The 113278-nt window shown below is 68.5% G+C and carries 108 protein-coding genes, 1 tRNA gene and 2 pseudogenes (1 of these 111 cut by a window edge); 62 read left to right on the top strand and 49 right to left on the bottom strand.

The genetic code is table 11. From position 1 onward, the window contains the following. The 7 genes and pseudogenes from BUB76_RS17695 to BUB76_RS13845 form a co-directional block, all read left to right on the top strand. Nucleotides 1–82: pseudogene (locus BUB76_RS17695) on the top strand (IS5/IS1182 family transposase); the annotation flags it as partial. A gap of 16 nt (nt 83–98) precedes the next feature. After that, nucleotides 99–1667: a BCCT family transporter gene (locus tag BUB76_RS13820; protein WP_073129389.1), complete on the top strand. Its 1569-nt coding sequence runs from the start codon at nt 99–101 to the stop codon at nt 1665–1667. Nucleotides 1668–1899: 232 nt separating this feature from the next. After that, the gene (locus BUB76_RS13825; RefSeq protein ID WP_073129390.1) at nt 1900–2856 is read left to right on the top strand and encodes a metal ABC transporter solute-binding protein, Zn/Mn family; all 957 of its coding nucleotides are present in this window, start codon (nt 1900–1902) and stop codon (nt 2854–2856) included. Nucleotides 2857–2867: 11 nt separating this feature from the next. Beyond that, complete coding sequence (locus BUB76_RS13830) at nt 2868–3692, top strand: metal ABC transporter ATP-binding protein (protein WP_236737924.1); 825 nt, start codon at nt 2868–2870, stop codon at nt 3690–3692. Continuing rightward, nucleotides 3692–4906 carry a metal ABC transporter permease gene (locus BUB76_RS13835; protein WP_073129392.1) on the top strand — a complete coding sequence of 405 codons (1215 nt, stop codon included), beginning with the start codon at nt 3692–3694 and terminating at the stop codon, nt 4904–4906. The genes BUB76_RS13830 and BUB76_RS13835 overlap by 1 nt, the downstream gene beginning before the upstream one ends. Beyond that, nucleotides 4906–5838 (top strand): metal ABC transporter permease, encoded by a 933-nt coding sequence (locus BUB76_RS13840; RefSeq protein ID WP_073129393.1) that lies wholly within the window; start codon nt 4906–4908, stop codon nt 5836–5838. Before BUB76_RS13835 ends, BUB76_RS13840 begins: the two co-directional genes overlap by 1 nt. A 117-nt stretch (nt 5839–5955) precedes the next feature. Then, nucleotides 5956–6879, top strand: a complete 924-nt coding sequence (locus tag BUB76_RS13845) for an SMP-30/gluconolactonase/LRE family protein (protein ID WP_073129394.1) — start codon at nt 5956–5958, stop codon at nt 6877–6879. 7 nt (nt 6880–6886) lie between these two features. Here BUB76_RS13845 and BUB76_RS13850 read toward each other — a convergent pair whose 3' ends face one another. Then, entirely contained in the window at nt 6887–8734 is a 1848-nt protein-coding gene (locus BUB76_RS13850) for an ABC transporter ATP-binding protein (RefSeq protein WP_073129395.1), read from the bottom strand. A 278-nt stretch (nt 8735–9012) separates the two neighbouring features. Here BUB76_RS13850 and BUB76_RS13855 point away from each other — a divergent pair, with 278 nt between their 5' ends. Next, nucleotides 9013–9360 (top strand): response regulator, encoded by a 348-nt coding sequence (locus tag BUB76_RS13855; protein WP_073129396.1) that lies wholly within the window; start codon nt 9013–9015, stop codon nt 9358–9360. Nucleotides 9361–9379: 19 nt separating this feature from the next. Here the strand turns inward: BUB76_RS13855 and BUB76_RS13860 are convergent, their stop codons facing one another. The 3 genes from BUB76_RS13860 to chrA are packed head-to-tail and all read right to left on the bottom strand — an operon-like array spanning nt 9380 to nt 14736. Next, nucleotides 9380–12805 (bottom strand): chemotaxis protein CheB, encoded by a 3426-nt coding sequence (locus BUB76_RS13860; RefSeq protein WP_073129397.1) that lies wholly within the window; start codon nt 12803–12805, stop codon nt 9380–9382. Beyond that, nucleotides 12798–13355 (bottom strand): PAS domain-containing protein, encoded by a 558-nt coding sequence (locus BUB76_RS13865; protein ID WP_073129398.1) that lies wholly within the window; start codon nt 13353–13355, stop codon nt 12798–12800. The genes BUB76_RS13860 and BUB76_RS13865 overlap by 8 nt, the downstream gene beginning before the upstream one ends. A gap of 58 nt (nt 13356–13413) precedes the next feature. Continuing rightward, nucleotides 13414–14736 carry a chromate efflux transporter gene (gene chrA / locus BUB76_RS13870; protein ID WP_073129496.1) on the bottom strand — a complete coding sequence of 441 codons (1323 nt, stop codon included), beginning with the start codon at nt 14734–14736 and terminating at the stop codon, nt 13414–13416. A 149-nt stretch (nt 14737–14885) separates the two neighbouring features. Here chrA and BUB76_RS13875 point away from each other — a divergent pair, with 149 nt between their 5' ends. Further along, nucleotides 14886–17345: a GcvT family protein gene (locus BUB76_RS13875; protein ID WP_073129399.1), complete on the top strand. Its 2460-nt coding sequence runs from the start codon at nt 14886–14888 to the stop codon at nt 17343–17345. Between the two features lie 21 nt (nt 17346–17366). On the opposite strand, the gene BUB76_RS13880 is transcribed toward BUB76_RS13875, so the two are convergent. The 8 genes from BUB76_RS13880 to BUB76_RS13915 all read right to left on the bottom strand — a co-directional run bounded on the left by BUB76_RS13880 (nt 17367) and on the right by BUB76_RS13915 (nt 24921). Next, nucleotides 17367–18284, bottom strand: a complete 918-nt coding sequence (locus BUB76_RS13880; RefSeq protein WP_073129400.1) for a carbohydrate kinase family protein — start codon at nt 18282–18284, stop codon at nt 17367–17369. A gap of 15 nt (nt 18285–18299) precedes the next feature. After that, a complete protein-coding gene (locus BUB76_RS13885; RefSeq protein WP_236737925.1) occupies nt 18300–19388 on the bottom strand; it encodes a TFIIB-type zinc finger domain-containing protein in 1089 nt (362 codons plus the stop codon). Nucleotides 19389–19442: 54 nt separating this feature from the next. Next, the gene (locus tag BUB76_RS13890; protein ID WP_073129402.1) at nt 19443–20558 is read right to left on the bottom strand and encodes an SPFH domain-containing protein; all 1116 of its coding nucleotides are present in this window, start codon (nt 20556–20558) and stop codon (nt 19443–19445) included. A gap of 229 nt (nt 20559–20787) precedes the next feature. Then, nucleotides 20788–21753 (bottom strand): DUF2927 domain-containing protein, encoded by a 966-nt coding sequence (locus tag BUB76_RS13895; RefSeq protein WP_073129403.1) that lies wholly within the window; start codon nt 21751–21753, stop codon nt 20788–20790. Continuing rightward, on the bottom strand, nt 21750–22913 hold the full coding sequence (locus tag BUB76_RS13900; protein WP_073129404.1) for a toxic anion resistance protein: 1164 nt from the start codon (nt 22911–22913) through the stop codon (nt 21750–21752). The genes BUB76_RS13895 and BUB76_RS13900 overlap by 4 nt, the downstream gene beginning before the upstream one ends. 10 nt (nt 22914–22923) lie before the next feature. After that, nucleotides 22924–23799 (bottom strand): 5-bromo-4-chloroindolyl phosphate hydrolysis family protein, encoded by an 876-nt coding sequence (locus BUB76_RS13905; protein ID WP_073129405.1) that lies wholly within the window; start codon nt 23797–23799, stop codon nt 22924–22926. Beyond that, the gene (locus tag BUB76_RS13910; protein WP_073129406.1) at nt 23799–23990 is read right to left on the bottom strand and encodes a hypothetical protein; all 192 of its coding nucleotides are present in this window, start codon (nt 23988–23990) and stop codon (nt 23799–23801) included. The genes BUB76_RS13905 and BUB76_RS13910 overlap by 1 nt, the downstream gene beginning before the upstream one ends. A 118-nt stretch (nt 23991–24108) precedes the next feature. Further along, entirely contained in the window at nt 24109–24921 is an 813-nt protein-coding gene (locus BUB76_RS13915) for a pseudouridine synthase (RefSeq protein ID WP_073129407.1), read from the bottom strand. 28 nt (nt 24922–24949) lie between these two features. On the opposite strand from BUB76_RS13915, the gene BUB76_RS13920 reads away from it, so the two are divergent. Beyond that, nucleotides 24950–25405 (top strand): nucleoside deaminase, encoded by a 456-nt coding sequence (locus BUB76_RS13920; RefSeq protein WP_236737926.1) that lies wholly within the window; start codon nt 24950–24952, stop codon nt 25403–25405. 33 nt (nt 25406–25438) lie between these two features. Here BUB76_RS13920 and pobA read toward each other — a convergent pair whose 3' ends face one another. Genes pobA through BUB76_RS13940 form a run of 4 tightly spaced genes read right to left on the bottom strand, consistent with a single transcriptional unit; the run spans nt 25439 to nt 29581 of the window. Beyond that, nucleotides 25439–26623: a 4-hydroxybenzoate 3-monooxygenase gene (gene pobA, locus BUB76_RS13925; protein ID WP_073129409.1), complete on the bottom strand. Its 1185-nt coding sequence runs from the start codon at nt 26621–26623 to the stop codon at nt 25439–25441. 10 nt (nt 26624–26633) lie between these two features. Beyond that, nucleotides 26634–28019: a TRAP transporter large permease gene (locus BUB76_RS13930; protein ID WP_073129410.1), complete on the bottom strand. Its 1386-nt coding sequence runs from the start codon at nt 28017–28019 to the stop codon at nt 26634–26636. Beyond that, the gene (locus BUB76_RS13935; RefSeq protein ID WP_073129411.1) at nt 28009–28521 is read right to left on the bottom strand and encodes a TRAP transporter small permease; all 513 of its coding nucleotides are present in this window, start codon (nt 28519–28521) and stop codon (nt 28009–28011) included. The genes BUB76_RS13930 and BUB76_RS13935 overlap by 11 nt, the downstream gene beginning before the upstream one ends. A gap of 22 nt (nt 28522–28543) precedes the next feature. After that, nucleotides 28544–29581 (bottom strand): TRAP transporter substrate-binding protein, encoded by a 1038-nt coding sequence (locus BUB76_RS13940; RefSeq protein ID WP_073129412.1) that lies wholly within the window; start codon nt 29579–29581, stop codon nt 28544–28546. A gap of 135 nt (nt 29582–29716) precedes the next feature. Between BUB76_RS13940 and BUB76_RS13945 the strand changes: the two genes are divergently transcribed. Then, nucleotides 29717–30607 (top strand): helix-turn-helix domain-containing protein, encoded by an 891-nt coding sequence (locus BUB76_RS13945; protein WP_073129413.1) that lies wholly within the window; start codon nt 29717–29719, stop codon nt 30605–30607. 7 nt (nt 30608–30614) lie between these two features. Here the strand turns inward: BUB76_RS13945 and BUB76_RS13950 are convergent, their stop codons facing one another. From BUB76_RS13950 to BUB76_RS13965, 4 genes are all read right to left on the bottom strand, one after another. Further along, a complete protein-coding gene (locus BUB76_RS13950; protein WP_073129414.1) occupies nt 30615–33686 on the bottom strand; it encodes an efflux RND transporter permease subunit in 3072 nt (1023 codons plus the stop codon). Further along, nucleotides 33683–34765, bottom strand: a complete 1083-nt coding sequence (locus BUB76_RS13955) for an efflux RND transporter periplasmic adaptor subunit (protein WP_084140673.1) — start codon at nt 34763–34765, stop codon at nt 33683–33685. Before BUB76_RS13955 ends, BUB76_RS13950 begins: the two co-directional genes overlap by 4 nt. A gap of 208 nt (nt 34766–34973) precedes the next feature. Further along, a complete protein-coding gene (locus BUB76_RS13960; RefSeq protein ID WP_073129415.1) occupies nt 34974–35558 on the bottom strand; it encodes a transglycosylase SLT domain-containing protein in 585 nt (194 codons plus the stop codon). An 84-nt stretch (nt 35559–35642) separates the two neighbouring features. Continuing rightward, nucleotides 35643–36524: an AEC family transporter gene (locus BUB76_RS13965; RefSeq protein ID WP_073129416.1), complete on the bottom strand. Its 882-nt coding sequence runs from the start codon at nt 36522–36524 to the stop codon at nt 35643–35645. Between the two features lie 77 nt (nt 36525–36601). Here BUB76_RS13965 and hspQ point away from each other — a divergent pair, with 77 nt between their 5' ends. After that, on the top strand, nt 36602–36928 hold the full coding sequence (gene hspQ / locus BUB76_RS13970) for a heat shock protein HspQ (RefSeq protein ID WP_073129417.1): 327 nt from the start codon (nt 36602–36604) through the stop codon (nt 36926–36928). Here hspQ and BUB76_RS13975 read toward each other — a convergent pair. From BUB76_RS13975 to BUB76_RS13990, 4 genes are all read right to left on the bottom strand, one after another. Further along, entirely contained in the window at nt 36925–37311 is a 387-nt protein-coding gene (locus BUB76_RS13975; protein ID WP_073129418.1) for a rhodanese-like domain-containing protein, read from the bottom strand. The genes hspQ and BUB76_RS13975 overlap by 4 nt on opposite strands. A gap of 11 nt (nt 37312–37322) precedes the next feature. After that, the gene (locus BUB76_RS13980) at nt 37323–38900 is read right to left on the bottom strand and encodes a gamma-glutamyltransferase family protein (RefSeq protein ID WP_073129419.1); all 1578 of its coding nucleotides are present in this window, start codon (nt 38898–38900) and stop codon (nt 37323–37325) included. 149 nt (nt 38901–39049) lie between these two features. Then, nucleotides 39050–39529, bottom strand: a complete 480-nt coding sequence (locus tag BUB76_RS13985; protein WP_084140674.1) for an ATP-binding protein — start codon at nt 39527–39529, stop codon at nt 39050–39052. Further along, entirely contained in the window at nt 39519–39887 is a 369-nt protein-coding gene (locus BUB76_RS13990; RefSeq protein WP_073129420.1) for an STAS domain-containing protein, read from the bottom strand. Before BUB76_RS13990 ends, BUB76_RS13985 begins: the two co-directional genes overlap by 11 nt. Nucleotides 39888–39975: 88 nt before the next feature. On the opposite strand from BUB76_RS13990, the gene BUB76_RS13995 reads away from it, so the two are divergent. Genes BUB76_RS13995 through BUB76_RS14005 form a run of 3 tightly spaced genes read left to right on the top strand, consistent with a single transcriptional unit; the run spans nt 39976 to nt 42250 of the window. After that, entirely contained in the window at nt 39976–41133 is a 1158-nt protein-coding gene (locus tag BUB76_RS13995; RefSeq protein ID WP_073129421.1) for an acetyl-CoA C-acyltransferase, read from the top strand. A gap of 39 nt (nt 41134–41172) precedes the next feature. Continuing rightward, the gene (msrC, locus tag BUB76_RS14000) at nt 41173–41625 is read left to right on the top strand and encodes a free L-methionine (R)-S-oxide reductase MsrC (protein WP_073129422.1); all 453 of its coding nucleotides are present in this window, start codon (nt 41173–41175) and stop codon (nt 41623–41625) included. Next, nucleotides 41612–42250, top strand: coding sequence for an RluA family pseudouridine synthase (locus BUB76_RS14005; RefSeq protein WP_073129423.1), 639 nt, complete (start codon nt 41612–41614; stop codon nt 42248–42250). Before msrC ends, BUB76_RS14005 begins: the two co-directional genes overlap by 14 nt. A gap of 4 nt (nt 42251–42254) precedes the next feature. On the opposite strand, the gene BUB76_RS14010 is transcribed toward BUB76_RS14005, so the two are convergent. Together BUB76_RS14010 and BUB76_RS14015 are read right to left on the bottom strand one after the other, a co-directional pair. Then, on the bottom strand, nt 42255–42842 hold the full coding sequence (locus BUB76_RS14010; RefSeq protein WP_073129424.1) for an alpha/beta hydrolase: 588 nt from the start codon (nt 42840–42842) through the stop codon (nt 42255–42257). A 5-nt stretch (nt 42843–42847) separates the two neighbouring features. After that, complete coding sequence (locus tag BUB76_RS14015; protein WP_073129425.1) at nt 42848–43774, bottom strand: VOC family protein; 927 nt, start codon at nt 43772–43774, stop codon at nt 42848–42850. Nucleotides 43775–44015: 241 nt separating this feature from the next. On the opposite strand from BUB76_RS14015, the gene BUB76_RS14020 reads away from it, so the two are divergent. Together BUB76_RS14020 and BUB76_RS14025 are read left to right on the top strand one after the other, a co-directional pair. Continuing rightward, nucleotides 44016–44672, top strand: coding sequence for a peroxiredoxin (locus tag BUB76_RS14020; RefSeq protein WP_073129426.1), 657 nt, complete (start codon nt 44016–44018; stop codon nt 44670–44672). 259 nt (nt 44673–44931) lie between these two features. Then, nucleotides 44932–45813 (top strand): DMT family transporter, encoded by an 882-nt coding sequence (locus BUB76_RS14025; RefSeq protein WP_073129427.1) that lies wholly within the window; start codon nt 44932–44934, stop codon nt 45811–45813. Here the strand turns inward: BUB76_RS14025 and BUB76_RS14030 are convergent. The 9 genes from BUB76_RS14030 to pnp all read right to left on the bottom strand — a co-directional run bounded on the left by BUB76_RS14030 (nt 45794) and on the right by pnp (nt 54781). Further along, entirely contained in the window at nt 45794–45889 is a 96-nt protein-coding gene (locus BUB76_RS14030) for a DUF2474 family protein (RefSeq protein WP_073129428.1), read from the bottom strand. The genes BUB76_RS14025 and BUB76_RS14030 overlap by 20 nt on opposite strands. Further along, the gene (cydB, locus tag BUB76_RS14035) at nt 45889–46902 is read right to left on the bottom strand and encodes a cytochrome d ubiquinol oxidase subunit II (protein WP_214607545.1); all 1014 of its coding nucleotides are present in this window, start codon (nt 46900–46902) and stop codon (nt 45889–45891) included. Before cydB ends, BUB76_RS14030 begins: the two co-directional genes overlap by 1 nt. A 10-nt stretch (nt 46903–46912) precedes the next feature. After that, nucleotides 46913–48343, bottom strand: a complete 1431-nt coding sequence (locus BUB76_RS14040) for a cytochrome ubiquinol oxidase subunit I (RefSeq protein WP_073129430.1) — start codon at nt 48341–48343, stop codon at nt 46913–46915. A 162-nt stretch (nt 48344–48505) separates the two neighbouring features. After that, nucleotides 48506–49072 carry a L,D-transpeptidase gene (locus BUB76_RS14045; RefSeq protein ID WP_073129431.1) on the bottom strand — a complete coding sequence of 189 codons (567 nt, stop codon included), beginning with the start codon at nt 49070–49072 and terminating at the stop codon, nt 48506–48508. 93 nt (nt 49073–49165) lie between these two features. Next, nucleotides 49166–49924, bottom strand: coding sequence for a glycosyltransferase family 25 protein (locus tag BUB76_RS14050; RefSeq protein ID WP_073129432.1), 759 nt, complete (start codon nt 49922–49924; stop codon nt 49166–49168). Then, the gene (locus BUB76_RS14055) at nt 49921–50964 is read right to left on the bottom strand and encodes a glycosyltransferase (protein ID WP_073129433.1); all 1044 of its coding nucleotides are present in this window, start codon (nt 50962–50964) and stop codon (nt 49921–49923) included. Before BUB76_RS14055 ends, BUB76_RS14050 begins: the two co-directional genes overlap by 4 nt. Continuing rightward, complete coding sequence (locus BUB76_RS14060; RefSeq protein ID WP_175550318.1) at nt 50961–51734, bottom strand: FkbM family methyltransferase; 774 nt, start codon at nt 51732–51734, stop codon at nt 50961–50963. Before BUB76_RS14060 ends, BUB76_RS14055 begins: the two co-directional genes overlap by 4 nt. 146 nt (nt 51735–51880) lie before the next feature. Continuing rightward, entirely contained in the window at nt 51881–52582 is a 702-nt protein-coding gene (locus tag BUB76_RS14065; RefSeq protein WP_073129434.1) for a class I SAM-dependent methyltransferase, read from the bottom strand. Nucleotides 52583–52648: 66 nt separating this feature from the next. Continuing rightward, entirely contained in the window at nt 52649–54781 is a 2133-nt protein-coding gene (gene pnp, locus BUB76_RS14070) for a polyribonucleotide nucleotidyltransferase (protein WP_073129435.1), read from the bottom strand. Nucleotides 54782–55172: 391 nt separating this feature from the next. On the opposite strand from pnp, the gene BUB76_RS14075 reads away from it, so the two are divergent. Beyond that, entirely contained in the window at nt 55173–56366 is a 1194-nt protein-coding gene (locus tag BUB76_RS14075; protein ID WP_073129436.1) for a Hint domain-containing protein, read from the top strand. 123 nt (nt 56367–56489) lie between these two features. Here the strand turns inward: BUB76_RS14075 and rpsO are convergent, their stop codons facing one another. After that, nucleotides 56490–56759, bottom strand: coding sequence for a 30S ribosomal protein S15 (gene rpsO, locus BUB76_RS14080; RefSeq protein ID WP_073129437.1), 270 nt, complete (start codon nt 56757–56759; stop codon nt 56490–56492). Between the two features lie 241 nt (nt 56760–57000). Between rpsO and BUB76_RS14085 the strand changes: the two genes are divergently transcribed. Further along, nucleotides 57001–57723: a hypothetical protein gene (locus tag BUB76_RS14085; protein WP_139250877.1), complete on the top strand. Its 723-nt coding sequence runs from the start codon at nt 57001–57003 to the stop codon at nt 57721–57723. Nucleotides 57724–57732: 9 nt separating this feature from the next. On the opposite strand, the gene BUB76_RS14090 is transcribed toward BUB76_RS14085, so the two are convergent. After that, entirely contained in the window at nt 57733–58638 is a 906-nt protein-coding gene (locus BUB76_RS14090; protein ID WP_073129439.1) for an alpha/beta fold hydrolase, read from the bottom strand. A gap of 93 nt (nt 58639–58731) precedes the next feature. Between BUB76_RS14090 and BUB76_RS14095 the strand changes: the two genes are divergently transcribed. Then, on the top strand, nt 58732–59712 hold the full coding sequence (locus BUB76_RS14095) for a hypothetical protein (protein ID WP_073129440.1): 981 nt from the start codon (nt 58732–58734) through the stop codon (nt 59710–59712). A 1-nt stretch (nt 59713) separates the two neighbouring features. Here the strand turns inward: BUB76_RS14095 and BUB76_RS14100 are convergent, their stop codons facing one another. From BUB76_RS14100 to rbfA, 4 genes are read right to left on the bottom strand one after another with little or no spacing between them, the layout of a single operon-like run. Then, nucleotides 59714–60217: a DUF1643 domain-containing protein gene (locus BUB76_RS14100; protein ID WP_073129441.1), complete on the bottom strand. Its 504-nt coding sequence runs from the start codon at nt 60215–60217 to the stop codon at nt 59714–59716. Then, entirely contained in the window at nt 60214–61134 is a 921-nt protein-coding gene (gene truB, locus BUB76_RS14105; protein WP_073129442.1) for a tRNA pseudouridine(55) synthase TruB, read from the bottom strand. The genes BUB76_RS14100 and truB overlap by 4 nt, the downstream gene beginning before the upstream one ends. 3 nt (nt 61135–61137) lie before the next feature. Beyond that, nucleotides 61138–61887 (bottom strand): phosphodiester glycosidase family protein, encoded by a 750-nt coding sequence (locus tag BUB76_RS14110; protein WP_073129500.1) that lies wholly within the window; start codon nt 61885–61887, stop codon nt 61138–61140. After that, nucleotides 61877–62284, bottom strand: coding sequence for a 30S ribosome-binding factor RbfA (rbfA, locus tag BUB76_RS14115; protein ID WP_073129443.1), 408 nt, complete (start codon nt 62282–62284; stop codon nt 61877–61879). The genes BUB76_RS14110 and rbfA overlap by 11 nt, the downstream gene beginning before the upstream one ends. A 108-nt stretch (nt 62285–62392) precedes the next feature. Here rbfA and dapB point away from each other — a divergent pair, with 108 nt between their 5' ends. Both dapB and BUB76_RS14125 read left to right on the top strand, forming a co-directional pair. Beyond that, nucleotides 62393–63193, top strand: a complete 801-nt coding sequence (gene dapB, locus BUB76_RS14120; protein ID WP_073129444.1) for a 4-hydroxy-tetrahydrodipicolinate reductase — start codon at nt 62393–62395, stop codon at nt 63191–63193. A gap of 51 nt (nt 63194–63244) precedes the next feature. After that, nucleotides 63245–63595, top strand: coding sequence for a hypothetical protein (locus tag BUB76_RS14125; RefSeq protein ID WP_073129445.1), 351 nt, complete (start codon nt 63245–63247; stop codon nt 63593–63595). 15 nt (nt 63596–63610) lie between these two features. Here the strand turns inward: BUB76_RS14125 and BUB76_RS14130 are convergent, their stop codons facing one another. Continuing rightward, nucleotides 63611–63808: a DUF1674 domain-containing protein gene (locus BUB76_RS14130; protein WP_073129446.1), complete on the bottom strand. Its 198-nt coding sequence runs from the start codon at nt 63806–63808 to the stop codon at nt 63611–63613. Nucleotides 63809–63879: 71 nt separating this feature from the next. Here BUB76_RS14130 and BUB76_RS14135 point away from each other — a divergent pair, with 71 nt between their 5' ends. The 13 genes from BUB76_RS14135 (at nt 63880) to BUB76_RS14195 (ending at nt 79176) form a co-directional block, all read left to right on the top strand. Further along, nucleotides 63880–65142: an RsmB/NOP family class I SAM-dependent RNA methyltransferase gene (locus tag BUB76_RS14135; protein WP_073129447.1), complete on the top strand. Its 1263-nt coding sequence runs from the start codon at nt 63880–63882 to the stop codon at nt 65140–65142. 79 nt (nt 65143–65221) lie between these two features. After that, nucleotides 65222–66937: a heparinase II/III family protein gene (locus BUB76_RS14140; RefSeq protein ID WP_073129448.1), complete on the top strand. Its 1716-nt coding sequence runs from the start codon at nt 65222–65224 to the stop codon at nt 66935–66937. Nucleotides 66938–66958: 21 nt separating this feature from the next. Then, nucleotides 66959–68545: a bifunctional phosphoribosylaminoimidazolecarboxamide formyltransferase/IMP cyclohydrolase gene (gene purH, locus BUB76_RS14145; RefSeq protein WP_073129449.1), complete on the top strand. Its 1587-nt coding sequence runs from the start codon at nt 66959–66961 to the stop codon at nt 68543–68545. 1 nt (nt 68546) lies between these two features. After that, entirely contained in the window at nt 68547–69017 is a 471-nt protein-coding gene (gene lspA / locus BUB76_RS14150; protein WP_073129450.1) for a signal peptidase II, read from the top strand. A 55-nt stretch (nt 69018–69072) separates the two neighbouring features. Beyond that, nucleotides 69073–69585, top strand: coding sequence for a DUF3035 domain-containing protein (locus BUB76_RS14155; RefSeq protein ID WP_073129451.1), 513 nt, complete (start codon nt 69073–69075; stop codon nt 69583–69585). A gap of 103 nt (nt 69586–69688) precedes the next feature. Beyond that, nucleotides 69689–71101, top strand: coding sequence for a M16 family metallopeptidase (locus BUB76_RS14160; RefSeq protein ID WP_073129452.1), 1413 nt, complete (start codon nt 69689–69691; stop codon nt 71099–71101). Beyond that, nucleotides 71101–72411, top strand: a complete 1311-nt coding sequence (locus BUB76_RS14165) for a M16 family metallopeptidase (protein WP_084140682.1) — start codon at nt 71101–71103, stop codon at nt 72409–72411. The genes BUB76_RS14160 and BUB76_RS14165 overlap by 1 nt, the downstream gene beginning before the upstream one ends. Nucleotides 72412–72536: 125 nt before the next feature. Then, the gene (gene mutL / locus BUB76_RS14170) at nt 72537–74369 is read left to right on the top strand and encodes a DNA mismatch repair endonuclease MutL (RefSeq protein WP_073129454.1); all 1833 of its coding nucleotides are present in this window, start codon (nt 72537–72539) and stop codon (nt 74367–74369) included. Next, nucleotides 74366–75592, top strand: a complete 1227-nt coding sequence (locus tag BUB76_RS14175) for a DNA recombination protein RmuC (RefSeq protein ID WP_073129455.1) — start codon at nt 74366–74368, stop codon at nt 75590–75592. The genes mutL and BUB76_RS14175 overlap by 4 nt, the downstream gene beginning before the upstream one ends. 109 nt (nt 75593–75701) lie before the next feature. Further along, the gene (locus BUB76_RS14180; RefSeq protein WP_073129456.1) at nt 75702–76997 is read left to right on the top strand and encodes an NAD(P)/FAD-dependent oxidoreductase; all 1296 of its coding nucleotides are present in this window, start codon (nt 75702–75704) and stop codon (nt 76995–76997) included. Next, a complete protein-coding gene (locus BUB76_RS14185) occupies nt 76994–77755 on the top strand; it encodes a DUF1365 domain-containing protein (RefSeq protein WP_073129457.1) in 762 nt (253 codons plus the stop codon). The genes BUB76_RS14180 and BUB76_RS14185 overlap by 4 nt, the downstream gene beginning before the upstream one ends. Before the next feature lie 132 nt (nt 77756–77887). Further along, nucleotides 77888–78445, top strand: coding sequence for a DUF3833 family protein (locus BUB76_RS14190; protein ID WP_073129458.1), 558 nt, complete (start codon nt 77888–77890; stop codon nt 78443–78445). Further along, entirely contained in the window at nt 78445–79176 is a 732-nt protein-coding gene (locus tag BUB76_RS14195) for an SDR family NAD(P)-dependent oxidoreductase (protein WP_073129501.1), read from the top strand. Before BUB76_RS14190 ends, BUB76_RS14195 begins: the two co-directional genes overlap by 1 nt. Nucleotides 79177–79191: 15 nt before the next feature. Here BUB76_RS14195 and BUB76_RS14200 read toward each other — a convergent pair whose 3' ends face one another. From BUB76_RS14200 to BUB76_RS14210, 3 genes are read right to left on the bottom strand one after another with little or no spacing between them, the layout of a single operon-like run. Further along, nucleotides 79192–80334, bottom strand: a complete 1143-nt coding sequence (locus tag BUB76_RS14200; RefSeq protein WP_073129459.1) for a saccharopine dehydrogenase family protein — start codon at nt 80332–80334, stop codon at nt 79192–79194. A gap of 46 nt (nt 80335–80380) precedes the next feature. Continuing rightward, a complete protein-coding gene (locus tag BUB76_RS14205; protein ID WP_073129460.1) occupies nt 80381–81433 on the bottom strand; it encodes a saccharopine dehydrogenase in 1053 nt (350 codons plus the stop codon). A gap of 13 nt (nt 81434–81446) precedes the next feature. Further along, nucleotides 81447–82088, bottom strand: coding sequence for a histidine phosphatase family protein (locus BUB76_RS14210; protein ID WP_073129461.1), 642 nt, complete (start codon nt 82086–82088; stop codon nt 81447–81449). 140 nt (nt 82089–82228) lie between these two features. Here BUB76_RS14210 and fdhF point away from each other — a divergent pair, with 140 nt between their 5' ends. The 16 genes from fdhF to BUB76_RS14290 all read left to right on the top strand — a co-directional run bounded on the left by fdhF (nt 82229) and on the right by BUB76_RS14290 (nt 99939). Next, nucleotides 82229–85012, top strand: a complete 2784-nt coding sequence (fdhF, locus tag BUB76_RS14215) for a formate dehydrogenase subunit alpha (protein WP_073129462.1) — start codon at nt 82229–82231, stop codon at nt 85010–85012. 294 nt (nt 85013–85306) lie between these two features. After that, complete coding sequence (locus BUB76_RS14220; protein WP_073129463.1) at nt 85307–86218, top strand: DUF481 domain-containing protein; 912 nt, start codon at nt 85307–85309, stop codon at nt 86216–86218. 206 nt (nt 86219–86424) lie between these two features. Beyond that, entirely contained in the window at nt 86425–88386 is a 1962-nt protein-coding gene (locus tag BUB76_RS14225) for an AMP-binding protein (protein ID WP_073129464.1), read from the top strand. 64 nt (nt 88387–88450) lie between these two features. Continuing rightward, nucleotides 88451–89269: an ABC transporter ATP-binding protein gene (locus BUB76_RS14230; protein ID WP_073129465.1), complete on the top strand. Its 819-nt coding sequence runs from the start codon at nt 88451–88453 to the stop codon at nt 89267–89269. Continuing rightward, a complete protein-coding gene (locus tag BUB76_RS14235; protein ID WP_073129466.1) occupies nt 89262–89930 on the top strand; it encodes a hypothetical protein in 669 nt (222 codons plus the stop codon). Before BUB76_RS14230 ends, BUB76_RS14235 begins: the two co-directional genes overlap by 8 nt. A 61-nt stretch (nt 89931–89991) precedes the next feature. Then, complete coding sequence (locus BUB76_RS14240) at nt 89992–90396, top strand: hypothetical protein (RefSeq protein ID WP_073129467.1); 405 nt, start codon at nt 89992–89994, stop codon at nt 90394–90396. Between the two features lie 173 nt (nt 90397–90569). Next, nucleotides 90570–91124: a hypothetical protein gene (locus BUB76_RS14245; RefSeq protein ID WP_139250879.1), complete on the top strand. Its 555-nt coding sequence runs from the start codon at nt 90570–90572 to the stop codon at nt 91122–91124. Next, on the top strand, nt 91117–92103 hold the full coding sequence (locus tag BUB76_RS14250) for a branched-chain amino acid ABC transporter permease (RefSeq protein WP_073129469.1): 987 nt from the start codon (nt 91117–91119) through the stop codon (nt 92101–92103). Before BUB76_RS14245 ends, BUB76_RS14250 begins: the two co-directional genes overlap by 8 nt. A gap of 126 nt (nt 92104–92229) precedes the next feature. Then, entirely contained in the window at nt 92230–93306 is a 1077-nt protein-coding gene (locus BUB76_RS14255; RefSeq protein ID WP_073129470.1) for a branched-chain amino acid ABC transporter permease, read from the top strand. 97 nt (nt 93307–93403) lie between these two features. Further along, nucleotides 93404–94687 (top strand): ABC transporter substrate-binding protein, encoded by a 1284-nt coding sequence (locus BUB76_RS14260; protein WP_073129471.1) that lies wholly within the window; start codon nt 93404–93406, stop codon nt 94685–94687. Nucleotides 94688–94754: 67 nt separating this feature from the next. Further along, nucleotides 94755–95606: an ABC transporter ATP-binding protein gene (locus tag BUB76_RS14265; RefSeq protein WP_073129472.1), complete on the top strand. Its 852-nt coding sequence runs from the start codon at nt 94755–94757 to the stop codon at nt 95604–95606. 132 nt (nt 95607–95738) lie between these two features. Further along, nucleotides 95739–96947 carry a phenylacetate--CoA ligase family protein gene (locus tag BUB76_RS14270; protein ID WP_084140677.1) on the top strand — a complete coding sequence of 403 codons (1209 nt, stop codon included), beginning with the start codon at nt 95739–95741 and terminating at the stop codon, nt 96945–96947. 3 nt (nt 96948–96950) lie between these two features. Continuing rightward, entirely contained in the window at nt 96951–98606 is a 1656-nt protein-coding gene (locus tag BUB76_RS14275; RefSeq protein ID WP_073129474.1) for a peptidoglycan-binding domain-containing protein, read from the top strand. After that, the gene (locus BUB76_RS14280) at nt 98603–99082 is read left to right on the top strand and encodes a DUF6173 family protein (protein WP_073129475.1); all 480 of its coding nucleotides are present in this window, start codon (nt 98603–98605) and stop codon (nt 99080–99082) included. The genes BUB76_RS14275 and BUB76_RS14280 overlap by 4 nt, the downstream gene beginning before the upstream one ends. Nucleotides 99083–99178: 96 nt before the next feature. Further along, a complete protein-coding gene (locus BUB76_RS14285; protein WP_073129476.1) occupies nt 99179–99313 on the top strand; it encodes an aa3-type cytochrome c oxidase subunit IV in 135 nt (44 codons plus the stop codon). 5 nt (nt 99314–99318) lie between these two features. Further along, entirely contained in the window at nt 99319–99939 is a 621-nt protein-coding gene (locus BUB76_RS14290) for a hypothetical protein (protein ID WP_073129477.1), read from the top strand. Nucleotides 99940–99967: 28 nt separating this feature from the next. Here the strand turns inward: BUB76_RS14290 and BUB76_RS14295 are convergent, their stop codons facing one another. Together BUB76_RS14295 and BUB76_RS14300 are read right to left on the bottom strand one after the other, a co-directional pair. Beyond that, complete coding sequence (locus tag BUB76_RS14295; RefSeq protein WP_073129478.1) at nt 99968–100291, bottom strand: AzlD domain-containing protein; 324 nt, start codon at nt 100289–100291, stop codon at nt 99968–99970. Beyond that, entirely contained in the window at nt 100288–100995 is a 708-nt protein-coding gene (locus tag BUB76_RS14300; RefSeq protein ID WP_073129479.1) for an AzlC family ABC transporter permease, read from the bottom strand. Before BUB76_RS14300 ends, BUB76_RS14295 begins: the two co-directional genes overlap by 4 nt. Nucleotides 100996–101059: 64 nt before the next feature. On the opposite strand from BUB76_RS14300, the gene fdhD reads away from it, so the two are divergent. The 4 genes from fdhD to BUB76_RS14320 are packed head-to-tail and all read left to right on the top strand — an operon-like array spanning nt 101060 to nt 105186. Next, the gene (gene fdhD / locus BUB76_RS14305; protein ID WP_073129502.1) at nt 101060–101950 is read left to right on the top strand and encodes a formate dehydrogenase accessory sulfurtransferase FdhD; all 891 of its coding nucleotides are present in this window, start codon (nt 101060–101062) and stop codon (nt 101948–101950) included. Between the two features lie 43 nt (nt 101951–101993). Further along, entirely contained in the window at nt 101994–102596 is a 603-nt protein-coding gene (mobA, locus tag BUB76_RS14310; protein WP_073129480.1) for a molybdenum cofactor guanylyltransferase MobA, read from the top strand. After that, on the top strand, nt 102593–103087 hold the full coding sequence (mobB, locus tag BUB76_RS14315) for a molybdopterin-guanine dinucleotide biosynthesis protein B (protein WP_073129481.1): 495 nt from the start codon (nt 102593–102595) through the stop codon (nt 103085–103087). Before mobA ends, mobB begins: the two co-directional genes overlap by 4 nt. Then, a complete protein-coding gene (locus BUB76_RS14320; RefSeq protein WP_073129482.1) occupies nt 103084–105186 on the top strand; it encodes a molybdopterin-binding protein in 2103 nt (700 codons plus the stop codon). The genes mobB and BUB76_RS14320 overlap by 4 nt, the downstream gene beginning before the upstream one ends. On the opposite strand, the gene lipB is transcribed toward BUB76_RS14320, so the two are convergent. Beyond that, nucleotides 105162–105836 carry a lipoyl(octanoyl) transferase LipB gene (gene lipB, locus BUB76_RS14325; protein WP_073129503.1) on the bottom strand — a complete coding sequence of 225 codons (675 nt, stop codon included), beginning with the start codon at nt 105834–105836 and terminating at the stop codon, nt 105162–105164. The two genes, BUB76_RS14320 and lipB, sit on opposite strands and share 25 nt — an antisense overlap. A 160-nt stretch (nt 105837–105996) precedes the next feature. On the opposite strand from lipB, the gene BUB76_RS14330 reads away from it, so the two are divergent. Together BUB76_RS14330 and BUB76_RS14335 are read left to right on the top strand one after the other, a co-directional pair. Next, nucleotides 105997–107352 carry a peptidoglycan-binding domain-containing protein gene (locus BUB76_RS14330; RefSeq protein WP_175550319.1) on the top strand — a complete coding sequence of 452 codons (1356 nt, stop codon included), beginning with the start codon at nt 105997–105999 and terminating at the stop codon, nt 107350–107352. Nucleotides 107353–107467: 115 nt separating this feature from the next. Beyond that, nucleotides 107468–107553: transfer RNA gene (locus tag BUB76_RS14335), tRNA-Leu, on the top strand. A 15-nt stretch (nt 107554–107568) separates the two neighbouring features. On the opposite strand, the gene gph is transcribed toward BUB76_RS14335, so the two are convergent. Then, nucleotides 107569–108243 carry a phosphoglycolate phosphatase gene (gph, locus tag BUB76_RS14340; RefSeq protein ID WP_073129484.1) on the bottom strand — a complete coding sequence of 225 codons (675 nt, stop codon included), beginning with the start codon at nt 108241–108243 and terminating at the stop codon, nt 107569–107571. A 180-nt stretch (nt 108244–108423) separates the two neighbouring features. Here gph and BUB76_RS14345 point away from each other — a divergent pair, with 180 nt between their 5' ends. The 5 genes and pseudogenes from BUB76_RS14345 to BUB76_RS14365 all read left to right on the top strand — a co-directional run. Continuing rightward, on the top strand, nt 108424–109524 hold the full coding sequence (locus BUB76_RS14345) for an ABC transporter ATP-binding protein (protein WP_073129485.1): 1101 nt from the start codon (nt 108424–108426) through the stop codon (nt 109522–109524). Between the two features lie 92 nt (nt 109525–109616). Next, nucleotides 109617–110732: an extracellular solute-binding protein gene (locus BUB76_RS14350; RefSeq protein WP_073129486.1), complete on the top strand. Its 1116-nt coding sequence runs from the start codon at nt 109617–109619 to the stop codon at nt 110730–110732. A 118-nt stretch (nt 110733–110850) separates the two neighbouring features. Then, complete coding sequence (locus BUB76_RS14355) at nt 110851–111138, top strand: DUF1330 domain-containing protein (protein ID WP_073129487.1); 288 nt, start codon at nt 110851–110853, stop codon at nt 111136–111138. 3 nt (nt 111139–111141) lie between these two features. Next, nucleotides 111142–112893 carry an ABC transporter permease gene (locus BUB76_RS14360; protein ID WP_084140679.1) on the top strand — a complete coding sequence of 584 codons (1752 nt, stop codon included), beginning with the start codon at nt 111142–111144 and terminating at the stop codon, nt 112891–112893. Between the two features lie 12 nt (nt 112894–112905). Further along, nucleotides 112906–113278 (top strand): annotated as a pseudogene (locus tag BUB76_RS14365) (ABC transporter permease) (its annotated part continues 479 nt past the right edge of the window); the annotation flags it as partial.

Raw genomic sequence — 113278 nt, forward strand, 5'->3', positions numbered from 1 at the left:
CGTTGCAACGCGATACGACCGGTGCCCAAAAGTCTTCCTCTCAGCCATCGCTCTCGCCGCTATCGTCATCTACTGGCTATGAGTCCTGAGCCTACCGCGTGGGGCAGGACAATGTCCAACGGCGTATCGGTCCGCTAATCTTCGACATCCACAACCCGGTTTTCCTGATTTCGTCGCTGACCGTGGTCACTTTCGTGCTGGTGACCCTGATCTTCCAAGACCAGGCGTCCGCGGTGTTCAACTGGCTGTTCGATTTCGTCACCAAGACATTCGACTGGGTCTTTCTCTCGGCCGCGAATGTCTTCGTGCTGTTCTGCCTTTTCCTGGTCTTCAGCCCCCTGGGCAAGGTGCGGCTCGGCGGGACGGCGGCCACCCCCGATTTCGGCTATGCCTCTTGGTTCGCGATGCTGTTCGCCGCGGGCATGGGGATCGGGCTCATGTTCTTCGGGGTGCTGGAGCCCGTCTACCACATGCAGGTCTCGAACCCGCTGGGACTGGAAGGGCCGATCAACACCGAGACCGGCGAGATCGACCAGGCGCAGCTGGCCGACGCGCGCGGCCACGGGCTTGCGGCGACGATCTTCCACTTCGGCCTGCATCCCTGGGCGGCCTACGCGATCGTCGCGCTCAGCCTCGCGCTCTTCACCTACAACAAGCAGCTTCCGCTCTCGATCCGGTCCGCGTTCTACCCGCTGATGGGTGACAAGGTCTGGGGCTGGCCGGGGCACGTGATCGACATCATCGCGGTCTTCGCCACGCTTTTCGGCCTGACCACGTCGCTGGGCCTTGGCGCGCAGCAGGCGACCTCGGGGCTGCACTACGTGTTCGGCGTGCCCGAGGGGCTGAACACCCAGATCATCGTGATCGCCGGTGTCACCGCCGTCGCGCTGATCTCGGTCGTGCGCGGCATCGACGGCGGCGTGAAGCTTTTGTCGAACATCAACATGTGCTTCGCGGTCGCGTTGCTGTTCTTCGTCTTCCTGGCCGGCCCGACCATGCAGATCCTCAAGGACTTCTGGAACGGCCTGTCGACCTACGCCACCGACATCATCCCGCTCTCGAACCCCATAGGGCGGGAAGATGACAGCTTCCGCGAAAGCTGGACGTCGTTCTACTGGGCGTGGTGGATCAGCTGGTCGCCCTTCGTCGGCATGTTCATCGCGCGGGTGAGCCGGGGCCGCACGGTGCGCGAGTTCATCATCTGCGTGATGCTGATCCCGACCGTGGTAAGCGTCTTCTGGATGGCGACCTTCGGCGGGACCGCGATCACCCAGGTCGCCACCATGGGCGAGGACAGCGGCGTCTACCAGAACGTGATCGCCAACTACAACGACTCGCTGGCGATGTTCGCGATGTTCGGGGACATGCCACTGACGATGATCACGTCGTCCATCGGCATCATTCTCGTGCTGGTGTTCTTCATCACCTCGTCTGACTCCGGCTCGCTGGTCATCGATACGATCACCGCGGGCGGCAAGACCGAGGCGCCCACCGCACAGCGGGTCTTCTGGGCGACGACCGAGGGCGTTCTGGCCATCGTGCTGCTGATCGGCGGCGGCCTGACGGCACTCCAGGCCATGGTGAACGCGACCGGCATCATCTTCACCATGGTGCTGCTGTTCCTGTGCTGGGCCATCCTCCAGGGCCTGCGGTCCGAGCCGAAGTGACACAAGACGCCCGCGCGCCGGCGCAGATGCAAGATAGCGCCCCCGCGTCCGCCCCCGGCCGCGGGGGCGTTTTTTCTCCGGGGCGCGTTGTGCTACATGATCGAGGTGGCCGCGGAAAGCGGACGACCTTTTTGCGAATGCTTCGCAGAAGCATTGACGGCGCGTCCACCCGGCACTAGCTTTTATCGCGAGACATCCGGCCACCCGGCTGGTGTCGAACGGGAGATGATGGATGACCCTCAGCAGGAGAGCCTTCGCTGCGATCGCCGCGTCATTGGCCCTGGCAGCAAGCAGCGGTTGGGCCGCGGCGCAGGATCGTGTGAGCGTGGTCGCCACGACCGGCATGATCGCCGATGCCGCGCGCGAGGTCGGGGGCGACATGGTCGACGTGCAGGCCCTGATGGGGCCGGGGGTCGATCCGCACGCCTATCGCCAGACCCGCAGCGACATCGTGGCGCTGGCCAATGCCGATCTGGTGCTGTGGAACGGTCTCTATCTCGAGGCGCAGATGGAGGAGTTCCTGCTCGAACTGGGCCGGGACCAGCCCGTGGTCGCGGTGGCCGAGGGCGTTCCCGAGGACCGGCTGATCGGCAGCGCGGATTACGACGGCCGCTATGATCCGCACCTGTGGATGACGCCCGAGCTGTGGTCTCGCGTGGTGGAAACCGTGCGCGATGCCCTGATCGAGGTGCGCCCCGAGGGCGCAGACACCTTCACCGCCAATGCCGAAGACTACCTGTCCGAGCTGTCCGACCTGGCCGACTATACCGCCGAGGCCCTGTCGTCGGTGCCCGCGGACCGCCGCGTGCTGGTCACGGCGCACGATGCCTTCGGCTATTTCGGCGCGGCCTATGATTTCGAGGTCATCGGCATCCAGGGCATCTCGACCGAAAGCGAGGCGGGATTGCGCCGTGTCTCGGAACTGGTCGACCTGCTGGTCGCGCGCGACATCGGCGCCGTTTTCGTCGAAACCTCGGTCAGCGACCGCAACATCCGCGCCCTGATCGAAGGCGCCGCGGCCGAGGGGCACGAGGTCGCCATCGGGGGCGAGCTCTATTCCGACGCCATGGGCGAACCGGGCACCTATCGCGGAACCTATGTCGGCATGATCGACTCGAACGTGACGACCATCGCCCGGGCGCTGGGCGGCGAGGCGCCGGAGACCGGCATGCAGGACCTGCTGAACTGATGGCCTCCCCGATGAGCCCTGGCCAACAGCCCACCATCGCGACCGAAAACGGACGGGCCGCCCGGCCTGTCGCGGTGCCCTCGGGCGCGCCCCTGGCGGTCCGCGGCCTGACCGTGTCGTATGGCGAGAAGCCTGCCGTCTTTTCGGTCGACGCGACCTTCCCGGCGGAATCCATGTCGGCGATCATCGGCCCCAACGGTGCCGGGAAATCGACGCTGCTGAAGGCGTCGCTGGGCGTGATCCCGCGCCTGTCCGGCGATGTCTACGTTTTCGGGCAGGCCATCGAGAAGGCCCGCGAGCGGATCGCCTATGTCCCCCAGCGCGCCAGCGTCGATTGGGATTTCCCGACCACCGTGATGGATGTCGTGCAGATGGGGCTTTATCGCAGGGTCGGGCTGCTGGGCCGGTTGTCGGGCAGGATGGCGGCCCGCGCGCGGGATTGTCTCGACCGCGTTGGCATGGCGGATTTCGCCCATCGCCAGATCGGCCAGCTGTCGGGCGGCCAGCAACAGCGCGTGTTCCTGGCGCGCGCGCTGGCGCAGGACGCGGATCTCTACCTGCTGGACGAGCCTTTCGCGGGCGTGGATGCCGCGACCGAGCGCGCGATCATCGACGTGCTGAAGACGCTGAAGGCCGAGGGCAAGGCCGTGGTCGCCGTCCACCACGACCTGTCGACCGTCCGCGACTATTTCGACCACGTCTTCCTCATCAACGTGCGGCGCATTGCCGAGGGGCCTGTCGCCACCGCCTTCACGACCGGGAACCTTCAGGCGACCTATGGCGGGCGGCTGGCGGCCACCCACCTCGACGAGCTGTCGCCGACCGGCGGGGCGTGATGCAGACGTTCCTCGATGCGCTGTTTCTGCAGGCGGGCTATAACGCCGCGCTGGTGGCGATCGGGGCTGCGTTGCTGGGCTTTGCCGCCGGATCGGCCGGGACGTTCCTGTTTCTCAGGAAACGGGCGCTGGTCTCGGACGCGGTGGCCCACGCGACCCTTCCGGGCGTGGGGCTCGCCTTCATCGTCATGGTCTCGCTCGGCGGGGACGGGCGCAGCCTGCTGGGCCTGCTGGCGGGCTCGGCGCTGACGGCGTGGATCGGGCTCTTGCTGATCGAATGGATCACCCGGCGCACCCGGCTGGCCGAGGATGCGGCCATCGGCGCGGTGCTGGGCGTGTTCTTCGGGCTGGGCGTGGTTCTTCTGACCGTCGTGCAAAGCATGAGCGCGGGCCGGCAGGCCGGGCTGGAGACCTTCCTGCTGGGCTCGACCGCCGGGATGCTGTACGAGGACGCGGTGGTGATCGCGGTGGGCGGATCGCTGACGGTGCTGGCCACCTCGCTTCTGCGCCGCCCGATGACGCTGGTGGCCTTCGACAGCGAATACGCCGCCGCCATGGGATACGACGTGCGGCGGATCGATCTCCTGATGATGGGCCTCGTCATGGCCGTGACGGTGATCGGCCTGAAACTGGTCGGACTGATCCTGATCGTCGCCATGCTGATCATTCCCGCCGTGACCGCCCGTTTCTGGACCGACCGGTCGCACCGCGTGATCTGGATCGCCGGGGCGGCGGGCGGCGCCTCGGGATACCTGGGGGCCGTGATCTCGGCCTCGGCCCCGTCGATGCCCACCGGTCCGATCATCGTGCTGGTCGCCGCGGCGATCTTCGTCGTGTCGCTGTTCTTCGCCCCCGGGCGTGGCGTCCTGGCCGCGGTGCTGCGGCACCGCCGGTTCCAGGCGCGGGTGCACCGTCGGCAGGGGCTTTTGGCCCTGGCGGCGCAGCACCCGATCCGCGAGGCCTACACCGTGCGGCTTCTCGCGCGCGAGGGGCTGGTGCGCCCCGACGGTGTGCCGACCGACGCGGGCCGCGCGCAGGCCGCCAAGGTCGCCCGCGACGAACGCCGCTGGGACGTGGCGCGCGAGGTGCACCAGGATGCCGGGCTGACGGGCCGCTACGACGGGCTGACCCCCATCGAAGAGGTCTTCACCCGCGACGAGATCGACGAGTTCGACCGACGGCTTGGACCGCCCATGGGCCTGGGGGACGTGTGATGGGGGCCGAGTTCGTCCAGTTCTCGCTGACGCCGATCCTGATCGGGGTCTTCGCGGCCATCGCCTGCGCGCTGCCCGGAAACTTCCTGATCCTGCGGCGCCAGGCCCTGATCGGCGACGCCATCAGCCACGTGGTCCTGCCCGGTATCGTGGTGGCGTTCCTGCTGACCGGGATGGTCGCCGCGATACCGATGATGATTGGCGCGGCGGGCGCGGCCATTCTGGCCGTCATCCTGATCGAAGCGGTGAAGCGCCTTGGCCAGATCGAGCCGGGCGCGGCCATGGGCGTGGTCTTCACCACGATGTTCGCGGCCGGTGTCCTGATCCTCGAGCAGTCCGACACCAGCCAGGTTCACCTGGATGTCGAGCACGCGCTGATGGGCAATCTCGAGTCGCTGATCTGGTTTCGGGCCGATGGGTGGGGCTCGCTCCTCGATCCGGCGGCGCTGGCCTCCCTGCCGGACGAGCTGCCGCGCATCGCGCTGGTCTGTGCGCTGGTGGTCGTGCTGACGCTGGTCTTCTGGCGCTGGCTGAAGATCGCGACCTTCGACGAGGGTTTCGCCCAGGCGCTGGGCATCCCGGCGGCGGCGGTGGGCTTCGGCCTGATGGTCACCGCGGCCGTGGCCGCCGTCGCGGCCTTCGACGCGGTGGGCTCGATCATCGTGATCGCCATGTTCATCTGCCCGCCCGCCGCCGCCCGGCTGATGACCAACCGGCTGGCGCACCAGGTCTGGTGGTCGGTCGCTTTCGCCACGATGTCGGCCATCCTGGGCTATGTCTTCGCGGGCTACGGGCCGCTGTGGTTCGGGGCGCAGAACGCGGTGAGCGCGGCCGGCATGATCGCGACCGTGTCCGGCGTCATCCTGGGGCTCGCCTGTCTCTTCGGTCCGCATCGGAGCCGTGTGGGGGCAGGCCGGGACGAGGCCGCCTGATCGGAACGGCGGCGCCACCCGGCCGTTGACCGGCAATGCAGGGGAGATCGCCGGCCCCTGCCCGAAGGGCGGACCCGTCGCCAGGGTCAGCCGCATCGAGCCAAGGAAGGGAAACGCATGTACGGAGAGATCGAAGGCACAGGTTTCGAGACCATCGACCCTGATTTCGAGTCCTGCCTGATCGGCCACGCGCGGGTCGAGAGGCTGTGGACCGGGGCGCGCTGGTCGGAAGGGCCGGTCTGGTTCGCCGCCGGGCGCTACCTGCTATGGTCCGACATTCCCAACAACCGCATCCTGCGCTGGGACGATACCGACGGCAGGGTCTCCGTCTTTCGCGAGCCTTCGCGCAATGCCAACGGGCACACGGTCGACCGGCAGGGACGGCTGGTGTCCTGCGAGCACCTGTCGCGGCAGGTCACCCGCACCGAGCATGACGGACGCGTCACGGTCATCGCCGACCGCCACGAGGGCAAGCGCCTGAACTCGCCCAATGACGTGGTGGTGAAATCGGACGGCTCCATCTGGTTCAGCGACCCCAGCTACGGGATCCTGATGGATTACGAGGGCGCCCGCGCCGAAAGCGAGATCGGCGCCTGTCACGTCTATCGCGTGGGGCCGGACGGCGGCATCAGCATCGCCGCCGACGACTACATGAAGCCCAACGGGCTGGCCTTCTCGCCCGACGAAAGCGTGCTCTACATCGCCGATACCGGCGTGACCCACACGCCGGGGGGACCCAAGCACATCCGCCGACACGCGGTGGCCGAGGATGGCACCCTCTCGGGGGGCGAGGTGTTCGCCGAATGCACCGCCGGGTTCTTCGACGGCTTCCGCGTGGACCGCGATGGCCGCATCTGGACCTCGGCCGCCGACGGGGTGCATTGCTACGCGCCCGATGGCCGGTTGCTGGGCAAGATTCGCATCCCGGAGCTGGTGGCCAATGTCTGCTTCGGTGGCGCCAAGCTGAACCGGCTGTTCATCTGCGGGACCACGTCGCTCTACTCGGTGTTCCTGAACGTGAACGGCGTGTCGCCGGTCTGAGGTCTGGTCAGTCCTCGCTCGCCAGGAAGCCGCCCGATTGGCGCTGCCATAGCCGGGCGTAGAGACCGCCCTTCGCCAACAGCTCGGCGTGGGTGCCCTGCTCGACGATGCGGCCGCCATCCATCACCACCAGCCGGTCCATGGCGGCGATGGTGGACAGGCGGTGCGCGATGGCGATCACGGTCTTGCCCTCCATCAGGACGGACAGGCGCGACTGGATGGCGGCCTCGACCTCGCTGTCGAGCGCGCTGGTCGCCTCGTCCAGCACCAGGATCGGCGCATCCTTCAGCGCCACGCGGGCGATCGCGATGCGCTGCCGCTGGCCGCCCGAAAGCTTCACGCCCCGCTCGCCCACGTGGGCGTCCAGACCGCGCCGCCCCTCGGCATCGCTGAGGCCCGGAACGAATTCCTGCGCCTCGGCCATTGCGACCGCCTGCTCGATCTGGGCCTCGCTGGCCTCGGGGCGGCCGTAGGCGATGTTCTCGCGCACCGAACGATGCAGCAGCGCGCTGTCCTGGCTGACGACGCCGATGGCGGCGCGCACGCTGTCCTGCGTGACCTCGCGCACGTCCTGCCCGTCGATGGTGATGCGGCCCGCGTCGATGTCGTGCAGCCTGAGCAGCAGGTTGACCAGCGTCGACTTGCCGGCACCCGAGCGGCCCACGAGGCCCACCCGTTCGCCGGGTCGGACATGCAGCGTCAGGTCGTTCAGCACAGCCATGGGCCGCGCATCGTCGGCGCCGGAATAGCGGAAGGTCACGCTGTCGAACCGGATCTCGCCCGCGACGGGCACGAGCGGCGCGGCGCCGGGGCGGTCCTGCACCGCGCGCGGCAGCGACAGGGTCGAGATCCCGTCGCGCACGGTGCCGATATTCTCGAACAGCGCGGCGAACTCCCAGGTGATCCAGTGCGACATGTTGTTGAGCCGCAGGGCCAGCGGCACGGCGACGGCCACGGCGCCGACCTCGACTCGGCCCGCGGACCAAAGCCACAGCCCGATGCCCGTCACCGCGGCCACCAGCGCCACGTTGATCGTGTTGAGGAAGATGTCCTGCGCCGCCGACAGCCGCATCTGGCGATGGACGGTGCCCAGGAACTGGTCCATCCCCTCGCGCATCCAGGCCTCTTCCCGGTCGGAATGGGAAAACAGCTTCACCGTGGCGATGTTGGTATAGCTGTCGACCAACCGCCCGGTCATGCCCGCGCGCGCGTCGGCCTGCTGTTGCGCGACCTGTCCCAGCCGCGGCACGATCAGCCACAGCATCACGCCGTAGGCCGCGGCCCACGTGGCGAAGGGGAGGGCCAGCCGCCAGTCCAGTGTCGCCGCCAGCACCAGCGCCGACAGGAACAGGGTCGAGACGTAGACCCCCACATCGACCAGCTTCATCGCGACTTCGCGCACGGCCAGCGCGGTCTGCATCAACCGTTGCGAGATCCGGCCCGAGAACTCGTCGTTGAAGAACCCGATCGACTGGCGCAGCAGGTAGCGGTGGGCCTGCCAGCGGATGCGCTGGGGGAAATTGCCCATGAGTGTCTGGTGCATGATGACCGTCGACATCGCGTTCAAGATCGGCAGGACGAGCAGAAGCACCACCGCCATGAACAGGATGCGCCCCCCGTGCAGGTCCCAGAACTGGTCGCGGGGCGTGGCGGACAGGTCGTTGACGATCTCGCCCAGCCAGCCGAACAGCGCGACCTCGATCACGGCCATGGCGCCCGACCCGAGCCCCAGCAGCACGAGCCATGGCAACGCGCCCCGGCTGTAATGCAGCATGAACCGTCCCAGGGTCGCAGGCGGCATCCGCGGCGGGTCATCGGGATAGGGCGCGATGCGCCGCTCGAACCAGGCAAACATGGGCTGTCCTCGGGGTGTCGCGCGGCCCGTCGGGCAGGCGGCGCAGGGCCTCAACATAGGCAGGTTGCCGGCTGTTGTCAGGGCCGGAATCGGCCACCTCCGCAAGCCCCGGCCCGAGGACGCCCGCGACGCCGGGCCATCCCGACGCCACGTCGCCCGCGCAAGCGCTTGCCATGCGCGGGCGCCCCCCTAGCTTCCACGAAATACCCGCAGGAAAGCGGGTCGCCGAAAGGGCGTTACCGGGTGAGATCACGCCCGGCGAGTGGGACGATGCGTAAATGACGAAGAATGTACTGGTGCTCGATGACGAGGCCCTTATCGCCTACGACCTTGCCGACACGGTCGAAGCATCGGGACGCAAGGTGATCGGGCCCGCGATCTCGATCAACGAGGCCCGGGAGCTGGCCAAGAAATACTGCCCCGACATCGCGCTGCTCGATATCAACATCCGCGGACAGACCGTGTGGGAACTGGCCGAGGAACTGCGGCACCTGGGCTGCGCCCTGATCTTCTGCAGCGCGAACGCCGCGCCGAGCGATCCCGACTTCGCCTTCGCCGATTGCACCTTCGTACCGAAGCCGTCCTCGCCCGAGAAAATCCGCAAGGCGCTGGAACAGGCGGGGTAACGACGGCCGGCCTCGTGGCTCAGTCGTCGCCGTCCATGGCCGAGAAGACCAGCCGCCGCCGATAGCCCGACCCCAGCCGTTCGGCCTCGACCTCGCCCGACAGCTGGTGTGCCGTGGCCGAGACCAGCCGGGTTCCGAACCCGCTGCCATCGGGCACGTCGTCGGCCACGCCGTCTTCCACCCAGTTCAGATCGATTTTGCCGTCCGCATCGGTCCAGTCGATCCGCAGCGTGCCACCATCGACGGCGAGCGCGCCGTATTTCATCGAATTGGTGATCCATTCGTGGAAGATCAGGGCAAGCGGCGTCAGCCGCTCGCGCCCGATAAGGACATCTGTGCCGTCGATCTGGATCGAATGGTCGTCCAGGACCGGCGACAGGACGGCGTCGATCACGTCACGCAGGGCGAACTCGTTGACCTCGTCCAGCCCGGTGGACAGCGAATGGGACCGGTCCAGCGCCTGCAGGCGACCGCGCAGGGTCGCGGCGAAGGACTCCACGTCCTTCACGTCGCGGGCCGACACGCTGATCAGCGACGACACCACGGCGAAGAGGTTCTTCACCCGGTGATGCATCTCGCGGATCAGAAGTTCGCGCTGGGCCAGAAGCTCGCGCTCGGGCGAAACGTCGTAGGTCACGCCGATGAACTTGCGTTCGCTACCGGCGGGCACGCGCCGCCCCATGCCGTGCAGCCAGCGGGTGCCGCCGTCGCGCAGCTCGATCCGGAACACCTCGTCGAAATCTCGGTCGCCGTCCATGGCGCGGCGCAGGGCCGAGTTCACGCGATTGCGGTCCTCCTCGGGCAGCTTCTCGAGGATCGCGTCCATGCTGTCCTGGTTCGTATCCTGCGACAGGTCCAGCAGCGTGCGCTCGGTCTCGTCCAGCGTGATCGCGTCGCTTTTCGGCTCGTACTCCCACACGCCGATCCCGGCCACGTCAAGCGCAAGGCCCAACCGCTCCTGCTGCTCCTTCAGGTTCCGCTCGAGCATCAGGATGTTGGTGACATCTGTGAAGATCAGGGTCGCGCCGTCGGTCTCCCCGTCAAGCCGACGATAGGGCACGACGCGGGCGACGAAGGTTCGATCCTCGGTCTGGCTGCGGTATTCGCCGGACTCGTTGCGCCCGGCGGCCGCGCTGGCCATGTCCAGATATTCCTGGTCCGTCAGCTTGCTGGGGATGTCCGACAACGATTTGCCGACGCTGTGCTTGGACAGGTTGAAAAGATCCTCGGCGGGATCCGTATAGCTGCGCAGCCGCAAGTCCCGGTCAACCACCATCACCACCAGCTCTGTCGAGCCGAAGAAGTTCTTTAGGTCGGCATTGGCGACCGTCAGCTCGTCGACCTTGTTCTTCAGTTCGTCGTTGACGGTTGTCAGTTCCTCGTTCGTCGATTGAAGCTCTTCGTTCATCGACATCATTTCTTCGTTCGAGCTTTTCAGCTCTTCGTTCGTCGTCTCGAGCTCTTCGACGGTCGAACTCAGACGGTGCCGGGCCGATTGCAGCTCTTCCTCGAGATAGCGAAGCTGGCCGTCCTGGGGATCGACCTCGGTCATCTCGTCGCCCTCGAAAGGCTCAAGCGCGCCGGTCTCGCGGATCACAAGAAGAGTGGCCGTCATCTCGATCGGCTCGGCCGCGACGGAACAGGGGATCTTGCCGAATTCGGTCGCGATCTCGACCTTGGGCAGGGTCACGCGGCGGGCCTCGGTACGGCTTTCGCGCAGCATGGCGCCCAGCACCTCGCGCAGGCCGGGGCGGGCGAGCGACGGGACGTGCACGTAGCGTTCGACCCGGTCGGGAAAATCCAGGTAGCGGCCGACTCGGCCCCATTTCTGCAGCAGGTTGCCCTGGTCGTCGATCAGCATGCTGACCGGCGCATAGGCCTCGGCCAGGCGGCGGAGCGCGGCGCTTTCGGTCGCGTCCTCGCGCGGCCGGGACCGTTCGCGATAGGGCGTGGCCGCCCGCCGTTCCCCGTCGCGGGTCGAGCCCCGCGCGAGCTGTAGCGAATAGTGGCTGCGCACCGACTTGCGACGGAAGATGCGCGCGCTCTGGTCGATGGTCTCGAACAGGTCCTCGAACCGGCCGATGGCCTCGGACGAGCCAAGGAAAAGATAGGCATCCTTGCGCAGCGCGAAGTGGAACAGCGGCACCACCTGTGCCTGGATCTCTTCGTTGAGATAGATCAGCAGGTTGCGGCACGAGACCAGGTCGATCTTCGAAAAGGGCGGATCCTTGATCAGGCTGTGCAGGCTGAAGCGCACCATGTCGCGCACCTGCGGGATAAGCGAGAAGTTGTCTTGGTTGACGATGGTGTACTTGTCGCGGAATTCGGCCGGGATATCGGTCAGGGCCGACAGCGGGAACGTACAGGCACGGCCCAGGTCCAGCATCTTGTCGTCGATATCGGTGGCGAAGATCTGGACGTAGGGGCGCACGTCGTGCTTGCGGATCGCCTCGATGAAGTAGATCGCGTAGGTGAAGGCCTCTTCCCCGCTCGAGCAGCCGGGCACCCACAGGCGGATTTCCTCGCCGTTGCACGCGTTCGCCACCAGTGGCTCGATCACCTCGGCGTTCAGCTTCTCGAAATGCTCGGTGTCGCGGAAGAACCGCGTGACGTTGATCAGCAGATCGCGGAACAGCAGGTTGCACTCTTCCAGGTTCGACTGGGTGAAGCGCAGGTATTCCATCCCGTCGTCGATCCCCAGAACCTGCATCCGGCGGGCGACGCGCCGCACCAGCGTGGGGCGCTTGTAGCTGGAGAAATCGTGCCCCACCGTCTCGCGCAGCCGGTCGCACAGCGCGTCGATGTAGTCGGGGCTGTCGATCTTGGCCGAACGCGCCGTGGTCTGCATCTCGGTGCGGTCGAAGAAGCGGGACAGGTGCTCGATGATGCCGTCGGGCTCGGACACCACGTCGACAAGACCGGTTCGGATGGCCGAGGTCGGCATCCCGTCATACCGCGCGGTCGACGGTTCCTGCACCAGACACAGGCCGCCCTGTTCCATGATGGCGCGCATGCCGCGGCTGCCGTCGGCCCCGGTGCCCGACAGTATCACGCAGGCCGAGTTGCCGCGCTTGTCATGCGCAAGGCTTTCCAGGAAATCGTCGATGGGCCGCCGCATGCCGCGGGGGTCGACGAACTCGGTCAGTTTCAGCACGCCCTGCTCGATCGCCAGGCCATGGCCCGGCGGGATCACGTAGATGTGGTTCGCCTCGAGCACCTCGCCGCCGGCGGCCTGCGACACGGCCATGTCGGTATAGCGCTCGATCAGCTGCGCCATCAGCGACTCGTGCGTGGGGTCCAGGTGCTGCACGACGACGAAGGCCATGTCCGCCGGTTCGCGGAAGGCCGAGAACATCTCGCGCAGGGCTTCGAGCCCGCCCGCGGACGCGCCGATCCCCACCACCGGCAGGTTGTGCTGGTCGTAGCGGGGCCGATCGTCAATCATTCAGCTTCGCCTGGATGATGGTCTCGAAGCTAGATGCGAGCGTGGCGGTGGAGCTGAGCATGGGCCAGCCGCTCTGGCTGGTCAGCGCGTTGATCTGTTGGATGTCGCTGGCCAGCGCGTCGTCGAAGGCGTCGGCCCCGCGCGCGGTGAACTTCGTGATGTCGAATTGCGACCCGAGGAACAGCGTCGGTTTGCCCGGGCGGCGCAGCTTGGACATGTAAAGCAGGTTCAAGAACCGCTCGCCCGATTTGCGCACGTTCGAGATCAGGAACCGGTCCTGGGTCTTGGCGTCATTGGCCATGAAGGCGCGGATGCGCTCGCGCACGGGACCAGCGCCCTGCGGCGGTTGCAGGAAGCGGCAGTTCCGGCCCACGACCTCGTCCCGGTCGTAGCCCGACAGCCGGCAGAAGGCGTCGTTGGCATAGATCAGGGGCGCGTCGTCGAGGCCCGCATCGGCAAAGACGATGGGGACTTCACTGCGACTGAGGATCTCGATGACCGAAGCGGGAAGGGCGTGGTCGCCATGCCCGGCGGTGGAGGTGTCTGTCATGTTTGCAAGGTGCGCATTTATCGGGGAATGTCCAGTCGTCTCAAGGGGAAACGGCGCGTCAGATCAGGACGTGCGCGGCGGCGCCGAGACCGGCGCCCAGGGCGATCCCCGCCGCGACCGGCCAGCGCAGCGCGAAGAGCGCCACCGCGACCGCCACGGCGATGCCCGTTGCCACCGGGTCCAGGGTGGCCGGCTCCGGCCAAAGCAGCCTGGCGGGGCCGACCCTCAGCGTGCCGAGCTCGGTGAACAGGACGTGCAGGGCGAACCACACCGAAAGGTTGGCGATCACCCCGACGACCGCCGCCGCCACGCCGGCCAGCGCCGCGGCGAGCCGACGACGGCGCGACAGGATGTCGATCCATGGCGCGCCCGCGAAGATCCACAGGAAACAGGGGGCGAAGGTCGCCCACAGCGTCACGACCGCCCCCGCCAGTCCCCACCACAGGGCGTGCTCGGGCCCCGGCGCGGCGCGGGCCGACGCCAGGTAGCCCACGAACTCGGTCACCAGGATCAGCGGTCCGGGCGTCGTTTCGGCCAGACCCAGCGCGTCCAACATCTCTCCCGCGGTCAGCCAGCCGCGCCCGGTCACGGCCTCCTGCGTCATGTAGGCCAGCACCGCGTAAGCGCCGCCGAAGCTGACGGTCGCCAGGGTCGAGAAGAACCGCGCAAGCTCGGCGAAGATCGGCGGCGCGACGAGACCGATCGCGGCCAGCGGCAGCAGCCAGACCGCCAGCCACAGCGCCACGCGCTTCAGGGTGGCGGTGACCTCGGCCCCGCGCGGCGCGTCGCCCGAGGACGGTGCGTTGGTTGCCGGCGCGGCCAGCCGCAGCGCGCCCCATGCCGCCGCCACCGCCACCACGGCCGGGTAGGGCACCGCGAACGCGAAGAGCGCGAGAAAGGCGAGCCCGGCGAGCGCGACCGCCTCGGGACCGCGCAGGGCCCGGCGCGACAGCCGGACCAGCGCCTGCACCACGATGACCAGCACCGCCGCCTTGATCCCGGTGAACAGCGCGGCCACCAGCGCAAGATCGCCGTAGCGACCGTAAAGCGCGGCCAACGCCGCGATCAGGATCGCGCCGGGCAGCACGAACAGGCCGCCCGCCACCAGCCCGCCGCGCACGCCGTGCATCCGCCATCCCGCGAAGGTCGCCAGCTGCATCGCCTCGGGGCCGGGCAGCAACATGCAGAAGGACAGCGCGTCGAGGAACTGCCGTTCGCTCAGCCAGCGCCGTTCGTCCACCACCATCCGGTGCATCAGGGCGATCTGCGCCGCCGGGCCGCCGAAGGACAGGACCCCGATCCGCGCCCAGACCCGCGTCGCGTCCCGCAGGGCGGGAGGCGGCTGGCTGGCGGTCGCCGCGCCCTCAGATTTCTCGGCCATGGCCATTCACCCTTGCGCGACCGCCCAATGGCCCATCTAGTCGCAGGGGCAGGTGAGGCAAGCGAGGCGCGCATGGCGGACGGATACCTCACAGCAGGGGCGAATGGCGCGATGGCTGGCCGCCGCCATGGACGACGCCGGGGGCGTCCGTGAGCGTTCCCGAGACCGCCCGGGCCGTCATCATCGGCGGCGGCGTCATCGGCTGCTCGGTCGCGTATCACCTGGCGCAACTGGGATGGCGCGATGTCGTGCTGCTGGAGCGCAAGCAGCTGACCAGCGGCACCACGTGGCACGCGGCGGGCCTGATCGCGCAGCTGCGCGCCAGCGCCAACATGACCCGGCTGGCGAAGTATTCCGCCGACCTCTACGCGCGGCTCGAATCCGAGACGGGGCTTGCCACCGGGATGCGGCAGACCGGTTCGATCACCGTGGCCCTGACCGAGGCGCGGGTCGAGGAGCTGCGGCGGCAGGCCGGCATGGCGCGCGCGTTCGGGGTCGAGATATCCGAGCTGGCGCCGGACGAGATCGCGGCGCGGTACCCGCACCTGAACACCGACGGCGTGCGCATGGGCGTGTGGCTGCCCGGCGACGGGCAGGGCGACCCGTCGAACATCGCGCTGGCGCTGGCCGCGGGGGCACGGGCGGGCGGCGCGCGGATCGTTGAGCAGACCCGCGTGACGGGGATCGACCGGGTGGGCCGCCACGTCCGGGCCGTCCGCTACGACGGCCCCGATGGCCCGGGCCGCATCACGGCCGAGCATGTGGTCAACTGCGCCGGCATGTGGGCGCGGGAGGTCGGCGCCATGGCCGGCGCCACCGTGCCGCTGCACGCGGCCGAGCATTTCTACATCGTGACCGAGCCCGTCGCCGGCCTGGGCCGCCTGCCGGTGCTGCGGGTCCCGGACGAATGCGCCTATTACAAGGAGGACGCGGGCAAGCTGATGCTGGGCGCGTTCGAGCCGCGCGCCAAGCCCTGGGGCATGGAGGGCATTCCCGAAAGCTTCTGCTTCGACGAACTGCCCGAGGATCTCGACCATTTCGCGCCGATTCTGGAACGCGCGGTCGAGCGGATACCGATGCTGGCCCAGGCGGGGATCCGGACGTTCTTCAACGGGCCGGAAAGCTTCACGCCCGACAACGCCTACCTGCTGGGCCGCTGCAACGAGGCCGACAACCTGTGGGTCGCGGCGGGCTTCAACTCGGTCGGGATACAGTCCGCGGGCGGCGCGGGCATGGCGCTGGCGCAGTGGATGCAGGACGGCGTGCAACCCTTCGACCTGGGCGATGTCGACGTGGCCCGCGCCCAACCGTTCCAGCGCAACCGCCGCTACCTGCGCGACCGCGTGAGCGAGACGCTGGGCCTGCTCTACGCCGATCACACGCCGTTTCGACAGAAGGCCACCGCGCGGGGCGTGCGGCGCTCGCCCCTGCACGACCACCTGCTGGCGCGGGGCGCCGTCATGGGCGAGCTTGCCGGGTGGGAACGCGCCAACTGGTTCGCCGCGCCGGGCGGGGTCGCGGCATACGACATCGGCTGGGGCCGCAGGCCGTGGTTTCCGAACTGGGCCGCCGAACATGCCGCGCTGCGCGAGGGGATCGGTCTTTACGACATGTCCTCCTTCGGCAAGATCCGGGTCGAGGGCGCCGATGCCGCCGCCTTTCTCGACCTGGTCTGCGCCAACCGCATCGACGTCCCCGTGGGCCGCGTCGTCTATACCCAGATGCTGAACTCCCGCGGCGGGATCGAGGCGGACGTGACCGTCACGCGCCTGTCCGACACGGCCTTCCTCGTGGTGACACCGGCCGCGCGCCTGCACGCCGACATGGCGTGGCTGCGCCGCCACTTGGGCGACGCCCGCGCCATCATCGTGGATGTCACGGCGGGCGAGGCCGTGATCTGCGTCATGGGACCAGGGGTGCGCGGGCTGATGGCCGCGGTTTCGCCCGACGACTGGTCCGACGCGGCCCAGCCCTTCGGCACCGCCCGCGAGGTCGAGATCGGGATTGGCCTCGCCCGGGCGCACCGCGTCTCCTTCGTGGGCGCGCTGGGCTACGAGCTGTACGTCAGCGCCGACATGGCCGCGCATGTGTTCGAAACGCTGGCCGCGGCGGGCGCGGATCACGGACTGGCACTTTGCGGCCTGCACGCCATGGACAGCTGCCGGATGGAGCGCGGGTTTCGCCATTTCGGCCACGACATCACGCCCGAGGACAGCCCGCTCGAGGCCGGGCTGGGCTTTGCCGTGCCGAAGGACAAGACAGGCTTCATCGGGTGTGACGCGGTCGCCCGGCAGCGGGACGAGGGGATTAGGCGGCGGATGGTCGCCCTGCGGCTGGACGACCCCGCGCCCATGCTGTTCCACAACGAACCGGTGCTGAAGGATGGCCGGGTGGTCGGGCACGTGACCTCCGGCAGCTACGGCCATCACGTGGGCGCGGCGCTGGGGCTCGCTTACCTGCCGTCCGAACTCTCGAACCCGGCTGCCCTGGCCGAGGGCGGCTTCGCCGTCGAGGTCGCGGGGCAAGTGGTGCCCGCCACCGTGCAGCGCCGGGCGTTCTTCGATCCCGACGGGATCGCGATGCGCGGTGATCTTCCGCGCGCGCCCTAGGCGGGAAGCGCCGGACTCAAGTCACAGCTCGGCCGCCGTCGGCGGGTTGGCCCCCGCGCGGCTGACCGTCACGGCGGCCGCGCGCGTGCCAAGCGCCAGTGCCGCGCGGAGCGTCTCGTCATCCAGCGCGGCGATGGCGTCCTTCGTCAGCACACCGGCCCGGTCCAGCGCGGCAAGGAAACCGGCGTTGAACGTGTCGCCCGCGCCCACGGTATCGACCACCTCGACCCGTTGTGCCGTCACGCCGACCGATCCGCGCGCGGTGAAGGCGGTGACGCCCTTCGCGCCCTCGGTGATGCAGACGATTTTCGTGCCTTCCGAAACCAGCTCACCCGCCAGCGTGGCGATGTCGCCCTCGCCCTTCAACCAGTGCAGGTCCTCGTCGCTGAGCTTCACCACGTCCGCGCGCGGCAGCATGGCGCCGAGCCGGGCGCGATAGGTGTCCTCGTCCGAGATGAAGCCGGGGCGGATATTGGGGTCGATCATCACCACACGCTCGCCCGCCTCGCGCGCGCAAAGCGCGGCGTAGGCCTCGGCGCAGGGTTCGACCACAAGCGAAATTCCCCCGAAGAACAGGGCCTTGGCGGAAACGGCGTCGGGCAGGTCGCCCGGCGACAGCATGCGGCCGGCCGTGTTCTCGTCGTAGAAGGCATAGCTCGCGTGGCCGTCGGTCAGGGTCACGAAGGCCAGCGTGGTGGGCCGCGACGACCGGGCCGCCAGCGCCGTGTCGACGCCGTCGCGCTCCAGCGTCTCGACCAGTTGCTGGCCGAACAGGTCGTCCGACAGGCCCGAGAAGAACTGCGTCTCCGCGCCGAGCCGCGCCAGCGCGATGGCCGTGTTGAAGACCGCACCGCCCGAGTAGGGGGCGAAGGCCCGCTCGCCCGCCGGCGTCTCGCGCGGCAGCATGTCGATCAGCGCCTCGCCGCAGCACAGGATCATGGCTTTCGTCCCCCTCTAGCCGTTCAACGCATAGACATAGCCCAGAACCGCCGCAAGGATCAGCCCGGCCCCCACCGCGAGCGCGATCTTCCACGCGGACCACGGCCGTTCGCCCTGCACGCGCCCCGTCTGGCCGTTGACCACGAAGCGATAGCTCTTGCCGCGAAAGCGATAGGCGGCCAGCCAGACCGGCAGCAGGACGTGCTTGAAGGTCACATCGCTGATGTCGGTGTCGATCCGGTCGATCCGCTGCCGGTCGCCGCCGATGTCGAACCGGACATCATGGGCGATCTGCGCGTCCATCCGGGTGCGCGCGGTGCCGAACCCGTCCTCGAGCGGCACCTGGTAGCCCTCGGCCCGGAACCCGGCCAGGAAGTCGGGGCTGTAGGGCACCAGGGCCGACAGGTCCCACGGCTCCAGCGCGTCGGTGTGCCCCTTTGGCAGCGATGTCGAGGCCAGCACCAGGACATCGTCGAAGAACCGCGCCACGCGCCCCGAGACGGGCCGCCAGCGTACCTTCTGGACGCGCGCCGTCTGGCGTTTGCCGTCGCGCATCACGGTCCGCGTCTCGTAGTAGACCGTGCCCCGCTGCCCGGAATAGCGCGACGCCGTGTCGGCATCGAAGGTCCAGTAGGGGACGTAGATCCCCTGCATCCGCCGGCCCTTGCGGGCGTAGTCCTTCAACCCGTTGGGCGCGAACCACAGCGACCCGAGCCAGTCCTTCATGCCCTGCCGCGCCGTAGCCTCGTCGATGGCGAAGGGCAGCAGGGCCTGCGGCTTGATATGCCGGTGCGCGCCGGTTTCGGTGACCACGGGCGCGGCGCAGAACGGGCATTCCGTGGCGTGGATCTCGGGGTCGAACGCGACCTCGGCGCCGCAATTGGGGCAGCGCGAGACGCGGGTTTCCTCCATCGCCGTGTCCGGCAGACGGGCCTCGATCGCGTCGCGGAAATCTCGCTCGGCGATGGCCGACGGCGCATCCCGGTCCAGCGTTTCGGTGTTGCCGCAATGGTCGCAGACCAGGTTCCCGGTGCCGGGGTCGAACCGCATGTCCGACCCGCAGGCGCCGCAGGGGAACCGATGGTCCGGGGCTGGACCGTCCATCATCGCGGGGCCTGCCGTTGCGGGCCGACCGGGAACGCGTGCGATCGGCGCATGTCAGACGCCGGGCGGCGGGGGCGGCGGCATCACGGTGAACAGGCGGGCAAGTTCGGCCACGTCCTCGGCCCGCATCCATCCGTCCTGGCCCTGCGTCCAGACCATCGTGTCGCGGGTCAGGCCGCCCTCGGTCGCCATGCGGCCCAGCCGCGCCTTGGAATAGGGGCCATGGGTCGATCCGTTCTCGGCGATATGCCAGACATGCTCGACAGGCGGCGGAGGCGGCGGTACGGCCGCGGCGGCGGGCGCGGGGCGCGCGCCCCAGGGGCCGGTCTGCGCCATGGCGCCGCCCATCTGCATGCCCAGCCCGGCGCCGAGACCGGTGCCCATGGCCGCGGCCGCCGCGCCGCCCTCGGCGCCCAGCGCCTCGGCCGCGCGCCAGCGCATGTGCTCGTCCAGGTTCCCCGCCAGACCGCGCGATGTCCGGTCGTCCAGCGCCTTTTCCACCGCCTGGGGCAGCGAGATGTTCTCGATGTAGAGCTCGGGGATGGTCAGCCCGTAGGCGGCGACCGTCGCGCTGATCTCCTCGGCGACGATGCGGCCCAGGTCGGCGGTGTTGGCGGCCATGTCCAGGACCGGGATGCCCGACTGCGCGATGGCGCGGCTGAACTCCTGCACGATGATGTTGCGGATCTGGAAGCTGACCTCGTCCGAGGTGAAGGCCCCGTCGGTGCCCACGATCTCGCGCAGAAACAGGGCGGGATCGGCGACCTTCACGGTGTAGGTGCCGAAGGCGCGCACGCGCACGGGGCCGAACTCGGGGTCGCGCAGGATCACCGGGTTCTTGGTGCCCCACTTCCAGTCGGTGAACCGCGCGGTCGAGACGAAATAGACCTCGGACTTGAAGGGCGAGCGGAAGCCGTGATCCCAGTGCTGGAGCGAGGTCATGATCGGCATGTTGTTGGTTTCGAGCAGGTAGAGCCCCGGCGTGAACACGTCGGCCAGCTGCCCCTCGTGCACGAACACCGCCGCCTGGCCCTCGCGCACCGTCAGCTTGGCGCCGTACTTGATCTCGTGGCCCTCGCGCTCGAACCGCCAGACCATGGTGTCGCGGGTGTCGTCGGTCCAGTGGATGACGTCGATGAACTGACCGGCGAGGAAGTCGAAGATGGGCATGGTCGGCTCCGGCAAAGAGAGGATTGGCGCCACTAGATCGCAGGTGGTCCCTCCGGCGCAAGGCCATGCGCGCGCTGGCACGTCACAAGGCGGCACGGGCGGCCGGCGCCGGATTCGAGTATTTGAAGACCAGTGATGGGAAGGGGCGCCCCTGCATCACTGGTCTTCCAATACTCACGGCGCAGCCGTTTCCGCCCGCGCAACGGGCGGGGCAGGGGAGAACGGCATGCTAGCTGCCGCCGCCGCCGATGGCCTCGCGCGCCAGTCCCGGCAGCAGGGGCGCGACCTCGGCCTCGGTCATGCCGGGGCGCAGGCGCGCGTCGTAGAGGATGCGCAGCAGCGCCTCGTCCATGGTGGTCAGCAGCGCGAATTCCTCGTCGTCGTTGAAGATCGACGGGCGGGCGCCGGGCCAGTCATTGGCGAGGCCCAGCCCTTGCGTGATCTCCTCGTGCAGGCAGCTTAGGCGCAGAAGGTCGGGATGCTCGGCCCTGACGATGGCCACCGCGCGGGTGTAGGCGCCGTTGTCGCGCGGGTCCGAGGCGAAGACGACGCAATAGTTCTGGCGCGGCAGGTCCAGCACCGTGGACAGCGCGCCACTGCCAAGGCCCGGCAGCAGGCGGCGCAGCTCGGGGCCGAGCTCCTTCCGCTCGTCCTCGCGCACCACGTAGACGATGAAGTTGCCGCCCTCTTCGACCACGTCCACCGGGTGCCGCGCGGCGCGCGACAGGCGCGACGCCAGCCCGATCATCGCGTTGCGGTCGCGGGTCACGCGGTCGGGCGTGACCGACGCGCCGAAGCGCGGCTCGATCCGCACCGGGGTCTCCCAGCGGTGCAGCTGGCTGGCGGTCTCGCGCTGCACGAGGCCGCCGCCGCTGGTGTCGTATTCCTGGAACAGCGCCACCCGGCGGAAGGTCTGCGCCAGCCGGTCGGCATCGAAGGGCGTGTCGGGCCCGCCGCCGTCCTGGCGCAGCAGGCCCTGGGTCAGCAGGTTTTGCTGCACCCGAGTGTAGTAGCTGACCAGCGCCGCGCTTTCCGCCGGACGTTCGGGCGCCTCGACCTCGGGTGCGGGCGCGGCGCGGGCGGGGCGTTCGGGCGGCCGCGGCACGGGATCGACCGGCAACAGCTCCGCGCACCCCGCCAGCAGCAGGGCCGTGGCGGCGAAAACGCCGCGCAAGGGGGTGCGCGCGTGGTTCACCGGGGGGTCCGGTCCCCGCGCGACGAGGCGGCGGCCAGCGTGGTCTTCAGCTCGGATTCCATCGTCTGAAGCTCTTCCTCGGCCTTGGCCCGGCGCGCGCGGCCCTCGTCGGCGATGCGCAGCGAATCCTCGATGGTGGCGATCAGCTGGGCGTTGGCCGCCTTCACCGCCTCGATGTCGAAGACGCCGCGCTCCATCTCTTCGCGGACCTTGGCGTTGGACTCGCGCAGGTTGTCGGCATTGGCGCGCAGCAATTCGTTGGTCAGGTCGCCCGCCTGGCGCACCGCGTCGGCGGCATCCTCGGAGCGCTGGATCGTCACCGCCTGCGCCAGCTGGTTTTCCCAGAGCGGCACGGTGTTCACGAGGGTCGAGTTGATCTTCATGACCAGCGACTTGTCGTTCTCCTGCACCAGCCGGATCGACGGCAGCGACTGCATCGTCACCTGGCGCGTCAGCTTCAGGTCGTGCACCCGGCGTTCCAGGTCATCGCGGGCGGCGCGCATGTCGCGCAGGTGCTGGCTGTCGATCACGTCGTCGCCCGCGCCGTCCGAGGCCTTGACCTCCAGCTGCGGGATCTCGTCCTCGTCCAGGCGGCGCAGCTTCTCCTCGCCCGCCAGGATGAACAGGCCCAGCTCGTCGTAGAAGGCCAGCGTCTTCTCGTAGAGCTTGTCCAGCGCCTTGATGTCCTTCAGCAGCTGGTGCTCGTGCCGCTCCAGGTTGCCGGCGATGTCGTCGATCTGGCCCTGCACCTCCTGGTAGCGGGCGGCGAATTTCGCGGCGGGCGCGGCGCGGCCCAGCAGGCGTTCCCAGAAGGTCCGGTCGCGCCGCATGTCAAGCTCGTTGACCGAGAAGCCGCGCAGCGCCGCCACCATCGACCGCAGGCCGTCGCCGGCCGGGCCCACGTCCTTGTTGCGCACGTCGGACAGCATCGCCTGGCTGATCTGCTGCAGCTCGGCCTGCGCGGCCGACCCGAAGCCCACGATCGAGCCGGAATCGCCCATGTCGAGCTGCGCGATGCGCTGTTCCACCGCGTCGCGCGTCTCGGGCGGGGCCTCGGCCAGCGCGGGCATGTCGGGCGCCGGCGCGGGCAGGCTGTGGGCGGCGACCGCGTCGATCTCGTCGGTGATGGCGGTCTTGGTCTTCGGTGTGTCTTCGGCCATGGCGGGTCCCCTAATCCCTGTCGGTCTGCGCGACGGCCAGCGATTCGCGCTCCAGCCGTTCGCGCAGCACTTCGATTTCGATATCCATATCCTGGCGGTCGTCCAGCAGCATGGTCTCGGTGCGGCGGGCGAAACCATCCTCGAGATCGTCCAGAAGCGCGATGTAGTCTTGTCGCACGGCCGGGTCGCGATTGCGCGCATAAAGCGTCGCGAACTTGTCGGTCGCGTCGCGGGCGCCCAGCAAATAGACGCCCAGCCACCGGCGCGCGGCCCGCAGGTCGCGCGGGTCCTGCTCGACGGCACGGAACAGCCGCCGCGCCGTGGCGATGAAGCTTTCGACCCGCGCCTTCAGCGGCTTGTCGCGGGTGGCGTCGATGACCGTGCGGATCTCCTCCAGGTGGGCCTCGGCCTCGTCCACGGCGCGGGCGACCCGGGCGCTGGTGGCCGCGTCGGCACCCGGCGCGCCCTTGTCGCTCAGCGGATCGGGACCGAAGGCCAGCAGGTGCAGCCCGAAGCCCAGCACGCCGAAGATCACGGGCGCGGCCAGATCGCCGCCGACCATCCCGGCGGTGCCCAGCCCCAGCCCGGTCAGCGCGGCGCCCAGGATCTTGCGCGGCAGGGCCGGGCGGCGCGCGACGGTGCGCGCGTCATAGGCCTCGTGCGCACGCAGACCTTCCCGCGTCAGCCACGCGGCCGCCATGAGCATCCCGAAGGCGAGCAGGTTCAGCAGCAATCCGGTGGGGTCCGACCCGAAGGCGCGGAACACCAGCGGCACGGGGGCGACGAAGAGGGCGTTCGACCGGGCACCGGCACGGCTGGGCTTGCGTTCGGCCCAGTCCGCGCCCCCGGCGCCGGGGCTGTGCCGCCCGCCGAAGCGCTGGGCCATCAGCCCGCCCCCCAGATCGACACGTAAAGGATCAGGGCCACCAGGATCAGGAACGCTGTCTTCTGCATCATGCCTCCTCCGGGCCGCGCCTCGGACAGCGCCGCGCCGCCGGCCCGGATCGCCTGCACCGCTGCGCTGACCACGACCGCCAGCGCGGCCACGATCACCGCGACGAGGATCAGTCTGGACATGACGGTGCGGCCCCCCTCGGCCCTCGATTGCTGCGGAACTTGGCCGGACGACGGACGCCGGGCAAGCCTATGTCATTCAAATATGCAGGTTTCCGCCCGTTCAAAGGGGCGGGCCGCGTCAATCGCGCGAACGGGGACGCTGGGGACGGCGCTTGCGCTGCGGCTTGGGCTTGGCTTCGGCGAAGCCCTCGGTTCCGAGACCCAGCTGCTCGCGCAGCACGCGCGGCTTGACCTCCTCGACCGCCCCGGCCTTCAGGTCGTTCAGGCGGAAGGGGCCGTAGGACACGCGGATCAGGCGGTTCACGGGCAGGCCGATGGACTCCATCGCGCGGCGCACCTCGCGGTTCTTGCCCTCGCGGATGCCCACCGTGACCCAGGCATTGGCGCCCTGCTGGCGGTCCAGCGTCACGGTCATGGGCTGGAAGTGTTCGCCGTCCAGCGTCAGTCCCTTGCGCAGCGGCTCGAACGCGGCATCGTCCGGATTTCCCTTCACCCGGGCGCGGTACTTGCGCAGCCAGCCGGTCGACGGCAGCTCGAGCCGGCGCTTGATCTCGCCGTCGTTGGTCAGCAGCAACAGCCCCTCGGACGCGATGTCCAGCCGACCCACCGACAGCACGCGGGGCATGTCCTCGGGCAGGGCGTCGAACACGGTCTCGCGGCCCTTCTCGTCCCGGGTCGTGGTCACGAGGCCCGCGGGCTTGTGGTAGAGCCACAGGCGCGGGGCGGCCGGCGGCTCCAGCGCGTTGCCATCCACCGCGACACGGTCGGACGGCGTCACGTTCAGCGCGGGGCTGTCGATGGTCTTGCCGTTCACCGTCACGCGGCCGGCCGCGATCATCTCTTCCGCGCCGCGCCGCGAGGCGAGTCCGGCGCGCGCGATCACCTTGGCGATGCGGTCGCCGGCGGGGCTGTTTTTGTCGGGGCTTGCCATGGCCGAGCGATACGGCGATGGACGAAAGATGCAAAGCCCCTTTCTGAGCCACATGGACCAGGCGCTGGACCAGGCCCGCCGCGCCGGGGAGCGGGGCGAGGTGCCCGTGGGCGCCGTGGTGGTGGCACCGGATGGCCGCGTGCTGGCCGGGCGCGGGAACGAGACGCGGTCTTTGAACGACCCGTCTGCCCATGCCGAGGTGCAGGCCATCCGCGCCGCCTGCGCCGAAATGGGGGCCGAGCGGCTGGCGGGCTGCGATCTTTACGTCACGCTGGAGCCCTGCGCGGCCTGCGCCGGGGTGATTGCCGCCGCGCGCATCGCCCGGCTGTATTTCGGTGCGGCCGATCCGAAGTCCGGCGGCGTGATGCATGGCGCGCGGGTCTTCGCCCATCCGCAGGCCCACCACGCGCCCGAGATCTACGACGGGATCAGCGCGGCCGCCGCCGAGACGCTGCTGCGCGACTTCTTCCGCGCCCGTCGCTGACGGGGGCGGCGGCGGGGCGGTGGTCTGCCTTGCTCAGTCCAGCGGCAGGCCGACGTAGTTGTCGGCGATGGCCCGCGATGCGGCTTCGGAGGAGGACAGGAAGTCGAACTCCGCCCGCTGCATCCGCTTTTCGAAAGGCGAGTTCTCGGGGAATTGGTGCATCAGGGTCGACAGCTGCCACGAGAAGCGTTCGACCTTCCACACCCGCCGCAGGACCGTTTCGGAATAAGTGTCGATATGGTGGTCGTCCCCGTCGCGGAAATGGGCGATCAGCGCGCGCGACAGGATGCGGATGTCGGCCACGGCCAGGTTCAGCCCCTTGGCGCCGGTGGGCGGCACGATATGCGCGGCATCGCCCGCCAGGAACAGGTTGCCGTGGCGCATGGGCTCGGCCACGAAGGATCGCAGCGGCGCGATGGACTTCTCGAACGACGGCCCGGTTTCCAGTTTCGACGCGGCATCGGGACCCAGCCGCAGCGCCAGTTCCTCCCAGAACCGGTCGTCGGACCATTCGTCCACGTCGTCGGACAGGTCGCACTGCACGTAGTACCGGCTGCGCGTTTCCGACCGCATCGACGCCAGCGCGAAACCCCGCGCGTGGTTGGCGTAGATCAGCTCGTGGCTCACGGGCGGTCGTTCGACCATGACGCCCAGCCAGCCGAAGGGATAGACCCGCTCGAACGTCTTTAGCACGTCGGCGGGGATCGATTGCCGCGACACGCCGTGGAAGCCATCGCAGCCGGCGATGTAGTCGCATTCGACGACGATCTGGGCGCCGTCATGGGTGAAGGCGACCTTCGGCCTGTCCGAGGTGATGTCGACCGGCTTGGCGTCGGGCACGTCGAAGTAGAAGACCTGCCCCTCCTCGAAGCGCTTGTCGAACAGGTCCTTCGTCACTTCGGTCTGGCCGTAGACGGTCACCGATTTGCCGGTCAGCGCCTTGATGTCTATGCGGTGCCGGTCGCCGTCGAAGGCCAGGTCGAAGCCTTCGTGCGGCAGCCCCTCGCGGTGCAGGCGGTCGGCGACGCCGGCCTCCTCCAACGCGGTGACGGTGCCCTGTTCCAGCACGCCCGCGCGGATCCGGCCCTCGATATAGGCGCGATCGCGGCGGTCGATGACGACGGTGTCGATCCCCGCATTGGCCAGCAGTTGCGACAGCAGCAGACCGCTGGGCCCCGCGCCGATGATGCAGACTTGGGTCTTGACCGTTTGCGTCATGGGTAGGTCCTCATAGAACGGTTGTCAGGAACAGGGTCAGCGCCGGCACGAGGATCAGGATCGCCACGCGAACCAGCTCGATCGCGAAGAAGGGCGCCACGCCGCGGAAGATCGTGGCGATGCCCGTGTCGGGCGAGAACGACTTGATGACGAAGACATTCAGGCCCACGGGCGGCGTGATCAGCCCTAGCTCGACCACGATCAGCGCGAGGATCCCGAACCAGATGCGCAGGTCGGCATTGCTCATCCCGAAGGCCGCGGTGTCGGCGGTGACGTAATCGCCGCCGTTGATCTGGATCAGTACCGGCCAGAAGAACGGCACGACCACGAGGATCATCGACAGGCTTTCCATGAAGCAGCCCAGCACGATCAGGATCACCAGCATCGCCACCAGGATCAGGTAGGGATCGAGCGACGAGGCCGCGGCCCAGTCGCTCATCGCGGTGGGCAGGTTGGTGCGCGCGAAGAAGCCCTTCAGGATGTCGGCGGCGAACAGGATGAAGTAGATCATCGACGCGGTCTTGGCGGTCGCCAGGAGCGCGGCCTTCAGCCGCCCCAGCGTCAGGCCGTCATCGTTCGACAGCGCGCGCAACAGGATGCCGTAGACGAGGATCAGGAACACGCCGACCGCCGCCGCTGGCGTGGGCGTGAAGAGGCCCATCCCGAGCCCCAGGATGATGGACCCGAAGATCAGCCCCACGGGCAGAAGCCGGCGGATGGCGTGGCGCACCTCGGCGTCGGTCATGGCGGCGGGCGTGGGCGCCAGGTCGGGATTGCGGGCCAGCCGAAGGCGGATGACCACCAGGAAGAAGACGACCGCCAGCAGGCCGGGCACGATGGCCGCCTGGAACATGTCGATGATCGAGGCTTCGACCACGATGGCGTAGATCACCAGCGCGACGGAGGGCGGGATCAGGATGCCCAGCGTTCCGCCCGCGGCCAGCACGCCGGTCGACAGTCCCTCGTTGTACTTCAGCTTGCGCAGCTCGGGCAGGGCCACCCGGCTCATGGTCGAGGCGGTGGCGATGGACGATCCGCTCACGGCGCCGAAACCGGCGCAGGCCAGAATCGTCGCCATGGCCACGCCGCCCCGGATTTTCCGGGTCAGCGCGCTGAGACCCTGGAACAGGTCGCGGCTGAGTCCCGTCTCGGCTGCAAGGAACCCCATCAGCACGAAAAGCGGCACCACCGACAGGTCGTAATTGGCGACGCTGTTCCAGAGGGCCGTCTTGAACTGCAGCAGATAGGGGCCGAACTTGATGAAGGGCGACGCGAGGCTCAGGACCCACGTTCCGGCGATGCCGGTGATCAGCATCGCCAGCGCGACCGGGATCCGCAGCATGATCAGGATGAACAGCGCGACGATCCCGTAGGCGCCGATAAGCTCACGCTCCATCCCGCGCCTCGCCGGTCACGAAGGTTTCGAGAAAGGCGGCGATGGCCCACAGCACGCAGGAGACGACGGCGAAGGGCATGAAGATCCAGACCGGCCATCCCAGCACGGCGGTCTCCACGTTGTCCGACCGGGTTTCCAGCGTGCCCTGGACCAGCATCACCGCCATGGTGCCCGCGACCGCGATGACCAGAAGGCCCGACAGGACCGACACGACGCGGTTCGCCAGCGGCGGCGCCTTCTGCATGAAGATGTCCACGGCGGCGTGACCGCCGTGGAGCTGGCAATAGGGAAACATGGCCAAAGCGGCGACGCCCACCAGCATGGTCACCGCGTCCTCGTAACCCGGCAGGCCGGGGACGTTGCCGCCCCAGCTGCGCGCCACGGTGTTGGCGGTGAAGCCGATGGCGTTCACGGCGGTCGCCAGGACGATCACCAGGAGCAGCACGCCGCCAAGCAGCGCCCACAGGCTGATGACCCGCGAAAGCAGGGTACCCACGCGCATGTTTCCCCCTTGGTCGGGCTGGTTACTCCGAGTGCTCGGCGACCGCGGCCTTGGCCTTTTCCAGCAGGGCCGCGGCGTCGATGCCCTGTCCGGTCGCCTCGTCGACCCAACGCTGGGCGACGGCGGCGAAGGGCTCTTCGAACGCGGCGGTGGCCTCGGCGTCGAGCGCGACGACGCTGTTGCCCGCGTCCCGCGCCATCTGCTTGCCCACCGGCTCGATCTCGTTCCAGGCCGTGCCCATCTCGGCGGCCAGCGCGGCGCCGGAGTGATCGTCGATCACCTGCTTCAGGTCATCGGGCAGCGACTCGTAGGCGTCCTTGTTCATGGCGAACAGGAAGGTCGAGGTGCCGAAGCGCGCGCCCTCGTTCAGCTCGACCGAGGCCGAGGTCAGCTCGGCCAGGCCCAGCGGGATCGCCACCTCGAACGGGACGAGCCCCGCGTCGACGGTGTTCTTCGACAGCGCCTGCGGCAGGGCGGGGACCGGCATGCCCACCGGCTCGGCGCCCAGCGCCTCGAGCACCCAGGCGCCCGTGCGCGACGGGCTGCGGACCTTCAGACCTTCGAAATCGGCGGCGGACTCGACCATGCCGTTCGCCAGGTGCAGCGCGTTGCCGGAATGGACGTGGACCAGGATCGGGTGCACGTCTTCGAAATCGGCGGCCAGGTCGTCCATCATGTCCTGGATGGCGAGGTTTGTCGCACGCGCGTCGCCCACGTGGACGCTGGGCAGTTCGAACACCTCGGTGCGGGGGAAGGTCCCCGGGGTATAGCCCGGCAGCGTCCAGACGAGGTCGGCCACGCCGTCGCGCACCTGGCTGTAAAGCTCCGGCGGGGCACCGCCCAGCGACATGGCCGGGAAGATCTCGAACTGGATGCGCCCGTCCGACGCTTCTTCGACCGACTGGACCCACGGCTCCAGCAGGACGGTCTGCGTGGGCGCGGCGGGGCTCAGGAAATGGTGGATCGAGAACGTGAAGTCCTGCGCCTGCGCCCCGGTGGACAGCGCGAGGGCCGCCAGGGTGGACGAGGTGCCTGCAAGAAATGTGGCCAGTCGTGACATGAAATCCTCCCGATTAGTGTCAGCTTGGCTCATACCATAGCGGTTCGGGCGTGTAACGATATGGACCGACGAAACAATCTCTTGCACTATCCGATCATGTCGAGCCCAATTGATCCAGATCAAGGACACGCGCACATGGCGCCCGGTCGTGCCGTTCCCAGCTTTGATTTGTACGGCGAATGGCTGTCCGGCAGGCATACCGACCCCGTCCACCACGAGACCATCCGCGAACGCAGCAGCCAGCACGACTGGACAATTCGACTTCATCGGCACCGGGCACTGGCGCAGGTTTTCCTGTTCCGCACCGACACCGTGTCCTTCCGGGTCGAGGACGCGGCGCGCAGCACGGCCGAGCCTCACATCCTGTTCGTCCCGCCGGGCATCGCGCACGGCTTTCGCTTCAGGGAGGACGTGGACGGCGACGTGCTGAGCTTTCGCGTGGACGAGCTCGGGCCGGCCGTGTCGGACCTGCTGCGCCGGCCGGCGCTGAAGGCGGCGGGCATCCTGCCGCAGGCCGCTTTTCCCGATTTCGCGCACACCGCGTCGCTCTTCGATCAGGTCCGGCACGTCTATCACGGCATGGCCCCGGGGCGGTCCGACCTGCTGGCGGCGCTGACGCAGCTGATCTTGGCCTACGTCTCGGGCGGCCTTCGCCAAGTGCAATCCGTCGGCGCGATCAGCCGGACCGACGGCCCGACCCGGCACGAGGCGCGGGCCGAGGCTTTCTGCGCGCTGGTCGAGACGCATTTCAACGAGGATCTGGCGGTCGGCGACTACGCGGCGATGCTAGACATCTCGGCCCCGCATCTCACGCGGCTCTGCCGCGCGGCGCTGGGCCTTTCGCCGAACGAACTGGTGCGCCAGCGCCGCCTGCTCGAAGCGATGCGGCTGCTGGAATACACGCGGCTGTCGGTCGCCGAGATCGCGCATCGCTCGGGCTTCCAGGATCCGGTCTTCTTCAGCCGGACCTTTCGCCGTGCGCAGGGCGTGCCGCCCACGAGCTACCGCGAACAGCGCGACCGGTGACGCGCGCTCAGGCCGGTTCGGGCGTGGCGCGGGTGTCCTCGCTCCGCTCGTCCTCGCGGTCCCGTTGCAGCAGGTCGTACAGCACCGGCGTCAGGAACAGCGTCAGGATCGACGCGGCCATGAAGCCGCCGATGATGACGATGCCGATGGAAAACCGGCTGGCCGCGCCTGCGCCCGACGACAGCACCAGCGGCACCGCGCCCAGAACCGTGGACATCACCGTCATCAGGATCGGGCGCAGGCGCACGGCCGAGGCCTCGATCACCGCCTCGCGCACGTCCTTGCCGCGCGCGCGCAGCTGGTTCGCGAACTCGACGATCAGGATGCCGTTCTTCGCCATCAACCCGATCAGCATGACCATCCCCACCTGCGTGTAGATGTTCACCGCCTCGCCCAGCACGAATAGTGTCACCAGGGCCCCCGCCGCGGCGAGCGGCACCGAGAGCAGGATGACCACCGGCTGGATGAAGCTTTCGAACTGCGCGGCGAGGACCAGGAACACGATCAGGATCGCCAGCCCGAAGGTCAGCGCGATACCGCCCGAGGTCTCCTGGAAGCTTTCGGCCTGCCCGGAATAGGCGATCTGCATCTGCGGGGGCAGGTCGGCGGCGATCTCCTCGACCGACGCGATGGCCGAGCCCAGGTCGACCCCGTCGGCCAGCGACGCCGAGACCTCGACGCTGGGCTGGCGGTTGTAGCGGTTGAAGGCGCGGACCGACGCCCGCCGCTCCAGCGTGACAAGACCGTCCAGCGGCACCAGCTCGCCGTTCTCGGCCCGCACGTTCACGTTGGTCAGGTCGCTGGTGCGCGCGCGGCGCTCTTCCGGCGCTTGCAGGATCACCGGGTACTGCCGGTCGCGCGAGATGAACTCGGTCACCTCGGCCGAGGCGAAGAAGGTGCGCACCGCGTCCGAGATCATGCGCACGTCGACGCCGATCTCGCGCGCCATCTCGCGGTTGACCTTGATGTCGTAACCGGGCGTGTTGACCTCGTAGGCGCGGCGCACGCCGACGAAATCGGAATTGCCGCGCATGGCATCGGCCATCTGGCGCGAATACTCCGCCGCCTGGTCGAAGCTGGGCGCGGTGACGATCAGCGACAGGCCCGATCCGCTGCCAGCGTCGAAGCCCGAGGGCGCGAAGCTGCGCACGCTGGCCGCGGTGATCTGCGCGAATTCCGGCCGCAGCTCGGCCAGCACGTCGCGCGGGCCCATGTCCCGTTCGCCCCAGGGCGCCATCACGGCCACCACGAAGGCGCGCCCGGTCTCGCCGTACTGGCCGACGATGGCGATCGTGTCCTTGACGATCCCGTCCTCGCGGTAGGGGGCGATCAGGGCCTCGACCTCGTCCACGGCGGCGTCGGTCAGACCAAGGGCTGAGCCCGGCGGGGCCTGCACCGACACGAAGAAGATCCCCCGGTCCGCGTCGGGCGTCAGCTTGGACGGCAATTGCTGGTAGAGGGTCCACGACATGCCCGACAGCGCGGCGGCGATGCCGAGGACGATCACCGGCACGCGGATCGCGCGGGTCAGCAGGCTTCGGTAGCCGTTCGAGGTGCGCCGCGTTATGCCCTGCACGATGCGGGCGAACCGGCCCTGGTTGCCGTCGGCCTTCAGCACGCGGCTGGCGATGACCGGGCACAGGGTCAGCGCCACGAAGGTCGACAGCGCCACGGCGATGGCCAGCGTGATGCCGAATTCGCGGAAGAGCTTGCCCAATTCGCCCTGCAAGAAAGACAGGGGCACGAAGACCGAGATCAGCACCGCCGACGTGGACACTACGGCGAAGAAAACCTCGTTCGCGCCGCGCCGAGCAGCCTCCTGCGGCGGATCGCCTTCCTCGACGCGCCGTTCGATGTTCTCCAGCACCACGATGGCGTCGTCGACCACCAGCCCGATGGCAAGGATCAGTGCGAACAGCGTCAGCGTGTTGATCGAAAATCCGGCAGCCGCGATGCCCGCACACGCGCCCAGCAGCGCGATGGGGATGGTGACCGCCGGAACGATGGTGGCGCGGACCGAGGTGAGGAACAGGAAGATCACCGCGACGACGATGGCGACGGAAATGGCCAGGGTGGTCAGCACCTGCCGGATCGAGTTCCGGATGAAATCGGCGTCGTCCGACGTGACCTGCAACTGCGTTCCGCCCGGCAGGCTGTCGCTGATCTCGTCCACCTCGGCGCGGACGGCATCCGAGATCGACAGCGTGTTGGCCGAGGATTGGCGCAGGACGCCAAGCCCGATGGCGGTCTCCTCGTTCGCGCGAAACGTGCTGTCATCGTTCTCGGTCCCGATCTCGACGCGGGTGACGTCGCCCAGCAGGACGCGCCCGTCCTCGTCGGACCGCACGATCAGGTCCTCGAAGGCGTCGACGTTCGACAGCCGTGTTTCGGTGCGCAAAAGGTAGGTGCGCGAGGCGGACTCAAGCTGGCCGGCGGGCAGTTCCAGGTTGTTGGCGCGCAGCGCGTCGGCGATTTCGTTCGCGGTCACGCCACGGGACGCCATCGCGTCCGGGTCCAGCCAGATGCGCATGGCGTAGGGTCGGTCACCGTAGATCTGCACGGCGGCGACGCCGGACAGCGTTTCCAGCCGGTCGGTGATGAAACGGTCGGCATAGTCGGTCAGTTCGGGCGCAGACAGCGTGTCCGACGTCATGGTCATCCAGATGATCGGGTCGCCCTGGCTGTCGTTCTTCTCGACCTCGGGCTCGTCGGCCTCGGCCGGCAGGTCGCCGGAAACGGATTGCACCGCGGCCCGGATATCGGCCGCGGCCTGGTCGATGTCGCGGCCCTGCTGGAAGGTGATCACCGTGCGAAGGCCGCCAAGTTCGGACTCGGTCGATATGCTGTCGATGCCCGCCACGGACGAGATCGCGCCCTCGATCACGGTGGCAAGCTCGCTATCGACGACGCCCGGACCGGCGCCGGTATAGGGCACGCTGACCGTGACCTCGGCGGTCGTGGTGTTGGGCAATTCGCGGATCGGCATCCGCATCAGGCCGGCGATGCCCACCACGATGATCAGGATCGAGATGACGGTGGCCAGGACGGGCCGGCGGATGGAAAGATCGGGAAGGGTCAATTCAGCGCCTCCCGCTCGAAATCTTCATCGATCTCGACCGTGGCGCCGTCCGACAGGTTGTCCCACCCCGCCACGACCACGCGGTCGTCGGTGTCGAGCCCTTCGCGGATTTCGGTGAGGGCGCCGACGGAGTTCCCGGTCTCGACCTCGGTGCGGCGGGCCGTCTCGTCATCGACGGTGAAGACGTATGTGCTCAGACCTTCGCTGATGATCGCGTCATCGGGGATCGCCGTGGCGTCGTAGCGGTCCAGCACCAGCCGGGCGTTGGCGAACATGCCGCCCACCAGTTGGCGATCCGGGTTCTCGAAGGTCGCGCGGATGTCGAAGTTCCGGGTGCCGAGGCTGACCTCGCTGGCCTTCACGTCGATCTGGCCCTCGAACGTCGTGTCGGGGAAGGCGGGCGTCGACATCACTACAGTCTGGCCCGCCTGCACGCGGCTGAAATACCGCTCGGGCAGGGAGGCCTCGAGCTCGACCGAGCTCAGGTCGAACAGGTTGGCGACCGTGGTTTCGGTCGAGAGGAAAGCGCCGGGTTCCACGTCCAGCAGGCCCAGCGTTCCGGCGAAGGGCGCGGTGACGGTCCGATCCTCGAGCGCGGCTTCGGCGGCGCCCAGCGCGGCCTCGGCCCGCAGGAAGGCGGCGCGGGCCTGTTCGACCTGCGCCTCGGCGGCGGCGTTGCTGTCGCCCAGCTGTTCGAACCGCTGGAAATCGCTGCGCGCCTCGCCCAGCGTCGCTTCGGCCTCGGCCACCGCCGCGCGCTGGGACCGGTCGTCCAGCTGGATCAGCCGTTGCCCGGCCCCGACCGTGTCGCCGGAGGATACCAGAACCTCGGTCACACGGCCGGCAGAGGCCGGCGTCAGCTCGACCATCCGGATCGCGCGGAGCGTGCCGACGGCCTTGACGTCCTCTTCGACCTCGACCCGTTCGGGGGATGCCAGGCCCACGCGCGTCGCCGACGGCCCGGACCGGCCGCCCTCGCTCGCCTGCAATGACATGAGACGTTCGGTGCCCCAGACGCCGGCGAAGCCGCACGCCACGACAAGGGCAAGCCCCAGCAGAACCTTGAATATCTTCCCCACGTGTTCGTCCTCCGTCGCAACGCGGGCGCCGGGGCGCCCGCGAGTTCACATCGGTTTGCGCAGGGTCAACTCGGATGGTCGGAAGAAGGTGGCGCCACAGCGACAATTGGCCACGTTAGCGGGCGTGAGAGGCCATCGCGGCAGGCACCGACCCGTGCGATCCGCCTGCCGGGCGGACCATGCGGGTCGCGATCGGGCCGAGCCGGTCTCAGATCTTGCGGCAGGCTCTCAGCTGGTCCTCGTAGCGGACGGCGCGGCGGGCCACCCGGTCGGACACTTCCAGCAGCCAAGGCTTGGCGTTGTAGCTGCCGCGGGAATAGCCCGTGCGCCCCTCGTGATAGGCCAGGTACTGGTTGCGCGCGTCGCCGCGGCTGATGCCGAGACGCTTGGTGGTCTGGTCCATGTACCAGCCCATGAAATCGGTCGCGTCGTCGATGTCGTCGCGCTTGGCCCGGCGGCGGCCGGTCTCGGCCTTGTATTCGTCCCAAGTGCCGTCCAGCGCCTGGCTGTAGCCATAGGCCGAGCTCTGGCGGCCCATGGGGATCACACCAAGCGCATAGCGCAGCGGCGTGCGGGCGTTGCCGATGAACTTGCTCTCCTGGTGGATGGTCGCCATCTGCACGGGCACCGGGATGCCATAGCGCCGTTCGGTGCGGCGCATGGCGCGCAGGTAATGGGGCCGTTCGTCCACGATGGCGCACGCGTTGTCGAGGTTTCGGGGCGCAGTCCGTTCGCTGCTGCCGCATCCCGCGACGAACACCAAAAGGATCAGGGCGCGGAGGGATCTGCTCATCTGCCGCTCGTTTGTTGTTTTGTGCCTGTTTTTCTTTTCAGGTTAGCCCAAACGCGCCGCCCGATAAACAGGGAAGGCGCCCGGTCAGATCACGAAAGCGAGGACCAGAGGCAGCGTGAGCACGCTGAGCGTCGTGCTGACCACGACCAGCGACGCCACCGCGTCGGCATCGGCCCCGTATTTCGCCGCCAGCAGGTAGGACGTGACCGCCACGGGCGTGGCGACCTGCAGGATCAGCACGGCCAGTGCCACGGGCGGCAGTCCGAACCATGCGCCGGTGGCCCAGGCCAGCCCGATGCAGGCCACGGCCTTCAGGACCGACAGGACCAGCGGCATCCCCAGGCTCTTGGGGCTGAGACGCGCCACGGCCACGCCCAGCGTGATCAGCATGAGCGGGATCGCCAACTGCCCGATCAAATCCAGCGTGTTGGTCAGGAAAGTCGGCGTCTGCCAGTCCTGCCACAGGAACAGCGCGCCCAGCAGCGTGCCCCAGACCAGCGGCTCTTTCAGGGCCTTGAGGGGCGATCCGCCGCCCGCCACCATCCAGATCCCGATGGTGAAGGAATAGATCGCCATGATGGCGAAGACGACCACGGCATAGCCCAGCCCCTCGGCGCCGAAGGCGAACAGCGCCAGCGGCAGGCCGAGGTTGCCGGTATTGCCGAAGATCAGCGGGGCGAGATAGGTCCGCATGTCCAGACGGAACACCGCCACCAGCGCCAGCATCGCGGCGGTGACCGCCGCGTAGGCCACGACCGTGGCCAGCGACAGGGTTGTCAGCGCGGCGGGCGGGATCTCGGTCTCCATCAGGGCCACGAAGATCAGGCACGGTATCGACAGGGTCATCGCCATGCGGGTGACGAACTCGATCTGGTAGTCGAAGCCCATCCGCACCCAGACGAAACCGATGATGGCCAGGAAAAAGACGGGCGCGACGACTTCGCCCACTGTCAGGATCAAATGCACAGTGTGTTTCTCCCGAAACCGGCCAGATTGTTTGCCAAGACCGGGCACCTTCCATATGTTCGCAAGCGGAGGGCCAGATGCTGAGTACACGTGCGCGTTATCACCTTGGGCAGATCGTCCGCCACCGGAAACATCCGTTCCGGGGGGTCGTTTTCGACGTCGATCCCAAGTTCAACAACACCGAGGAATGGTACGAATCCATCCCCGAGGAAGCCCGTCCCGCGAAGGACCAGCCCTATTACCACCTGCTGGCCGAGAACGAGCAGAGCTATTACGTGGCCTACGTGTCCGAGCAGAACCTGATCGCGGATTACTCGGGCGAACCCGTGGGGCACCCGGACCTGCCCGACCTGTTCGGTGACATCGAAGACGGCACCTACCCGCTGCAATTCGCGATGAACTAGGCCTGCTCGACCGGCAGGCCGGCGTCTTTCCACGCGGAAAAGCCGCCGTCCATCTCGGCCACATTCTCGACACCCATGTCCTGCAACGTCTTGGCCGCGAGGGCCGAGCGCCAGGCCGACGCGCAGAACAGCACGATGCGCTTGTCGGTGGCGAAGTCTGGCTTGTGATAGGGGCTTTCGGGGTCGACCCAGAATTCCAGCATGCCGCGCGGCGCGTGCAGCGCGCCGGGGATGCGGCCCGTCTTGGCCAGCTCGCGCACGTCGCGGATATCGACCAACAGGGCGCGCCCGGCATCGGCCTCGGCGCGGGCGTCCTCCAGGCTCAGCGTGGTGATCTGGCCCTTGGCGGCGCGCACCAGGTCTGCGACGGGGGTAATCGGCATCGCGTGTCTCCTCAGTAGCCCAGGGCGCAGCCATCCTTGCGCGGATCGGAGGCGCCTTCCAGCACGCCGCTGTCATCGATGCGAATGGTCTGCGCGCCGCCGATGGCGACCTCGGGGCGGCTGACGGCGTGCCCGCGGCGGGCCAGTTCGTCATAGACCTCGGGCGAATAGCCGTTCTCGACCTTCATGTCGCCCGCGTCGCTGAAGCTGCGCGCGGTGTCGATGGCCTGCTGCGGGTGCATCCCGAAATCGGCGATGTTGCTGACGAAACGGGCGTGGCCGTTCGCCTGGTAGGCGCCGCCCATGACGCCGAAGGGCATCAGCAGCTTGCCGTCCCGCTTCAGCATCGCGGGGATGATCGTGTGCATGGGCCGCTTGCCGCCGGCGGCTTCGTTCGGGTGCCCCTCCTCGAGCGAGAAGCCCGAGCCACGGTTCTGCATCAGGATGCCGAACTTGTCGGACGCGATGCCCGACCCGAAGCTGTTGAAGATCGAGTAGATCAGCGACACCGCCATGCGGTCGCGGTCGACCACGGTGATGTAGATCGTGTCCTTGTGCACGTTCTCGGACACCCGCGCCGGGGCGTCCATCGCACGCTCCATGTCGATGAGGGCCGCCAGCTTCCGGGCCGTGTCCATCGACAGCAGGTGGTCGGTGCGGGTCATGTGATCGGGGTCGGCGATGAAGCGGTTGCGCGCGTCATAGGCCAGCTTGGACGCCTCGGCCTCCACATGGGCGCGGTCGGCGCCCAGGGGGTCCATGGAGGCGATGTCGAAGTGGGACAGGATGTTGCACAGCAGGATGGCCGCCGCGCCCTGTCCGTTCGGCGGATGCTCGACCAGCTCATAGCCGCGATACTGCCCGCTGATCGGGGTCACGTAGTCCGACGTGCAGGCGGCGAAATCGTCCAGCGTGTGGGTGCCGCCCATGGCGCGCAGGCTGTCGACCATGTCCTCGGCCACTTCGCCTTCGTAGAAGGCGTCGCGCCCGTCCATGGCGATGCGGCGCAGAACCTCGGCCTGTTTCGGCGAGCGGAACAGCTGGCCCGGCGCGGGGGCCTTGCCGTCCAGAAGATAGTCGTCGCGCGCCACCCCTTGCAGCGTGTCGACCGCGAGCCCCCAGTCGAAGGCCACGCGCGGGGCCACGGGGATGCCGGCCTCGGCGTAGTGGATGGCGGGGGCGAGACATGCCGCCAGCCCGGCGCGCCCGTGATCGGCCGACAGGCGGCAGAAGGCGTCGATCGCGCCCGGCACGGTGACGGCGTGGGGGCTGGTGGCGGACAGGGTGTCCATGCCCTGCGCCCGAAGATCCGCCGCCGACAGGCCGGCCGGGGCCCGGCCCGAGCCGTTCAGCGCCACGATCTCGTCGCTGTCGCCGCGCTTGACCAGCGCGAACAGGTCGCCGCCGATGCCGGTCATCTGCGGCTCGGCGATGCCCAGCAGCACGGCGCCGGCGATGGCGGCGTCCACGGCGTTGCCGCCGGATTCGAGAACCTGGATCGCGACCTTCGAGGCCAGCGGGTGCGACGTCGCGCACATCCCGTTCGTGGCATAGACCGCCGAGCGGCCCGGCAAGTGAAAGTCCCGCATCCTGAAGCACCCCCTACGTTGCGTCATGTTCGTGTCGCGGGCAATCTAGCCGCTGCGACAGGAATGACCAGACGGGCTGTCCCGACACGATACGGTTTGCGCTACCGGTCCGCCGCGCCGCGCGCTTCGGTGCGCTTTGGCGGCCGGGCTCATGCGGCTTGCACGACCGGCAGTCGGAAGCGCAGGCGGTTGCGCCGCCCCGCGCGGACGTAGTCCAGGTCACTGACAAGCGACTTGATCAGCAGCCAGCCGAACCCGCCCTGGGGCGCGTCGGCCGGTTCGGGTCTTGGCGGGTCGGGCACAAGCCCCCGGGGCAGGGGCGCGCCGTCGTCCAGGGTCTGGCAGGACAGCGCGCCGTTGCGCAGGTCGACCCGTAGCTCGATGCGCCCGGACGGCACGTCCGCGTAGGCGTGTTCGACGATATTGTTCATGACTTCGGCCAGGACCAGCTCGAGCGACTGGATCGTGTCGCGCGACAGCCGCAGCGGGGCCAGCGCACCCAGCGTCACCGCGAGCGCCGCACGCACCGTCCGGGGCGAGCCGTCCAGCACCACCCGCACGCCATCATCGGAATAGGCGCAGTCGATGGGTCCTTCGCGCACCGGCCAGCGCCCCTGGTCAGACGGCATGGTGATGAACGGCCTGTGCAGGGTCGACCGCCGTCTCCTCCGCCCCCGGTGCGCGGGCGTGGATCGTGAACAGCGTGTCCATCCGTGTCAGCCGGAACACCTGTGCCACGGCATCGCGCAGCCCAGCGAGTTCCAGGACCTGGTGAGGCGGCATCATCTTGTGCACGCCGATCACGGCGCCCAGGCCCGAGCTGTCCATGAAATCGACGCGGGCGAGGTCCAGCACGACCCGGCCCCGCGCCCCGGCGCTGGCCGCGCGCACGGCGTCCTTGAATTGCACGGCCACGGCGGCGTCCAGGCGACGTTCGTGAACCCGCAGCACGGTGGCGTCCTCGGTCTGGTGGGTGTCGATGATCATGCGCTCCGCGCCCCTTGTTGTGCCCCGGACAAAGCTAGGGCACGATCCTTAAGCCTTCGTATAGACCGACCCAGAGAGAGACCGCCCCATGCGCGACATCGCCATCACCGCCGCCCGCCGCACGCCCATGGGCGGCCTCCAGGGCGACTTCGCCACGCTGTCGGCGCCCGAGCTCGGCGGCGCGGCGATCGCCGCCGCGCTGGACGATGCCGGGCGACCCGCCGTCGACGCGGTGCTCATGGGCTGCGTGCTGCCTGCGGGGCAGGGGCAGGCCCCCGCGCGGCAGGCGGGCTTCGCCGCCGGCCTCGGCGAAGAGGTGCCGGCGACGACGTTGAACAAGATGTGCGGATCGGGGATGCAGGCGGTGATGAACGCCTTCGATACCTTGTGCGCGGGCGGCGCCGCCACGCTGGTCGCCGGCGGGATGGAGAGCATGACGAACGCCCCCTACCTGCTGCCCAAGATGCGCGGCGGCGCCCGGCTGGGCCACGGCCAGGTGATCGACTCGATGTTTCTCGACGGGCTCGAGGACGCCTACGACAAGGGCCGTCTCATGGGCACCTTCGCCGAGGATTGCGCCGAGCATTACCAGTTCACCCGCGCCGCGCAGGACGACTTCGCGCTGGTCTCGCTCGACCGGGCCTTGAAGGCCGGCGAAAGCGGCGCCTTCGACGCCGAGGTCACGCCGGTCACCGTCCGCAGCCGCGAGGGCGAGGTCACAGTGCATCGCGACGAGCAACCCCAAAGCGCGCGGCCCGACAAGATCCCGCAGCTGAAGCCCGCCTTCCGCGAAGGCGGCACGGTGACGGCGGCCAACGCCTCGTCGATTTCGGACGGGGCGGCGGCGCTCGTGCTTTCGGCCGACCCCGACGCCACGGCCCGCGCCTATATCCGCGGCCACGCCACCCACGCGCAGGCCCCCGGCTGGTTCACCACCGCGCCTGTGCCGGCGGCGCGAAAGCTCCTGGAGCGGTTGGGCTGGTCGGTCTCGGACGTGGACCTGTGGGAGGTGAACGAGGCCTTCGCGGTCGTTCCGATGGCCTTCATGCGCGAGATGGGCGTGGATCACGACCGGCTTAACGTGAATGGCGGCGCCTGCGCGCTGGGCCATCCCATCGGCGCCTCGGGCGCACGGATCCTCTGCACGCTGCTGTCGGCGATGGAGGCGCAGGGCGCCCGGCGCGGTGTGGCCGCCATCTGCATCGGCGGTGGCGAAGGCACCGCCATCGCGATAGAGCGGCCCTGATCGCGTCGGATAAACCGCGCTTCCTGTCCGTGAGGCCCCATGCCCGATTACGACCTGCTGTCGAAAACCATCGCGTCGCTGACCGAGGGCGAAGATGACGCCGTCGCGCTTATGGCCACCGTCGCCTGCGAGGTGCACCACGCCGACGACCGGTTCGACTGGACCGGTTTCTACCGCGTCGTCGCCCCGGACCTGCTGAAGATCGGGCCCTACCAGGGCGGCCACGGCTGCCTCGTCATCCCGTTCGACCGGGGCGTCTGCGGCGCGGCCGCCCGCTCGCGCGAGGTGCAGCTGGTCGATGATGTCGAGGCGTTTCCCGACCACATCGCCTGCGCGTCCTCGACCCGGTCCGAGCTGGTCCTCCCGGTCCTCAATGGGGCGGGCGACGTCATCGCCGTCTTCGATATCGACAGCGACCTGCCGGCCGCCTTCACGCGGGACGACGCCGACCGCCTGGGCGCGATCCTGGGGGACGTGTTTGGCCGGCTCTGACTACGCGCCACCGGTCGATCCGATCGAGATCCTTCACCGCGACGCCGACCTGCTGGTCGCGGTAAAGCCCGAGGGCCTGCTGTCGGTGCCGGGGAAGGGCCCGGCGCTGGCAGATTGTCTCGAGGCGCGCTTGCGAGCTGACGATCCGGGCGTGTTGCTGGTTCACAGGCTGGACCGGGACACCTCGGGCGTCATGGTCTTCGCCCGAAACCCCGCGGCGCAGCGGCATCTGGGCCTTCAGTTCGAGCGGCGGCACGTGGAAAAGCGCTACGTCGCGCTTGCGGCGGGGCAGGTCGCGGACGCTGAAGGGGTGATCGACCGCCCGCTCATGGCGGACTGGCCAAACCGCCCCCGCCAGATGGTGCACCCGGACGGCAAGCGTGCGGTGACCCGCTGGCAGGTGGCGGCGCGCTACGCCGGCCACACCCGGATGATCCTGCACCCCGAAACGGGCCGGTCGCACCAGTTGCGCGTGCACCTGTCCGACCTGGGGCACCCGATCCTCGGCGACCCGCTTTACGACGGTCCGCCTGCGCCGCGCATGATGCTGCATGCCGAGGCGCTGTCGCTCTTCCATCCCAGCGGCGGCGCGCGGCGCAGCTTCGTCGCCCCCGCACCGTTCTGAACGCTCAGAGGAAGTCGGCGACCGCCTCGACCTCGGACTGGGGGATCTCGTGACCGCCGGGATGCCATGCCAGCAGGCAATCCGCCTTCTGCGCGGTGAACCAGTCGGCCAGCGCCTGCGTCAGCTCGGGCGGGCAGATCGGGTCCTGCCGCCCGGCGGTGATCAGCACGCGCGTCATCGCCATGCCCTCCTGCGGCTCGGGCACCCAGGGGATGAGCGGGTGCATCAGGACCAGCGCGTCGAAAAGCTCGGGCCGCTGGAACGCCACCGAGGCGAGGATATTGGCACCGTTGGAATAGCCCAGCCCGGTCACATGCTCGGCGCCCGTGCGCTCGCGCTCGGCCAGCACGAACTCGGTCATGGCGGCCGTGCGTGTGGCCAGGTCATCCATGTCGTAGACGCCTTCGGCCTTGCGCCTGAAGAACCGCTGCGCGCCGCCCTCCAGTACGTCGCCGTTGGGCGAGACGACATGCGCGCCCGGCACCATGGCCTGCGCCGCGCCGTGGAATTGCCCGGCCGTGCCGCCGGTCCCGTGGAAGGTCAGGATCAGCCGGTTGGTGTCGCCGTCGTGGCGCAGCGCGTGGTAAGGCATTGCTTTCACTCGATCGGTTGCAGGTGGCGCTCAAGCCGTTCGCGCAGGTACTCATGCTGCGACGGCAGTTTCAAGGCTTGGCCCAGATGCGCGGTGTCCTCGTCCCGGTCGAAGCCGGGCTCGTTCGTGGCGACCTCGAACAGGATGCCGCCCGGCGTGCGGAAGTAGATCGCCCAGAAATAATCGCGGTCGATCACCGGCGTCACCTGGTAGCCGGTGTCCAGCAGGGCCTCGCGCACCTCGAGCTGCCGCGCGCGGTTGTCCACCGAGAACGCGATGTGGTGCACCGATCCCGCGCCCTGTCCGGCCATGGGTGCGGTCGGGTGTTCCTCGATGTCGATCACGTTGGCGGTGCCATCCGGCACGATCATCCGCGTGGTGGCGCCGCGCGTCTCGACCGTGTCGTAGCCCATGAAATTCAGCAGCTCGACCGTGGCCGCCCGGTCCTGCACGCGCATGGATGCCGAGTGGAAGCCGCGGATGGCCGCGTCTTCGGGCACGTCCGCCCCGGTCCATGGCGTGCGGGCATCGTCGCCATCCTCGACCAGCGCGAAGAGGTCGCCGTCGGGGCCGGCGAAGCCGATCCGCGTGGCGCCGAAATCGTCCGTCTCGCGGCTGGCTTTCACGCCGCGGGCGCCCAGGCGCTCGCCCCAGTAGGACGCGGCGCCATGCGGGATGGTGAAGACGGTGGTGCCGACCTCGCCCGTGCCGCGCTGGCCGGGCCGCGCGCCGGGAAAGGGGAAATAGGTCATCACGCTGCCGGGGCTGCCGGTCTCGTCGCCGTAATAGAGGTGATAGACGTCCGGCGCGTCGAAGTTCACCGTCTTCTTCACCCGGCGCAGGCCCAGCGTGTCGGTGAAGAACGCGTTGTTGGCCCGGGCGTCCGAGGCCAGGGAGGTCACGTGGTGCAAACCGTTGATCTGGGACAGCATGGCGACTTTCCTCGTGTGATGTCGATTGCCGGGTAACCTAGGGGCGAAGGCTCGCGCACGAAACGCGGATCTGGGCGCAGGTTCTGTGCGAATTTGTGTATTCGGCATCCGGGTTGGCGTCGAACGACCGTTCCGCGTCCGCGGCAGATCGCGGAATGGGCGGTCCTTTCGCCGATACCCCCTTGGTGCCGCGCCGCCCGTGCATAAGTTCAGGGTAACGAATTAACAGAAGGAGGACCCCATGGCCCTGCGCATCGGCGATACCGCCCCCGACTTCACCGCCGACACCACCGAAGGCGAGATCCGTTTCCACGACTGGATCGGCGACGGCTACGCCATCCTGTTCAGCCACCCCAAGGACTTCACCCCGGTCTGCACGACCGAGCTTGGCATGATGGCCGGCATGGCCGACGAGTTCGCAAAGCGGAACGCCAAGATCATCGGCATCTCGGTCGATCCGGTGGATGACCACCACAAGTGGAAGGGCGACATCAAGAGCCTGACCGGCAACGAGGTCTCCTACCCGATGATCGGCGATCCCGACATGAAGATCGCCAAGCTCTACGACATGCTGCCGGCCGAGGCCTCGGGCGAGCCGGGCAACCGCACGCCCGCCGACAACCAGACGGTCCGCACCGTCTTCATCGTGGGGCCCGACAAGAAGGTGAAGCTGTCGCTGACCTACCCCATGACGACCGGGCGCAACTTCGACGAGATCCTGCGCGCGCTCGACTCGATCCGCCTGACGGCCGAGCACAAGGTCGCCACGCCCGCCGGCTGGACCCAGGGCGGTGACGTCATCCTCACCGCCGCGGTGAGCGACGAGGAAGGCGAAAGCAAGTACGGCGGGTTCGACAAGAAACTGCCCTACCTGCGCACGACGAAGCAGCCGGGCTGAACCGGGCACCAAGGCGGCGCCCTTCTCCGGGGTCGCCGCCATGCAGATCCCCTCGAAGACCGGGCGTGCGCGCCCGGTCTTTTTCGTTGGTGCCAAGGCAGGTGTGCCCCGTCGCGAAGGCCGCCCGCCGCACGGATCCAAGGTCGACGGCCCCGGAGTGCGCTTCTCCCCCACATCACTGGTCTGCAAATACTCATGTCGCGCGGCCGGCCACCGGGCGGCCCTTGACTCTGTCGCGCTGCGGGCGCCTCAAGCGGGCATGAGCCAACATCCCCTCTACGGCCTGGCGCTGGCCCTCGCGGCCGCGCTGCTGATCGCCCCCGACACCCTGTTCATGCGGCTGTCAGGGATGAACGGCGTGCAGATGATGGCGTGGCGCGGGCTTCTGACGGGTCTTGCCATGGGATGCGCCTGGATCCTGCTCAGCCGCGACCGTGCGGGCGATCTGCGCGCGCTGGTCACCCCGCTGGGCGGTCTCGCGGTGCTGTGCCAGGCGGTCAACGCGCTGTTCTTCGTCTTGGGGATCGCCATGGCGCCGGTGGCGGTTGTCCTTTTCGCCGTGGCGACCGTGCCGATCTGGTCGGCGATCCTCGGGGCGGTGTTCCTGGGCGACAGCGTCGGCCGGGCGACGGCCATGACCTGTGCCGTGGTGCTGTCGGGGATCGGCCTGTCGGTGTTCGCGGGGGGCGAGGGCGACGGCAGCGGCAGCGCGGTGCTGGGCGCGGCCTGCGGGCTGGCGGTGTCGGTGTCGCTGGCGGGCAGCTTCACCGTCTACCGCGCGGATCGCAGCCTGCCGATCCTGCTGACCATCGGCCTGGGCGCGACCCTGTCGGGCTGCGTGGGCTGGCTGCTGGCCGAGGACCTGGCCGCCGCCCCCCTGCGCATGGCCGCGATCGCCTTCACCGGTCTCGTGATCCTGCCGGTGTCGTTCTTCCTGCTGTCACTGGCCAGCCGCTATACCGAGGCCGCGAATGTGAGCCTCTTCCTGCTGTTGGAAACGGTGCTGGGTCCTCTGCTGGTCTGGGCCGTCATCGGCGAGCCGGTTCCGCCGCTCAGCCTGCTGGGCGGCGCGGTCGTGGTCGCGGCGCTGGCGGTCTACCTGAACCACCGGCGCCGCAAGGCTAGAGGATCATCAGCCTGATCCCGTAGGCCACCACGGCCAACGCCGCCACGCTGGCCGCCCAGATCAGCACGAACCACCCGATCTTCCTCAGCATCAGTGGTATCCGTCGCCGACCTTCAGCTTGCCGCGGAACACCCAGTAGGCATAGGCCGTGTAGACCAGGATCAGCGGCACCAGCACGATGGCGCCCACGAACATGAAGAGTTGCGAGCTATAGGGGCTGGCGGCGTCCCACAGCGTGACCGAGGTCGGGATCACGTAGGGCCACATGCAGACGCCTAGGCCCAGGAAGCACAGCCCGAACAGCCCCAGCGTGATGAAAAAGGGCGCCCAGTCGTTGCGCTCGTCGAACAGCTCCTTGGCCAGCCACAGGGTCAGGCCCACGACAAGGATCGGGATCGGCGACACCTCGAGGATCTGGGGCCACGAGAACCAGCGCTCGAAATAGGCCGGTTCCAGGAACGGGGTCGCCAGGCTGACCGCGCCGATGAAGCCCATCGTTGCGAAGCCGAAGACCCGCGCCAGCACGCGCACCTTGTGCTGCAGCTCGCCATCGACCCGCCAGTTCAGCCATGTCGCGCCCAGCAGCGCATAGCCGCAGACAACCGCGACGCCGGTCAGCAGGGTGAAGGGCGTCAGCCAGTCCCACCAGCCGCCGCCATAGGCGCGGCCGTCGACCTCGATGCCCTGCAGAAGCGTGCCCAGGATCATGCCCTGCGTCAGCGCCGCCACGGTCGACCCGCCGATGAAGGCCGCGTCCCAGAACCGTTTCGAGAACTTGTTGCCCGCGCGCCAGCGGAACTCGAACGCCACGCCGCGGAAGATCAGACCCAGCAGCATGGCGATGATGAGCGGATAGACCGCCGGCATGATGATGGCATAGGCCAGCGGAAAGGCCGCGAACAGGCCGCCGCCGCCCAGGATCAGCCAGGTCTCGTTGCCGTCCCAGACCGGCGCGACCGTGTTCATCATCAGGTCGCGGTCCTCCTTCCTGGGGAAGAACGGGTAAAGGATACCGATGCCCAGGTCGAACCCGTCGAGCACGACGTAGACATAGACGGCGAAGGCCAGAAGAAGGGCCCAGGCGACGGTCAGGTCGAAACTGATCTCCATGTGCTTACTCCGCGGGTTGCTGGTTCTTGCCGGGACCGGTCAGGTCGGCGGGGGTGATCCCGCCGGTCCGGATCGGACCCGGCTCGGTCCGGACGCCGCGCTGACCGCGCTCGGGCGGGTTGCCCATCAGCTTCAGCAGGTAGATGACGCCGGCGCCGAAGATGGCGAAATAGATCAGGACGAAGGCGATCAGCGAGGCTCCCACCGCCTGCGCGCCCAGCGGCGACACCGCGTCCGCGGTCAGAAGCTCGCCGTAGACGACATATGGCTGGCGCCCGACCTCGGTGGTGATCCAGCCGGCGATGACGGCGACCAGGCCCGACGGCCCCATGACCAGCGCCGCGCGGTGCAGCATGCGATCGTAGAACAGGTTCCCGCGCCAGCGCGCCCAGAGCGACCAGAGGCCGATGCCCACCATCAGGAAGCCGATGCCGACCATGATGCGGAAGCTCCAGAACACGATGCCCACCGGCGGCTGCATCTCGCGCGGGACGGTGTCGAGCCCGTCCATCGACGCGTCCAGGCCCTTCTCCAGCATCGGGCCGCCCAGCCGGGGGATCGAGATCTGGTAGTCGATCCGCTGCTCTTCCTGGTTGGGGATGCCGAACAGGATCAGCGGGATGCCGTCCTCGTGGCTCTCGAAATGCCCCTCCATCGCCAGCACCTTGACGGGCTGGTGTTCGTAGGTGTTCAGCCCCTGTTCGTGGCCCGCGACGATCTGCAGGGGCGCAACGATCGCGGCCATCCACATGGCCATCGAGAACATGGTGCGCACACCGGCGTTGTCGGTGCGCCCGCGCAGCAGGTGATAGGCGCCCACGCCGCCCACGATGAACGCTGTGGTCAGATACGCCGCCGTCAACGTGTGCGCGAGGCGATAGGGGAAGGACGGGTTGAAGACGATTTCCCACCAGTTTTCGGGCAGGAACTGGCCGTTTTCGCCCATGGTGAAGCCCGCGGGCGTGTGCATCCAGCTGTTGACCGACAGGATCCAGGTGGCCGAGATCGCGGTGCCCACCGCCACCATCAGCGTGGCGAACATGTGCAGCTTGTCACCGACCTTGTCGCGACCGAACAGCATGATCCCGAGGAAACCGGCCTCGAGGAAGAAGGCCGTCAAGACCTCGTAAGCCATGAGCGGCCCGACCACGGGCCCGGCGAGATCGGAGAAGACCGACCAGTTGGTGCCGAACTGGTAGGACATGACGATGCCCGACACGACGCCCATGGCGAACGAGATCGCGAAGATCTTCAGCCAGTACTTGAACAGCCGCAGATAGGCCTCGTTCCGGGTCCAAAGGTACATCCCGTTCACGACGGCCAGGTAACTCGCCAGCCCGATCGAGAAGGCGGGAAAGATGAAATGGAACGCGACGGTGAACCCGAATTGAATCCGGGCCAGCAACGTGGCGTCCAGGCCGAACGAAAAATCCATGGGGACAGCTCCACTTGTGTTGCCCATGGAACTACTGCCCGCCGGTCCAAAGTCCACTGCGACGCAATGACTGCGACGTCGCGGCATCCGCCGCCCCCTTGAAACGCGAAACGGCCCGCGGAAGACCGCGGGCCGTCTGGGATCGTCGATGCGTGGCGCGGGTCAGCCCATCTTTGGGTACAGCACCACGGGCGTGTCGATCGGGGTCTGGTCGTACAGCACCCGGATATGTTCGTTCGTCAGGCCGGCGCAGCCGTTGGAGACCGCACGGCCGATGGTGCCGGGATCGTTGGTGCCGTGGATGCGCAGGAAGGTGTCGCCGCGGCCGGGCTGGAAGAGGTAGAGCGCGCGCACGCCCAGCGGATTGTTGGGGCCGCCGGGGATGCCGTCTTCCTCGTACTGGGCGTATTTCTCGGGCTCACGCTCGACCATGCCGGGGGTGGGCTTCCACGACGGGTTCGCCTTCTTGGCGCCCACGTAGTATTGCCCCGGCTCGTACAGGCTGTCACGGCCCACGCGGCAGGCATAGCGCACGGCCGTGCCGTCGGCGCGGGTGTGGTAAAGCCGGAAATGGTTGGGGAAGACGTGGATCTCGTTGGCGGGCAGCGGCACCCGCATCTGCACCAGCGTCGGCGGCGGGATGCCCGCTGCCTGCGCCTCGGCCCGCAGCCCGAGCGCCGAAACGCCGAACGCGGCCAGGCCGGTCGTGATGAATTCGCGTCTGTTCATTGCCCACCTCTGGAGAAAATCCGTTTGCGCCAAAGATACAGGCGATTTTGCGTGGGACAACCACGATGACACCGGCGTGACCGCGATCGGCGCTCAACCCCGACCGGCAAGCCCCAGCTTGTGCGCCAGGGCGATGGCCTTGTCGACCCACAGGCGCCGTTGCTTGGCCAGGCCATAGGTCGCCCGGCGCTGGGTCTTGTCGGCGCGCCGCGTGCGCGCATCGATGTCGCTGGGATGATCGCCGGCACGGAACAGCGGCGGCCAGACGCTCAGCCCCCGGCCGGTGCGGGTCTGCCAGTGGCGGTAGTGATTGTCGACCGGGCAGATGATGTGGGCGGAGTCCGCGACAAGGCGCGCGGCGGCGTCCCGTGTCATCAGGATCGCGGTCCCGAGCATCGGGAAGTAATGCGCCCGCAGGATCGTGCGTCCCGCCACCTCGGCGAAGGGAGTCGAGATCTTGCGCTTGTGCGCGCCCAGGTTCACCAGCTCCCACGCGGGGGCGTCGTCACCGGACAGCCAGTCCAGCACCGGGCCCATGGCCTCGACCGCGCCATCGGTCAGGGTGAAATCGTCCTCGAGCACCAGCCCGAGCGCATGGTCGCTGTCCAGGAACGCCTGCGCCGCCTTGGCGTGGCTCAGGTGGCAGGCGATCTCGCCCCCCGTCATCGACCGCCCCATGTAGCGGCGGGCGGCGGCGTCATCGTAGGCGTCGAAGGTGCTGACGGGCAGGCCGCGACCGTCCACCGCCGGCACGCGCATCCAGGCTAGCCCGAGTGTCTCGAGCTGGGCCACCGCAGACTGCCGCCGCGTGTCCGACCCGTCGAGGTTGATGAGAAACGCCCCCACGCTCATCGCAGCGTCCGCACCTTGTCTTGCGGGGTCCTGAAAAGGCGCATGTAGGCGTCACAGACCGCATCTTCGGAGAACATGGCCTCGAGCCGTTCGCGCGCCGATGTCGCCATCGTCGCGGCGGCGTCGCGGTTCCCGAGAAGGCGCGACAGGGCGGCGGCGGTGCCGTCGACATCGTCGATATCGGCCATCAACCCGTCCTCGCCGTCGCGCATGAACCACGCCGGGCCCTCGCAGCGGCTGGAGACGCTCGGCACACCGGCCTTCCACGCTTCCAGCAGCACGTTGCCCAGCGGCTCGTGGCGCGAGGGCAGGACGAAGGCGTCGCCCGAGGCGATATGGTGAATGGGTTCGTCCACCCAGCCGACGAAGCGGGTGCGATCGGCGATCCCCAGCTCGCGGGCCAGCTGCTCCAGCGCGTCGCGTTCCTTGCCGTCCCCGACCAGCCACAACCAAGCCCCCGGGATCTGCGCCACGGCGCGCAGCGCGACGTCCATCCCCTTGCGCGGCACGAACCGCCCGCCCGTCACCACCAGCGGCGCGTCCTCGGGCGTGTCATGCTGCGCGCGGGGAACGGGCTCGGGCGTGACCCAGCGGGGGAAGTTCGAGATCGTGGCCAGCCCGCGGTCCCAGCCCAGCGCGTCGCAATGGGCGGTGATGCCGGGTGTGTTCCCGACGATCATGTCGCAATGGCCGAAATGCTTGAGGTTCGCGGGATAGTCGCCCAGCCGCACCAGCCGCGTGCCATCGAAGTTGCGGGGTTGCAGCTGCGATGCGCGGGGCATCCACGACATCACCGCGTCGGGGCGAAACTCGGCGATGTGCCGGTCCAGCTTGCGCCGCGTCAGCCAGCGGGTCAGCGAGATGCGGCGGAAATTGTCGTATTCCACGGGACCCAGCGCGGCGATGGCCTCGCCCCAGCTGCGGTCGGGCCGGATGAAGAACCGCTGCTCCACGCCGCGCTGGTCGAAGGCCCGGGCGAGGTTCACGAAAAACCGCTCGGCCCCGCCCTCCTTGCCGAAATGCAGGTGGATGACCCTCATCCGTCCGCGCGCTCCCGCTCGAAAAGGATGTTCTTGTGCATGACGGTATGATGGACGAAGCCCCCGCGGACCAATCTTTCGATCATTTCATCCGTGGCCTCGGTCCCCACGATGTGGGGGTGCGTCTCGACGAGGAGCGCCCGCACACCGGCGGGCAGGGGATCTCGCAGCAAGTCGATCTCGGCCCCCTCCACGTCCATGACGATGACGTCGGGCTCCAGCGACGCCAGAAGACCCGAGAACGCGACCGCGGGCACTTCGACGCGCGTTGCGCCCGCTTCCCTGTCGATGATCGAGGAAGAGACGAGATTGGTATCGCGGTAGAAGACCACCGGCTGGCCGTCCTTGGTGACCGCCTTGAACGTCAGGTCCGGGGCCATGTCGTTCAGGCGACGGTTCTCGTCCAGGATCGGTTTGAGCGTGTCGTTCGCCTCGAAGGACGATACGTTCTGCGGGCCGGTAAGGCGCGCCGCCAGCAGCGAGATGAACCCGACGCCGGTGCCGATCTCGAGAACCTTCTCGCCCGGCTTCAGGCCCTTTTGCAGAAGCTCGGCCTCGGCCAGTTCGTAGGTGCCGGCAAGAATGGCGCCGCAGACCGATCGCGGGACGATCGTCTCGTCCACGCACAGCCTGACGCCGAAGCGTTCCACGTGCTTGGTGCCGGTCAGTCGACCGAAGACACGCCGAAGCGAGCGCAGCGCCGGTTTCGGTCGCGGCACGTTCTCGATGAATACGGTGTGACCGGCGATCTCACGCGGTTCTCTCGTCATGCTGTGGGTGCCTCCTGGAGACGAACCGCCGGTGCCGGTCCCGCTGAAATGTGTTCGATCACAAGGACCCGAACCGTGCGTCCGTGTATCCTCGCGCCGTTGCCATGCCATACGCAACCACGGCAAGGCGAGAGTAGGATACCCGGTTACTTCCTGGCCACCAGCATCCAGCCGGGAGACACGGCGCAGATGCGATCGCCCCTTTTGCCACCGTAGACGGATTGGCGGATTGTTATCTTCGCGTAAAGCCAGTCCTTCAGATGCTGTAGATGGAACTGCCCACGCGGCCAGATTCCGCGATGCCCCAGGATCGAGCCGGCCGAGGTGTAGCGCCCCCAGACCAGCGGTTGCAGGTTCAGCGCGTCGAAGCCGACGCGGCGGCACGTTTCCTGCCACCAACTCGGCGTGGCGCGGGTGAAATCGTCGGGGTGGCCGTGGATGCGGAAGATGAAGGGCACGGTGATGATCGCCCGCCCGCCCTTCTTGAGCACACGGAAGATCTCGTTCATCGAGGCGACGGGATCATAGATGTGTTCAAGGGTATTGAAGCACACGACGCAAACGAAGCTGTCATCGTCGAAGGGCAGGGGTTCGCCCGGTTTGACGATGTGGGTCGGTTTGATGCCGGGATCGATATTCGCGGACTTCACGCTGTCCGCGTTCTTCAGCAGGCCGGTATAGGGCGCCTTGCTGCCGCCGCCGTAGTCCAGCACATCGCCCGAAATGTCGGTCGAGCCGATGGCCTCGTATTCCAGAACACGCAGGCAGGACAGGCCGGGGTGGTCCCGGTAGAGAGACCGCCACCGCGACAGGGTCGGGGTTGGCGGTGGAACATAGGTGTATTCCATGTCTCGGGCCCTCGTGTCTGTCACCCCCGCGACGAGGCGGGGGTGACAGTAAGGTTACGGCAGAGATCAGTCGGCCGCTTCTTCTCTCTTCAGCTCTTCGCCGGTCTCCTGGTCGACCATCTTCATGGCCAGGCGCACCTTGCCGCGGTCGTCGAAGCCCAGGAGCTTCACGAAGACTTCCTGGCCTTCCTTCAGGACGTCCGAAGGATGGTTCAGGCGGCGGTTCTCGATCTGGCTGACATGCACCAGGCCGTCGCGCTTGCCGAAGAAGTTCACGAAGGCGCCGAAATCGACGATCTTTACCACGGTGCCCTTGTAGATCTTGCCTTCCTCGGGCTCGGCCACGATCGAATGGATCATGTCATACGCCTTCTGGATGGCATCGCCGTTGGCCGAGGCGATCTTGATGATGCCGTCGTCGTTGATGTCGACCTTGGCGCCCGAGGTTTCCACGATCTCGCGGATGACCTTGCCGCCCGAGCCGATCACTTCGCGGATCTTGTCGGTGGGGATCTGCATGGTCTCGATGCGCGGCGCGTGCTCGGAGAAGCCCGAGGCCTCGCTCAGCGCCTTGTTCATCTCGCCCAGGATGTGCAGACGGCCCTGGCGCGCCTGCTCCAGCGCTTTCTCCATGATCTCGGGGGTGATGCCCGCGACCTTGATGTCCATCTGCAGCGACGTGATGCCGTCGGCGGTGCCGGCGACCTTGAAGTCCATGTCGCCCAGGTGATCCTCGTCGCCGAGGATGTCGGTCAGGATCGCGTATTCACCGCTGTCTTCCAGCACCAGGCCCATGGCCACGCCCGCGACCGCCGATTTCAGCGGAACGCCCGCGTCCATCATGGAAAGCGAGCCACCGCAGACCGACGCCATCGAGGACGAACCGTTCGATTCCGTGATCTCGGACACCACGCGGATGGTGTAGGGGAAGTCGGTGGCGGCGGGCAGCACGGCCTGAAGCGCACGCCAGGCCAGCTTGCCGTGGCCGATCTCGCGGCGACCCGGAGGGCCCACGCGACCCACTTCGCCGACCGAGTAGGGCGGGAAGTTGTAGTGCAGCAGGAAGTTGCTGCGATACGTGCCCTGCAGCGCGTCGATCATCTGTTCGTCGTCGCCGGTGCCAAGGGTCGTGATGACCAGGCCCTGCGTCTCGCCCCGGGTGAACAGGGCCGAGCCGTGCGTGCGCGGCAGGATGCCGGTTTCGGCCAGGATCGGCCGGACCTCGTCGGTGCGGCGGCCGTCGATGCGCTTGCCCGACTTGACCACGTCACCGCGCAGCACGGCGGATTCCAGCTTCTTCAGGGCCGAGCCGAGATTCTCGTCCTCGAGCTGCTCCTCGGTCAGGCCGGCCTTGATGTCTTCCTTGACCTTGGCGACCGCGTTGGTGCGCTCCTGCTTGTCGGTGATGGCATAGGCGTCGCGCATCTTCTGCTCGCCCGCGGCCTTCACGGCGTCGTACAGCGCGCTGTAATCCGGCGGCTGGAAGTCGAAGGGCTCTTTCGCGGCGTCCTCGGCCAGGTCGATGATCAGGTCGATCACCGGCTGGATCTGCTCGTGCGCGAATTTCACCGCGCCCAGCATCTCGGCCTCGGTCAGCTCGTAGGCCTCGGACTCGACCATCATGACCGCGTCCTTGGTGCCCGCCACAACCAGGTCCAGGCGCTGGTCGGGGTTGTTCTTGAGATCGTGCATGTCGTCGATCTCGGGGTTCAGGATGTATTCGCCACCCTCGAAGCCCACGCGGCAGCCGGCGATCGGGCCCATGAAGGGCGCGCCCGACAGGGTCAGCGCGGCCGACGCGGCGATCATCGCCACCATGTCGGGGTCGTTGACCAGGTCGTGGGACAGCACGGTGCACATCACCAGCACTTCGTTCTTGAAGCCGGGCGCGAACAGCGGGCGGATCGGACGGTCGATCAGGCGCGAGGTCAGCGTTTCCTTCTCGGTCGGGCGGGCCTCACGCTTGAAGAAGCCGCCGGGCACCTTGCCCGCGGCATAGTATTTCTCGTTGTAGTGCACGGTCAGCGGGAAGAAGTCCTGGCCGGGCTTCTGCTGCTTGGCGAAGGTCACGTTGGCCATGACGCTGGTCTCGCCCAGCGTCGCGATGACCGAGCCGTCGGCCTGGCGCGCGACCTTGCCGGTCTCGAGCGTCAGGGTCTCTTCGCCCCACTGCATCTGTTTTTTCGTCACGTTGAACATCTATCGTATCCTATCTGGGCCGGATCTGCCGGAGCGTTCCCCGGTGGCCCTGTTTCGTGGCGGCCGTATTGCCGCCGACCCCTGTCTCATCGTTTTCATGCGCCGGGGTCATGGCGTCACGTCTCAGATGCGCGCGCCTTACAGGAAAATGCACGTGGTTGCTAGGTGCGGCGGGCGGATGCGCCGCAGGGCGCAGCCCGGTCCTCCAGCCCGTTAACGATTGTGTCGCGGCCGGGCACATTACGAAGGAAACCAGAATTATTTTCATCATATTGCCGCAATCGGATGTGAAGACCTCATCGTGAGTTAACCGAATTGAAGAGCGCGCCGGGTATTTTTGAAGGCGCAAGATCGCGTGGATTGACGACGCAGAGGCCCGAAAGCAGAGCAGATGGCAACCGTTTACGATCTCTTCGAGGTCACGGGGATCTCGGAAAACACGACGTACTCGTTGGCGCTCGGAAACTTGCTGGGCGTGGTGAACAGCGCGTCGGCGACGGATCTGGACGACGGCGAGTTCGACATCGGCGACGATTTCGTCATCGACGGCACCACCTATACCATCGATCGCATCCAGGAGCCCACCAACACCGGCCGCTTCACCGAGGGCGACGGAACCAACAACTCGTTCAATCCCCAGAGCGAAAGCAATCTCGACGCGGTTTTCCTGACCGTTTCGAACGGCGGTGACACACGGTACTTCATCATCCCGTCGGATCGCTACGGCGACATGAATGTCGAGGAGATCCGGACTGGCAGCCTGAACGATGTCGGGGGAAGCGACGCCGCGCTGGTATCGACCACGGACGATAACGTGCGCGCGGTCTGCTTCGCCCGGGGCACCCGCATCTTCGTCTCCGCCGGGATGGACCGCCCGGTCGAGGATCTTCGCGTCGGCGACTGGGTGCGCACCGCCGATCGCGGCTTCCAGCGCGTGGTCTGGATCGGCGCGACCCGGATCGAGGCTGCGACGCTGCGCAAGAATCCCAGGCTCGGTCCGGTCCGCATCCGCCGCGGATCCCTCGGGCCGGGGCTGCCCACGCGCGACCTGACCGTGTCGCCGCAGCACCGCGTTCTCGTGCGGTCCCGCATCGCCGAACGCATGACCGGTTCGTCCGAGGTACTGATCGCCGCCCGGCACCTGGTCGGTCTCGACGGGATCAAGCGGGCGGGGATCGGGAAGGGCGTGGACTACTATCACATCCTGCTGGAGCGGCACGAGATCCTCTGGGCCGAGCGGGCCCCGTGCGAAAGCCTGCTTCTCGGCCAAGAAAGCCTGAAGACCCTTGGCGACGAGAACATGGCAGAGATCCGGTTGAACCACCCCGCGGCCCTGGCCTTGGCGGGGCCGGACCGCGCCGCACGGCCCATCCTGTCTGCCCCCAAGGCACGTCGACTGGTCTGGCGCCATGCGAAGAATCGCAAATGGCTGATCGAGCCGCACGGAACCGAGGGCTATCCGATGCTCTCCGTGCCGGACCTTCCCCGGTCGGACGCCGTTCGGCGCGGCCTTTTGCGGCAGCCGGAGCGGGCGCGGGCCGGAAACCGGTCGCGGCACATCTCGACCCGCCGGAACATCGCCTGACCTTCACCGGGACGCGCAGGAAAAAGGCGCGCGTGCGCCTTTCGCGACAAAGCCCCCGTCAGGCCAGCAAAAAGGGCCGCACACTGGCGGCCCTTCGGAAACACATCTTTTGTCGCGCGCAGCTTAGCGGCGGATGCCCAGGCGCTTGATCAGGTCCTGGTAACGGGCCTCGTCGCGGGCCTTGGTGTAGTCCAGCAGCTTGCGGCGCTGGGCGACCAGCTTCAGAAGGCCACGGCGCGAGTGGTTGTCCTTCTTGTGGGTCTTGAAGTGCTCGGTCAGCGCGGCAATCCGGGTGGTCAGGATGGCGACCTGCACCTCGGGCGAACCGGTGTCGCCGCTCTTGGTGCCGAATTCCTTGATGAGACGCTGTTTTTCGTCTGCGGTGATCGACATCGGGTATCTCCTTCTTAAGGTCTGGTGTGACGGCGCAGGCCGGGATGTCGTCCAGCAAGGCCCATGGAGTCCGCACGCAACGGTGCGGATGCGCGTCTAGACCAATCGGCGCGCCATGAAAACCCCCCCGTCCGGGCCGGTCGCGGTGGTTCCTTCAATTTTCCCCATTTCAACCCCGCGCTGAGCGCAATCCGCGTCCACTGTGCAGGAAAGAAAGCCCGGTCAAGGAGGTGCGGTCGGCATGTCTATGGTATTCCTGACAGCGGCGGCCGCGCTGTTCGTCCTGTCGATGATTGATCTCAAGGGCGCCAAGGTCGACGGGGAAAATGCCGCGCCGGGACGTCTCCAGCGGCTGCGCGGCCGGATCGCCGATGTAGTCGCGGGCCTGAAGCCCCTCCTTGGCAAGCGCGGCAACCGGCCCGGCGCCGATGCTGACGCGAGCAGCTGGGACCATGACACCGAAACCGATGGCGATGATGGTCAGACCCTCGACGGGTTGCTGTCCAAGCTGGCGCCGCCGCCGGGCGTGGCGGACGGGGACAGCCGCGCCTTCCGCGAAAGCCTCCAGACCGACCTCGCCAGCGAGATCGGGTCGCTTCGCACCATGCAGGAAACGCCGCGCGCCGCCGCGCCGGCCGCCGCCGCAACGGCCGGCGGTCCCCCCCTGCCGCTGGCCGGCGGCACCTGGGTAGACGGCACCGAGGCCAGCGCGCCCGTCATCGACGATTTCGACCCCGAGGAAGACCAGCTGGTCATCGTCTACGATCCCAATGCCTCGGCCTATCCGCGAGTCTCGGTCCAGGCGGTCGACGGCACCAGCGACGTGTTCGTGCGGCTGGACGGGAAGGTGATGATGCGGGTGACCGGCGGGGCCGGCCGGGTCGATCCCGACGACATCGAGCTGATCGGATCGGACCTGGAAGCCGAGCTCGCCGCCGTGAACGAGACCCGCGACGCGGCCTGAGCGCCGCGTCTAGTCTGCCCCGAAGAAGTCCATCGCTGCGTCGATGACCTGGCCGGGCGCCTCTTCCATCGTGAAGTGCCCGCCGTCGCATTCGGCCAGGGTGATGTCCTCGGCCCAGTCGTGCCACAGGCCGGCCGGGTCGCCCGTGCGCGCCGGAAACCCGCTGCGACCGTGCAGGAACAGGACCGGCGCCGCGATTCGCCGTCCGGCGGCGCGGTCCGCGTCGTCGATGCGCCGGTCTGTCGTGGCCCCCGCGCGATAGTCGGCGCACATGGCCGCGCGCCGCTCGGGCGTTGCCATCTGCGCGCGATAGGCCTCCAGCGCCGTGTCCGAGAAGGGGGCCAGGTCGCGCGTCGCCGACCAGCTGGCCAGCGTCCAGTCCAGGTATCCCCCGGGGTCCGCGCCGATCATCCGCTCGGGCAGGGGGCTGGGCTGCGCAAGGAAGGTCCAGTGGTAAGCCGCCATGGCGATCTCGGCCGTCCACATGGACCAGAAACTGCCGGTGGGCACGATCTCGATCACGCCCAGGCGGCGCAGGCGGTCGGGATGGTCCAGCGCGAATCGGTAAGCCACCCGCGCCCCGCGGTCATGCCCCAAGACATGGGCCCGCTCGATCCCCAGCCTATCCAGCAGCCCGGCGATATCCGCGGCCATCGCGCGCTTGGAATAGACGGTGTGGTCCGCGTCGTCGGCGGGCGCGTCGCTGTCGCCATAGCCGCGCAGGTCGGGCACGATCACGTCGAAGCGCGCCGCCAGCGCGGGCGCCACGCGATGCCAGGCCTGCGACGTCTCGGGATAGCCGTGCAACAGCACGAGGGGCGGGCCCGATCCGGCCCGCGCCACCGACAGGCTGACCGCACCGCAATTCACGCGGCGATGGTCGAACGCTTCGAAATCGGACGGGGCGTTGGACATGAGCTTAACCTTGAAAGTGAATTTCTTCTCACACCCGACGGTAATCCAGCCACCCTACAGTGTCCCGGACAATCGGGGCGAAGGGGTGAGGATATGCTGGCAGCTTTGGTTCTGGCCGGTCTGGCGGGGGCGATGGCGCTTCCGGACGTGCTGTCCGTGGTGAAGGCCCGGGGCGACGAGGCGGACGACGACCCGCCGTCCGAGGATGACGTGGTGCAGGCGCCGGAAGGGGGCGGCGACCTGCTGGATCATGTCGCGCCGGTGCAGACGGCGCCGGTCGCGCAAGACCCGGCCCATGTGGGTGTCGCCACGACCCTGCACGTGGATGTCGGGCCGGGCACGCACCTGGTCGAGAACCTGGTGCCCGGGCTCGACGATGTGGCCCTGTCGCTGCCCGTCCACGCGTCGGACATGGTTCTTTCGGGGGCCACGGATGATGCCGATGCGACCCTGTCGTGGCAACAGGACGGCGGGACCGTCGCGCTGACCTTCCAGGGGTTCGACACCGTGCCCGTCGACAGCGTCTCGGTCGCATTCGAAGGGCAGAAAGGGGCGGTTTCCCTGTCCGATCTGTTGGCCGCGCAGGCCGAAGAGGCCGCGATCGTGACCGCGCCCGATACGCCGTCCGGCTCGGCCCATGCCCCGGCCGGGGATACGCCGCCCGTCGCGCCCGAGGATCCCGAGACGCCCGCGACGCCACCTGACCCGGTCGACGACCCGGGCCAGGTCGTGGCCCCCGAAGATCCCGAGGCGCCGTCGCGCCCCGATCCGGGCTGCGATGACTACGGCGTTGTCCTGTCGCCGGACGAGGATCCGGACGACTACCTCGACAGCGGTCCCGACGACCTGCCGCCCAGCGCCAGTGTCCTGCGCGTGTCCGATTTCACGCCCGGCGATGACCTGCTGCGGATCGAAACCGACGCGGCCGGCCCGCTGTCGCTCCGGCCCGCGCCCGATGGCGACGGGACGATGGTTTTCGTGGGCGACAGCTGGGTCGCGACCGTCGCGGGCCCGCAAGACGGCCTTTCGGTCGATGATATCGTGATCGCGCCCCTGTCAGGACAGGCCGCCTAGGCTACCAGGACTGCGGCGCAACGCCGTAGCCGATGTAGAGCGGGTGCTTCGGGTGGCCGGCCTTGCTGAGGCCCAGGTGATGCAGCGCGTGGCCCCGGTCGCGCAGAAGCCGCTCGACCGCGGGGCCGCGATCCAGCAACGCACCATGGGTGCCCCAGGCGCAGATCACGCGGTCGGCCCAGTCGGCCCCTTCGAGGATCGCGGCGTCGTTCTCGGGGCCGACAGGATCATCCACCTTGCGCAGGCCCTTCGGGTCGGTGCTGCGCCACGCGAAGATGTTGCACACCCGGAAGGCGCCGAAGCCCTGCGCCCGTGCGCGGCGCTCGCAGCGCTCGACCGTGGGGTCGTTCTGCACCTCGGTCGCGGTCGACGGGTTCAGCATGACGAACAGCGCGCGCGGCCCGTCGGTGTCCCAGACCCGGGTGAGATCCCAGCGATAGCCTTCGCAGTCGGAATAGCGCGCGACGCTGGCCGCGTCGCCTTTCTGGTGCGACCGCTCGATCATGCGCCCGCGTCGGAACGGTTCAGCACGCGCGACGGCTGGAACTGCCCCGCGCGGTAGGTGCCGATCGCCAGCGCCTGTCCGCGATGGGCGGCCCAGCAGGTCTCGCCGAAATCGGCCTGGGTCGACAGCACGTCGCAGGGATTGCCGTTCTTCAGACGCGGCACGGCGATGGCGCCGATCTGCACCGACGGCACCTGCTCGAGCCCCGCCTCGACGGGCAGCAGCAGGTCGTCGATCTCGGGCGTGCGGCCAAGGCGCTGGATCTCGTCCAGCGTCACCGCGTGGTCCAGCGTGAAGGGCCCCGACCACAGCCGGCGCAGCGCGGTCACGTGAGCCCGCGTGCCCAGCGCTTCGCCCAGGTCGCGGGCGATGGCGCGGACGTACCCGCCCTTGCCGCAGACCAGTTGCAGATGCGCGCTGTTGGCGTCGGGCCGGTCGGTCAGCTCAAGGCTGTCGACGTAAAGCGGGCGCGCGGCCAGCTCCATCTCGACCCCCTCGCGCGCCAGGTCGTAGGCGCGTTCGCCCTCGACCTTCACGGCGGACACCTGCGGCGGCACCTGCATGATGTCGCCGGTGAAGCCGGGCAGGGCGGCGCGCAGTGCGTCGTCGTCGGGCCGTGCGTCGCTGCGGGCCACGACGTCGCCGCCTGCATCGTCGGTGCTGGTCGCGGTGCCGAAGCGGATCTGGAAGTCATAGGCCTTCAACGCGTCGGTCAGCAGGGGCAGGACCTTGGTCGCCTCGCCCAGCGCCACGACGAGGATGCCGGTGGCGTCCGGGTCCAGCGTGCCGGCGTGTCCGGCCTTCTTCGCCTCGAACGCCCAGCGGACCTTGTTCACCACATCGGTCGAGCCGGTGCCGGCCGGCTTGTCCACGATGACGAAGCCCGAGATATCGCGCCCCTTGCGCCTGCGTGCCATGGTCTACTCCGCCGGTTCGACCGTTCCGATGATCGGCCCCATGGGCAGGCCGAAATCGCTGCGCCCGCCCGCGCGGTCGTAGAGCCGCGAGATGTTGCCGTCGAAATAGAGCGCGTTGCGCGCGCCCAGCCCGTCGCGGAACAGCCGTCCGAAATGGTGGAAATTCACGGGCTGGTTGGAGATCGCCAGCCACGCCGTGCGCCCGTCCGCGCTGACGCCCACGCCGTTGCGCACGTAGCGGCTGTCGCTGTCTTCCAGGAAACGGGGGTGCAGCTCGCCGTCGATCACCAGCATGGGGCCCGATTGCGTCGCGTCGCGGCACTCGGGCGGGGCGGCGGCATAGGCGCGGCTTTCGACGATGCTGGCCGCGCCCTCGCGCAGGCACAGCACGCCGTTGGGCAGCAGGCCGAAATTGCCGGGCCCGTCCGAGGTGACCACGCGCATCACCTCCTGGCCGTCCTCGACGTAGTGGCCCACGGGCGCGCGGTCGGGGTGATACATGCCCGCGTTCATCGCCACGCCCAGCCGCGTGCCCTGCGGCTTCAGCTTCCGGTTCACGGCGGAAAAGCTGCCCAGCGGCACACCCTTGTCGTCATGCAGGAACAGGCGCAGGGTCTCGCGCGACAGGTCGATCTCGCAGACCGTGAAACGCGCCTTGTCGAAGCGCACGTCCTCGCAGGTGGCGGCCGCGGCGCCACCCGGCAGGCCCGCCCAGGCCACCGCGCACAGCCCGGCCAAAAGCCTAGTCTTCATCGTCGCCATCCAGATCGCGCCGCACCTCGTCGCGGGCGAACAGCTCGCGCGTGGCATCCATGCGGTCGAAGGTCTCGTCGATCAGGAACCGCAGGTCGGGCGTGTATTTCATCGTCATCTCGCGGCCCAGCGCGCGGCGCAGCTCGGATTTGTTGCGCTTCAGCGCGGCGATGGCCTCGGGCCGGTTGTCGCCGCCCAGCGGCAGGCAATAGACCGTGGCGATCTTCAGGTCCGGCGAGGTGCGCACCTCGGTCACCGTGACCGACATGCGGTTCAGCTCGGGGTCGTGGATGTCGCCGCGATTCAGCACGTCCGACAGCGTGCGCCGGATCAGCTCGCCCACGCGCAGCTGGCGGTTCGAGGGCCCGGGCCCGTCCGAGAACTTGTTTCGTGCCATGGCTCGCATCTAGGCCCGCGCGCCCGGCCACGCAACCCGGACGTTGCACCCGTTGCCCGTGCGCGGTAGCGGTTTTCCGCACGCGACCGGACGGGAAGGAGAGCCACCATGCGCATCGCGATCACCGGCGTCTCGGGGCGCATGGGGCGAATGCTGGTCGACACGGCCGCCACCATGAATGGTGTCGAGGTGACGGGCGCCACCGAACGTCCGGGCAGCGACTGGATCGGGCAGGATCTGGGCCAGGCGCTGGGCGGCGCGGCCAGTGGCGTGACCGTGACGGACGACCTGGCGCAGGCGTTGGAACAGGCGGATGTCGCCATCGACTTCACCGCGCCCGCCGCCACGCTGGAGCACGCCCGCATCTGCGCCGACATGGGGCGCGCCCTGGTCATCGGCACCACCGGGTTCTCCGACGACGAGCTGGCGGCGCTCGCCCCCTTCGCCGCGCGCGCCTGCTTCGTCCGCGCCGGCAACATGAGCCTTGGCGTCAACCTGCTGACCCGCGTGGTGAAACAGGTCGCCGCCGCGCTGGACGAGGCGTTCGATATCGAGGTCGTCGAGGCGCATCACCGCCACAAGGTCGACGCGCCCTCGGGCACCGCGCTGATGCTGGGCGAAGCGGCGGCCGAGGGACGGGGCGTGCGCCTCGCCGATGTGGCCGACCGGGGCCGCGACGGGATCACGGGCGCAAGAAAGCCTGGCGATATCGGCTTCTCGGCCATTCGCGGCGGGTCGATCATCGGCACCCATGACGTGATCTTCGCGGGCGAGGGCGAGACCATCACCCTCAGCCATGTGGCGACCGACCGCAGCCTGTTCGCGCGCGGCGCGCTGAAGGCCGCGCTCTGGTGCGACGGAAAGCCGCCGGGCGCCTACGACATGTTGAGCGTGCTGGGTCTGGAATAGGACCGCTCCGGGCCTAAGCTTCCTTTGCGTCAGGTCAAAGGAGCTTGTCCCATGCTGCGTGCCAGTCTGATCGCCGCCGCCCTTGTCGTCACACCGCTCGCCGCCGCGTCGTCGACGGACGAACGGATCACCACCCGCGCCGAATTCGTGGACCGCGTGGCGAACCGCAACCTCAGCCGGCTGGGCGTCGGCGTGCGCGTGACGCCCGGCGGCCAGATCGAGGGCAGCGCCTTCGGCACGCCCGTCACCGGGTCGTGGGATTGGCGCGGCAACCGGTTCTGCCGTGAAATGAAATGGGGCGATCGCAGCTGGGAGGACAGCTGCCAGGCGGTCGTCATCCGGGAAAACCGGGTCTATTTCCAGCCCAGTTCGGGCAGCAGCGTCTACCTTTACATGCGCTGAGGGCACGGCATCGCCTCAGAAGTCGATGGCGATGCCCTTCTTCTCCCAGTCGCCGTAGCGCACGGGCTCGGGGCCGTCGCGGCCGCCAAGCTCGGGCGGCAGCTCCTGTGCCTTTGCCTTGCGGCGGCGTTCCTCGGCCTCGGCAAGGGCGCGTTTCGCGGCGTCGGGCAGGTCGTCCTGGGGCATCGGTCCGGTTCCGGTTGCGTCATCCATGATCCATAGCTAGGCCGCGACAGGCCCCGGCTCAAGAGCTGCGGGCGGTCCGTTGCAACGGGGATGACGACATGGCCGAGATCGACGGGGCGCGCGCCGCCGCACTGGCACTGGTGGGTGACGTGACCGAGCACGGCCGGCTTATGTCCGAGGTGCTGGAGCAGCGGACCCGCGCACTGGAAGCCCCCGACCGGGCCCGCGCGCAGCGGCTGGCGATCGGCACGCTGCGCTGGATGGACCGCGCCGACCGGGCGCTGGGCCCGTTCCTGCGGATGAAGCCCTGGCCCGAGGTTCACAACATCTTGCGGCTGGCGATCTACGAGATCCACGAAGGCGGCACCCCGCCCCATGCAGCAGTCAGCGCCGCCGTAGACCTCGTACGCGCGAGCGAGCGTGGCGCGGGGCAGGCGGGGCTGGTCAACGGCGTCCTGCGCAACGTCCAGCGCGCGGATGCCTGGGCCGCGCTCCCGGTGCCGCGCCTGCCCAAGTGGCTGCGCAAGCCGCTGCTCAAGACCTACGGCAAGGCGGCGGTCGCGGGCATGGAGGACGCCTTCGCCGCGACCCCGCCGCTGGATCTGAGCGTGAAGGAAGACGCCCCCGGCTGGGCCGAGCGGCTGGGCGGTCGGGTCACCCCCACCGGGTCGGTCCGGCTGCAACCCGGCGCGCAGGTCACCGCGCTGCCGGGCTACGACGACGGCGCGTGGTGGGTGCAGGACGCCGCCGCTGCGCTGCCCGCCCGCGCGCTGAACCCGCAGCCGGGCGAGCGGATCCTGGACCTCTGCGCCGCCCCGGGCGGCAAGACGCTGCAACTGGCCGCAGCCGGTGCCGATGTCACCGCGCTGGACATTTCCGAGACGCGCATGGCCCGCGTCGCGCAGAACCTGTCGCGCTGCGGGATGGCGGCCGAGGTGGTGGTGGCCGACGCGCTCAGCTATGCGCCCGACCGGCCCTTCGACGCCGTGCTGCTGGACGCGCCGTGCTCGGCCACCGGCACGATCCGCCGCCACCCGGACCTGCCGCGCGCCAAGGCGGCGCAGGATTTCGCGCCGCTGATCGCCTTGCAGGCGGCGCTGCTGGACCGGGCGGTGACGCTGACCGCCCCGGGGGGGCGCATCGTCTACTGCACCTGCTCGCTCCTGCCCGAGGAGGGCGAGGCGCAGGTCGACGCGGCGCTGTCCCGACATCCCGGCCTGACGCTGGATCCCGGCGCCCTGACGCTGGACGGCATCGCGTCCGACTGGATCGGGCCGCAGGGATTGCGGCTGCGCCCGGATTACTGGCCCGAGATCGGCGGGATGGACGGCTTCTTCGTGGCGGTCTTCCGCGTGGCGTGACGCGCGCCGGGATGACAGCCGCGCCGCGCGGCCCTAGACTGCGGCCAAAGACCCATGAAGGGCCAGGCACGGGCAGCCGATGACCGACATTCGACAGACAAGGGCCGACCGCCTGCATGCGCGTCTCGCCGGGCTGGGCCGCCACACGCGGGCGTTCGAGCGTGAGCCGCTGCCCCCCGGCACCGGCATCGCCGAGCGTGGCGCGCAGATCGTCGCCGGGCATTTCCTGTTCCGCGGCTACCTGGTCGAGGCGGCCGAAACCTCGGTCTGGGACCTGCCGCTGCCGGACGATCCGTTGTTCGAGGCCGACCTGCACGGCATGGCCTGGCTGGACGACCTGGCCGCGCAGGGCACGCGCAAGGCCGATGTCCTGGCACGTGACTGGGTGCATGACTGGATCGCGCGGTTCGGGCGCGGCCGCGGCCCCGGCTGGCGGCCGGACCTCGCCGGGCGGCGCGTGACACGCTGGATCCAGCACGGCGAGATGCTGCTCGACGGCGTTCCGCCCGCCACGCGACGCCGGTTCTTCGCCGCGCTGTCGCGGCAACTGACGTTTCTCGCGCGCCGTCAGCGGTCTTTGCCCATGGCCGCCCCGCGGCTCGAGGCGCTGATGGGGCTGCTGGTCGCGGGCCTGCATCTGCGCGGGGCGGGGCGGCACCTTTCGCGCGCCACGACGGGCCTCGCCACTGCGGCCGAGACCCTGATCGACGCCGAGGGGGGCATCGCCAACCGCAACCCCGAGGATCTGGCGATCGTCTTCGGGCACCTGGCCGCCGCCCGCGCCGCGCTGGTCGAGGCCGAGCGGCCGGTGCCGCAAGCGATCACCGACGCGCTGGAACGCGCGGCGCCCGTGCTGCGCTGCCTGCGCCACGCCGATGGCGGGCTGGGGCGGTTTCACGGCGGCGGACGCGGCCAGCCCGGACGGCTGGACCGGGCGCTGGCGCAGTCGGGCGTTGCGGCCAGCCCCCCGGGGGACCGCGCCATGGGCTTCGCGCGGCTGTCCCACGTCCGCGCCACGGTGCTGATCGACGTGGCCGCCCCGCCCGAGGGCCCCGGATCGGCCGAGGCCCACGCCTCGACCCTCGCGTTCGAACTGACATCGGGCCGCCGTCCGGTCATCGTCAGCTGCGGTGCGGGCCGCAGCTTCGGCGAGAAATGGCGCCGCGCGGGCCGGGCCACGCCCAGCCACAGCACGCTGGCGCTGGACGGGTATTCCTCGGCCCGGCTGGGCGCCTCGGGCGACGGATTGCTCTCGGACGCGCCCCGCGACGTGCGGATGGAACGACGGCGCAGCGACCGCTCCACCGGGCTCATCGCCGGGCATGACGGCTATGTCGCCGATTTCGGGCTGACCCACGTGCGCCAGCTCTACCTCGATACGAACGGCCGCGCGCTGCGGGGTGAGGACGTGCTGGCAACGGTCGAGCAGAGCGACGAGGCGATCTTCGACCGCGCGCTGGACGCGACCGAGACCGGCCATCTGCCCTTTCGCATCCGCTTCCACCTGCATCCCGACGTGGTGGTCCAGCCCGGCGACGATCCCAAGACGGTGTTGCTGCTGCTGAAAAGCGGCGAGCTCTGGACCTTCCATCACGGCGGCGCGGCCGAGATGCGGGTCGAGCCGTCGGTCTATCTCGACAGCGTGTCGCTGTCGCCGCGCGCCACCAGCCAGATCGTCCTGGCCTCCAGCGCCGCCGATTACGCCACCCGGGTCAGCTGGACCCTTGCAAAAGCGCGCCAAACACCCGATGCGGTGCGCGACACGGTGCATGACGACCAGCCCGTCATCGCCTGACCGCAAGAAGGAGCCGCCCCGATGCCCGATCTCGTCCCCCTGAAACGCGCGCTGATTTCCGTCTCGGACAAGACCGGGTTGCTGGACCTGGGCCGCGCGCTGGCGGACCGGGGCGTCGAGATCCTGTCCACCGGCGGGTCGGCCAAGGCCCTGCGCGACGCGGGCATCGCCGTGCGCGACGTGGCCGAGGTGACGGGCTTCCCCGAGATGATGGACGGCCGCGTGAAGACCCTGCACCCCATGGTTCATGGCGGCCTGCTGGCGCTGCGCGACAACCCCGACCACGTGAAGGCGATGGAGGATCACGGCATCGGCGGGATCGACCTGCTGGTGGTGAACCTCTACCCGTTCGAGGCGACCGTCGCGCGCGGGGCCGACTGGGACGAGGCGATCGAGAATATCGACATCGGCGGCCCCGCGATGATCCGCGCCGCGGCCAAGAACCATGGCTTCGTAACAACCGTTGTCGATGTCGAGGATTACGCCGCCCTGCTGGTCGAGCTGGACGAGAACGGCGGCCAGACCGGCGCCGCGTTCCGGCGCACCCTGTCCCAGCGCGCCTATGCCCGCACCGCGGCCTACGATGCGGCCGTGTCGACCTGGATGGCCGACACCACCGGCGATGCCGCGCCACGCCGCCGCGCCGTCGCCGGTACCCTTAAGCAGACCATGCGCTACGGCGAGAACCCGCACCAGGCGGCGGCGTTCTACACCGATGGCACCGATGCGCCCGGCGTCGCCACCGCGACCCAGCACCAGGGCAAGGAGCTGAGCTACAACAACATCAACGACACCGACGCCGCGTTCGAGCTGGTGAGCGAGTTCGCGGGCGAAGATCCGGCCTGCGTCATCGTCAAGCACGCCAATCCCTGCGGCGTGGCCCGCGGCGGAACGCTGGCCGAGGCCTACGCCCGCGCCTACGATTGCGACCGCGTGTCGGCCTTCGGCGGGATCGTGGCGCTGAACCGCCCGCTGGACGGTGCGACGGCCGAGGCCATCGCCCAGATCTTCACCGAGGTCGTGATCGCGCCCGGCGCCGACGACGACGCCCGCGCGGTCTTTGCCGCCAAGAAGAACCTGCGCCTGCTGACCACTGACGGGCTGGCCGACGCCCGCGCCGGGGGCCGGGTCTGGCGGCAGGTCTCGGGCGGCTACCTGGTGCAGGACAAGGACGTGGGCCAGATCGCGCTCGACCAGCTGCGCGTGGTGACCAAGGTGCAGCCGACCGAGGCGCAGCTAAATGACCTGCGCTTTGCCTGGACCGTTGCGAAACACGTGAAATCCAACGCCATCGTCTACGTGAAGGACGGCGCCACCGTGGGCGTCGGCGCGGGACAGATGAGCCGCGTGGACAGCACCCGCATCGCGGCCCGCAAGGCGCAGGACATGGCCGAGGCGCTGGGCCTTTCGGCACCTCTGACCCAGGGCTCGGTCGTGGCGTCGGACGCGTTCTTCCCGTTCCCCGACGGTCTGCTGGCGGCGGCCGAGGCGGGCGCGACGGCGGTGATCCAGCCCGGCGGCTCCATGCGCGACGACGCGGTGATCGCCGCGGCGGACGAGGTGGGGCTGGCGATGGTCTTCACCGGCATGCGGCATTTCCGGCACTGACATGCGCCGGCTCTGGATCACAGCGGCGATCACCTTCGTGCTCGACCAGGTGGTGAAGCTGATCGTCGTGCAGGGCCTCGACCTTGCGCGCGTGGGCGCCATCGACGTCATCCCGCCCTTCCTCAACCTGCGCATGGCGTGGAACCGGGGGATCAACTTCGGTCTCTTCGCCGGCGACAGCGACGCGGCGCGCTGGGTTCTGATCGCGCTGGCGCTGGTGATCTCGGGCTGGGTCCTGCTGTGGATGCGGCGCGAACGGCCCGGTCCCTTCGCCATGGTTTCGGCGGGTCTGCTGGTGGGGGGCGCCATGGGCAACGTGGTCGACCGGCTGATCTACGGCGCGGTCGCGGACTTCCTGAACATGTCCTGCTGCGGGATCGAGAATCCGTATGCCTTCAACGTGGCCGACATCGCCATCTTCGCCGGGGCGGTGGGGCTGGTTCTGTTCACCGGCGGGAAGAAGACCCCGTGACGGGCCGGACGTTGTGCGATATGCCTGCCGGGGACGAGCGATGAAGGGGGCGCGCATGCGCGGTCGGTTGATGCGGGGTCTTTTTGCGGCTGCCATGGCGGCGGGCCTGTCGGCCTGCGGCGGCCCGCCCGATCTCATCACGCTGACCTCCGACAGCCAGGGCCCCGACGAATTCGCCATCGTGCCCAACAAGCCGCTGCAGGCACCCGAAAGCTTCAACGCCCTGCCGCCGCCCACGCCGGGCGGGACCAACCGCTCGGACCAGACGCCCGAGGCCGACGCGATCGCCGCGCTGGGCGGGCGTCCGCAGGCGGGGCAGGTGCAGGGCGGCGCGCTCATCGCCCGCGCGACGCGCTTCGGCGTGAACGGCGACATCCGACGCACCCTCGCCTCCGAGGATCTCGCTTTCCGCGAGGACAATGACGGCCGGCTGCTGGAACGGCTGTTCAATACATCGATCTACTACAAGGCCTACGCGCCCCAGTCGCTGGATCAGCACGCCGAGCTGGAACGCTTCCGCCGCCAGGGCGTGCGCACCCCCGCCGCCCCGCCGGAAGAGCTGCAGTAACACCGCGGCCGGGGCGAATGGTCACAACGGCGTAAGGCCCATTGCGGCGCCCGCCGGCGTGCATAGTTTCTTGCGCAACCATTCGCCGAAGGAGCCGCCCTTGATGCTGCGCAAATCTATCCTGTCCATCGCCACGCTCTTGGGCCTGGCCCAGGCCGCCCACGCCGCCGACGTGTCCAGCTTCACGCTCGACAACGGCATGGACGTGGTCGTGCTGGAAGACCCCCGCGCGCCCGTGGTGGTGCACATGGTCTGGTATCGCACCGGCGCCGCGGACGAGCCGCCCGGCGTCTCGGGCGTCGCCCATTACCTCGAACACCTGCTGTTCAAGGGCACCGAAAAGCTCGAGCCGGGCGAATTCAGCCGCGTGGTCGCCGCAAACGGCGGCACCGACAACGCCTTCACCGGCCAGGACTACACCGCGTATTTCCAGCGCGTCGCGTCGGACCGGCTGGGCCTGATGATGGAGATGGAAGCCGACCGGATGCGCAACCTGCAACTGGACGGACAGGACATCACCACCGAGCGGCGGGTCATCCAGGAAGAACGCCGCCAGAGGACCGAGAACGATCCCGGCGCACTGTTCGGCGAGCAGCGCAGCGCCGCGCAGTACCAGAACCACCCCTACGGCATACCGGTCATCGGCTGGATGCACGAGGTCGAGGCGCTGGAACTCCAGGACGCGCTGGATTTCTACGAGACCTATTACAGCCCCAACAACGCGATCCTGATCGTGGCGGGTGACGTGACCCCCGACGAGGTCCGCGCCCTGGCCGAGGAGCATTACGGCCCGATCCCGGCCAACCCGGACCTGCCCGAGCGCACCCGCCCGCAGGAGCCGCCGCAACTGGCCGAGCGTCGCCTGACCTTCGAGGACCCGCGCGTGGCCCAGCCCTATGTCATACGCACCTATCTCGCCCCCGAGCGCGACCCGGGCGACCAGCGCACGGCCGCAGCATTGACGCTGTTGTCGGACGTGCTGGGGCAGGGCCAGACCTCCGAGCTGTCGCGCCGCCTGCAATTCGGCACCGGCGAGGCGCTGTATGCGTCGGCCTTTTATGGCGGCACGTCGCTGGACGACACGACCTTCGGTCTCGTCGTCGTCCCCGCACCGGGCGTGTCCCTTGAGGACGCCGAAGCCGCGCTCGACCGCGAGCTTGCCGATTTCATCGAGGACGGCGTCGATCCCGAACAGCTCGACCGGATCAAGATGCAGATGCGCGCCGCCGAGATCTACGAGGCCGACAGCACCCAGTCGCTCGCCCGCCGCTACGGCGCGGCCCTGACCTCGGGGTTGACCATCGAGGATGTCGAGGCGTGGCCGGGCATCCTGCAATCCATCACCGGCGAGGAAATCGTCGAGGCCGCACGGCAGGTCTTCGACCGGCGCAACGCGGTCACGGGCTACCTGACCACGCCGCAGGACACTGCGCCCGCCGCCACGGCGACCGCGCCCGATCCGACCCCGGCGGCGAACGAAACGGTCCCGCAAGATCCGCAGGAGATGACCCAATGATGATGCGTATCGCAGCCTTCGCCGGCCTCGTCTGGGCCGCCGCCCTGCCGGTCTCGGCGGCCGTCGAGATTGACGAGGTGACGTCGCCCGGCGGCATCGACGCCTGGCTGGTGCAGGAGGACTCGATCCCCTTCACCGCGCTGGAAATCCGCTTCAAGGGCGGCACGATCCTGGACCCCGAGGGCAAGGAAGGCGCCGTGAACCTGATGATGGGCCTGCTCGAGGAAGGGGCCGCCGAGATGGACGCGCAGGGCTTCGCCGCCGCGCGCGAGGAACTGGCGGCGTCCTTCGAGTTCGACGCCTACGACGACGCGGTCAGCATCTCGGCCCGCTTCCTGACCGAGAACCGCGACGAGGCGGTGGCGCTGCTGCGCGCCGCCCTGGTCGAGCCGACCTTCGACCAGGTGGCCGTGGACCGGGTGCGCGACCAGGTGCTGTCGAACATCGCCAGCGACCTGAACGACCCCCGCACGATCGCCTACCGCGCCTTCAGCGACGCGGCCTTCCCCGACCATCCCTACAGCCGGCCCAACGACGGCACACGCGACAGCGTGGCGACCCTGACGCGGCAGGATATCGTCGACGCGCACGCGGCCACCCTTGTCCGCGACCGGCTCTACGTGGGCGCGGTGGGCGACATCACGCCCGAGGAGCTGGGCACGCTGCTCGATGACCTGCTGGGCGATCTGCCCGCGACCGGGGGCACACTGCCCGAGGATGCCACGTATTCCGCCGAGCCGGGCGTCAGCGTCATCGACTACGACACCCCGCAATCGGTCGTCATCTTCGGCCACGAGGGCATCGACCGACACGATCCCGATTTCTTCGCCGCCTACGTCGCGAACGAGATCTTCGGTGGCGGCGGTTTCAACTCGCGCCTGATGGAAGAGGTGCGCGTCAAGCGCGGCCTGACCTACGGCGTCGGCACCGGGCTTCAGCCCATGGATTACGGCGCGCTGATCCTGGGGCAGGCCAGCACCGCGAACGAAAGCGTCGCTGAGACGGTCGAGGTCCTGCGCGACGAATGGGCCCGCATCGCCGAGGGCGTGACCGAGGAGGAACTCGACGCCGCCAAGACCTACCTGACCGGGGCCTACCCGCTGCGCTTCGACGGCAACGCGCGCATCGCGGGCATCCTCGTGGGGATGCAGATGGATGGGCTGGGCGTCGACTACATCGCCAGCCGCAACGACAATATCGAGGCGGTGACGCTGGACGATATCGCCCGCGTGGCTGACCGGATCTACCGCCCCGAGGACCTGCGTTTCGTGGTGGTTGGCCAGCCCGAGGGGCTCGACGCCACCAACTGATCCCGGCGCGCCCCGGCCTTTGCGCCGGGGCGCGTTCGGGCGGCCCGGGCCGACCCGCCATTTCCTGTTGATAAGCCCAGATCCCCCCTGTGCAGGTGGGGCGAGGCCATGCTACCACTGGTGGCATGACGCTGCATGACCCCAAGATAGGCGCGGATCGCCCCAGAATCCGTCAGCTGGACGATGGTGCGATCAATCGCATCGCCGCCGGCGAGGTGGTCGAGCGTCCCGCCTCGGCGGTGAAGGAACTGGTCGAGAACGCGCTGGATGCCGGGGCCACGCGCATCGACATCGCCTATGCCGATGGCGGCAAGACCCTGATCCGCGTGACCGACGACGGCTGCGGCATGACGCCCGAGGATCTGCCGCTGGCCCTGGCCCGCCACGCGACGTCGAAGATCGACGGGTCGGACCTTCTGAACATCACCTCTTTCGGCTTCCGGGGGGAGGCGTTGCCCAGCCTCGGCGCCGTGGGGCGTCTCACGATCACCAGCCGCGCGGCGGGGTCCGATGGCGCCTGTATCGCGGTGGCCGGCGGGCGCGCCGAGCCGGTCCGCCCCGCCGCCATCCGGTCGGGCACGGTGATCGAGCTGCGCGACCTGTTCTTCGCCACGCCTGCCCGCCTGAAGTTCATGCGCACCGACCGGGCCGAGGCGCAGGCGATCGCCGACGTGGTCAAGCGGCTCGCCATGGCCGAGCCGACGGTCGCCTTCACGCTCAGCGACGTGTCGGGCGGCGGCGAGGGCCGCGTCGTGTTCCGGGCCGACGCGGGGACCGGTGACCTATTCGGTGCACTTCGTACACGGCTTGGCCGCATCCTCGGCGCCGATTTCGCCGACAACGCGCTGACCATCGATGCATCGCGCGACGACGCGGCGTTGACCGGATATGCCGCCCTGCCGACCTATTCTCGCGGACAGGCGACCCATCAATACCTGTTCGTCAACGGCCGCCCGGTCCGGGACAAGCTGCTTTTCGGTGCGTTGCGCGGGGCTTACGCGGACTTCCTCAGCCGCGACCGCCACCCCGTCGCGGCCCTGTTCGTCGAATGCGATCCGGCGCGCGTCGACCAGAACGTCCACCCCGCCAAGACCGAGGTCCGGTTCAAGGATCCCGGCAATATCAGGGGGTTGATCGTCTCGGCCCTGCGGCATGCGCTGGCCGAGGCGGGCCACCGCGCCGCGACGACGGTGGCGGGCGCGGCGCTGGGGGCCATGCGTCCCGAGCCGCCCGCCGCGGCCCCGCGCGTCTACCAGATGGACCGTCCCAGCGTGCCGCGACCCGCGCCCGCGCCGGGCTTTGCCGAGACCCAGGGCAGCTGGGCCCGCGTCGATCCCGACCCCGGGCCGGTCATCGAGGACGAGACCCCGGCGCACAGCTTTCCGCTGGGCGCGGCGCGGGGACAGGTCCACGAAAATTACATTATCTCCCAGACGGATAGCGGAATGGTCATCGTCGACCAGCACGCCGCGCACGAAAGACTGGTCTACGAGAAGCTCAAGCGCCAGATGGCCGAGAACGGGGTCGCCTCGCAGGCCCTGCTGATCCCCGAGATCGTGGATCTGTCCGAAAACGATGCCGCGCGCCTGCTGGAGCTGTCCGACGGCCTGTCGCGCCTGGGGCTCGAGATCGAGGCTTTCGGCGGCGGCGCGGTCGCCGTGCGCGCCACGCCCGCCATCCTGGGCACCGTGGATGCTCAGGCCATGCTGCGCGACATCCTGGACGAGCTCGATGACCTGGGCGACAGCCTGTCGGTGCAGGCCCGCATCGAGGCGGTGCTCAGCCGCGTGGCCTGCCATGGCTCGGTCCGATCGGGCCGGCGGATGAGCGCGCCCGAGATGAACGCGCTCCTGCGCGAGATGGAGGCGACACCCCATTCGGGACAATGCAACCACGGGCGCCCCACCTACGTGGAATTGCAGTTATCCGACATTGAACGGCTGTTCGGACGGCGATGACCCGCGCAGAGCTTGACCTTTTGCTACAAGATCCGCTGACCCTGCCGGTCGCTCTGGGTGCCTTTCTGCTGGTCATCCTGCTTCTGCTGCTGGTCACGCTTGTCCGTGCGGGACGAAGCGCCCGCCAGACCGAGGCCTTAACCGCCGAGCTTCTTCGCATGGGCCGCGACGTCCAGCAGCTTGGCGCCGGGCAGGCGCAGCTTTCGGGCAACCTGCAATTGGTCAGCGACACCCAGTCCAAGGCCCAGCTGAACCTGATCCAGACGGTCGAGGGGCGGCTGAACGACGTGCAGTCGCGCATGGCAGACCGCCTGGCCGAGAACGCGACGAAGACGAACCGCGCGCTGTCCGAGATGCAGGAGCGGATGCGCGAAACGCTGCACGGCCAGACCGAGAAGACCACCCATTCGCTCACGCAGTTGCGCGAACGCCTGCAGGTCATCGACAAGGCGCAGGACAACATCACCAAGCTGTCGGGCGATGTGCTGAGCCTTCAGGACATCCTGTCGAACAAGCAGCGCCGCGGCATGTTCGGCGAGATCCAGTTGCAGGATATCGTGTCGAAGGCTCTCCCCGCCGACAGCTTTACCCTGCAGGCGACCCTGTCGAACGGCAGGCGCGCGGACTGCCTCGTTCATCTGCCCAACCCGCCGGGACCAATCGTCATCGACGCCAAGTTCCCGTTCGAGTCGTTCGAGCAGCTGGCCGCGGCCGAAACGAAGGATGACATGACCCGCGCGCTGCGCGCCTTCGGGGCGGCCGTGCGCAAGCATATCAAGGACATCTCGGACCGTTACGTGATCGAGGGCGAGACGGCGGACGGCGCCATCATGTTCCTGCCCTCCGAGGCGATCTATGCCGAGCTGCACGCGCGTCTGCCCGAGGTCGTGCGCGCCGGGTTCGAGGCGCGCGTCTGGATCGTGTCGCCGACCACCTGCATGGCCACGCTCAACACCATGCGCGCGATCCTAAAGGATGCCCGGATGCAGCAGCAAGCCGGCGCCATCCGCAAGGAGCTGGCCCTGCTCAACGCCGATTGCGAGCGCCTGGTGGGGCGGGTGGGCAATCTCGACCGGCATTTCCAGCAGGCGCGCAAGGACGTGGACGAGATCCTGATCTCGGGCGAAAAGGCCAGTAAACGCGCCGATCGCCTGCATCATTTCGATTTCGCCGAGGTCGAGGATCCCCCCCTGGTCGCGTCGCCGCGCGAAGGGGTGAACTGACACGATGTCACAGCTTGCTTATATGGCTGTCCTTTGACCACATTTGAAACATATGGACCGTCCAAGCCGTGCCTATACGTGAAAAGACATCGACCCAGCTGGAGATCCCATGCCGTTCGAGCCATCGACCGACCTGCCCCGACGCATAGCCATCATCGGGGGCGGAATCTCGGGGATGGCCGCGGCCTATCTCCTGAAGGACCGTCATAACGTCACGCTCTACGAGGCCGAGCGCCGGCTTGGCGGCCACGCCCGCACCGTCATGGCCGGCAAGCGCGGTGACCAGCCGGTGGATACCGGCTTCATCGTGTTCAACAAGGTGAACTATCCGCATCTCGTGTCGCTTTTCGACGAGCTCGACGTGCCGGTTACCGAAAGCAACATGTCCTTCGGCCTGTCGGCCCGGGGCGGGCGGCTGGAATACGGGCTGGCCGATCTCCGGACGGTTTTCGCGCAACGGCGCAATGTCGCGAACCCGGCCTTCCTGCGGATGCTGCGCGACATCGTGCGCTTCAACAGGCTGGCCCGCGATACAGTGACACCGGACATGACCATCGGCGCCCTGATCGAGCGGCTTCGCCTCGGTGCCTGGTTCCGCGACTATTATATCCTGCCGTTCTCGGGCGCGATCTGGTCCACGCCCTGCCGAGGCATCCTGGACTTCCCCGCCGAGGCGCTGGTGCGTTTCTTCGAGAATCACGCCCTGCTGGGCTACGAGGGGCAACACCAGTGGTACACGGTGCAGGGCGGGTCGGTCGAATACGTCCGGCGCCTTGAGGCCGCCCTGGCGCGGGCGGGGGTCGAGCTGCGCACCGGGGCGCCCGTGGCGCAGGTCCGCCGCGACGCGGCCGGCGTGCACGTGGACACGCATGGCGCGGGATCGGACCATTTCGACGAGGTCATCTTCGCCACCCATTCCGACCAAGCGCTGGCGCTGCTGGAAAAGCCCACCGCGCCCGAGCGGGAGGCCCTGGGTGCCGTGCGCTACCAGCCCAACCACGCGGTGCTGCACGCCGATGCGTCGGTGATGCCACGGCGCCGGGCGGTTTGGTCCAGCTGGGTCTACAAGGAGCCGCGGACCGGTCCCGCGGACCGCATCGCACTGAGCTACTGGATGAACTCGCTGCAACCGATCCCGCAGGACGACCCGATGTTCGTGACGCTGAACGGCGGCGACGGGATCGATCCGAGGCTGGTCTACGACGAGGTCACGTTCAGCCATCCGGTCTACGATCGCGCGGCCCTGCGCGGGCAGGCGCAGATCCGCGCCATGAACGGCACCCATGGCACGTGGTTCTGCGGGGCCTGGATGCGCAACGGTTTCCACGAGGACGGGTTCGCCAGCGCGGTGGACGTGGCCGAGGCCATGGGGCAACGGGACAACACGGCCGTCGCCGCGGAATGAGCCCCGTGGAGCATATCGCCGGGCGCACCTTCCACGGGCGCCGGGGCGCGGTGCGCAACGCGTTCACCTACGGGATCGATTATGTCGCGCTCGACGCCGAGGCATCGGTGCGCGGGCCGAGCCTGTTCACGCGCAACGGTGCCGGCCTGATGAGCCTTCGGGACCGCGACCATGGCGGCGCGCCGGGGCAGGGGCGTGGTGCGGCCTGGGTGCGCGACGTGCTGGCGGATCATCCGCTGGGGCCCCATGTAGACCGGGTCGAGCTTCTGGCCCAGCCGCGCGTGCTGGGGCACGTATTCAACCCGGTGAGTTTCTGGCTGCTGCGCGACGAAAACGGCGGCCTGCGCGGCGTGATCCCCGAGGTCACGAACACCTTCGGCGACCGCCACAGCTATCTTTGCCACCGCGACGACATGGCGCCGATCGGCCCGCGCGACACCCTGAACGCGCGCAAGATTTTCCACGTGTCGCCTTTCCAGGACGTGGCCGGCGGCTATGCTTTCCGGTTCGACATCGGCGCCGAATACGTGCGCATCGTCATCGACTACCGCACCGATGGGGGCGAGGGGATCCTTGCCACGTTGGAAGGCGGGCGGCGGCCGCTGACCAATCGGTCGATCCTGGCGGCCTGCCTGCGGCGGCCGTTCGGGTCGCGGCGGGTGTTGGGCCTGATCCACTGGCAGGCCCTCAAGCTGTGGTGGAAAGGGGCCGGATACCGGCCGCGTCCCACGCCGCCCACGCAAGATATCAGCCCCTGACGGGGTGGCGGGTCGCCGCTTGCGGCCCCGGGCGCGAGGAACATTCCGACCGCTCGATTGTAGGAAAGACACGGACACGAAGCAGACAGACAGCCGCCACGACCGGGCCGCACGCCAGACGAAAGATGAGACATGGACATCTTCATTTACATCTCGATCCTGGCCGTCTTCCTGTTGGGCGCGCTGATCCTGCGCGCGAATTTCGTCGCCTTCCGCGGGCAGAACATCTCGGACTACGAGGGGTTGGGCCCCGAGATCGACCTGCGCCGCCACCTGGACGGACCGCTGATCTGCGAGGGCGTGATCTTCGGACCGACGGGGCGGGTGGCCTCGCGCTTCACCGCCGCGATGCGTGGCGAGTGGGAGGGTGACCGCGGCGTCCTGCACGAGGATTTCAGCTACGACAGCGGCGCGCGGCAATCGCGGGCCTGGCATCTCGAGCTTCACGGCGACCGCTTCATCGCCCGCGCCGACGATGTCGAGGGCGAGGGCAAGGGCCAGGTCGGCGGACCGGCCGTGCGCCTGAGTTACCGGATCGTGCTGCCGAAGGATGCGGGCGGGCACAGGCTGGACGTGGTCGACTGGATGTACCTGTCCGAGAACGGGACCATCATTAACCGGTCGCAATTCACGAAATACGGGTTCCTGGTGGCCGAACTGGTGGCCACCATTCGCAAGGAAGAGGAATGATGCGGGACTTCAACAAGAAACGCTATTGGATCGTGGGCGCCTCGGAAGGGCTGGGGCGCGAGGTTGCAAAGGCGGTCAGCCGCGCGGGTGCGCATGTGGTGCTGACGGCGCGCAGCGCGGACCGTCTGCACGAGCTGGCGGACGAGATCGCCGGCCCGTCCACCGTGGTGACCTGCGACGTGACCGACGACGACGACGTGGCGCGCGCGGCCGGCGAGGCGGGAGAGCTCGACGGTCTGATCTGGCTGGTCGGCGCCTACTGGCCGCAATCGGCGACGGAATGGACGCCCGAGCAGGTCACGACCATGTTCGACGTGAACCTGACCGGCGCCGCAAGGGTGTTGGGACAGGTCGTGCCCGCCATGGTCGCGCGGGACGCGGGCCATATCGTGCTGACGGGGTCGCTGTCGGGTTTCCGCGGCCTGCCGAACTCGATCGGCTACGGCGCGTCCAAGGCCGGGCTGATGGTGCTGGCCGAGTCCATGTATGCCGACCTGCGCCAGACCGGTGTCGACGTGCAGCTGGTGAACCCGGGCTTCGTGCGGACGCGGCTGACCGACAAGAACGACTTTCACATGCCCATGATGATGGAGCCCGAGGACGCGGCCCGCGAGATCATGGAGCACATGCACGACGACACGTTCGCCAAGAACTTCCCGCGCAGCTTCGGGGCTTTGTTCCGGGTGGCGAATTTCGTGCCGGACTGGATGTATTACCGCCTGCTGGGCTGAACCGGGCGCGGCGCCTCAGGCGAGGTGATCGACCTCGCCCAGGTGCTGCGCCAGGTCGTCCACGCGCGACAGGAACCGGTCGTAAAGCTTCGGGTCCGACGGCGCGGCGTGCACGCCCGGGGCGATATCGCCGGCCTGGACAGCGCGGATCGCCATGGCCACCGGGATCGACACAAGCCGCGCCATGGCGCTGCCGCGCGCGTCGCCCCAGGCATCCATCACGTGGGTCTTGTGGTAGATCGTCCTGCCGTCGCGCTCGGCCCGCAGGTCGACGCACATCACCACGCGGTCCGGCTCGCCCTCGGCGTAGGCATGTTCGGCCCAGAAGCCGTCGGACATCTCCTTGAGGCGCGCGTCGCCCGCGGGACCCTCCAGCGTCTCGACCTCGGCGAAGACCGGCGCCCAGGCGTCCGACCAGCCCTGCAGCCGCAGGGTGCCGCGCACGAAGGTTTGCGTGTTCCAGTCCGGATCGAAGCCGTACTGCGCCATGAAGGGCAGGCTGTCGCGGTTGGGATAGACCTGGAAGGTCTCGGGCGTCGGCAGCTGCGCCTCGTAATCGCCGATGGCGTCCCAGGGCCGCGCGGCGTCGAAGGGGGCGCCGTCCTTCAACGACCGCGAGGGCGAGCGCAGCGCCTTCAGCACGCCCAGCGGCGACCAGCTGAACTTGTAGCGGAAATCGTTGGGGACCTTGGGAATGCCGCCGCAATAGCTGAGAAAATGCAGCGCGTTGGCGGGGTCGAACGCGTCGCTGGCGCGGTAGTCGTCCATCAGCTTGTGCGCCAGCAGGTGGTCGATCCCGGGGTCGAGCCCGATCTCGTTCATGAGCGTGACACCGGCGGCCTTGGCCCTTTCGTCCAGCGCCCGCATCTCGGGCGCGATATAGCTGGAGCTGACGAAATGCGCGCCCCTGGCGATGGCGAGCTCGGCCAGCGCCACGTGGAAATCGCCGGGCAGCATCGACACCACCACGTCGCCCGGCGCCAGCGCCGCGCCGATGGCGTCCATGTCGAAGGTCTCGATCCGGTCGGTCAGGTCGCCGACCGCCGCCACCGCCTTGTCGCGCGAGCGGTTCCAGACGATCACGTCCGCGCCCTCCGAGATCAGTTCGCGCAGGCCGGGGATCGCGGACAGGCCGGTGCCGCACCAGTGAATGGTCATCGCTTGGGGCTCCTGTTGGGATTTAGGTATTTGGGGAAAGATGAAGTCACGGACGGTGCGCGAAGAAGGTCTCGCGCGCGCGGGCCCAGACCGGGTCGGTGTCGATGCGGGGCAGGGCGCGCAGGGTCGGCAGAAGCTGCGCGGCGTAGTCCTGCGAAGCCTCGACCGGCAGCATCGAGGGCAGGTTGTCGATGGCCATGACGTCCAGCGGCGGGGAGTCGTGGACCCTGAGCACCGGCGCGTCCCAGGTGGTGGTGCGGTCGTAGACCTTCACCGGCGAGAAATCGGACGTGGGGTCGCAGGCGATATCGCCGATCACCGTCAGGCGGCGCGGCGCGGTCTTCGCGTCCGCGGGCACGAAGACGGGGCAGCCCGGCGCGGCGAGGATGCAGTTCAGGAACAGGTGGTGGTGCAGGACCTCGGGGAAGGGGCCGCCACGGGCGGTCTCGGCCATGTCCCAGCGGGTGACGGGCGCGCGCACGGCGGTGCAGAAATCCGACGCGCCGGAGCCCACGCGCCCCTTGGCGCCGATGACCAGCACGGTGGGGAAGCTGGCCGTCGCGTCTTTCAGCTGCGTCCGCACGTCTTCCGCCAGGGCATCGGCGTCGGGATAGCTGCGCGCGGGCGGGCAGGGCGCGCCCTTCTGCTGCGCGGCCCAGGCCATGAGCGACACCGCCGCCCCCGCGAAGCCCGCCCAGTAGCCGAAGGCGGCGACGCGCTTGCCCGCGTCGTCGACCAGGTATTCCAGGTCGTAGAGGGTGCCGCCCCCGGCCTTGAACCGCTCGAGCAGGCGACGCCCGTCGGCCTGTCCCTTGTAGGCGTGGCCGAACATGATGTGGCGGTGACCGAGCGGCGTGCCGTCGTCGGGCAATTCCTTCAGGCCGAAGATGATGGCGTCCGCCGGCGCGTGGGGCCAGCTGCCCTCGGGCGCGATCACGGCGCCCGCGTCGCGGTAGCCGTCGATGGGAATGGCGCGGGTGCTGCTTTCCTCCACCGTGACGCGCAGGCCTGCCTGGATCAGCCCGGCCGCGCCCTCGGGCGTCAGGCCCACCCGGTCCTCGTTCGCGCGCGGCTCGGCGCGGACCCAGAGATGCGTCATGGCGGTATCTCCCTCAGTAATGGGTGCGCGCGTGGGCGCGGTCGTCGCGGTCCAGGTGCGGCGTGGCGTTGAAGCCCGCGAGCAGCATCTGGTCGCGGCGGATATGGAAGCGGTGGATCGACGTGTTGTGGATCGGCATCAGCACGTGGGCCAGCCGCGTGGCGTCGAGCTCGAGCACGTGGCGCAGGGCCATGCCGATGACCCCGCCCGAGGTGACGCAGAGGGTTCGCCGCCCTTCGGCCGCCGCCTCGATCAGGACCGAGGTGATGCGCGCCTCGAAGCTGGCGAAAGTTTCGGTCCCCATGATCTCGGCCGCGTGCCAGGCGCGCATGACCTGCGGCGCGTGGTCGAAGAACCCGTCGGCGTCCGGCATGGGCACGCCGTGCACATCCTCGAGCGCGCGGCCCAGGGCGAAATAGTCCATCTCGTTCAGGCGCGGGTCCTCGGCCGCCTCGACCCCCATGGAGGCGGCCGTTTCGCGGTGGCGCCGCAAGGTGCCCGACAGCACCGCGTCGAAGCCTTCGCCCTGGTCGCGCAGCCAGTCGCCCAGCCATTCGGCCTGGCGGAACCCCAGGTCGCTCAGCCGGTCGTATTCCTCTTCGGTCGCGGCGTGGGAATTGGCCTGGCCGTGGCGGACCAGAACGATTTCGCCCATCGGGTCGTCTCCTTGCCTGATGAATCCGGCGATAGCCGCTTTCGGCGCGTGGCGCAAATGGGCGTGAGACGTCGCATTCGGGGGCATGACACACCGGCATCCATCGCTAGGGTGGGGCGGCGCGCGACAGGGGGGACAGCATGGCCGATCCGGTGATCTTCAAGCTCGACGGACAGACCGTCACCGCCCGGCCGGGCGAAACCATCTGGCAGGTGGCCAAGCGGCAGGGCACGACCATCCCGCACCTGTGCTACAAGGACAGCCCCGGTTACCGGCCCGACGGCAACTGCCGGTCCTGCATGGTGGCGATCGACGGCGAGCGGACGCTGGCCGCGTCCTGCATCCGCACGCCCGAGGACGGCATGGAGGTCACCACCCAGGGGGCGCGCGAAACGCAGGCGCGCCGCATGGTGCTGGAGCTGCTGACCGCCGACCAGCCCGACGCGACCGCGGCGCACGATCGCGGCTCGCACATGCGCGAGGTCGCCGACCAGGCCGAGGTCACCGACAGCCGGTTCCCCCCGCTGGATACCGCGCACGTGCCGCTGCTGGACGACAGCCATGTCGCGATGCGCGTGAACCTCGACGCCTGCATCCAGTGCGGGCTGTGCGTGCGCGCGTGCCGCGAGGTGCAGGTGAACGACGTGATCGGCATGGCGGGACGGGGGCACGCGGCCTACCCGGTCTTCGACATGGACGACCCCATGGGCGACAGCACCTGCGTCGCCTGCGGCGAATGCGTGCAGGCCTGTCCCACGGGCGCGCTGATGCCCGCCAGCGTGCTGGACGACCAGCAGCGCGGCGATAGCAGCGATTTTGACACCGAGGTGAAATCGATCTGCCCGTTCTGCGGCGTCGGGTGCCAGGTGTCCATGAAGGTGAAGGACGGACGCATCGCCTACGTGGACGGCATCGACGGCCCCGCGAACGAAGGGCGCCTGTGCGTGAAGGGTCGGTTCGGCTTCGACTACATCCACCACCCGCATCGCCTGACCAAGCCCCTGATCCGCCGCGACGATGCACCGGACAAGGGGCTGAACGTCGATCCCAGCAACCCCTGGACCCATTTCCGCGAAGCGACGTGGGAGGAGGCGCTGGACCGCGCGGCCCACGGGCTGGGCGACTTGCGCAGCTACTACGGCGGCCGGTCGGTGGCGGGTTTCGGCAGCGCCAAGTGCACCAACGAAGAGGCGTACCTTTTCCAGAAGCTGATCCGCCAGGCTTTCGGCCACAACAACGTGGATCACTGCACGCGGCTCTGCCACGCGTCCTCGGTCGCCGCGCTGATGGAGAACGTGGGATCGGGCGCCGTGACCGCCGGCTTCCGCGAGATCGAGAACGCCGAGGTCGCCATCGTCATCGGCGCCAACCCGGCCGAGAACCATCCCGTCGCGGCCACCTATTTCAAGCAGTTCGCCCAGCGGGGCGGACAGCTGATCGTGATCGACCCGCGTGGGCAGGCCATGGCGCGCCATGCCAGCCACATGCTGCAATTCCGGCCGGGCACGGACGTGGCGCTGCTCAACGGCATGATGAACGTGATCGTCGAGGAAAAGCTCTACGACCGGCAGTATATCGAGGGTTTCACCGAGGGCTTCTTCGAGTTCCGCGACCACATCCGGGCCTTCCCGCCCGAGCGGATGGCCGAGATCTGCGGCATCGACGCCGAGACGATCCGCGACGTGGCGCGCACCTTCGCGCGGGCGAGCCGGGCGATGATCTTCTGGGGCATGGGCGTCAGCCAGCACGTCCACGGCACCGACAACGCGCGGTGTCTGATCTCGCTCGCGCTGCTGTGCGGACAGATCGGGCGGCCGGGCACCGGCCTGCACCCGCTGAGGGGGCAGAACAACGTGCAGGGCGCCAGCGACGCCGGGCTGATCCCGCACGTGATGCCGAACTATCAAAGCGTCGAGGACAGCGAGGTGCGCGAGCTGTTCCGTCACATCTGGGGCGGCACCGAGATCGACCCGACGCCCGGCATGACGGTGGTCGAGATCATCGACGCCATCTACCGCGGCGAGATCAAGGGCATGTATATCCTGGGCGAGAACCCGGCCATGTCCGACCCCGACGTGGAACATGCCCGCAAGGCGCTGGCCCAGCTCGACCACCTGGTCGTGCAGGACATCTTCCTGACCGAGACGGCGAACTTCGCCGACGTGATCCTGCCCGCCGCCGCCTTTCCCGAGAAGCGGGGCACGGTCACCAACACCAACCGGCAGGTGCAGATGGGCCGCGCCGCGGTGGATCCGCCGGGCGCGGCGCGGCCGGACTGGGAGATCGTCGTCGACATGGCGAACCGGCTGGGGCTCGACTGGGATTACGACGGGCCGCGCAGCGTCTTCGACGAGATGAAGATGTCCATGCGCAACCTGCACCACATCACGTGGAACCGGGTCGAGAGCGAAGGCTCGGTCACCTTCCCGGCCATGTCGCGCGACGATCCGGGCCGCTCGGTCATGTTCGGCGAGGGCTTTCCGCGCCGCGCGGGCCGCGCCAAGTTCACACCCGCCCGCGTCACCCCGCCCGCCGAGGCGCCCAGCGAGGATTACCCGATGATCCTGATCACCGGGCGCCAGCTGGAGCACTGGCACACGGGCGCGATGACGCGCCGGGCCTCGGTGCTGGACCAGATCGAACCGGCGCCGACCTGCTCGATGCATCCCAGGACCCTCAAGCGGCTGGGCGTGGAGCCCGGCGGGCAGGTGCGTCTGACCAGCCGGCGCGGCAGCGTGACGGTCGATGCACGGTCGGATCGCAACGTGGCCGAGGACTGCGCCTTCCTGCCCTTCGCCTATGTCGAGGCGGCGGCCAACATCCTGACCAACCCGACGCTGGACCCATGGGGCAAGATCCCCGAATTCAAATACTCGGCCGTCCGGGTCGAGGCGGCGTCGGACAAGGCGGTGGCGGCCGAGTAGGCGCGCCGGGCCGCCCCGACTGCGACATTCTGGCGCGGTAAGCCATTGGCTGGTCAAGCATTTCGCCTTCAAGGGGTGCGGAAAAATTTGTTCGCCGCTTTGGCGACAACATGCCGAAGCTGTCGATTTCCTCAGGAAATCGGCGGCGGGATTCCGCGCCCTGTTGCGTGATTGCACGGCCAGGCAAAGGCTCCGAACAATCTGGGCGCACGCGTTGAACCCGCGCGGGTGAAAATCATTCTCCAGGCTCACGCGGCGCCTCCCGCCGCGCGGTTTCTTACTGGAGTTCGTCAGATGACACATACCCAAAGCATCGCCGTTTCGGCCGCGCTTGCCGCCCTGCTGGGGTCGGCCGCGCACGCCCAGACCACCACCTTCGACAACACCGGCCTGCGCGGCGACAGCGCCGTCGAGGACGCGAACGAGAACCTCGCCGAGGATATCGAAGACGATTTCGACCGCCAGACGCGCCGCTTCGGCAACGAGGGTCGCGCCCAGGGCTTCACCGGCTCGGTCGCGCTGCGCGCCACCGCCGATACCGGCGACAGCCAGCAGGACAACGACGACTCGCTCGACCTCGGGGTCGGGTCGAACCTGGGCTATGTCTGGGGCCCCAACGGCGTCGAGCTGGGCCTCTACTATGCCTATTCCGAGGCCGACGGCGACACGGACGAGAACAGCCTGCTCTACAGCCTGCAGTACACGCGCGACATCAACCCGCAGCTCTATGGCTTCGCCAAGCTGCAGGGCACCTATGACGGCGAGACCGACCGCCCGAACACCGCCAACACCTTCGAGCGCGAGAACGACGTGTTCCTCGGCTTCGGTGCCGGTTACCGCGTGATCGACACGGCGCAGACCCAGTGGTCGATCCAGGCCGGTCCCGGCTATCGCTTCGCCAGCTTCCGCGACATCGGCGCGGTCGTGCCGGGCGCCGACAACGACGACATCAACGAGGCCGCGTTCTCGCTGTCGTCGGAGTACCTGCAGCGCATCAACGAGCGCGTGTACCTGACCAACGACACCGACATCATCGCGTCGGACTCGGACACCGTGCTTTACAACGACCTGGGCCTGAACGTGTCGATGACCGACGTGCTGGCGCTGCGCACCTCGGTGCAGTCGGAGTATCACACCGATCCCGCGCCGGGGAACAAGTCGACCGAGCACCAGTTCGGCGTCTCGCTGGTCTACACCCTGAACTGAGCCACGCGCGCAGTTTCGACCATTCAAGGGGCGGCCCGTCGCGGGTCGCCCCTTCGCATTCGCAGCATCTGTGCCGCTCTGCGGGATGGCGCGTGCCGCTGGCCGGTCGTGTCGGAAAAGGCGCAGCCGGATACTTGACCCGGCCCATATTTTCGGTCGCAATGCCCCCAACGCCGCAAGCAATAGCGGCGAGGGAGGACATCGTCGTGACTGAGACCGCCGTCTCGATTCCCGCGCTTCTGGCGCGCAACGCCCGTGATCTGGGCGAAAGCCCGGCCTATCGCGAGAAGGAATTCGGGATCTGGCAAAGCTGGACCTGGGGCGAAGTCTCGGAAGAGATCGAGGCGCTGGCGCTGGGGCTCATGGACCTGGGTCTGGCGCGCGGCGACCTGGTGGTCATCTCGGGGCGCAACCGTCCCGCGCTCTACTGGGCGATGGTCGCCGTGCAAAGCGCGGGCGCGGTTCCGGTGCCCATCTATCAGGACGCCGCCGTCGACGAGATTGCCTACCAGCTCGAGCATTGCGGCGCGGTCATGGCGATCGTCGGCGACCAGGAACAGGTCGACAAGCTGCAGGAGGCCACCTCGGCCGAGGGCAGTGCGCTGCGGCACATGGTCTACCTGGATGGGCGGGGCCTGCGGAAATACGACCACGAGAAGCTGACCTCCTACGCCGACGTGCAGAAGGCGGGCCGCGACGCGCGCAAGCGCCTGGGCAGCGAGTTGCAGTCGCGCACCGACGCGCTGGGCTACGACGATACCTGCGTGATGCTTTACACCTCGGGCACCACCGGGCGGCCCAAGGGGGTGGTTCTGTCCAACCGCAACATCATCGAGACGGCCAAGGCGTCGGTCCAGTTCGACAACCTGACCCACCGCGAGGATACGCTGGCCTACCTGCCCATGGCCTGGGTGGGCGATTTCATCTTCTCGATCGCGCAGGCCTACGTGGCGGGGTTCTGCGTGAACTGTCCCGAAAGCCCCGACACCATGGCCGTCGACCTGCGCGAGATCGGGCCGACCTACTACTTCGCGCCGCCCCGGGTGTTCGAGACGCAGCTGACCACCGTGATGATCCGGATGGAGGATGCGACCCGGATCAAGAAGGCGCTGTTCGATTACTTCATGGCCCACGCCAAGCGCGTCGGCCCCGATATCCTTGACGGCCGCGAGGTGGGCGGCTGGGACCGGCTGAAATACCGGCTGGGCGAGCTGATGGTCTACGGGCCCCTGAAGAACACGCTGGGCTTCAGCCGCATCCGCGTGGGCTATACCGCGGGCGAGGCCATCGGCCCGGAAATCTTCGAGTTCTACCGCGGGCTGGGGATCAACCTGAAACAGCTCTACGGTCAGACCGAGGCGTCGGTCTTCATCACCCAGCAGCCCGACAACGAGGTCCGTTCGGACACCGTGGGCGTCGCCTCGCCCGGGGTCGAGATCCGCATCGACGAAAACGGCGAGGTCTTCTACCGCTCGCCCGGCGTCTTCGTGGAATACTACAAGAACCCCGAAAGCACGGCCGACACCAAGGACGCCGATGGCTGGGTCGCCACGGGTGACGCGGGCTTCTTCGAGGAAGGCACCGGCCACCTGCGCATCATCGACCGCGCCAAGGACGTGGGCAAGCTGGCGACCGGCCAGATGTTCGCGCCCAAGTATGTCGAGAACAAGCTGAAGTTCTTCCCCAATATCCTGGAGGCGGTGGTTTTCGGCGCCGGGCAGGACCGCTGCGTGGCGTTCCTGAACATCGACCTGAACGCCGTGGGCAACTGGGCCGAGCGCAACAATATCGGCTACGGCTCCTACCAGGAGCTCTCGCAGCATCCCAAGGTGCTCGAGATGATGCGCGGCCACGTGGCCGAGGTGAACGCCAGCGTCGCCGAGGACGAGATGCTGTCGGGCTGCCAGGTTCATCGGTTCGTGGTGCTGCACAAGCAACTCGATGCCGACGACGGCGAGCTGACGCGCACCCAGAAGGTCCGCCGCAAGGTCATCGGCGAGAAGTTCGAGGACATCCTCGACGCGCTCTACGGTGGCAAGGACGAAATCTACACCGAGACCGAGGTCACCTACGAGGACGGCCGCAAGGGCAAGATCAAGGCGACGCTGAATATCCAGGACGCGCAGGTCTTCCCCGTTGGCGGCGCGATGCAGGAGGCGGCGGAGTGATGATCGTATCTCGCCACACAGGTATCGCCGCCCAATGGTGTGAACGCGGACGGGGAGCCGGCCAATGAAAGACACCGCCGAAAGCTACGTCACCGAGGACGGCCGCACGATCGGCGAGGTGATCCTCGATCTGCGCGGCATCACCCTGCGTTTCGGCGGGGTCGAGGCGATCAAGAATATCAGCTTCGACATCCGCAAGGGCGAGATCCGCGCGATCATCGGCCCCAACGGCGCCGGCAAGTCGTCGATGCTGAACGTCATTTCGGGCTTCTACAACCCGCAGGAGGGCGAGGTCTGGTTCCGCGGCGAACGCCGCCCGCCGATGAAGCCCTACCAGGTCGCCCGCGCGGGCGTCGCGCGCACCTTCCAGAACATCGCGCTGTTCGAGGGGATGACCGTCCTCGACAACATCATGACGGGCCGGCTCAACGACATGAGCGCCGGGCTTCTGGCGCAGGCCATCTGGAAGGGCAAGGCCGAGCGCGAGGAGATCGAGAACCGCGAGCGGGCCGAGCGGATCATCGACTTCCTCGAGATCCAGCACATCCGCAAGACGCCGGTGGGCCGTCTGCCCTATGGCCTGAAGAAGCGGGTCGAGCTGGCCCGCGCGCTGGTGGCCGAGCCGGACCTTCTGCTGCTGGACGAGCCCATGGCGGGCATGAACGTCGAGGAGAAGGAGGACATGAGTCGCTACATCCTCGACGTGAACGACGAGCTGGGCACCACGATCGCCCTGATCGAGCACGACATGGGCGTGGTCATGGACCTGAGCGACCGGGTCGTCGTGATGGATTACGGCCGCAAGATCGGCGACGGCACCCCCGACGAGGTGCGTGGCAACCAGGAAGTCATCGACGCTTACCTGGGGGTCGCCCATGACTGAATCTCGCCGGGCTTCGTGGGCGTCGCGGGCCGCGCGGTCGTTCCGGCTGGCCGCGCCCACGCTGGGCCTGATCGCCACGCAGGCGTCCGGGCAATCGGGTGTCGAGGGCGACTGGATCGCCATGCTCGACACCTGTTCGGGCTATGCCGAGACCGGGAAGGTCGCGTCCTTCGACGGATGGCGCCTGTCGCCGACCGAAGATGGCCGCTCATGCGAAGCCCTTGCAACCTGTGCCTCGCCCTTCGTCGCGCTGGTCCGCGAAGGCGCTACGGCCGACAGGGCGTCAATCACCGTGTCCGTGGGGGCAGCCGACCTGATCGGCAGCGCACCGGGCGCGGATGGTCCCTCGGCCGACTCTGCCGTGGGCGACGCGCCGCGGCATTTCAGCTGCACCAATGGCCGAGCCTTTTCGACCCCGTACGAGATCCTGACCGACGCGACCGAGGCGTGGGTCGCCGACGCCCAGGCGCAGCACCGCCTGGCCGTGATCGGTCGCGGCGAGACGGGCACGATCGTGATGCAGGGCTGCGGCTTCGACGGGCGCCCCTACACGTTGGCCGTGGTGGCATTTCCCGGCATGTTCCCGCAGCTGAGTGCCGTCTATCCGGCCCAGCCCGAGACCCGCGGGCTCGATCCCTCGCTCTGCGGGGCGACGGGATGAAGCGGACCGGGACCCCCGCCTCGCGCGTTCCCCTCGTATCAATCCCCAAAGGAGATACGAGATGAGCGATCTGAGCTGGCACAAGAAGACATTGGCCGACGCGCTGGGCGCCGATCAGGGCCTGCCCGACTGGGCGGGCGAGATGGTGTCGAAATTCGGCCCCGAGGACCTGGAGGGGCTGCGCAAGAACGAACGCGAGGCGGTTCTGTCGGCGCTGGGCCGCGTGGCACGGCAATCGCGCGACGCGCGCCAGGCCGATATCCACGACGGCGGCGAGAACCGCCCGGCCTTCGTCGAGGGCGACATCGACTGGGGTCTTCGCGCCGCGCGCGCCGCGCTCGAGGCGCAGCCGGCGGGCGAGCGGTCCGAGAAGGCGAACGAATTGCTGGGCGACTGCACCTGCCCGGCGGCGACCGGCCCCAACCCCGGACGCGATGCGTCCACGCCGGGGACCGACAAGATGTGACGCGAGACAGGGCGCGGCGGCCACGCGTCGCCGCGCCCGGCAAGACCCGCCAGAGACCCCGACAACAAGGGGGCGCGGCGCCAAAGGGAGGAGGGGCGAAATGCCCGATCAGCTGTTATTCGCCATCGCGGCCCTGCCGGATCGAGATCGGCGCCATGATTGAGGTTGGGATCATGAGCGGCGTCGTCGCGGTGGGGCTCGGCATCGGGATGGGCATCGGCTCGGTTCTCTGGGAGCGTGGCTCCGGGGTGGTCGAGACCGTTCAGGCCATGCTGACGGAGCGCTGCTTGCCCTACATGACCGGAGGCTCGCCGGACGTGTCCCGGCTGGAAGAGTTCGCCTACGGAGCGGAGTCGGCGTGGGCGGATCCCGAAACGGCCGTTTTCATCAAGTTCGATGAAAACGGCATTCGCCGCTCCTGCGACATCCAGGACGACCTTGTCATCTGGTCGAAACAGGATCGGGATGAAGTCCTCAATGCCGTGCGGACATTCGCGCACGATCATATCGCGCCGCTCAATAGCCTTCCCTTGGTCGAGGTCGATCTGACAGTGAACGGCGTCGGAGAGCCATTCTTTCTGTGGCGCGAAGCAGGCACGGTGCGACCTTCATACGCCACCGGTTTTATCACTTTTCTCACTCCAAAGGAGCGAGGGACAACGAACGTGAGCGTTGATTACGCGCCGTTCGTCGCGCTTGTTGCAAATGCAGGAGCCGCCGATGCCTGACCAGCTTTTATTCGCCATCGAGGTCACGCTGAACGGCCTGATGGCCGGCGTGCTCTACGCGCTTGTCGCGCTGGGTTTCGTGCTGATCTTCAAGGCCAGCGGCATCTTCAACTACGCGCAAGGGGTCATGGCGCTTTTCGCCGCGCTGACGCTGGTGGGGATCATGGACGGCCAGGTCCCGTTCGAGCACCTGATCAACGCCGTCTTCGGCACCGACATCCACGGTTTCGGGTGGGAGGTGCCCGCGCTGCTGGCGATCCTGCTGACCATGGTCGTGATGATCGCCTTCGCCTGGGCGGTGAACTGGATCGTGCTGCGCCACCTGGTCGGACAGGAGCCGATCATCCTGTTCATGGCGACCATCGGCCTGGCCTATTTCCTGGAAGGCCTGGGCGACATGATGTGGGGCGCCGATATCAAGACGCTGGACGTGGGGCTGCCGCAGGGCATCAACACCACCATCGACGAAGCCACGTTCAACATGTTCGGCTACGGCTTCTTCATCGACAACCTGGACATCACCGCCACGATCATCGCCGCCGTGCTGGTTGCCGTGCTGGTCGCGTTCTCGCAATACACCAAGCAGGGCCGCGCGCTGCGCGCCGTGGCCGACGACCACCAGGCCGCGCTGTCGGTGGGCATCTCGCTGAACTTCATCTGGGTTCTGACCTGGTCCATCGCGGGCTTCGTGGCGCTGGTCGCGGGGATCATGTGGGGGGCGAAGTCCGGCGTGCAGTTCTCGCTGAGCCTCATCGCGCTGAAGGCGCTGCCGGTGCTGATGCTGGGCGGTTTCACCTCGATCCCGGGCGCCATCGTCGGCGGGCTGATCATCGGCGTGGGCGAGAAGCTGTTCGAGTTCCTGATCGGCCCCCTGGTGGGCGGCGCGACCGAGAACTGGTTCGCCTACGTGCTGGCGCTGATCTTCCTGGTGTTCCGGCCCCAGGGCCTGTTCGGGGAGCGGATCATTGAACGTGTGTAGCGCGGCGCGGGCCTTGGCCGGGAGGGGGCTCTGCCCCCGCCGCTGCGCGGCCCCCCGAGGTATTTCGGGAAAGATGAAGACCGGCGGGCGGCGCGTGGCCCGCGACATGGGAAGGGAGGGTGCGTGATGCTCTATCGTGAGGCGGGTGACTTCAAGACGACCTACCGCGAGGACAGCCAGACCTTCCCGATCCGGCTGGACCGGACGGCCTATTTCCTGATCCTGGCGGTGGCCGCGCTGTTCGTGCCCTTCGTCATCAACGACTACTGGCTGAACGCGGTGCTTCTGCCGTTCCTGATCTACGCCATCGCGGCCATGGGTCTGAACATCCTGACGGGATATTGCGGGCAGGTGAGCCTGGGCACCGGCGCTTTCATGGCGGTGGGGGCCTATGCCTGCTACAAGCTGATGACGGCGTTTCCCGACATCAACATTGCGATCCACATCGTCCTGTCGGGCTTCATCACCGCCGGTGTGGGCATGCTGTTCGGGTTGCCGTCGCTCCGGATCAAGGGGTTCTACCTGGCCGTGGCCACGCTGGCGGCGCAGTTCTTCCTGGTCTGGCTCTTCAACCGGGTGCCGTGGTTCTACAACTACTCGGCCTCGGGACAGATCAACGCGCCCGAGCGCACGCTCGCGGGTTTCCGCATCACCGGGCCCGAGACGCAGGCCTGGGCCGTCTACCTGTTCTGCCTGGTCTTCGTGGTGGCGTCTGCCTGGATCTGCCGCAACCTCACGCGCGGAGCCATGGGGCGCAAGTGGATGGCGATCCGCGACATGGACATCGCGGCCGAGATCATCGGCGTGAACCCCCTGCGCGCGAAGCTGAGCGCCTTCGGGGTGTCGTCCTTCTTCGTCGGTATCTCGGGCGCGCTGTTCTTCAGCGTCTACCTGGGCGCGGTCGAGGTGGGCGAGGCCTTCGGCATCAACAAGTCGTTCCTGGTGCTCTTCATGGTCATCATCGGCGGGCTGGGATCGATCCTGGGCAGCTTCCTCGGCGCGGCCTTCATGGTGCTGCTGCCGGTGCTGCTGAAAAACGTGCTGGTGGGCGGGCTGGGCTGGCCCACGGACCTGGCCGCGCACCTGGAATACATGATCGTCGGCGGGCTGATCATCTTCTTCCTGATCGTCGAGCCGCACGGGCTGGCGCAGCTGTGGCGCATCACGAAGGAGAAGTTGAGATTGTGGCCGTTCCCGCACTAGGCTCGGTCACCGCCCGGGACACCGGGCCAAAAGAGACGTCCGCACTCCGGGCGCAACACTGACGGTCCCGCGGAACGGGACTTGGGAGGAAGACCAAATGAAGAAGACCCTGACAACCCTGGCGCTGGGCGCCACACTGGCCGCGGGACCCGCGCTGGCCGAGCTGACCTTCCCGTCGCTCAGCTATCGCACCGGGCCCTACGCGGCGAACGGGATTCCCTTCGCCGACGGCTACGCCGACTATTTCGCCATGCTCAACGAGCGCGACGGCGGCATCGGCGGCGAGCGCATCAACATGATCGAGTGCGAGACCGGCTACAACACCGAGAAGGGGGTCGAGTGCTACGAGGCCACCAAGGGCGAGGGCGCGCTGGTCTACCAGCCGCTGTCCACCGGGATCACCTACCAGCTGATCCCGCGTGTCAGCGCCGACGGCATCCCCATGCACACGCTGGGCTACGGCCGGACGAGCGCGTCGAACGGCGAGGTTTTCCCGTGGGTCTTCAACTATCCCGCCACCTACTGGGACGGCGCGTCGGTCGCCATCAAGTACCTGCTGGACGAGAACGGCGGTGACCTGAGCGGCAAGAAGATCGCGTTGGTCTATCACAACTCGGCCTACGGCAAGGAGCCGATCCGCACCCTGACCGAGCTGTCGGAAGAGCACGGCTTCGAGCTGCTGGAGCTGCCGGTCGACCACCCCGGCCAGGAGCAGAAGTCGCAGTGGCTACAGATCCGCCGCGAGCGCCCCGACAACGTGATCATGTGGGGCTGGGGCGTGATGAACCAGGTCGCCATCCAGGAGGCCGTGAACATCCGCTATCCCATGGACCAGTTCATCGGCATCTGGTGGTCCGGGTCCGAGAACGACGTGCGCCCGGCGGGCGAGGGCGCCGATGGCTACAAGGCGCTGAACTTCCACGCCGTCGGATCGGATTTCGAGCTTTACGACGATCTCGAGGAATACGTCTGGTCCAAGGGCAACGCGGCCGGCGCGGGCGATCAGCACGGCACCGTGCTGTATAACCGCGGGCTCTATGCCGCGATGATCGCCGCCGAGGGCGCGCGCAAGGCGCAGGAGATCCACGGCACCAGCGACATCACCCCCGCGATGATGCGCGACGGGCTGGAGCAGCTGGAGATGACCGAGGAGAGCATGGCCGAGCTGGGCCTTGCCGGCTTCGGCCCCACCTTCAGCGCGTCGTGCGAGAACCACGGCGGATCCGGCCGCGCGGCGATCAACCAGTGGAACGCGAACGAGGGCAAGTGGGAGGTCCTGACCGACTACATCCAGTCGGACCAGGAGCTGATCGCGCGGCTCGTCCAGGAAGACTCGATGGCCTACGCCGAAGAGAACAACATCGAACTGGCCTGCCAGTGACGTGACCCCGTTGCCCGGCGGATCCGCTCCGCCGGGCAATTTCCGCGACGCAACAGAAGGCCCTTCCATGTCCGACGCCCAGACCCTGAACCGCGCCGCCAACGACCAGCCGACCGACGACGCGCTGCTCGAGGTGCGCAATATCGAGGTGATCTACAACTCGGTCATCCTGGTGCTGAAGGGCGTCAGCCTGAAGGTGCCGAAGGGCGGGATCACCGCGCTTCTGGGCGGCAACGGCGCGGGCAAGACCACCACGCTGAAGGCGATCTCGAACCTGCTGAAATCCGAACGGGGCGAGGTCACGAAGGGCCAGATCCTGTATCGGGGCGAGCGGGTGCAGGACATGCTGCCCTCGGACCTGGTCAAGCGTGGCGTCATCCAGGTGATGGAAGGGCGCCACTGCTTCGAGCACCTGACCATCGAGGAAAACCTGATGACCGGCGCCTATACCCGTGGCGACGGGCGCGCGAAGGTCGAGGAGGACCTGGAACTGGTCTATACCTATTTCCCGCGCCTGAAGGAGCGGCGGAAGAGCCAGGCCGGCTATACCTCGGGCGGCGAGCAGCAGATGTGCGCCATCGGCCGGGCGCTGATGTCGCGGCCCGAGACGATCCTGCTGGACGAGCCGTCCATGGGGCTTGCGCCCCAGCTGGTCGAGGAGATCTTCGGTATCGTGAAGGATCTGAACGAGCGCGAGGGCGTGAGCTTCCTTCTGGCCGAGCAGAACACCAACGTCGCGCTGCGCTTCGCCCACCAGGGCTACATCCTAGAGTCGGGGCGCGTCGTGATGGACGGCAAGGCGTCGGACCTGCGCGAGAACCCGGATGTGAAGGAATTCTACCTCGGCATGTCCGACGAAGGGCGCAAGTCGTTCCGCGACACGCGGTCCTACCGCCGCCGCAAGCGCTGGCTGTCGTGAGGGTCGGGGGCGCGCCCCCCGACCTGCAAAAGGTATTTTCGGAAAGATGAAGGCAGGGGCGGGCGCGTTATCGGATAACGGTGGCGCGTCTTTGGCTTTCGGGCGCCCTCGGACCATGTGGAGGAGACGATGATGAGCGATCTGGAATTCAGGAGCGTGGAGGCGCGCGCCGCCGACCTGGCCGAGGCCCTGCCGGCGCAAATCGCGCGGGCGCAGGCATTGCCGGGCAACGGCGCGTTGGCCGATGTGGCCGCGGCTGGGGTGACCGATGCGGCGGCGCTCGCCGCGCTGCCGGTCCTGCGCAAGGCCGACCTGGTTGCCGCCCAGCAAGCCGCGCCACCGCTGGGGGGATATGCGGCGCCGCTCGACCGTTTTACCCACGTGTTCCAGTCGCCGGGCCCGATCTACGAGCCCGGGCGCATCGACGGCGACTGGTTCCGCCTCGGCCGGTTCCTGCGCGCCTGCGGTGTCGGCGCGGGCGACGTGGTGCAGAACTGCTTCGGCTACCACCTGACGCCCGCGGGCATGATGTTCGAATCCGGTGCGCGGGCCGTGGGTGCCGTCGTCCTGCCGGCCGGGACCGGCCAGACCGAGCTGCAAGTCCGCGCCGCCGCGCAGATGGGCGTCACCACCTATGCCGGCACGCCGGATTACCTGAAAGTGCTTCTCGACAAGGCTGACGCGCTGGGCCTGCATCTCGGGATCGACAAGGCCGCCGTGTCGGGCGGTGCGCTGTTCCCGTCCCTGCGCGAGGCCTATGCCGAGCGGGGGATCGCCTGCCTGCAGTGCTATGCCACGGCGGACCTGGGCAACATCGCCTACGAGAGCCCGGCCATGGAGGGGATGATCGTGGACGAGGGCGTGATCGTCGAGATCGTCACCCCCGGCACCGGCGACCCGGTGCCCGAGGGCGAGGTGGGCGAGGTCGTGGTGACCACGCTGAACCCCGATTACCCGCTGATCCGCTTCGCCACCGGCGACCTGTCGGCGGTTCTGCCGGGGCAAAGCCCCTGTGGTCGTACAAACATGCGCATCAAGGGCTGGATGGGCCGCGCGGACCAGACCGCCAAGATCAAGGGCATGTTCGTCCGCCCCGAGCAGGTGGCGCAGCTGGTCGCCAGCCTGCCCGAGGTCGACCGGGCGCGCGTCACGGTCACCCGGTCGGGCGATGCCGACGCGATGGAAGTCGCGCTCGAGACCGCCGAGCCGCGCGAGACCGCCACCTACGAGGCGGCGCTGCGCGACATCCTGAAACTCCGCGGGACGGTGCGCATCGCCGCCCCGGGCGACCTGCCGCGCGACGGCAAGGTCATCGACGACAAACGCGACTACGAAGGATAAACCATGGCCTCCTGGCGCCTGCTGCCGCTGCTTCTGACCCTTGCCCTCATGTTGCCTGCCGCCCTGCGCGCGCAGGAGACCGGGTTGCTGGTGGGCAATGCCCGCTACGACCTGGCCGAACCGCTGCGCCGGGGGGACGCCATTCTCGACGCGCGCGACGCGCTGCGGGGCGCGGGGCTGGATCTGCAGGTGCTGGAGGATGCCGACCGGGACAGCCTGTCCACCGCGCTGCGCCAGCTGGAACAGCAGGGCCGCCGCGCCGACGGTGTGCTGGTCGCGCTGTCGGGGCGCTTCGTCAGCAGCCGGGACGAAAGCTATTTCCTGCCCATCGAGGCCCAGGGCGCATCGCTGATCGACACGGCCCTGTCGGCGGTGCCGCTTTCGGCGGTCATGGGGCTTCTATCGAACGCGCCGGGCCGGGCCGTGCTGGTGCTGGCGACGGATGATCGCGGCACGTCCAGCGGGCTGGGCCTGTCGCCGGGTATCGGGCGGCTGGACATCCCGCAGGGCGTCACCGTCATCCGCGCCACGCCCACGGCCGCGCGGGACATCCTGCGCGACACGCTGGCCCGGCCGGGCGCCGGCATCTCGGCAGGCGTCGAGGACGCGGGCGGCACGGTGCAGGGCTTCGCGCCCGGTGGGCTGTCCTTCCTGCCCGAGCGGGCCAGCCGCACCATCTCGATCCCGCCCGCGCAACAGGGCCCCAGCCCGGCCGAGCGCGACCTGTGGGAGCAGGCCCAGCGCGCCGACAGTGAGGAAGGGTTCATCGAGTACCTGATGGCCTACCCGGGCGGCGCCTTCGTCGACCGCGCCGAGGACCGGCTGGACGACATCCGCAACGACCCCGACCGCCTGGCCCGCCGGGCCGAGGACGCGCTGGGCCTGAGCGCGTCCGAGCGGCAGGCGATCCAGCGGGATCTCGTTCTTCTGGGCTACGACACGCGGGGCATCGACGGCGTGTTCGGCCCCGGCACCCGCGGCGCCATCCGCGGCTGGCAGGGCCGCGACGGGCGGGCGGTGACCGGCTATCTCGATCGCGACCAGATCGCCGCCTTGGACGCGCAGGCCGCCACCCGCGCCGCCGAGCTGGAGGAAGAGTCGCGCCGCCGGGCCGAACTGCGCGCCGCCGCCGAAGAGGCCTATTGGGCCGAAACCGGGCAGGGCCGCAGCATCGACGGGTTGGAGGCGTTCCTGTCGCGCTATCCCGACGGCAATTTCGCGGACGAGGCGCGCCGGCGGCTGGACGACATGCGCGGGGCCGAGGCCGACCGGGCCGAGCGGCAGGCCTGGGAGACCGCCCGCGCGCGTGACAGCGCGGCGGGCTACGCCGATTTCCTCGACCGTTTCCCGCAGGGCCGGTTCGCCGAGACGGCCCGCAACCGCCTGGACCAGCTGCGCGGGCAGGGGGCGCAGGCGAATTCCGAGGCGGAAGCGGCCGAGGCGCAGCTGGGGCTGACGTCGATCACCCGGCAGGCCATCGAGCAGCGCCTGGCGGCCGAGGGACTCGATCCCGGCAGGGTCGACGGGCAGTTCGACGAAAACACGCGCCGCGCGATCCGCCGCTACCAGGCGCAGGTGAGCCTGCCGCAGACGGGATACCTGAACCAGATCACGGTCGTCCGCCTGCTCGCCGACTCCGTGCGCCGGGTGCTGCAATGACCGGTGAAAGCGATGTGCGCACCGCCGCCGAGGCAATGGAGGACGCCATGCTGCCCCGCGCGCATGCCGTCCACAGCGACCCCGAGGCCGAGGGCATCGAGGACGCCCCGCTGCCCGCGGCGGTCACCGAGGGACCGCGCAAGGCGAAAAGCGCGGCGGAATGGGCGTACCAGCGGATGATCCTCTACATCCAGAAGTTCGAGGAGCAGCTGGACGAAACCCACGAGGTCGCCATGGCCTTCGCCGGCGACGCGGCGGGTGTCATGCGGATCGAGGGGATGGGCTATTTCGACCCGGACATGGTGACGTTCTACGGCACCGACCCGACCGGGGCGCGCACGCAGCTGGTGCAGCATGTCACCCAGCTGTCGGTCATGCTGCGCGCGTTGCCCAAGGCGCGCGCGGACGCCGCGCCCCGGCGCATCGGCTTCCAACTGGCCGCCGATCTCGGGGCCGCCGCGCCGGCCGAGGGCTAGGTCGGCGGGATCGGTCCGCCGGGACGATTTCGCACCATGACAGCCCGTCGTGAATCGTCTATCACCCTGCCGGTAGCCAAGAGACGGAGCGCAGACATGGCCAAACATTCCCACGGTTCGATGGATATTTCCGAGCAGGAGAAGACCTTCAACGGGTTCGTCCGCTGGACCGTCCGCACGGTGGTGGTGATCATCGTCGCGCTGATCCTCCTGGCCCTGATCAACGGCTGATCTCGATGATCCGACAGTTCGTGGCGCTGTGCGCCCTCGCGCTTCTGACCGCCTGTGGCGGGGCCGACACCTTCGCGCCCGCTCCCATGGTCGAGGTCCAGCGGCGTGCCTACGTCCACGACGGCCCGGCCGAGATCACGCTCTACACCGTGATCAAGACCGAGTCCGGCGAAGGCCAGCACACCGCGCTGCTGATCAACGGCTCGCAGCGGGTTCTGTGGGATCCGGCCGGGTCATTCCGACATCCGCACGTGCCCGAGCGGGGCGACCTGCATTACGGGATCACCGAGCGGATCCGGAAGGTCTATGTCGACTATCACGTGCGTGACACGCACCACGTCATTGCGCAGACCAAGTCGGTGTCTCTGGCCCAAGCCGACCGCCTGATCGCGCTGGCCGCCGCCCACGGTTCGGCCAACCGGGCCACCTGCGCCCGCTCGACCAGCGGGATGCTGCGCGAGGTTGGTTTCGACGTAGGCTCGACCTGGTTCCCCAACGCGCTGCGGGACGATTTCGGCGCGCTTCCGGGCGTGACCTCGTTCCGGTCGGACCAAAGCAACGTGGACACCAGCCACGGCGTGACCTTCGACCCCGACTTCCAGCCGCCCGAGAACTTCTTCCTCTGATCCGCTAGTGGCTGACCGGCTCTGTCGGTCAGCCCAGCAACCACAGGAAGGTATAAAGCGACGCTGCCCCGGCCGCGATCGCGGCCAGCATGTTGCGGGTGACCAGCGCCACGCCCAGCGTGAACAGCGCGGCCAGACCCCGGGCCGGGTCGAACTGCCCGTCGGTCGCCGCGGGCGACAGCACCAGCGGCGCGATGATGCCCGGGAACAGCGCGACCGGGGTATAGCGCAGCAGGCGCAGCACGAATTCCGGCAGGCGGCGCGACCCGATCAGCCCCAGGAAGGAAAAGCGGATCAGGTACGTACCGGCGCCCAGCGCGAGGATGACGATCCAGACTTCGGCGCCGTTCATGCCCGCCGCTCCGACCAGGTTTCGATCAGCGCGCCGGTGACCATGGCCGCCCCACCGGCCAGAAGCAGACCCACGCCCGCCGGCAGGCCGGCGAAGGCCAGGCTCAGCGCGATGCTGACCAGCGCCGCGCCCACATGGGCGAGCGTCCGCAGCATCGGCCCCAGCATGGCAATGAAGGTCAGCGGCAGCGCGAAATCCAGCGCCCAGGCCTCGGGAATGCTCGCGCCCAGCAGGGCGCCCGCCAGCGACGACACGTACCAGAGCGGAACGATGGGCGTCGCGATGCCGAAGAACAGCGCGAGCTTGGCGCGCAGGTCCATCTCCGGCCGCTGATCATAGGTCGCGCTGGCCGCCGCGAAGGTCTGGTCCACCAGCAGGTAGGCGGCGCAGGCTCGCTGCCCCAGCGGCGCGGCCCCCAGGTGCGGCACCAGCGCGGCCGAGTACATCGCCATCCGCAGGTTCACCGCCAGCGCGGTCACGATCACCAGCCAGGTCGCCGCGTCCTCGCCCATCAGCGACAGGGCGGTGAACTGCGCCGCGCCCGCGATGACCAGCGCCGAGAATCCCATGGTCGCCCACAGGTTTAGCCCGGCCTCGGTCGCCACCACGCCGAACAGCGCGCCGAAGGGCACGATGACCAGGATGAAGGGCAGCCCGAGCAAAACACCTTGCCCGAAGGCCGATTTCGCGGTGGTGGCGCCCATGCGGACCTCTTATCCTGATCGTCCAAACGAAAGGGGAATTGGCCCGGACATGCGCGAAGATCAAATGACATCTGGTGATGGCGGCTATCTCATCGCACCCGACCCCGATGCCGTGCGGCTGACCCGTGCTGTACGCGGCGTCGATCACGAGGGCCGCGAGCAGGACATCGCGGTTGTCGAGGAACGGCCGCTGACCATTTACCTCAACGGGCAGGAGATCGTGACCGCCATGACCATCGGGGACTACCCCGAGTACCTGGCGCTGGGATTCCTGCGCAACCAGGGCATGCTGCGCGACGGCGAGGCGGTTACCGGCGTCGATTACGACGACGAGCTCGAGGTCGTCGTGGTGCGCACCGACCGGCCCACCGATCACGAGGAAAAGCTGAAGAAGAAGACCCGCACCAGCGGCTGTGCCGTGGGGACCGTGTTCGGCGACATGATGGAGGGGCTCGAAGGGCTGCGCCTGCCGCAGGCCGAGGTGCGGACAAGCTGGCTCTATGCGCTGGCCGACCGGATCAATCGCACCCCCTCGCTTTACCTCACGGCGGGGGCGATCCACGGCACGGTGCTGTGCCGGCAGGACCGACCGCTGGTCTACATGGAGGACGTGGGCCGCCACAACGCGGTGGACAAGGTGGCGGGCTGGATGCTGCGCGAGGGCGCGGACCCGGCCGACAAGATCCTCTACACCACCGGGCGGCTGACCTCCGAGATGGTGATCAAGTGCGCCCACATGGGCATCCCGGTGCTGGCCTCGCGCTCGGGCTTCACGGCCTGGGGCGTCGAGATCGCGCAGCAGGTGGGGCTGACCCTCATCGGCCGGATGCGCGGCCGCCGCTTCATGTGCCTCGCGGGCGAGGATCGGCTGGTCCGCGATGCCGACGCCGCCGGTCCCGACGAGGATCGCCGCCACCAGCGCAAGGGCCGCGACCTGTCGGAGGAGAAAACGTGAGCTTCTGCCAGGGTATCTTGCCTGACCGCGCCGGAGCGATCCGTTGACCGCGCCCCTCGGCGTCATTCTCGCGGGCGGGCAGGCCACGCGCATGGGTGGGGGCGACAAGGGCCTTCTGTCACTGGGCGACCGCAGCATCCTGGACGAGGTGATCGCCCGGCTGGCGCCGCAGGTTTCCGGGATGGCGCTGAACGCCAACGGGGACGCGGCGCGGTTTGCCGACCTTCGCCTTCCGGTCCTGCCCGACAGCGTGGCAGGGCATCCCGGGCCGCTGGCGGGTGTTCTCGCCGGGCTCGACTGGGCGGCGGGACAGGGGGCCGACCGGATCGTGACCGTGGCCGCCGACACGCCGTTCTTCCCGCGCGACCTCGTGGCGCGGCTCGCGGCGGCAGCGGAAGACGTGCCCATCGCGTTGGCCGCCACGCGCGAGGGCGACCGCGTCTATCGCCACCCCACCTTCGGGCTCTGGCCCGTTGCCCTGCGCGACGACCTGCGTGCGGCGCTGGCGGATGGCGTGCGCAAGGTCGTCATGTGGACCGACCGGCACGGTTGCGGACAGGCGCTGTTCCCGACCGATGGCTGCGATCCTTTCTTCAACGTGAACACACCCGACGACCTGGAGCAGGCCCGCGAGATGGCATCTTGAAACTCTACGGCATCACCGGATGGAAGAACGCGGGCAAGACCGGGTTGATGGAGCGGCTGGTGGCCGAGTTCACCGCCCGCGGCCACACGGTCTCGACCCTGAAACACGCCCATCACAGTTTCGACGTCGATCATCCGGGACGCGACAGCCACCGCCACCGCGAGGCCGGCGCGCAGCAGGTGCTGCTGAGTTCGGGCACGCGCTGGGCGCTCATGTCCGAGCTGCGCGGCGCGCCCGAACCGCCGATGGAAGAGCTGCTGGCCAAGCTCGCGCCCGTGGACCTGGTGCTGGTGGAGGGCTGGAAGCGCGACAGCCACCCCAAGGTCGAGGCGTGGCGGCCCGAGCCGGGCAACCCGCTGATCGCGCCCGGCGACCCCACCATCCGCGCCGTGGCCGCGGGCGGCCCGGTCGAGCTGACGGACCGGCCGGTGTTCGATCTGAACGACACCGCCGCCATCGCCGATTTCATGGCGGGCGAGGTGGGGCTTTGACGGGTTTCGACACGTTCGTGGTGGTCGACTGGTCGGCGGCCAAGGGTGTGCGCACCCCAGGCAAGGACGCGATCTGGGTCGGGATCACCCGGTCCGGTCGCGACGAGGCGCCGCGTCACTTTCCCACCCGGCGCGACGCGGAGTCCTGGCTGGCCGATTTCCTCCGGGCCGAGATCGCCGCGGGACGGCGCACGCTGGTGGGGTTCGATTTCCCCTTCGGATACCCCGAGGGCTTCGCCCGGGCCGTCTGCGGCAGCGCCGATCCGCTGGCGCTGTGGGATTGGCTGGCCGAGCGCATCACCGACGATGCGCGGGGCGTGAACAACCGCTTCGACGTGGCCTCCGCCATCAACCGCATGTTTCCCGGCATCGGCCCCTTCTGGGGCAAGCCGCAGGAAGAGGGCTATCCCGACATTCCCTATCGCGGCACGCACCGCGACGGGCATGGCATGGCCGAGAAGCGCGCCTGCGACCGCGCGGCAGGAGCGTCGTCCAGTGTCTGGCAGCTGTTCTTCAACCCGACGGTCGGAAGCCAGGCCCTGATGGGGCTGCCCATGCTGTCGCGCCTGCGCCGGATCGATGGTGTCGCCGCCTGGCCGTTCGAGGATTGGGACGAGGCGCGTGCCGTGCTGGTCGAGATCTGGCCGGGGCTGATCGAGCCGGCGATCAAGGCGGCGGGCGACGGCATCCGCGATGCGCACCAGGTGCGGCTGCTGGCGCGGGCGCTGTCGCGTCTGCCGGCGGAAGAACTGCGGGGCATGATGCAGGTGCAGGTGCAGGCGCCGGAGGAGGGTTGGATCCTTGGCGCGGGTCATGGCGAGCGGTTGACCGCGTTAGCCGCAAGTCCCCTGCGCCCGCCGCCCCTTTCGAACGATTGCTTCGCGCTGCCGCCCGGCGTGGACTGGACCCCGGTGGACGACGCGCTGGCGCTGCTGCGGGACCGGTTGCGGCCGGTGACCGGCATCAAGACCGTTGAAGTCGCGCGGGCGGATGGCCGCATCCTGGCCGAAGCCGCCCTGGCCCGGCGCGCCAACCCGCCGGGCGCGAACGCCGCCGTCGATGGTTACGGCTTCGCCCATGCCGCCACGGGCGAGGGGCCGCAGACCCTGCCGCTGGTCGATGGCCGGGCGGCGGCGGGTGCGCCCTTTCGCGGGACCGTGCCAGAGGGGCACGCGATCCGCATCCTGACCGGTGCATTGCTGCCGGGCGGCGTGGACACGGTGGTTCTGGAGGAAGACACCCGCAGCGATGGCGCGGCGGTGGCCTTCAACGGCCCCGTCAAGCGCGGCGCCAACACGCGGCGCGCGGGCGAGGACGTGGCGGCGGGCGATGAAGCCCTTCCCGTCGGGCACCTGCTGCGCGCGCCGGACCTCGCGCTGCTGTCGGCCGTGGGGCTGGCCGAGGTGCCGGTGCGCGAACGGCTGCGCGTGGGCGTGCTTTCGACCGGCGACGAGCTCGCCGCGCCGGGCAGCACCGACGACCCCGGCCGCACCTACGACGCGAACCGGCCCATGCTGCTGGCCATGGCCGCGCGATGGGGCCACTCGGCGGTGGACCTGGGCCACGTGGCCGACGACCGGACGGCCCTGCGCGACCGGCTGGACGGCGCGGCGGCGGACGTCATCCTGACTTCGGGCGGCGCGTCGGCGGGGGACGAGGATCACGTCTCGGCCTTGCTGCGCGAGACCGGCAGCCTCACCGCCTGGCGGATCGCGCTGAAGCCGGGGCGCCCCCTGGCGCTGGGAATGTGGGACGGCAAGCCGGTGTTCGGCCTGCCCGGAAACCCGGTCGCCGCCTTCGTCTGCGCTCTGATCTTCGCGCGGCCGGCATTGGCGGTGATGGCGGGCGGACCGTGGCCCGAACCGCTGGCGATGCAGGTGCCCGCCGGGTTCACCAAGCGCAAGAAGCCGGGCCGCCGCGAATACTTGCGCGCGCGTCTTCGCGACGGGCGGGCCGAGGTGTTCGCTTCGGAAGGGTCCGGACGGATCTCGGGGCTCAGCTGGGCCGACGGTCTGGTCGAGCTGCCCGACGGCGCGGTGACCGTGACCGAGGGCGACCCGGTGCGGTTCCTGCCCTATGCCGGGTTCGGGCTGGGCTGAGGCGCGTCGCCGAAGACGTCCTCGAAGCATTGGCGCAGCGCCACGTCCACGTCGGCCATGGTGACCGGCAGGCCCAGGTCGACCAGCGAGGTGACGCCGTGCTCGGTGATCCCGCAGGGCACGATCCCGTCGAAGTGGCTCAGGTCCGGCTCGACATTCAGGGACAGCCCGTGGAAGCTGACCCACTTGCGAAGCTTCACGCCGATGGCGGCGATCTTGTCCTCGGCCGGCGCGCCCGTGGCGGTGGGCGGCTTGTCGGGGCGGGCGACCCAGACGCCCACGCGCCCCTCGCGGATCTCGCCCCGCACGCCGAACCGGTCGAGCGTTGCGATCACCCACGCCTCGAGCTGGGCCACGAAGCGGCGCACGTCGTGCCCGCGCGCACCCACGTCGAGCATAACGTAGACCACCCGCTGGCCGGGGCCGTGATAAGTGTACTGTCCGCCGCGCCCGACCTCGTGCACCGGGAACCGGTCGGGGTCGCGCAGGTCCTCGGCCCGGGCCGAGGTGCCGGCGGTGTAAAGCGGTGGGTGTTCGAGCAGCCAGACCAGCTCGGGCGCTTCGCCCGCGCGGATGGCGGCGGCCCGCGCCTCCATGGCGGCCAGGGCCTCGACATAGTCCACGGGACCGTCGCTGATTTTCCATTCCACGCGGGTCATGGCGGGACAGAAAGGGACAAACCGTACACATTTCAAGCGCTCATCCGAAGCGAAGGGCGAAAACGGTGCTAAACTTCTGGCGAATCGGTCGGTGGCCCAGTCGGTCGCGTATGTTTCGTCCGGTCCCATCGCATTTTCAAAGGAGCATTCGATGAAACATCGCCCTATCATGTCCGCCATTCTCGCCGCTGCCATCATCGGCGTGCCCACCACCCGCGCCAGCGCGGATGCCGGTGATTTCGTCGCCGGCGCCATCATCGGCGGTGTCCTCGGCCACGCGGTGCGAAACCAGCCGCAACGGAAGGTCTACAGGTCGACGAAATCGACCAAGAAGGTCCATCGCCCGACGATCCCGGCAACCCAGGCCGGGCGCCAGATCCAGACGTCGCTGAATTATTTCGGTTTCAACGCCGGTGGCGTGGACGGCCAGCTGGGCCGCAAGTCCCGCGACGCGATCTCGCGCTACCAGGCCTACATGGGCTACCCGGTGACCGGGAACCTGACCACGTTCGAGCAGGATCTCCTCATCAGCTCGTATAACCGGGCGCAGGCCGGTGGATACGCGACCCAGCAGCAGATCGCCGCGCAGGTGGACGGGCCGCGCGGGCTGCTGAAGGTGTACCGCGCCGAGATGGCGGGCGGCACCGCGGTGCAGCCCGGAACCACCATGGTCGTCGCGCCGACGCCGGTCCCGGTCGCGCCCGTGCCCGCGGCGCCGCAGACGCAGATGGTGGCGGCCCCTGCGCCGCAGCCCGTTGTCCCGGTGGCTCCTGCCGCGGTCACGGCCGCCGCGGCCCCCGCGGCCGCAGCGACCGGCCCGCTGCCCAGTCTTTTCGGTGATAGCGCGGCGCCCAAGGCCGCGCTGGCCGAGCGGTGCCAGGCCATGGGGCTGGAGGCGGGCACGAGCTTTGCCTTCACGCCGTCCGACCGGATCACCAACCCCGATTTCGCCCTGTCGCAGCAATTCTGCGTGGCGCGCGCCTTTGCCATCGCGTCGGGCGACGCGCTGGCCCAGAGCCTGGGCGCGTCCGAGGAGCAGGTCGCGTCGCTCTGCGACGTCTACGCCCAGCGGATGGCCCCCTTCGTGGCTGCCGTCGGGGTGGCGAACCGCGACGCCGTGCAAACCATGGCCGCGGGTTTCGTGGGTGAGGCCGGCCTGCCCGAGGCGCAGCTAGCCGGGACCGCGCAGGTCTGTTTGGGGCACGGCTATGCCTCGGGTGACAGCGCCATGGCCATCGGGTCCGCGCTGCTGCTGGTCGGCACGGGGCAGGACGCCTATGGCGAAATCCTCGGGCACCACCTGCATGCCGGCGAAGGCGTTGCCGAGAACGCGTCCCGCGCCGAGCAATGGTTCGATGCCAGCCTGTCGGCCGCCGAGACCGACCCGGTCTTCGCGCCCAGCCAGCCCGACCGCCTGAAGGTCATGTCGGCGGTCCTGTTTCCCGACCGCGCGGTGGCGGTGCCCGCGTCGGCCCCGGCTCTGCCCACCTTCTCGATCACCGAGTGAACGGCGCTCCGTCGCGGCGCGCGATACACATCCTGCGCCGCGTCATTTCGGGTGAAACCCTCTTCACAAGGGGGACGCGAGCCGCTACACCCGCGCCACCCGGCCACCGAGAGATGCGGTAGTGGCGGAATGGTAGACGCGCAGCGTTGAGGTCGCTGTGGGGTAACACCCGTGGAAGTTCGAGTCTTCTCTACCGCACCATCTCTCGGGGCCGGATCAGCCTGACATCAGCACCCGTTCGGCCAGGTCCGGAAACTGCGACCAGTCGCTGAATGCGGCGGCGTGGGGCAGGGCCTCGGGCGGGCTGTGGCGATAGCCTTCGGTGAACAGCACGAACGGCACATCGGCCGCCCGCGCGGTTTCGCAATCGGTTTCGCTGTCGCCCACGTAAAGGCATGTATCGGCCTCCAGCGCGGCCATGGTGGCGTGCAGCATCTCGGGGTCGGGTTTGCGGGTGGCCAGGCTGTCGCCGCCGAACATGGCCCCCATCCGTGTATCGAGCCCGAAATGCGCCGCGACGAATCGCGCGGGGCCGATGGGCTTGTTGGTGCAGATCGCCATGGTGTGACCGCGGGCCGCAACCGTGTCGAGCGCCGCGAGCGCGCCAGGGTAGGGCTGCGTCAGGGCGACGGCGGTCTCGTATCGGTCGAGAAAATCGGCCAGGATCGGGTCCTGCAAGCTGTCGTCCAGATCCAGCGCCGCGCGGGCCCGGCTGACCAGGACAGGCGCCCCGCGGCCGATGAATCCGCGTGCCTGTTCAAGCGAAACCGAGCGTTCGTACGGTGCCAACGCGGCGTTCAGGGCCGCGTGAATATCGGGCGCCGAGTCCAAAAGTGTCCCGTCAAGATCAAAGATGATGGCCGCCACGATGCCCCCCGATGGCTTTTGCATTCGCGGCAAACTAACGCATGGCCCGGGTTAATCGACCGGGAATCCCGCGAAATCGGTCGATTTTACTGGGTTTCGTGGCGTTTTGAGAAATCTCGGCACCACTTGCTTGCATTGCGGGGCAGCGTTCGGTTTATTTCGCGACAAGATCGCGACAATGACGATCAATACGGGGAGAAACCGGTGCCAGACGGGACAAACAGCGAAGCTTTCGTTGCGTTCGATCGCGTGCAGAAAAGCTATGACGGCGAAACACTGGTCGTCAAAGACCTGAACCTAGCCATCGGGAAGGGCGAGTTCCTGACGATGCTCGGGCCCTCGGGGTCGGGCAAGACGACCTGCCTGATGATGTTGGCCGGCTTCGAGACCGCCACCCACGGCGAGATCCGGCTGGACGGGAAAGAGATCAACAACATTCCCCCGCACAAGCGCGGCATCGGGATGGTGTTCCAGAACTACGCGCTTTTTCCGCACATGTCGGTGGGCGAGAACCTGTCCTTCCCGCTGGAGGTCCGCAACATCGGCAAGGCCGAGCGCGAGCAGAAGATCAAGCGCGCGCTGGACATGGTCCAGATGGGCGACTTCGCCGGGCGCCGCCCCGCGCAGATGTCGGGCGGCCAGCAGCAGCGCATCGCGCTGGCCCGCGCGCTGGTGTTCGAGCCCGAGCTGGTCCTGATGGACGAGCCGCTGGGCGCGCTGGACAAGCAGCTGCGCGAAACCCTGCAATTCGAGATCACGAACCTGGCGCACGAGCTGGGCATCACCGTGGTCTACGTGACCCACGACCAGACCGAGGCGCTGACCATGTCGGACCGGGTCGCCGTGTTCGACGACGGCCGCATCCAGCAGCTGGCCGCACCCGACGCGCTGTACGAGCAGCCGCAGAACAGCTTCGTCGCGCAGTTCATCGGCGAGAACAACACGCTGCGCGGTGCCGTCACCAAGCTGAGCGGCGATCAGTGCGTGGTGAAGCTTGACGGCACCGGCGAAGAGATCGACGCGCTGCCGGTCAATGTCGGCAAGGTCGGCGACAAGACCGTCGTCTCGATCCGCCCCGAGCGTGTCGAGTTCAACCCCGATCTCGGGCCCGATGCGCATACGCTCGACGCCGAGGTCAAGGAATTCATCTATATGGGCGACGTGTTCCGCACGCGGCTGAAGGTTGCCGGGCGCGACGATTTCATCGTCAAGACCCGCAACCGCGCCGACCAGGTGCGTCTCTCGCCCGGCCAGAAGGTCAAGATCGGCTGGCTTCCGCAAGATTGCCGCGCGCTGGACGCCTGAAGCGTCCGGCGCCGCGGCCAACCTTCGATCCACGCCCGGAGACGGAGGTGCAACGAACCAAACGGGCAACTCATCAAGGAGAGATCCATAACATGAAACTGAAGACAATTCTTCTCAGCACCGGCATCGCAGCCACCGCTGGCGCCGTGTTCGCCGCGGGCCACGAGACCATGGCCGACGAAATGACCGTCGTGTCCTGGGGCGGTGCCTACCAGAACAGCCAGCAGAAGGCTTACACTGAGCCCTATGTCGAGATGAACCCCGACGTGAGCGTCACCTGGGACGAGTCCTCGGCCGAGGCCGTGGCCAAGCTGCGCGCCATGAACGAAGCCGGCAACATCACCTGGGACCTGGTCGACGTGGTGGCCTCGGACGCCATCCGCCTGTGCGACGAAGGCCTGGCGATGGAAGTCGACCATGACGAGCTGCTGGCCGAAGCCCCCGACGGCACGCCCGCCAGCGAAGACTTCGGCGACCTGATCGTCAGCGACTGCTTCATCCCGCAGATCGTGTATTCGACCACCGTCGGCTATCGCAACGACGCCGAAGGCTGGACCGGCGAGCCGGACACCATCTGCGCGCTGTGGGACCAGGAGAACTTCCCCGGTCAGCGCAGCCTCGAGCGTCGTCCGATCGGCAACCTGGAATGGGCCCTGCTGTGTGACGGCGTCGCCAAGGAGGACATCTACGACGTTCTCGAGACCGAGGAAGGCCAGGACCGCGCCTTCGCCAAGCTCGACGAGCTGAAGGACAACACCATCTGGTGGACCGCCGGCGCCGACACGCCGCAGCTGCTGGCCGACGGCGAAGTCGTCATGGGCTCGACCTACAACGGCCGTTTGTTCAGCCTGATCGCCGAGCAGGACCAGCCGGTGTCGATGCTGTGGGACGCCCAGGTGTTCGACCTGGACGGCTGGATCATCCCCGCCGGCCTGTCGGACGAAAAGCTGGCCCGCGTGAAGGACTTCCTGAACTTCGCGACCGACACCCAGCGTCTGGCCGACCAGTCGAAGTACATCAGCTACGGCCCCGCGCGTCAGTCGTCGGCCCCGCTGGTGAGCACCCACGCCGAGCTGGGCATCGAGATGGCGCCGCACATGCCGACCGACCCGGCCAACAGCGAGAACACCTTCCTCTACAACTACGAGTGGTGGGCTGACTATCGCGACGACCTGGACGCCAAGTTCCAGGCCTGGCTGTCGCAGTAAGCTTGATCCTTGCGAAGGGGCGGCGTGGCCGCCCCTTCGTCCCACATCCCCGAGCTTATCCGCGATGATCCGACATGGATCATTTCGGATGATCTTGTAGAGCGGCAGGAGGACGGACATGCCCAAAGGCTATATAATCGGCCATATCAAGGTCACCGATCCCGAGGGTTACCCCGAGTACGTTCGGCGCGACACGCCGATCCTCGAATCCCACGGCGCGCGCTTCATCGTGCGTGGCGGCGAGTCCGAGACGCCCGAGGGCACGGACATGGGCCGGCACGTCGTGATCGAGTTCGACAGCTACGAAGCCGCCAAGGCCGCCTATCACGACCCCGAGTACCAGGAGGTCGCCGATATCCGCCGTCGCTGCGCCGAGAGCACCATCATCCTTGTCGAGGGGACCTGAGCCATGACCAGCGCGACCGATCCCGACGCCTATACCGGCGCAACGCCCGACAACGCCATCCGCGACGCCGACCGTGCCGAGAAGGGCCCGGTTCTCGCCGCCGACGGCACGCCGCTGAAGGCATCGCTGGCCCGGTCGCTGCGGGTGCAGAAGCTGCGGGCACTGGGCCTGATCGCGCCGCTGCTGATCTTCATCCTCGTCACCTTCATCGCGCCGATCGCCGACATGCTGTTCCGGTCGGTCGAGAACCAGATCGTGTCCGAGACGCTGCCGCGCACGGTGCAGGAGCTCGAGCGCTGGGACGGTGAAAGCGTTCCGGACGAAGAGACGTTCCGCGCGCTCGCCGCCGACCTGATGATCGCGACCGAGCTGAAGAACCACACCCGCCTCGGCAGCCGCCTGAACTACGAGACGACCGGCATCTCGTCGCTGTTCCGCCAGACCGGCCGCGACATGGACGAGGTGGGAGAGGTCTACCTGGACCAGTTCGTCGAGCTGGACGAGGCCTGGGAAGAGCCCGAGACCTGGATGACGCTGATGGCGTCCGACGACTGGCTGACCGCGCGGGACCAGTGGGCCACCGACAAGGAAGAGGCCGAAGCGGCGCAGGACGCGGCCACCACGGCCGAAGAGGCCATCGCGCTGGAATTCACCACGCCCGAGCCCGATTTCCAATTGAACCAGATCTCGCAGGAAGCGCTGCCGCGCACGGCCTCGATCTATCGCCAGTTCGCGCAGGTCATCCAGTCCGAGGACGAGGACAGCCCGTCCGAGGAAGAGCCCTGGGCCATCGTCTACCAGGCGCTTTACGAGGACCTGACCGCCGGCCGCGGCGAAGGCTACGACGGCGATATCGCGGGCCTTCTGACCGAAGCGCGCGAGGCCGTCGGCAGCTTCGAGGAAGTGCCGGTCCGCGAATTCTTCCTCGAGGAAGTCGACGAGGACTGGGCCGACCCGGAAGTCTGGGGCACAATCGAGGCCTTCTCGTCGCCCTATACCGCCGGCTACTTCCTGGCGTCGGCCGACTTCCAGCTGACGCCGCAGGGCATCGAGCGGCAACCTGAGGACCAGCAGATCTACGGCCTGTTGTTCCAGCGGACCATGTTCATGTCGCTGACCATCATGTTCAGCTGCATCGTGCTGGGCTACCCGATCGCGTTCCTGCTGTCGAACCTGCCCGTGCGCACTTCGAACCTGCTGCTGATCCTGGTGCTGCTGCCGTTCTGGACGTCGCTGCTGGTGCGGACTTCGGCCTGGAAGGTGCTGCTGCAACAGCAGGGGGTCATCAACGATATCCTGGTCTGGATCGGGCTTGTGGCCGACAACAACCGTCTTGAGCTGATCAACAACCAGACCGGCACGATCATCGCCATGACGCATATCCTGCTGCCATTCATGATCCTGCCGCTCTATTCGGTGATGAAGACGATCCCGCCCTATTACGTGCGCGCGGCCAAGTCGCTGGGTGCCACGCCCTTCACGGCGTTCCGTCGGGTCTACTTCCCGCAATCGGTGCCGGGGATCGGCGCGGGTTGTATCCTCGTCTTCATCCTGGCCATCGGCTACTACATCACGCCCGAACTGGTGGGCGGCACGACCGGTACGTTCATCTCGAACCGGATCGCCTACCACATCTCCAGCTCGCTCAACTGGGGTCTGGCGGCGGCGCTTGGGTCGATACTGCTCGCCCTCGTGCTGGTGCTTTACTACCTCTACGACCGCATCGTCGGCATCGACAACGTGAGCCTGGGATAAGGAGAGAACACCATGGAACTTCCCCCCTATGCCACGACTGGCGAGCGGATCTGGTTCTATACCTTCCGCGTGATCTGCGGCCTGATCTTCTTCTTCCTGATCGCGCCGATCCTCACGATCATCCCGCTCAGCTTCAACGCCGAGAACTTCTTCACCTTCACGCCGGGCATGCTGGCGCTGGATCCTGATGCCTATTCGATGCGGCACTACGAGGATTTCTTCACCAACAGCCAGTGGCAGACGGCGCTGCGGAACTCGATCCAGATCGCACCGGCCGCCACGCTGCTGTCGGTGAGCCTGGGCACGCTGGCCGCGGTGGGCCTGTCGCAAAGCCACGTGCCGGCCCGTCGGGCGATCATGGCGATCCTGATCTCGCCCATGATCG

The sequence above is a fragment of the Palleronia salina genome, assembly GCF_900141995.1.
Taxonomy (GTDB): Bacteria; Pseudomonadota; Alphaproteobacteria; order Rhodobacterales; family Rhodobacteraceae; genus Palleronia; species Palleronia salina.

Coding starts and splice junctions, on each gene's coding strand:
- BUB76_RS14100 (WP_073129441.1), bottom strand. CDS start 60,217: ATGATCGAGCGGTCGCACCAGAAAGGCGACGCGGCCAGCGTCGCGCGC.
- BUB76_RS13980 (WP_073129419.1), bottom strand. CDS start 38,900: ATGCGGGACTTTCACTTGCCGGGCCGCTCGGCGGTCTATGCCACGAAC.
- BUB76_RS14065 (WP_073129434.1), bottom strand. CDS start 52,582: ATGGAATACACCTATGTTCCACCGCCAACCCCGACCCTGTCGCGGTGG.
- BUB76_RS14245 (WP_139250879.1), top strand. CDS start 90,570: ATGAGCGGCGTCGTCGCGGTGGGGCTCGGCATCGGGATGGGCATCGGC.
- BUB76_RS13860 (WP_073129397.1), bottom strand. CDS start 12,805: ATGATTGACGATCGGCCCCGCTACGACCAGCACAACCTGCCGGTGGTG.
- BUB76_RS13940 (WP_073129412.1), bottom strand. CDS start 29,581: ATGTCACGACTGGCCACATTTCTTGCAGGCACCTCGTCCACCCTGGCG.
- fdhF (WP_073129462.1), top strand. CDS start 82,229: ATGGCCGATCCGGTGATCTTCAAGCTCGACGGACAGACCGTCACCGCC.
- BUB76_RS13865 (WP_073129398.1), bottom strand. CDS start 13,355: ATGACAGACACCTCCACCGCCGGGCATGGCGACCACGCCCTTCCCGCT.
- BUB76_RS14075 (WP_073129436.1), top strand. CDS start 55,173: ATGGCAACCGTTTACGATCTCTTCGAGGTCACGGGGATCTCGGAAAAC.
- purH (WP_073129449.1), top strand. CDS start 66,959: ATGCCCGATCTCGTCCCCCTGAAACGCGCGCTGATTTCCGTCTCGGAC.
- rbfA (WP_073129443.1), bottom strand. CDS start 62,284: ATGGCACGAAACAAGTTCTCGGACGGGCCCGGGCCCTCGAACCGCCAG.
- BUB76_RS13880 (WP_073129400.1), bottom strand. CDS start 18,284: ATGATCCTGTGCTGCGGCGAGGCGCTGATCGACATGCTGCCGCGCGAG.
- hspQ (WP_073129417.1), top strand. CDS start 36,602: ATGCTGAGTACACGTGCGCGTTATCACCTTGGGCAGATCGTCCGCCAC.
- BUB76_RS14185 (WP_073129457.1), top strand. CDS start 76,994: ATGAGCCCCGTGGAGCATATCGCCGGGCGCACCTTCCACGGGCGCCGG.
- BUB76_RS13930 (WP_073129410.1), bottom strand. CDS start 28,019: ATGGAGCGTGAGCTTATCGGCGCCTACGGGATCGTCGCGCTGTTCATC.
- BUB76_RS14110 (WP_073129500.1), bottom strand. CDS start 61,887: ATGAAGACTAGGCTTTTGGCCGGGCTGTGCGCGGTGGCCTGGGCGGGC.
- pobA (WP_073129409.1), bottom strand. CDS start 26,623: ATGACGCAAACGGTCAAGACCCAAGTCTGCATCATCGGCGCGGGGCCC.
- BUB76_RS13825 (WP_073129390.1), top strand. CDS start 1,900: ATGACCCTCAGCAGGAGAGCCTTCGCTGCGATCGCCGCGTCATTGGCC.
- BUB76_RS14140 (WP_073129448.1), top strand. CDS start 65,222: ATGACCGACATTCGACAGACAAGGGCCGACCGCCTGCATGCGCGTCTC.
- BUB76_RS14300 (WP_073129479.1), bottom strand. CDS start 100,995: ATGGGCGCCACCACCGCGAAATCGGCCTTCGGGCAAGGTGTTTTGCTC.
- BUB76_RS13855 (WP_073129396.1), top strand. CDS start 9,013: ATGACGAAGAATGTACTGGTGCTCGATGACGAGGCCCTTATCGCCTAC.
- BUB76_RS14090 (WP_073129439.1), bottom strand. CDS start 58,638: ATGTCCAACGCCCCGTCCGATTTCGAAGCGTTCGACCATCGCCGCGTG.
- BUB76_RS14205 (WP_073129460.1), bottom strand. CDS start 81,433: ATGACGCATCTCTGGGTCCGCGCCGAGCCGCGCGCGAACGAGGACCGG.
- BUB76_RS13945 (WP_073129413.1), top strand. CDS start 29,717: ATGGCGCCCGGTCGTGCCGTTCCCAGCTTTGATTTGTACGGCGAATGG.
- BUB76_RS13910 (WP_073129406.1), bottom strand. CDS start 23,990: ATGTCCAGACTGATCCTCGTCGCGGTGATCGTGGCCGCGCTGGCGGTC.
- BUB76_RS14280 (WP_073129475.1), top strand. CDS start 98,603: ATGACCGGTGAAAGCGATGTGCGCACCGCCGCCGAGGCAATGGAGGAC.
- BUB76_RS13845 (WP_073129394.1), top strand. CDS start 5,956: ATGTACGGAGAGATCGAAGGCACAGGTTTCGAGACCATCGACCCTGAT.
- BUB76_RS14350 (WP_073129486.1), top strand. CDS start 109,617: ATGAAACTGAAGACAATTCTTCTCAGCACCGGCATCGCAGCCACCGCT.
- BUB76_RS13990 (WP_073129420.1), bottom strand. CDS start 39,887: ATGATCATCGACACCCACCAGACCGAGGACGCCACCGTGCTGCGGGTT.
- BUB76_RS14020 (WP_073129426.1), top strand. CDS start 44,016: ATGGCCCTGCGCATCGGCGATACCGCCCCCGACTTCACCGCCGACACC.
- gph (WP_073129484.1), bottom strand. CDS start 108,243: ATGCAAAAGCCATCGGGGGGCATCGTGGCGGCCATCATCTTTGATCTT.
- BUB76_RS13975 (WP_073129418.1), bottom strand. CDS start 37,311: ATGCCGATTACCCCCGTCGCAGACCTGGTGCGCGCCGCCAAGGGCCAG.
- BUB76_RS14275 (WP_073129474.1), top strand. CDS start 96,951: ATGGCCTCCTGGCGCCTGCTGCCGCTGCTTCTGACCCTTGCCCTCATG.
- lspA (WP_073129450.1), top strand. CDS start 68,547: ATGCGCCGGCTCTGGATCACAGCGGCGATCACCTTCGTGCTCGACCAG.
- BUB76_RS14265 (WP_073129472.1), top strand. CDS start 94,755: ATGTCCGACGCCCAGACCCTGAACCGCGCCGCCAACGACCAGCCGACC.
- BUB76_RS14045 (WP_073129431.1), bottom strand. CDS start 49,072: ATGAACAGACGCGAATTCATCACGACCGGCCTGGCCGCGTTCGGCGTT.
- fdhD (WP_073129502.1), top strand. CDS start 101,060: ATGACATCTGGTGATGGCGGCTATCTCATCGCACCCGACCCCGATGCC.
- BUB76_RS13885 (WP_236737925.1), bottom strand. CDS start 19,388: ATGGACGGTCCAGCCCCGGACCATCGGTTCCCCTGCGGCGCCTGCGGG.
- BUB76_RS14260 (WP_073129471.1), top strand. CDS start 93,404: ATGAAGAAGACCCTGACAACCCTGGCGCTGGGCGCCACACTGGCCGCG.
- BUB76_RS13960 (WP_073129415.1), bottom strand. CDS start 35,558: ATGAGCAGATCCCTCCGCGCCCTGATCCTTTTGGTGTTCGTCGCGGGA.
- dapB (WP_073129444.1), top strand. CDS start 62,393: ATGCGCATCGCGATCACCGGCGTCTCGGGGCGCATGGGGCGAATGCTG.
- BUB76_RS14355 (WP_073129487.1), top strand. CDS start 110,851: ATGCCCAAAGGCTATATAATCGGCCATATCAAGGTCACCGATCCCGAG.
- rpsO (WP_073129437.1), bottom strand. CDS start 56,759: ATGTCGATCACCGCAGACGAAAAACAGCGTCTCATCAAGGAATTCGGC.
- truB (WP_073129442.1), bottom strand. CDS start 61,134: ATGGCACGCAGGCGCAAGGGGCGCGATATCTCGGGCTTCGTCATCGTG.
- BUB76_RS14330 (WP_175550319.1), top strand. CDS start 105,997: ATGAAACATCGCCCTATCATGTCCGCCATTCTCGCCGCTGCCATCATC.
- BUB76_RS14360 (WP_084140679.1), top strand. CDS start 111,142: ATGACCAGCGCGACCGATCCCGACGCCTATACCGGCGCAACGCCCGAC.
- BUB76_RS14010 (WP_073129424.1), bottom strand. CDS start 42,842: ATGCCTTACCACGCGCTGCGCCACGACGGCGACACCAACCGGCTGATC.
- BUB76_RS13830 (WP_236737924.1), top strand. CDS start 2,868: ATGAGCCCTGGCCAACAGCCCACCATCGCGACCGAAAACGGACGGGCC.
- BUB76_RS14125 (WP_073129445.1), top strand. CDS start 63,245: ATGCTGCGTGCCAGTCTGATCGCCGCCGCCCTTGTCGTCACACCGCTC.
- BUB76_RS13890 (WP_073129402.1), bottom strand. CDS start 20,558: ATGCCCATCTTCGACTTCCTCGCCGGTCAGTTCATCGACGTCATCCAC.
- BUB76_RS13900 (WP_073129404.1), bottom strand. CDS start 22,913: ATGGCCGAAGACACACCGAAGACCAAGACCGCCATCACCGACGAGATC.
- BUB76_RS14060 (WP_175550318.1), bottom strand. CDS start 51,734: ATGACGAGAGAACCGCGTGAGATCGCCGGTCACACCGTATTCATCGAG.
- BUB76_RS14210 (WP_073129461.1), bottom strand. CDS start 82,088: ATGGGCGAAATCGTTCTGGTCCGCCACGGCCAGGCCAATTCCCACGCC.
- BUB76_RS14135 (WP_073129447.1), top strand. CDS start 63,880: ATGGCCGAGATCGACGGGGCGCGCGCCGCCGCACTGGCACTGGTGGGT.
- chrA (WP_073129496.1), bottom strand. CDS start 14,736: ATGGCCGAGAAATCTGAGGGCGCGGCGACCGCCAGCCAGCCGCCTCCC.
- BUB76_RS14295 (WP_073129478.1), bottom strand. CDS start 100,291: ATGAACGGCGCCGAAGTCTGGATCGTCATCCTCGCGCTGGGCGCCGGT.
- BUB76_RS14050 (WP_073129432.1), bottom strand. CDS start 49,924: ATGAGCGTGGGGGCGTTTCTCATCAACCTCGACGGGTCGGACACGCGG.
- BUB76_RS14160 (WP_073129452.1), top strand. CDS start 69,689: ATGCTGCGCAAATCTATCCTGTCCATCGCCACGCTCTTGGGCCTGGCC.
- BUB76_RS14240 (WP_073129467.1), top strand. CDS start 89,992: ATGAGCGATCTGAGCTGGCACAAGAAGACATTGGCCGACGCGCTGGGC.
- BUB76_RS14175 (WP_073129455.1), top strand. CDS start 74,366: ATGACCCGCGCAGAGCTTGACCTTTTGCTACAAGATCCGCTGACCCTG.
- BUB76_RS14195 (WP_073129501.1), top strand. CDS start 78,445: ATGCGGGACTTCAACAAGAAACGCTATTGGATCGTGGGCGCCTCGGAA.
- BUB76_RS14055 (WP_073129433.1), bottom strand. CDS start 50,964: ATGAGGGTCATCCACCTGCATTTCGGCAAGGAGGGCGGGGCCGAGCGG.
- BUB76_RS13915 (WP_073129407.1), bottom strand. CDS start 24,921: ATGGCAAGCCCCGACAAAAACAGCCCCGCCGGCGACCGCATCGCCAAG.
- pnp (WP_073129435.1), bottom strand. CDS start 54,781: ATGTTCAACGTGACGAAAAAACAGATGCAGTGGGGCGAAGAGACCCTG.
- BUB76_RS13995 (WP_073129421.1), top strand. CDS start 39,976: ATGCGCGACATCGCCATCACCGCCGCCCGCCGCACGCCCATGGGCGGC.
- BUB76_RS14270 (WP_084140677.1), top strand. CDS start 95,739: ATGAGCGATCTGGAATTCAGGAGCGTGGAGGCGCGCGCCGCCGACCTG.
- BUB76_RS14220 (WP_073129463.1), top strand. CDS start 85,307: ATGACACATACCCAAAGCATCGCCGTTTCGGCCGCGCTTGCCGCCCTG.
- BUB76_RS14130 (WP_073129446.1), bottom strand. CDS start 63,808: ATGGATGACGCAACCGGAACCGGACCGATGCCCCAGGACGACCTGCCC.
- BUB76_RS14200 (WP_073129459.1), bottom strand. CDS start 80,334: ATGACCATTCACTGGTGCGGCACCGGCCTGTCCGCGATCCCCGGCCTG.
- BUB76_RS14085 (WP_139250877.1), top strand. CDS start 57,001: ATGTCTATGGTATTCCTGACAGCGGCGGCCGCGCTGTTCGTCCTGTCG.
- BUB76_RS13905 (WP_073129405.1), bottom strand. CDS start 23,799: ATGGCCCAGCGCTTCGGCGGGCGGCACAGCCCCGGCGCCGGGGGCGCG.
- BUB76_RS14015 (WP_073129425.1), bottom strand. CDS start 43,774: ATGCTGTCCCAGATCAACGGTTTGCACCACGTGACCTCCCTGGCCTCG.
- BUB76_RS14190 (WP_073129458.1), top strand. CDS start 77,888: ATGGACATCTTCATTTACATCTCGATCCTGGCCGTCTTCCTGTTGGGC.
- BUB76_RS14040 (WP_073129430.1), bottom strand. CDS start 48,343: ATGGATTTTTCGTTCGGCCTGGACGCCACGTTGCTGGCCCGGATTCAA.
- BUB76_RS14290 (WP_073129477.1), top strand. CDS start 99,319: ATGATCCGACAGTTCGTGGCGCTGTGCGCCCTCGCGCTTCTGACCGCC.
- mutL (WP_073129454.1), top strand. CDS start 72,537: ATGACGCTGCATGACCCCAAGATAGGCGCGGATCGCCCCAGAATCCGT.
- BUB76_RS14285 (WP_073129476.1), top strand. CDS start 99,179: ATGGCCAAACATTCCCACGGTTCGATGGATATTTCCGAGCAGGAGAAG.
- BUB76_RS14165 (WP_084140682.1), top strand. CDS start 71,101: ATGATGCGTATCGCAGCCTTCGCCGGCCTCGTCTGGGCCGCCGCCCTG.
- BUB76_RS14250 (WP_073129469.1), top strand. CDS start 91,117: ATGCCTGACCAGCTTTTATTCGCCATCGAGGTCACGCTGAACGGCCTG.
- BUB76_RS14235 (WP_073129466.1), top strand. CDS start 89,262: ATGACTGAATCTCGCCGGGCTTCGTGGGCGTCGCGGGCCGCGCGGTCG.
- BUB76_RS13835 (WP_073129392.1), top strand. CDS start 3,692: ATGCAGACGTTCCTCGATGCGCTGTTTCTGCAGGCGGGCTATAACGCC.
- BUB76_RS14030 (WP_073129428.1), bottom strand. CDS start 45,889: ATGCTGAGGAAGATCGGGTGGTTCGTGCTGATCTGGGCGGCCAGCGTG.
- BUB76_RS14180 (WP_073129456.1), top strand. CDS start 75,702: ATGCCGTTCGAGCCATCGACCGACCTGCCCCGACGCATAGCCATCATC.
- msrC (WP_073129422.1), top strand. CDS start 41,173: ATGCCCGATTACGACCTGCTGTCGAAAACCATCGCGTCGCTGACCGAG.
- BUB76_RS14095 (WP_073129440.1), top strand. CDS start 58,732: ATGCTGGCAGCTTTGGTTCTGGCCGGTCTGGCGGGGGCGATGGCGCTT.
- BUB76_RS13850 (WP_073129395.1), bottom strand. CDS start 8,734: ATGTTTGCCTGGTTCGAGCGGCGCATCGCGCCCTATCCCGATGACCCG.
- BUB76_RS13840 (WP_073129393.1), top strand. CDS start 4,906: ATGGGGGCCGAGTTCGTCCAGTTCTCGCTGACGCCGATCCTGATCGGG.
- BUB76_RS13920 (WP_236737926.1), top strand. CDS start 24,950: ATGCAAAGCCCCTTTCTGAGCCACATGGACCAGGCGCTGGACCAGGCC.
- BUB76_RS14230 (WP_073129465.1), top strand. CDS start 88,451: ATGAAAGACACCGCCGAAAGCTACGTCACCGAGGACGGCCGCACGATC.
- BUB76_RS14255 (WP_073129470.1), top strand. CDS start 92,230: ATGCTCTATCGTGAGGCGGGTGACTTCAAGACGACCTACCGCGAGGAC.
- BUB76_RS13985 (WP_084140674.1), bottom strand. CDS start 39,529: ATGCCGTCTGACCAGGGGCGCTGGCCGGTGCGCGAAGGACCCATCGAC.
- BUB76_RS14025 (WP_073129427.1), top strand. CDS start 44,932: ATGAGCCAACATCCCCTCTACGGCCTGGCGCTGGCCCTCGCGGCCGCG.
- BUB76_RS14155 (WP_073129451.1), top strand. CDS start 69,073: ATGCGCGGTCGGTTGATGCGGGGTCTTTTTGCGGCTGCCATGGCGGCG.
- BUB76_RS13935 (WP_073129411.1), bottom strand. CDS start 28,521: ATGCGCGTGGGTACCCTGCTTTCGCGGGTCATCAGCCTGTGGGCGCTG.